The organism is Streptomyces sp. NPDC002669 (genome assembly GCF_042889165.1).
Classification (GTDB): Bacteria; Actinomycetota; Actinomycetes; order Streptomycetales; family Streptomycetaceae; genus Streptomyces.
In genome coordinates this window covers 57,426-166,404 of sequence record NZ_JBIAQQ010000011.1, presented here as the reverse complement: position 1 = coordinate 166,404, position 108,979 = coordinate 57,426, and the positions used below count along the sequence as shown (strand labels likewise).

General features: G+C 72.2%; 114 protein-coding genes, 1 tRNA gene, 1 pseudogene and 1 riboswitch (2 of these 117 only partly in view). Of the genes and pseudogenes, 52 read left to right on the top strand and 64 right to left on the bottom strand.

What is annotated here, in order from left to right:
* A protein-coding gene (locus ACFYW1_RS18895; RefSeq protein WP_388993824.1) for an adenosine deaminase crosses the window boundary here: on the top strand, positions 1-303 show its 3' end. It extends 1,299 nt beyond the left edge of the window; the window shows 303 of its 1,602 coding nt (coding positions 1,300-1,602); the start codon falls outside the window, past its left edge; the stop codon is at positions 301-303.
* 98 nt (positions 304-401) lie between these two features.
* Here ACFYW1_RS18895 and ACFYW1_RS18890 read toward each other — a convergent pair whose 3' ends face one another.
* Positions 402-1,010, bottom strand: coding sequence for a TetR/AcrR family transcriptional regulator (locus tag ACFYW1_RS18890; protein WP_388993821.1), 609 nt, complete (start codon positions 1,008-1,010; stop codon positions 402-404).
* Positions 1,011-1,123: 113 nt separating this feature from the next.
* Here ACFYW1_RS18890 and ACFYW1_RS18885 point away from each other — a divergent pair, with 113 nt between their 5' ends.
* The 6 genes and pseudogenes from ACFYW1_RS18885 to ACFYW1_RS18860 form a co-directional block, all read left to right on the top strand.
* Entirely contained in the window at positions 1,124-2,314 is a 1,191-nt protein-coding gene (locus tag ACFYW1_RS18885; RefSeq protein ID WP_388993818.1) for a cytochrome P450, read from the top strand.
* Positions 2,315-2,321: 7 nt separating this feature from the next.
* Positions 2,322-2,540, top strand: coding sequence for a ferredoxin (locus tag ACFYW1_RS18880; protein ID WP_388993815.1), 219 nt, complete (start codon positions 2,322-2,324; stop codon positions 2,538-2,540).
* Between the two features lie 222 nt (positions 2,541-2,762).
* Positions 2,763-3,095 carry a hypothetical protein gene (locus tag ACFYW1_RS18875; RefSeq protein ID WP_388993812.1) on the top strand — a complete coding sequence of 111 codons (333 nt, stop codon included), beginning with the start codon at positions 2,763-2,765 and terminating at the stop codon, positions 3,093-3,095.
* A gap of 141 nt (positions 3,096-3,236) precedes the next feature.
* On the top strand, positions 3,237-3,482 hold the full coding sequence (locus tag ACFYW1_RS18870; protein ID WP_388994021.1) for a hypothetical protein: 246 nt from the start codon (positions 3,237-3,239) through the stop codon (positions 3,480-3,482).
* Entirely contained in the window at positions 3,436-3,750 is a 315-nt protein-coding gene (locus ACFYW1_RS18865; protein ID WP_388993809.1) for a hypothetical protein, read from the top strand. The genes ACFYW1_RS18870 and ACFYW1_RS18865 overlap by 47 nt, the downstream gene beginning before the upstream one ends.
* A 108-nt stretch (positions 3,751-3,858) precedes the next feature.
* Positions 3,859-3,984, top strand: a pseudogene (locus ACFYW1_RS18860) (IS5/IS1182 family transposase); the annotation flags it as partial.
* 753 nt (positions 3,985-4,737) lie between these two features.
* Here the strand turns inward: ACFYW1_RS18860 and ACFYW1_RS18855 are convergent.
* A complete protein-coding gene (locus ACFYW1_RS18855) occupies positions 4,738-5,229 on the bottom strand; it encodes a lactococcin 972 family bacteriocin (protein ID WP_388993806.1) in 492 nt (163 codons plus the stop codon).
* A 1,255-nt stretch (positions 5,230-6,484) separates the two neighbouring features.
* Between ACFYW1_RS18855 and ACFYW1_RS18850 the strand changes: the two genes are divergently transcribed.
* Both ACFYW1_RS18850 and ACFYW1_RS18845 read left to right on the top strand, forming a co-directional pair.
* Positions 6,485-7,294: a hypothetical protein gene (locus tag ACFYW1_RS18850; protein WP_388994006.1), complete on the top strand. Its 810-nt coding sequence runs from the start codon at positions 6,485-6,487 to the stop codon at positions 7,292-7,294.
* A 139-nt stretch (positions 7,295-7,433) separates the two neighbouring features.
* Complete coding sequence (locus tag ACFYW1_RS18845) at positions 7,434-8,675, top strand: hypothetical protein (protein ID WP_388993803.1); 1,242 nt, start codon at positions 7,434-7,436, stop codon at positions 8,673-8,675.
* A 116-nt stretch (positions 8,676-8,791) separates the two neighbouring features.
* Here ACFYW1_RS18845 and groL read toward each other — a convergent pair whose 3' ends face one another.
* The 4 genes from groL to thrC form a co-directional block, all read right to left on the bottom strand.
* Complete coding sequence (gene groL / locus ACFYW1_RS18840; RefSeq protein ID WP_072487928.1) at positions 8,792-10,414, bottom strand: chaperonin GroEL; 1,623 nt, start codon at positions 10,412-10,414, stop codon at positions 8,792-8,794.
* 336 nt (positions 10,415-10,750) lie between these two features.
* Complete coding sequence (locus ACFYW1_RS18835) at positions 10,751-10,957, bottom strand: cold-shock protein (protein WP_003967346.1); 207 nt, start codon at positions 10,955-10,957, stop codon at positions 10,751-10,753.
* 445 nt (positions 10,958-11,402) lie between these two features.
* Positions 11,403-11,681 (bottom strand): ubiquitin-like small modifier protein 1, encoded by a 279-nt coding sequence (locus ACFYW1_RS18830; protein ID WP_388993797.1) that lies wholly within the window; start codon positions 11,679-11,681, stop codon positions 11,403-11,405.
* Between the two features lie 31 nt (positions 11,682-11,712).
* A complete protein-coding gene (gene thrC / locus ACFYW1_RS18825) occupies positions 11,713-13,005 on the bottom strand; it encodes a threonine synthase (RefSeq protein ID WP_388993794.1) in 1,293 nt (430 codons plus the stop codon).
* Between the two features lie 18 nt (positions 13,006-13,023).
* Positions 13,024-13,151: riboswitch (SAM riboswitch) on the bottom strand.
* 154 nt (positions 13,152-13,305) lie between these two features.
* Between thrC and ACFYW1_RS18820 the strand changes: the two genes are divergently transcribed.
* Both ACFYW1_RS18820 and ACFYW1_RS18815 read left to right on the top strand, forming a co-directional pair.
* Positions 13,306-14,268: a glucosyl-3-phosphoglycerate synthase gene (locus ACFYW1_RS18820; RefSeq protein ID WP_388993791.1), complete on the top strand. Its 963-nt coding sequence runs from the start codon at positions 13,306-13,308 to the stop codon at positions 14,266-14,268.
* 54 nt (positions 14,269-14,322) lie between these two features.
* Positions 14,323-15,726 (top strand): trehalose-6-phosphate synthase, encoded by a 1,404-nt coding sequence (locus tag ACFYW1_RS18815; protein ID WP_388993788.1) that lies wholly within the window; start codon positions 14,323-14,325, stop codon positions 15,724-15,726.
* A 43-nt stretch (positions 15,727-15,769) separates the two neighbouring features.
* Here the strand turns inward: ACFYW1_RS18815 and otsB are convergent, their stop codons facing one another.
* From otsB to ACFYW1_RS18800, 3 genes are all read right to left on the bottom strand, one after another.
* Positions 15,770-16,660 (bottom strand): trehalose-phosphatase, encoded by an 891-nt coding sequence (otsB, locus tag ACFYW1_RS18810; RefSeq protein ID WP_388993785.1) that lies wholly within the window; start codon positions 16,658-16,660, stop codon positions 15,770-15,772.
* Between the two features lie 249 nt (positions 16,661-16,909).
* Positions 16,910-17,167 carry a DUF3263 domain-containing protein gene (locus ACFYW1_RS18805; protein ID WP_356930560.1) on the bottom strand — a complete coding sequence of 86 codons (258 nt, stop codon included), beginning with the start codon at positions 17,165-17,167 and terminating at the stop codon, positions 16,910-16,912.
* Positions 17,168-17,247: 80 nt separating this feature from the next.
* The gene (locus ACFYW1_RS18800) at positions 17,248-18,537 is read right to left on the bottom strand and encodes an extracellular solute-binding protein (RefSeq protein ID WP_388993781.1); all 1,290 of its coding nucleotides are present in this window, start codon (positions 18,535-18,537) and stop codon (positions 17,248-17,250) included.
* A 278-nt stretch (positions 18,538-18,815) separates the two neighbouring features.
* On the opposite strand from ACFYW1_RS18800, the gene ACFYW1_RS18795 reads away from it, so the two are divergent.
* The 6 genes from ACFYW1_RS18795 to ACFYW1_RS18770 all read left to right on the top strand — a co-directional run bounded on the left by ACFYW1_RS18795 (position 18,816) and on the right by ACFYW1_RS18770 (position 24,705).
* Positions 18,816-19,724 (top strand): SIS domain-containing protein, encoded by a 909-nt coding sequence (locus tag ACFYW1_RS18795; protein ID WP_388993778.1) that lies wholly within the window; start codon positions 18,816-18,818, stop codon positions 19,722-19,724.
* Between the two features lie 208 nt (positions 19,725-19,932).
* The gene (locus tag ACFYW1_RS18790; protein WP_388993775.1) at positions 19,933-20,865 is read left to right on the top strand and encodes an ROK family protein; all 933 of its coding nucleotides are present in this window, start codon (positions 19,933-19,935) and stop codon (positions 20,863-20,865) included.
* Positions 20,865-22,019, top strand: a complete 1,155-nt coding sequence (gene nagA, locus ACFYW1_RS18785) for an N-acetylglucosamine-6-phosphate deacetylase (protein ID WP_388993772.1) — start codon at positions 20,865-20,867, stop codon at positions 22,017-22,019. The genes ACFYW1_RS18790 and nagA overlap by 1 nt, the downstream gene beginning before the upstream one ends.
* A 229-nt stretch (positions 22,020-22,248) precedes the next feature.
* The gene (locus tag ACFYW1_RS18780) at positions 22,249-23,220 is read left to right on the top strand and encodes a 1-phosphofructokinase family hexose kinase (RefSeq protein ID WP_388993769.1); all 972 of its coding nucleotides are present in this window, start codon (positions 22,249-22,251) and stop codon (positions 23,218-23,220) included.
* A 65-nt stretch (positions 23,221-23,285) separates the two neighbouring features.
* A complete protein-coding gene (locus ACFYW1_RS18775) occupies positions 23,286-24,137 on the top strand; it encodes a ketose-bisphosphate aldolase (protein ID WP_388993766.1) in 852 nt (283 codons plus the stop codon).
* A 202-nt stretch (positions 24,138-24,339) separates the two neighbouring features.
* On the top strand, positions 24,340-24,705 hold the full coding sequence (locus ACFYW1_RS18770) for a peptidase inhibitor family I36 protein (RefSeq protein WP_388993763.1): 366 nt from the start codon (positions 24,340-24,342) through the stop codon (positions 24,703-24,705).
* Positions 24,706-24,798: 93 nt separating this feature from the next.
* On the opposite strand, the gene ACFYW1_RS18765 is transcribed toward ACFYW1_RS18770, so the two are convergent.
* Both ACFYW1_RS18765 and cdgB read right to left on the bottom strand, forming a co-directional pair.
* Positions 24,799-25,761, bottom strand: coding sequence for a CBM35 domain-containing protein (locus ACFYW1_RS18765; protein WP_388993760.1), 963 nt, complete (start codon positions 25,759-25,761; stop codon positions 24,799-24,801).
* Between the two features lie 152 nt (positions 25,762-25,913).
* On the bottom strand, positions 25,914-27,557 hold the full coding sequence (cdgB, locus tag ACFYW1_RS18760; protein ID WP_388993757.1) for a diguanylate cyclase CdgB: 1,644 nt from the start codon (positions 27,555-27,557) through the stop codon (positions 25,914-25,916).
* Positions 27,558-27,981: 424 nt separating this feature from the next.
* On the opposite strand from cdgB, the gene ACFYW1_RS18755 reads away from it, so the two are divergent.
* Positions 27,982-28,488 carry a flavin reductase family protein gene (locus tag ACFYW1_RS18755; RefSeq protein ID WP_388993754.1) on the top strand — a complete coding sequence of 169 codons (507 nt, stop codon included), beginning with the start codon at positions 27,982-27,984 and terminating at the stop codon, positions 28,486-28,488.
* Between the two features lie 106 nt (positions 28,489-28,594).
* On the opposite strand, the gene arfB is transcribed toward ACFYW1_RS18755, so the two are convergent.
* Positions 28,595-29,029: an alternative ribosome rescue aminoacyl-tRNA hydrolase ArfB gene (arfB, locus tag ACFYW1_RS18750; protein WP_388993751.1), complete on the bottom strand. Its 435-nt coding sequence runs from the start codon at positions 29,027-29,029 to the stop codon at positions 28,595-28,597.
* Between the two features lie 255 nt (positions 29,030-29,284).
* Here arfB and ACFYW1_RS18745 point away from each other — a divergent pair, with 255 nt between their 5' ends.
* Positions 29,285-29,860 carry a TerD family protein gene (locus tag ACFYW1_RS18745; protein ID WP_388993748.1) on the top strand — a complete coding sequence of 192 codons (576 nt, stop codon included), beginning with the start codon at positions 29,285-29,287 and terminating at the stop codon, positions 29,858-29,860.
* A gap of 487 nt (positions 29,861-30,347) precedes the next feature.
* Positions 30,348-31,928: a M4 family metallopeptidase gene (locus ACFYW1_RS18740; RefSeq protein WP_388993745.1), complete on the top strand. Its 1,581-nt coding sequence runs from the start codon at positions 30,348-30,350 to the stop codon at positions 31,926-31,928.
* Positions 31,929-31,979: 51 nt separating this feature from the next.
* On the opposite strand, the gene ACFYW1_RS18735 is transcribed toward ACFYW1_RS18740, so the two are convergent.
* The 4 genes from ACFYW1_RS18735 to ACFYW1_RS18720 all read right to left on the bottom strand — a co-directional run bounded on the left by ACFYW1_RS18735 (position 31,980) and on the right by ACFYW1_RS18720 (position 35,927).
* Complete coding sequence (locus ACFYW1_RS18735; RefSeq protein WP_388993742.1) at positions 31,980-33,398, bottom strand: M1 family metallopeptidase; 1,419 nt, start codon at positions 33,396-33,398, stop codon at positions 31,980-31,982.
* A gap of 72 nt (positions 33,399-33,470) precedes the next feature.
* Positions 33,471-34,646 carry a hypothetical protein gene (locus ACFYW1_RS18730; protein WP_388993739.1) on the bottom strand — a complete coding sequence of 392 codons (1,176 nt, stop codon included), beginning with the start codon at positions 34,644-34,646 and terminating at the stop codon, positions 33,471-33,473.
* 32 nt (positions 34,647-34,678) lie between these two features.
* Entirely contained in the window at positions 34,679-35,275 is a 597-nt protein-coding gene (locus ACFYW1_RS18725) for an ankyrin repeat domain-containing protein (RefSeq protein ID WP_388993736.1), read from the bottom strand.
* A 97-nt stretch (positions 35,276-35,372) separates the two neighbouring features.
* On the bottom strand, positions 35,373-35,927 hold the full coding sequence (locus ACFYW1_RS18720) for a heme-binding protein (protein ID WP_388993733.1): 555 nt from the start codon (positions 35,925-35,927) through the stop codon (positions 35,373-35,375).
* A 382-nt stretch (positions 35,928-36,309) separates the two neighbouring features.
* Between ACFYW1_RS18720 and ACFYW1_RS18715 the strand changes: the two genes are divergently transcribed.
* The gene (locus tag ACFYW1_RS18715) at positions 36,310-37,584 is read left to right on the top strand and encodes a sensor histidine kinase (protein ID WP_388994001.1); all 1,275 of its coding nucleotides are present in this window, start codon (positions 36,310-36,312) and stop codon (positions 37,582-37,584) included.
* Positions 37,581-38,210, top strand: coding sequence for a response regulator (locus ACFYW1_RS18710; protein WP_388993730.1), 630 nt, complete (start codon positions 37,581-37,583; stop codon positions 38,208-38,210). Before ACFYW1_RS18715 ends, ACFYW1_RS18710 begins: the two co-directional genes overlap by 4 nt.
* Before the next feature lie 87 nt (positions 38,211-38,297).
* Here ACFYW1_RS18710 and ACFYW1_RS18705 read toward each other — a convergent pair whose 3' ends face one another.
* On the bottom strand, positions 38,298-38,567 hold the full coding sequence (locus ACFYW1_RS18705; RefSeq protein WP_388993727.1) for a hypothetical protein: 270 nt from the start codon (positions 38,565-38,567) through the stop codon (positions 38,298-38,300).
* Between the two features lie 168 nt (positions 38,568-38,735).
* Here ACFYW1_RS18705 and ACFYW1_RS18700 point away from each other — a divergent pair, with 168 nt between their 5' ends.
* A complete protein-coding gene (locus tag ACFYW1_RS18700) occupies positions 38,736-39,233 on the top strand; it encodes a hypothetical protein (protein ID WP_356930576.1) in 498 nt (165 codons plus the stop codon).
* Positions 39,234-39,312: 79 nt separating this feature from the next.
* Here the strand turns inward: ACFYW1_RS18700 and ACFYW1_RS18695 are convergent, their stop codons facing one another.
* Entirely contained in the window at positions 39,313-39,990 is a 678-nt protein-coding gene (locus ACFYW1_RS18695; protein ID WP_388993723.1) for a pentapeptide repeat-containing protein, read from the bottom strand.
* 116 nt (positions 39,991-40,106) lie between these two features.
* Between ACFYW1_RS18695 and ACFYW1_RS18690 the strand changes: the two genes are divergently transcribed.
* Positions 40,107-41,306, top strand: coding sequence for an NAD(P)-binding protein (locus ACFYW1_RS18690; RefSeq protein ID WP_388993720.1), 1,200 nt, complete (start codon positions 40,107-40,109; stop codon positions 41,304-41,306).
* Between the two features lie 46 nt (positions 41,307-41,352).
* Here the strand turns inward: ACFYW1_RS18690 and ACFYW1_RS18685 are convergent, their stop codons facing one another.
* Entirely contained in the window at positions 41,353-41,826 is a 474-nt protein-coding gene (locus ACFYW1_RS18685; RefSeq protein ID WP_356930579.1) for a GNAT family N-acetyltransferase, read from the bottom strand.
* 171 nt (positions 41,827-41,997) lie between these two features.
* Here ACFYW1_RS18685 and ACFYW1_RS18680 point away from each other — a divergent pair, with 171 nt between their 5' ends.
* The gene (locus ACFYW1_RS18680) at positions 41,998-42,693 is read left to right on the top strand and encodes a rhomboid-like protein (RefSeq protein WP_388993715.1); all 696 of its coding nucleotides are present in this window, start codon (positions 41,998-42,000) and stop codon (positions 42,691-42,693) included.
* A gap of 79 nt (positions 42,694-42,772) precedes the next feature.
* A complete protein-coding gene (locus ACFYW1_RS18675; RefSeq protein ID WP_388993712.1) occupies positions 42,773-44,173 on the top strand; it encodes an NAD(P)/FAD-dependent oxidoreductase in 1,401 nt (466 codons plus the stop codon).
* 79 nt (positions 44,174-44,252) lie between these two features.
* Here ACFYW1_RS18675 and ACFYW1_RS18670 read toward each other — a convergent pair whose 3' ends face one another.
* Positions 44,253-46,859 carry a hypothetical protein gene (locus ACFYW1_RS18670; protein WP_388993709.1) on the bottom strand — a complete coding sequence of 869 codons (2,607 nt, stop codon included), beginning with the start codon at positions 46,857-46,859 and terminating at the stop codon, positions 44,253-44,255.
* Between the two features lie 312 nt (positions 46,860-47,171).
* On the opposite strand from ACFYW1_RS18670, the gene ACFYW1_RS18665 reads away from it, so the two are divergent.
* Together ACFYW1_RS18665 and ACFYW1_RS18660 are read left to right on the top strand one after the other, a co-directional pair.
* On the top strand, positions 47,172-48,872 hold the full coding sequence (locus ACFYW1_RS18665) for a thiamine pyrophosphate-binding protein (RefSeq protein WP_388993706.1): 1,701 nt from the start codon (positions 47,172-47,174) through the stop codon (positions 48,870-48,872).
* Positions 48,869-50,092, top strand: a complete 1,224-nt coding sequence (locus tag ACFYW1_RS18660; protein ID WP_388993702.1) for a Glu/Leu/Phe/Val dehydrogenase dimerization domain-containing protein — start codon at positions 48,869-48,871, stop codon at positions 50,090-50,092. Before ACFYW1_RS18665 ends, ACFYW1_RS18660 begins: the two co-directional genes overlap by 4 nt.
* A gap of 330 nt (positions 50,093-50,422) precedes the next feature.
* Here the strand turns inward: ACFYW1_RS18660 and ACFYW1_RS18655 are convergent, their stop codons facing one another.
* Entirely contained in the window at positions 50,423-50,809 is a 387-nt protein-coding gene (locus ACFYW1_RS18655) for a hypothetical protein (RefSeq protein WP_388993699.1), read from the bottom strand.
* Positions 50,810-50,974: 165 nt separating this feature from the next.
* On the opposite strand from ACFYW1_RS18655, the gene ACFYW1_RS18650 reads away from it, so the two are divergent.
* The gene (locus ACFYW1_RS18650) at positions 50,975-51,976 is read left to right on the top strand and encodes a helix-turn-helix domain-containing protein (protein ID WP_388993696.1); all 1,002 of its coding nucleotides are present in this window, start codon (positions 50,975-50,977) and stop codon (positions 51,974-51,976) included.
* Between the two features lie 31 nt (positions 51,977-52,007).
* Here ACFYW1_RS18650 and ACFYW1_RS18645 read toward each other — a convergent pair whose 3' ends face one another.
* From ACFYW1_RS18645 to ACFYW1_RS18620, 6 genes are all read right to left on the bottom strand, one after another.
* Positions 52,008-52,793 carry a MerR family transcriptional regulator gene (locus ACFYW1_RS18645; RefSeq protein WP_388993693.1) on the bottom strand — a complete coding sequence of 262 codons (786 nt, stop codon included), beginning with the start codon at positions 52,791-52,793 and terminating at the stop codon, positions 52,008-52,010.
* Between the two features lie 159 nt (positions 52,794-52,952).
* Entirely contained in the window at positions 52,953-54,122 is a 1,170-nt protein-coding gene (locus ACFYW1_RS18640; protein ID WP_388993690.1) for a serine hydrolase domain-containing protein, read from the bottom strand.
* A gap of 128 nt (positions 54,123-54,250) precedes the next feature.
* Positions 54,251-54,841 carry an HAAS signaling domain-containing protein gene (locus ACFYW1_RS18635; protein ID WP_388993687.1) on the bottom strand — a complete coding sequence of 197 codons (591 nt, stop codon included), beginning with the start codon at positions 54,839-54,841 and terminating at the stop codon, positions 54,251-54,253.
* On the bottom strand, positions 54,838-55,212 hold the full coding sequence (locus tag ACFYW1_RS18630) for a PadR family transcriptional regulator (protein ID WP_388993684.1): 375 nt from the start codon (positions 55,210-55,212) through the stop codon (positions 54,838-54,840). The genes ACFYW1_RS18635 and ACFYW1_RS18630 overlap by 4 nt, the downstream gene beginning before the upstream one ends.
* Positions 55,213-55,414: 202 nt before the next feature.
* Positions 55,415-56,500, bottom strand: a complete 1,086-nt coding sequence (locus ACFYW1_RS18625; RefSeq protein WP_388993680.1) for a S1 family peptidase — start codon at positions 56,498-56,500, stop codon at positions 55,415-55,417.
* Between the two features lie 175 nt (positions 56,501-56,675).
* Positions 56,676-56,749, bottom strand: a tRNA-Thr gene (locus tag ACFYW1_RS18620).
* Between the two features lie 179 nt (positions 56,750-56,928).
* Here ACFYW1_RS18620 and ACFYW1_RS18615 point away from each other — a divergent pair.
* The 3 genes from ACFYW1_RS18615 (at position 56,929) to ACFYW1_RS18605 (ending at position 59,448) form a co-directional block, all read left to right on the top strand.
* Complete coding sequence (locus tag ACFYW1_RS18615) at positions 56,929-58,065, top strand: ABC transporter ATP-binding protein (protein WP_388993677.1); 1,137 nt, start codon at positions 56,929-56,931, stop codon at positions 58,063-58,065.
* Between the two features lie 224 nt (positions 58,066-58,289).
* Positions 58,290-58,703, top strand: coding sequence for a hypothetical protein (locus tag ACFYW1_RS18610; protein ID WP_388993674.1), 414 nt, complete (start codon positions 58,290-58,292; stop codon positions 58,701-58,703).
* 34 nt (positions 58,704-58,737) lie between these two features.
* Positions 58,738-59,448, top strand: coding sequence for an NDP-sugar synthase (locus ACFYW1_RS18605; RefSeq protein ID WP_388993671.1), 711 nt, complete (start codon positions 58,738-58,740; stop codon positions 59,446-59,448).
* Positions 59,449-59,584: 136 nt separating this feature from the next.
* On the opposite strand, the gene ACFYW1_RS18600 is transcribed toward ACFYW1_RS18605, so the two are convergent.
* The 7 genes from ACFYW1_RS18600 to ACFYW1_RS18570 form a co-directional block, all read right to left on the bottom strand.
* Positions 59,585-61,228, bottom strand: a complete 1,644-nt coding sequence (locus ACFYW1_RS18600; RefSeq protein WP_388993668.1) for a DoxX family membrane protein — start codon at positions 61,226-61,228, stop codon at positions 59,585-59,587.
* Between the two features lie 117 nt (positions 61,229-61,345).
* Positions 61,346-62,302 (bottom strand): 23S rRNA (guanosine(2251)-2'-O)-methyltransferase RlmB, encoded by a 957-nt coding sequence (rlmB, locus tag ACFYW1_RS18595; RefSeq protein ID WP_388993665.1) that lies wholly within the window; start codon positions 62,300-62,302, stop codon positions 61,346-61,348.
* Positions 62,303-62,385: 83 nt separating this feature from the next.
* Positions 62,386-63,789 (bottom strand): cysteine--tRNA ligase, encoded by a 1,404-nt coding sequence (gene cysS / locus ACFYW1_RS18590; RefSeq protein ID WP_388993662.1) that lies wholly within the window; start codon positions 63,787-63,789, stop codon positions 62,386-62,388.
* A 94-nt stretch (positions 63,790-63,883) separates the two neighbouring features.
* Positions 63,884-64,288, bottom strand: a complete 405-nt coding sequence (locus ACFYW1_RS18585) for a PPOX class F420-dependent oxidoreductase (protein WP_388993659.1) — start codon at positions 64,286-64,288, stop codon at positions 63,884-63,886.
* Between the two features lie 185 nt (positions 64,289-64,473).
* Positions 64,474-65,010, bottom strand: a complete 537-nt coding sequence (ispF, locus tag ACFYW1_RS18580; protein WP_388993998.1) for a 2-C-methyl-D-erythritol 2,4-cyclodiphosphate synthase — start codon at positions 65,008-65,010, stop codon at positions 64,474-64,476.
* 25 nt (positions 65,011-65,035) lie between these two features.
* A complete protein-coding gene (gene ispD, locus ACFYW1_RS18575; protein ID WP_388993656.1) occupies positions 65,036-65,782 on the bottom strand; it encodes a 2-C-methyl-D-erythritol 4-phosphate cytidylyltransferase in 747 nt (248 codons plus the stop codon).
* 373 nt (positions 65,783-66,155) lie between these two features.
* Complete coding sequence (locus tag ACFYW1_RS18570; protein ID WP_006380568.1) at positions 66,156-66,638, bottom strand: CarD family transcriptional regulator; 483 nt, start codon at positions 66,636-66,638, stop codon at positions 66,156-66,158.
* 765 nt (positions 66,639-67,403) lie between these two features.
* On the opposite strand from ACFYW1_RS18570, the gene ACFYW1_RS18565 reads away from it, so the two are divergent.
* On the top strand, positions 67,404-68,063 hold the full coding sequence (locus ACFYW1_RS18565) for a DUF461 domain-containing protein (RefSeq protein ID WP_388993652.1): 660 nt from the start codon (positions 67,404-67,406) through the stop codon (positions 68,061-68,063).
* A gap of 127 nt (positions 68,064-68,190) precedes the next feature.
* On the opposite strand, the gene ACFYW1_RS18560 is transcribed toward ACFYW1_RS18565, so the two are convergent.
* Positions 68,191-68,871, bottom strand: a complete 681-nt coding sequence (locus ACFYW1_RS18560; RefSeq protein ID WP_148837180.1) for a response regulator transcription factor — start codon at positions 68,869-68,871, stop codon at positions 68,191-68,193.
* Positions 68,868-70,142, bottom strand: coding sequence for a sensor histidine kinase (locus tag ACFYW1_RS18555; RefSeq protein WP_388993649.1), 1,275 nt, complete (start codon positions 70,140-70,142; stop codon positions 68,868-68,870). The genes ACFYW1_RS18560 and ACFYW1_RS18555 overlap by 4 nt, the downstream gene beginning before the upstream one ends.
* Before the next feature lie 199 nt (positions 70,143-70,341).
* Between ACFYW1_RS18555 and phoU the strand changes: the two genes are divergently transcribed.
* Positions 70,342-71,019, top strand: a complete 678-nt coding sequence (gene phoU, locus ACFYW1_RS18550; protein WP_148837178.1) for a phosphate signaling complex protein PhoU — start codon at positions 70,342-70,344, stop codon at positions 71,017-71,019.
* Positions 71,020-71,249: 230 nt separating this feature from the next.
* Positions 71,250-71,399 (top strand): hypothetical protein, encoded by a 150-nt coding sequence (locus ACFYW1_RS18545; RefSeq protein ID WP_388993646.1) that lies wholly within the window; start codon positions 71,250-71,252, stop codon positions 71,397-71,399.
* A 98-nt stretch (positions 71,400-71,497) separates the two neighbouring features.
* Here the strand turns inward: ACFYW1_RS18545 and ACFYW1_RS18540 are convergent, their stop codons facing one another.
* Positions 71,498-72,853: an MDR family MFS transporter gene (locus ACFYW1_RS18540; RefSeq protein ID WP_388993643.1), complete on the bottom strand. Its 1,356-nt coding sequence runs from the start codon at positions 72,851-72,853 to the stop codon at positions 71,498-71,500.
* A 219-nt stretch (positions 72,854-73,072) separates the two neighbouring features.
* Between ACFYW1_RS18540 and ACFYW1_RS18535 the strand changes: the two genes are divergently transcribed.
* Both ACFYW1_RS18535 and ACFYW1_RS18530 read left to right on the top strand, forming a co-directional pair.
* Positions 73,073-73,834 (top strand): phosphoglyceromutase, encoded by a 762-nt coding sequence (locus ACFYW1_RS18535; protein WP_148837177.1) that lies wholly within the window; start codon positions 73,073-73,075, stop codon positions 73,832-73,834.
* Between the two features lie 130 nt (positions 73,835-73,964).
* The gene (locus ACFYW1_RS18530) at positions 73,965-74,156 is read left to right on the top strand and encodes a hypothetical protein (RefSeq protein WP_388993640.1); all 192 of its coding nucleotides are present in this window, start codon (positions 73,965-73,967) and stop codon (positions 74,154-74,156) included.
* Positions 74,157-74,178: 22 nt separating this feature from the next.
* Here ACFYW1_RS18530 and ACFYW1_RS18525 read toward each other — a convergent pair whose 3' ends face one another.
* The gene (locus tag ACFYW1_RS18525; protein WP_388993637.1) at positions 74,179-74,574 is read right to left on the bottom strand and encodes a hypothetical protein; all 396 of its coding nucleotides are present in this window, start codon (positions 74,572-74,574) and stop codon (positions 74,179-74,181) included.
* Between the two features lie 71 nt (positions 74,575-74,645).
* Positions 74,646-75,245 (bottom strand): AAA family ATPase, encoded by a 600-nt coding sequence (locus ACFYW1_RS18520; RefSeq protein WP_388993635.1) that lies wholly within the window; start codon positions 75,243-75,245, stop codon positions 74,646-74,648.
* A gap of 162 nt (positions 75,246-75,407) precedes the next feature.
* Here ACFYW1_RS18520 and ACFYW1_RS18515 point away from each other — a divergent pair, with 162 nt between their 5' ends.
* Complete coding sequence (locus ACFYW1_RS18515) at positions 75,408-75,656, top strand: hypothetical protein (RefSeq protein WP_148837165.1); 249 nt, start codon at positions 75,408-75,410, stop codon at positions 75,654-75,656.
* On the top strand, positions 75,653-75,895 hold the full coding sequence (locus ACFYW1_RS18510) for a hypothetical protein (protein ID WP_148837164.1): 243 nt from the start codon (positions 75,653-75,655) through the stop codon (positions 75,893-75,895). Before ACFYW1_RS18515 ends, ACFYW1_RS18510 begins: the two co-directional genes overlap by 4 nt.
* A gap of 113 nt (positions 75,896-76,008) precedes the next feature.
* Here the strand turns inward: ACFYW1_RS18510 and ACFYW1_RS18505 are convergent, their stop codons facing one another.
* The 3 genes from ACFYW1_RS18505 to mshA all read right to left on the bottom strand — a co-directional run bounded on the left by ACFYW1_RS18505 (position 76,009) and on the right by mshA (position 79,037).
* Positions 76,009-76,797 (bottom strand): hypothetical protein, encoded by a 789-nt coding sequence (locus ACFYW1_RS18505; RefSeq protein ID WP_388993630.1) that lies wholly within the window; start codon positions 76,795-76,797, stop codon positions 76,009-76,011.
* A 325-nt stretch (positions 76,798-77,122) separates the two neighbouring features.
* Entirely contained in the window at positions 77,123-77,689 is a 567-nt protein-coding gene (locus tag ACFYW1_RS18500; protein WP_388993628.1) for a YbjN domain-containing protein, read from the bottom strand.
* Entirely contained in the window at positions 77,682-79,037 is a 1,356-nt protein-coding gene (gene mshA, locus ACFYW1_RS18495; RefSeq protein WP_388993625.1) for a D-inositol-3-phosphate glycosyltransferase, read from the bottom strand. The genes ACFYW1_RS18500 and mshA overlap by 8 nt, the downstream gene beginning before the upstream one ends.
* A gap of 325 nt (positions 79,038-79,362) precedes the next feature.
* Between mshA and ACFYW1_RS18490 the strand changes: the two genes are divergently transcribed.
* The 3 genes from ACFYW1_RS18490 to ACFYW1_RS18480 all read left to right on the top strand — a co-directional run bounded on the left by ACFYW1_RS18490 (position 79,363) and on the right by ACFYW1_RS18480 (position 83,253).
* A complete protein-coding gene (locus ACFYW1_RS18490; RefSeq protein ID WP_388993622.1) occupies positions 79,363-80,142 on the top strand; it encodes a class I SAM-dependent methyltransferase in 780 nt (259 codons plus the stop codon).
* Between the two features lie 352 nt (positions 80,143-80,494).
* The gene (locus ACFYW1_RS18485; protein WP_388993619.1) at positions 80,495-81,541 is read left to right on the top strand and encodes a C40 family peptidase; all 1,047 of its coding nucleotides are present in this window, start codon (positions 80,495-80,497) and stop codon (positions 81,539-81,541) included.
* Positions 81,542-81,936: 395 nt separating this feature from the next.
* Positions 81,937-83,253 carry a PP2C family protein-serine/threonine phosphatase gene (locus ACFYW1_RS18480; RefSeq protein WP_388993616.1) on the top strand — a complete coding sequence of 439 codons (1,317 nt, stop codon included), beginning with the start codon at positions 81,937-81,939 and terminating at the stop codon, positions 83,251-83,253.
* A gap of 106 nt (positions 83,254-83,359) precedes the next feature.
* Here the strand turns inward: ACFYW1_RS18480 and ACFYW1_RS18475 are convergent, their stop codons facing one another.
* From ACFYW1_RS18475 to ACFYW1_RS18455, 5 genes are all read right to left on the bottom strand, one after another.
* Positions 83,360-83,692, bottom strand: a complete 333-nt coding sequence (locus tag ACFYW1_RS18475; protein ID WP_388993613.1) for a DUF2516 family protein — start codon at positions 83,690-83,692, stop codon at positions 83,360-83,362.
* Positions 83,693-83,841: 149 nt separating this feature from the next.
* Entirely contained in the window at positions 83,842-84,552 is a 711-nt protein-coding gene (locus tag ACFYW1_RS18470; protein ID WP_388993610.1) for a hypothetical protein, read from the bottom strand.
* A gap of 42 nt (positions 84,553-84,594) precedes the next feature.
* Entirely contained in the window at positions 84,595-85,083 is a 489-nt protein-coding gene (locus tag ACFYW1_RS18465; RefSeq protein ID WP_388993607.1) for a helix-turn-helix domain-containing protein, read from the bottom strand.
* A gap of 135 nt (positions 85,084-85,218) precedes the next feature.
* Complete coding sequence (locus tag ACFYW1_RS18460) at positions 85,219-85,590, bottom strand: VOC family protein (RefSeq protein ID WP_388993604.1); 372 nt, start codon at positions 85,588-85,590, stop codon at positions 85,219-85,221.
* 261 nt (positions 85,591-85,851) lie between these two features.
* The gene (locus tag ACFYW1_RS18455) at positions 85,852-86,073 is read right to left on the bottom strand and encodes a hypothetical protein (RefSeq protein ID WP_388993601.1); all 222 of its coding nucleotides are present in this window, start codon (positions 86,071-86,073) and stop codon (positions 85,852-85,854) included.
* A gap of 161 nt (positions 86,074-86,234) precedes the next feature.
* Here ACFYW1_RS18455 and ACFYW1_RS18450 point away from each other — a divergent pair, with 161 nt between their 5' ends.
* Positions 86,235-86,852 (top strand): TetR/AcrR family transcriptional regulator, encoded by a 618-nt coding sequence (locus ACFYW1_RS18450; protein WP_388993598.1) that lies wholly within the window; start codon positions 86,235-86,237, stop codon positions 86,850-86,852.
* Between the two features lie 158 nt (positions 86,853-87,010).
* Here the strand turns inward: ACFYW1_RS18450 and ACFYW1_RS18445 are convergent, their stop codons facing one another.
* A complete protein-coding gene (locus ACFYW1_RS18445; protein ID WP_388993995.1) occupies positions 87,011-87,877 on the bottom strand; it encodes a peptidoglycan-binding protein in 867 nt (288 codons plus the stop codon).
* A 574-nt stretch (positions 87,878-88,451) separates the two neighbouring features.
* Here ACFYW1_RS18445 and ACFYW1_RS18440 point away from each other — a divergent pair.
* The 3 genes from ACFYW1_RS18440 (at position 88,452) to ACFYW1_RS18430 (ending at position 91,244) form a co-directional block, all read left to right on the top strand.
* Positions 88,452-89,579, top strand: coding sequence for a MerR family transcriptional regulator (locus tag ACFYW1_RS18440; RefSeq protein WP_388993595.1), 1,128 nt, complete (start codon positions 88,452-88,454; stop codon positions 89,577-89,579).
* 46 nt (positions 89,580-89,625) lie between these two features.
* Positions 89,626-90,648 carry a UDP-glucose 4-epimerase GalE gene (gene galE, locus ACFYW1_RS18435; protein ID WP_388993592.1) on the top strand — a complete coding sequence of 341 codons (1,023 nt, stop codon included), beginning with the start codon at positions 89,626-89,628 and terminating at the stop codon, positions 90,646-90,648.
* A 74-nt stretch (positions 90,649-90,722) separates the two neighbouring features.
* On the top strand, positions 90,723-91,244 hold the full coding sequence (locus ACFYW1_RS18430) for a DUF2199 domain-containing protein (RefSeq protein WP_388993589.1): 522 nt from the start codon (positions 90,723-90,725) through the stop codon (positions 91,242-91,244).
* Positions 91,245-91,301: 57 nt separating this feature from the next.
* On the opposite strand, the gene ACFYW1_RS18425 is transcribed toward ACFYW1_RS18430, so the two are convergent.
* From ACFYW1_RS18425 to ACFYW1_RS18405, 5 genes are all read right to left on the bottom strand, one after another.
* The gene (locus ACFYW1_RS18425) at positions 91,302-91,994 is read right to left on the bottom strand and encodes a TetR/AcrR family transcriptional regulator (protein ID WP_388993586.1); all 693 of its coding nucleotides are present in this window, start codon (positions 91,992-91,994) and stop codon (positions 91,302-91,304) included.
* 19 nt (positions 91,995-92,013) lie between these two features.
* Positions 92,014-92,784, bottom strand: coding sequence for a TetR/AcrR family transcriptional regulator (locus ACFYW1_RS18420; RefSeq protein ID WP_388993583.1), 771 nt, complete (start codon positions 92,782-92,784; stop codon positions 92,014-92,016).
* Between the two features lie 293 nt (positions 92,785-93,077).
* Positions 93,078-94,328 (bottom strand): GNAT family N-acetyltransferase, encoded by a 1,251-nt coding sequence (locus ACFYW1_RS18415; RefSeq protein ID WP_388993580.1) that lies wholly within the window; start codon positions 94,326-94,328, stop codon positions 93,078-93,080.
* 105 nt (positions 94,329-94,433) lie between these two features.
* Entirely contained in the window at positions 94,434-95,408 is a 975-nt protein-coding gene (locus ACFYW1_RS18410; protein ID WP_388993577.1) for an asparaginase, read from the bottom strand.
* 45 nt (positions 95,409-95,453) lie between these two features.
* Positions 95,454-96,047, bottom strand: coding sequence for an ABC transporter substrate-binding protein (locus ACFYW1_RS18405; RefSeq protein WP_388993992.1), 594 nt, complete (start codon positions 96,045-96,047; stop codon positions 95,454-95,456).
* Between the two features lie 167 nt (positions 96,048-96,214).
* On the opposite strand from ACFYW1_RS18405, the gene dtd reads away from it, so the two are divergent.
* A complete protein-coding gene (gene dtd / locus ACFYW1_RS18400; RefSeq protein ID WP_388993574.1) occupies positions 96,215-96,664 on the top strand; it encodes a D-aminoacyl-tRNA deacylase in 450 nt (149 codons plus the stop codon).
* A 21-nt stretch (positions 96,665-96,685) separates the two neighbouring features.
* Here the strand turns inward: dtd and ACFYW1_RS18395 are convergent, their stop codons facing one another.
* From ACFYW1_RS18395 to ACFYW1_RS18385, 3 genes are all read right to left on the bottom strand, one after another.
* The gene (locus ACFYW1_RS18395) at positions 96,686-97,651 is read right to left on the bottom strand and encodes a YgfZ/GcvT domain-containing protein (RefSeq protein ID WP_388993571.1); all 966 of its coding nucleotides are present in this window, start codon (positions 97,649-97,651) and stop codon (positions 96,686-96,688) included.
* A gap of 131 nt (positions 97,652-97,782) precedes the next feature.
* Positions 97,783-98,217 (bottom strand): Fur family transcriptional regulator, encoded by a 435-nt coding sequence (locus tag ACFYW1_RS18390; RefSeq protein WP_388993568.1) that lies wholly within the window; start codon positions 98,215-98,217, stop codon positions 97,783-97,785.
* Positions 98,218-98,287: 70 nt separating this feature from the next.
* On the bottom strand, positions 98,288-98,860 hold the full coding sequence (locus tag ACFYW1_RS18385; RefSeq protein ID WP_148837142.1) for an FABP family protein: 573 nt from the start codon (positions 98,858-98,860) through the stop codon (positions 98,288-98,290).
* A gap of 357 nt (positions 98,861-99,217) precedes the next feature.
* On the opposite strand from ACFYW1_RS18385, the gene ACFYW1_RS18380 reads away from it, so the two are divergent.
* Entirely contained in the window at positions 99,218-99,580 is a 363-nt protein-coding gene (locus ACFYW1_RS18380; RefSeq protein ID WP_388993564.1) for a DsrE family protein, read from the top strand.
* Positions 99,581-99,617: 37 nt separating this feature from the next.
* Here the strand turns inward: ACFYW1_RS18380 and ACFYW1_RS18375 are convergent, their stop codons facing one another.
* The 8 genes from ACFYW1_RS18375 to ACFYW1_RS18340 all read right to left on the bottom strand — a co-directional run bounded on the left by ACFYW1_RS18375 (position 99,618) and on the right by ACFYW1_RS18340 (position 105,176).
* Complete coding sequence (locus ACFYW1_RS18375; protein ID WP_356936695.1) at positions 99,618-99,875, bottom strand: DUF3099 domain-containing protein; 258 nt, start codon at positions 99,873-99,875, stop codon at positions 99,618-99,620.
* Between the two features lie 121 nt (positions 99,876-99,996).
* Positions 99,997-100,284: a DUF1416 domain-containing protein gene (locus ACFYW1_RS18370; protein WP_018490348.1), complete on the bottom strand. Its 288-nt coding sequence runs from the start codon at positions 100,282-100,284 to the stop codon at positions 99,997-99,999.
* 48 nt (positions 100,285-100,332) lie between these two features.
* Positions 100,333-101,178: a sulfurtransferase gene (locus ACFYW1_RS18365; RefSeq protein WP_388993559.1), complete on the bottom strand. Its 846-nt coding sequence runs from the start codon at positions 101,176-101,178 to the stop codon at positions 100,333-100,335.
* Between the two features lie 158 nt (positions 101,179-101,336).
* Complete coding sequence (locus tag ACFYW1_RS18360) at positions 101,337-101,432, bottom strand: putative leader peptide (protein WP_353785486.1); 96 nt, start codon at positions 101,430-101,432, stop codon at positions 101,337-101,339.
* Between the two features lie 307 nt (positions 101,433-101,739).
* A complete protein-coding gene (locus ACFYW1_RS18355) occupies positions 101,740-102,429 on the bottom strand; it encodes a DUF2993 domain-containing protein (RefSeq protein WP_388993556.1) in 690 nt (229 codons plus the stop codon).
* 146 nt (positions 102,430-102,575) lie between these two features.
* The gene (locus ACFYW1_RS18350; RefSeq protein WP_388993553.1) at positions 102,576-103,964 is read right to left on the bottom strand and encodes a hypothetical protein; all 1,389 of its coding nucleotides are present in this window, start codon (positions 103,962-103,964) and stop codon (positions 102,576-102,578) included.
* A gap of 10 nt (positions 103,965-103,974) precedes the next feature.
* On the bottom strand, positions 103,975-104,229 hold the full coding sequence (locus ACFYW1_RS18345) for a MoaD/ThiS family protein (RefSeq protein WP_148837135.1): 255 nt from the start codon (positions 104,227-104,229) through the stop codon (positions 103,975-103,977).
* Between the two features lie 41 nt (positions 104,230-104,270).
* Positions 104,271-105,176, bottom strand: a complete 906-nt coding sequence (locus ACFYW1_RS18340) for an alpha/beta fold hydrolase (protein ID WP_388993550.1) — start codon at positions 105,174-105,176, stop codon at positions 104,271-104,273.
* 359 nt (positions 105,177-105,535) lie between these two features.
* Here ACFYW1_RS18340 and ACFYW1_RS18335 point away from each other — a divergent pair, with 359 nt between their 5' ends.
* The 4 genes from ACFYW1_RS18335 to ACFYW1_RS18320 form a co-directional block, all read left to right on the top strand.
* Positions 105,536-106,348, top strand: coding sequence for a winged-helix domain-containing protein (locus tag ACFYW1_RS18335; RefSeq protein WP_388993547.1), 813 nt, complete (start codon positions 105,536-105,538; stop codon positions 106,346-106,348).
* 92 nt (positions 106,349-106,440) lie between these two features.
* Positions 106,441-107,484: a LacI family DNA-binding transcriptional regulator gene (locus ACFYW1_RS18330; RefSeq protein WP_388993544.1), complete on the top strand. Its 1,044-nt coding sequence runs from the start codon at positions 106,441-106,443 to the stop codon at positions 107,482-107,484.
* 182 nt (positions 107,485-107,666) lie between these two features.
* The gene (locus ACFYW1_RS18325; protein WP_388993540.1) at positions 107,667-108,809 is read left to right on the top strand and encodes a S1C family serine protease; all 1,143 of its coding nucleotides are present in this window, start codon (positions 107,667-107,669) and stop codon (positions 108,807-108,809) included.
* A gap of 106 nt (positions 108,810-108,915) precedes the next feature.
* A protein-coding gene (locus tag ACFYW1_RS18320) for a response regulator transcription factor (protein WP_388993537.1) crosses the window boundary here: on the top strand, positions 108,916-108,979 show its 5' portion. Its footprint extends 671 nt past the window's final position; only the first 64 of its 735 coding nucleotides appear in the window; the start codon lies at positions 108,916-108,918; the stop codon falls past the right edge of the window.

Here is a 108,979-nt window from a genome sequence, read left to right as displayed (position 1 = left end):
GTCTCGCGGATCGACATCAGCCACGAGTACCGGTACGCGTCCCGGACGTACAACCTGTCCTACCCCGAGCTGAAGGACCTGGCCCGCGCCTCCCTGGAGCACGCGTTCAACGACGGCCGCAGCCTGTGGACCGCCGACCGCGCCCGGTCCGACTACCGCCCGGTCCCCGTCTGCCGGGGCAGCCGTCCCGGCGACAACCGGCCGAGCCCGCGTTGCGCCCACTACCTCGCGGAGAACCCGAAGGCGGCGGCCGAATGGCGCCAGGAGGTGGCCTTCGCCGCCTTCGAGCGCGAGCACCGCTGAGCGGGACCCGCACCCACGGAGTCACGGGGCGGCACGGCGCGGAGCCGGGCCGCCCCTTCCCGTTCCTCCGACCGTTCCTCCGACCGACCGGCCGTCCGTCACGCCGTACCGTCCCCGTCCTTCTCCCCGGGCGCGGACCAGAGGTGGTCGAGCGTGCCGAGCACGAGCCGGCAGACGTCGTCCGGATCGGCACCGGCGAGCGGCTCTCGGGCGACGACCGTCCGCATCAGGCCGATGCCGAGCAGCCAGGCCATGGCGAGGTCCGCGCGCAGGGCGCCGTCCTCGGTGCCGGACAGCCCGGCCAGGGCGCTCTGGTACTCCTCGCCCAGCTCCCGCAGGGTTCCGGCCGCCTCGTCGCCCCGGCCCACGGAACGCAGATAGACCTCCAGGGAGCGGTCCTCCGCACTGCCCGCGCTGTGGCTCAGCATCGAGCGCAGGGCCGTCTCGAAGAGTTCCTCGGGCGGGGTCGCGCGCAACTGTTCGAGACCTCCCTGCGCCACGACTTCCGTGAGCAAACCCTGTTTCGAGCCGAAGTAACGGAAGAGCAGGGCCTGGTTCGCCCCGGCGCGCTCGGCGATGCTCCGCACTGTCGTCGCTTCGTAGCCCCGCTCCGCGAACAGGTCGCGGGCGGCTTCCAGCAGCCGCTGCCGGGTGGCCGCGGAGTCCCGGCGACGCTCTCCGGACGACGGTGCGGGGGCGGGCGTCATGGCGGATTTCCTCTCGAACGGCCCGTCAGGATAACGGCCGTAAAGCGTCGTTGACTGCCCGGAAGGATCGCTTCTACGTTTGTAAGCAGCTGCTTACATATGGGAGGTCCGCAGTGACCACAGCAGATGCCGCCCCCCTCGCCTACCCCTTCAACACCGCCGAGGGACTCCGGCTCGCCGAGGAGTACGAGCGCGTACGCGACCGGCCGGGACTGTTACGGGTCCAGATGCCGTACGGCGAACCGGCCTGGCTCGTCACCCGCTACGCCGATGCCCGGCTCGTCCTCGGCGACCAGCGCTTCAGCCGGGCCCTCGCCGCCTCGCACGACGAGCCCAGGCAGTCCGAGGGCCAGCGCGACGGCGGCATCCTCGGCATGGACCCGCCGGACCACACCCGGCTGCGTTCCCTGGTCGCCAAGGCGTTCACGGTCCGGCAGGTCGAGAAGCTGCGCCCCCAGGTGCGGGAGCTGACCGCGAGCCTCCTCGACGACATGGAGGCGGCCGGGCAGCCGGCGGACCTGGTGGACCTGTTCGCGCTGCCGCTGCCGGTGGCCGTGATCTGCCGGATGCTGGGGGTGCCCACCGAGGACCGGCCGCGCTTTCGGGTGTGGAGCGACGACGCGCTGTCGACGAGCTCCCTGACGGCGGAGGAGTTCGAGGCCAGCCGCGACGAACTGCGCGCCTACATGGCCGGGTTGATCGAGCAGCACCGCCGCGAGCCGCAGGACGACCTGATGACGGCCCTGATCGAGGCCCGCGACGGCGGCGACCGGCTCTCGGAGCTCGAACTCGTCGACCTGTGCGTCGGCATCCTCGTGGCGGGTCACGAGACCACTGCCTCCCAGATCCCCAACTTCGTCCTCACCCTGCTCGACCACCCGGAGCAGCTGGCCCGGCTCAGGGCCGAACCCGAGCTGGTCCCGAACGCGGTGGAGGAGCTGCTGCGCTTCGTGCCGCTGGGCAGCGGTGCCGGTCAGCCCCGTTACGCCATCGAGGACGTCGAGGTGGGCGGGACGCTCGTCCGCGCCGGAAGCCCGGTCCTGGTCGCCGTCGGCGCGGCCAACCGCGACGCGCTGCGGTTCACGGCCCCGGGCGTGCTCGACATCGCCCGCGAGGGCAACCAGCACCTCGGCTTCGGCCACGGCGTCCACCACTGCCTGGGTGCCCCGCTGGCCCGGCTGGAGCTCCAGGAGGCGCTGTCCGCGCTCATCACCCGCTTCCCCGGCCTGCACGTGGCCGCCGACGTGACGTGGAAGTCCGAGATGCTGGTGCGCGGGCCGCGCGTCATGCCGATCGGGTGGTGAGACGGCGATGAGCTGGAACGTACGCGTCGACCGGGAGCTGTGCCAGGGATCGGGCATGTGCGCGGGAACCGTCCCCGGGGTGTTCGCCCTGGACGACGAGCGCGCCCGGGCCCGGGCCGACGGGATCGAGCCGGACGAACGGGTCCTGGACGCCTCCGACATCTGCCCGGCCCTGGCGATCACCGTGCACGACGGCGCCACCGTCATCGGCCCCCGCCGAGACTGAGACCCCCCGTCGCCGCACCCCCGCCGCGACCGGGCCGCCGCCGGGTGGGCCGGGCGATGCCCGTCCTCCCCGGTCCACCCGGCACCGGCCCATGACCCCCTTCGAAAGTGGCTCGAAACGCACACCGTATGCTTCCATTGCGCCGCAAAACGATCATTTATGGCCCAACTCGCCGGGCGGCCGCGCGGCGGGCCATGAGCCACGCCCGCAGGAAGTACACGGATGATTGCCATAGCGGCGGCCCTCGCAGAGATCGCGCTGATCCTGACGCACCGCGGGCGCAGGCCGTCCCACACCTCCGGGGCGGGCGCGGCCCTGTCCTTCATGGCCGCCGGGCTGGGAGCCTGCGCGGCGGGGTGGCTCGTCATCGGGCGGCCCGCGATCGCATGGGGCGATCTGCTCCTGGCGCTCATGTGGGGAGTGGCCATCGCCTCCGAAGCCGCGCAGGCGGCCCGGAGCCTCTCCGGGCGGGCCTGGGCGGGCTGGGCGACGGCCTGCGTCGGCGGGGCGGCTTCGGCGACCTGGCTGCTGCCCGGTCCACTGCCCTTCATCTGACGCCCCGGGGCTCAAGCCCCGAAGTCCGAGCGCTCTTTCAGCGGAATGGGTGGACGGGTACATACCCGCCCACCCTCCCTGCCCGACCGGCGAGTTGACCGGAAAGCCGACCGCCGGAACGCCCGGCCGGCCGAGCACGCGTTGACCACCACGGCCGACGTCACCAAGCCGCACAAGGCGGAAGACGTCGCCGAGAAGGCCATCGACAAGACTGCGGCCGAGGTCGTCACCCCCGCCCTGCCGGCATGTTGTCGTAGCTTTCTTCTCCCTCGCCTGCAGCCTCATCTGTTTCAAAGTCTGCTTCGAGGAACGTATCGAGCGGAAGAACGGGAAATCACTGGTGGCACCATTCGGTGGAATCCCTCTCCACCGGCAGCGAGCGGCTGAACTCGCCGACCGCAAGTCGGCCCGGGTGGACTGTCCGCAAAAGGAACTCATCGCAAGTCTCCTGGCGAACACCTGCAAGATCTGCGGAAGCAAGGGCAACGGGCAAGTGCACCACGTCCGGGCTCTGGCCGACCTCACACATGCCGGACAGCAGCCTTCGGACTGGGCGCGCGTCATGCTCCAACCGCGCCGCAAAACGGTTGCGGCCTGCGACGTCTGCCACAACCGCATCCGCTCGGAACAGCCGGCCAGGACACTCACACAGTAGTCACTGGAGAACTGGATGACCGGGAAACCGTCATGTCCGGTTCGGCGGGAGGCCGCGCGGAAACAGGACCTGTCACGGCAGGCCCCTCACCGCGCGGCCGACCCAACGTCCTGGCCGACCGGCTACCGTCGGCTCAACCACCGATATGAACGCCACCCCCGCAACTACCTGGAGTTCCCCGGTCTCGCCGCCACCCTCTGCAGCTACAAACGCTTTCTCAACCTCACCATTTAGGAAACGGTCCAAGAACCTGAGGAACGAGTACGCCGGACATACCACCAACGCCACACTGTGTGTCCTACCAGAGCGAACGCAACAGCAACTGCGGCGAACCGAACCGTATTCCAGGTATTAATGACGATCAAACTCGGCCCACGTGATTCATTTGCCAAGCGCGTAGAGGTCTCGTAAAAGGCCACCAAGGGAATTAGTAGCCGAAAGAAGAGGCCACCGATACCCGGCACTCGCGCAACGTTGCCCAAGAGCCCAAGAGGCACCCCGAATATAAACGCAAACACTCCCCATGCTGCAATTTTAGAGGACGATCCGTCACCTGGGGTCTGCAATCCGTCTGGGACGGCGACAGTAAGAATCGAATCCTTGAGCAGGTAGTAAGTAACTACCCCGATAGCCAGCCCAAAAGGCGCAAGAATGACTGCTTCAACTTTTGACCGACGGGAATAGCCCACCAGGAATGCGTAACAGGCCCATGGCCACCCGCCAGAAAAAATGACATCCATGACCACCCCGACGGGATTGTCCCATTTTCCGGCAAGAGGGCCCAGCAGGCCAAGCAGCAAGCCACTCCCGAGTGGCACTGTCAGCAATACGGCGCGAGCGCCCGGAAAATTTCCGATTTCTCTTCCCTCTTCATTCTTAAACCTGAGCCGAGAGCCCTGATACCACATGGTTTCCCGTGTGACACCAGAGACTCGCACCAGCTCATCCCTCCCGTCAGGAATTCACCTGACAATTCAGGAATTGCATCTAGGCATTAGCATAGTAGGCGTAGCAAGTCCAGGCCGTGCCGGTGGTTACACTGGCGTAGGATGTAGCACCCTTCGCCGCCCAGCCACTTTTGTAGTCGACGTTTTGAACCCTCACCGTGCTCCTGTGCTGCACGTCCGCGATGTAGTTCGAATAGCAACGCTTCCTGCCCACCGGGGTCGTCGGCTCCCACCCGTAGCACCACCGACCATGAGTGACATTCTGGCAGGTATTTCCTGCCGCCGGCTGAATGTCATCTGTCGAAGCATTGATTTCGATCTTCACCACACCCCACTCGGAGGGGTCACCCAACCCCGCAGGCGGCCGCATGCCATCCTCGCGGCGATGGATGGTGACGGTGACTTCGGAGGTGCCGGTGGCACCGGAAGCGCTGACTTGAGAACCATCTGCGGCGGCTGGCGCGGCAAATCCGACAGTGGCCAGAGTTGCACCCGCGATAGCGAAAGCGACTGATCTGCTGACAATCTTCATGAAATCCCCTCCCATGGTTCCTTGCGCTGGGAACAGGGAGATCTTTTGCGGACTCACACCTTCCCGCAAGGGAAAACCGAACCCCTTGACCGAATTCACCCCTACTCGGCAAATGTGAATTTATGCGAATATCTCCACTTTCTCTTTCGTCCGTTTTGAGGTGATAATTGGGCAGAAGGTTGACTGCTCCGACACTTCCCCTGCCCATCGACCCGGTCCCTGGCCCGCGGCTGATACTCAACACCCCTCCTGGCACGTGCCGTTGACGCCCTCGGTGACACCGGCCAGGAGATCGTCACCCGACTGCCCGGCACCTGAGGCACCGAGGCGGAGATCTACCCCCGCCGGCTCCGGCAGGAGGACATCGTCGGCTCGCCGAGGAGACAGCAGAGACCTTGGAGTGCGGTATGCGGCCTTCCGTTCGGCCTGCCGTCGCTCGATGGTGTGACGTGGGGGCATCACTGCCGGTCGGACGTCCGAGGTTCGCTATCACTCACACACCGTCAATGAGCATGAACCTGAAGCGTTTTGGATCAATACGTACGCGCTGCCAAGTTCGTGATGGCACTCGCCCCGGGAACCGGGGCAAGGGGCTACGCAGCGGAAACGGATCGCCTGGCAATGGACCGGAGGCTTCCACCTCGCCCACCTGTGCTTGGTCTGGCTCAAGGTGCTGGAGCCCAACACATCCGGGGTCAGCGCGTAAGGAGAGGCGGGATTCCGTCCGGCCGGCTTCGGCAGCGGGGTGCTGACCGGGCAAGCCCGTGGACGAGCTGATCATGGATGCGTTTCCCGAGGTCCTCCCCGGAACGTCCGCTGTGCCTGCTGCGCTCGGCAGCCGACTCGCTGCCCCTCTCACCCCGGGGCTCAAGCCCCGAAGTCCGAGCGCTCTTTCAGCGGAATGGGTGGACGGGTACATACCCGCCCACCCTCCCTGCCCGACCGGCGAGTTGACCGGAAAGCCGACCGCCGGAACGCCCGGCCGGCCGAGCACGCGTTGACCACATGTGACCGGTTTGCCACGGACGGTGGTGACCCTCTAGCGTTCCGGGAACAGGGCCATCCCTGTGGACGCAGAACGACCCCTGCCGGTGCTGGAACACCAAAACAGGGGTCTGACCACTCCGATCGCAAGACCCTTGCGATCTCTGAAAGGCATCGCGATCTCATGGCTGACAGTCAGCTTAGTGCCGCCCCGGGCACACCTCACACCTCCCCTCACTCCTCCCCGCTCACCGCCTCGCACCCGCATCCGATGGCCGGTCCGGGGTACGGAAAGCGTTCGGCGCCCGCCCAACTTCCGCGTACCGAACGCGACTTCGCGCACCTCCCGGCCCGCGAGGCGTCCATCGCCGCATATCTCGACCGGCTGCCCGAGGGCGCGGACATCTCCGTGAAAACCCTGGCCAAGGTGCTCCCGTACGGCCAGTGCGCCCTGCGCACCGCGCTCAACCGGCTCCAGGACGCCGGGCACCTGCGGCGCGGCAGCGAGTGCGTGGCGCGTGACGAGTGCCTGCTGTGGGTGACCCGTACGTTCTTCTCCCGGACCGCGCGGGACGACGCGTGGTGGGCGGCGTTCACCAGGGGCGACGCACCGCCGCAGGAGCACCGGCAACGGCCCACCCGCTCCCGGGCGTTCGTCCTGCTCGCCGCGCTGGGACGCACCGCGCCCCCGCTCACCCTGTCGGCGGCGGACTGCGCGACGCTGGAACCACAGGTCACCGAGTGGTTCGAGCGGGGCGCCACCGAGACGGAACTGCTGCACGCCCTCACCGACGGCCTCCCCAGCCCCGTCCACCACGCGGCGGCCCTCGTCCGCAGGCGGCTCACCGACAAGATGCCACCCGAACGGATGGCTCCGGCGCCGCCCCGAACGCTGCTGGTCAGTCTCGAATGCGGCGACTGCCGCGCCCCGGGCAGCGAACAGGCCCTGATCGGCGGCCGGTGCGGACCCTGCCGGGGCGAACCGGCCGCCCGGCCAGCCGGCCCGGACGGCGCCGTACCGGCGGAGGGGGTGCGCGAGCGGATGGCCGAGGTCCGGGCCGCGATGTCCCACCGCCGCTGACCCCGGCCGTCACCCCCTCCCCCTGGCTCAAACCGGCTCCCACCTGGGAGTGGTTTGAACCGCTTCCCCGACCGGATCGCCACACCCCGTGCTCCGCTTTGCACGTGTTGTGACGAACCAGCCCAAAGGGGAACGACCCATGCCCGACCCGTCCCACGAGCAGATCGCCTCGGGGCTCCAGAACAGGCCCCCCATCGCCCTGGTCCCCGGCCCCCGCATCGACGCCGAACCGCACAGCTCCCTCCCCCTGCGGCCCAGTGCCGTATGGGATCTGCCGGGCGGTTCCGCCCGGGTCTACCTCGGCGAGGGGAACAAGGCACTCGTACGGCCCGTGCTCGTCGCCGACGGCTTCGGCACGGGGCCCAGCGAGCTGGTGTCCGCCTGGGAGACCATGGAGTTCGGCGACTATCCGCTCATCAGCGAGCTGCGCCGCCGCGGCCGGGACGTCGTCCTCCTCGGCTTCCGCGAACGCGGTGCGTCCATTCCGGACAACTCCACGACCGCGCAGGCCGCGATCCTGCGCACCGCCGCGGAACAGGAGGGCCGCACCCCGCTGGCCGTCGGCGGGTTCGGCACGGGCGGCCTGGTCACCCGGCACGCGCTGGCCGCGATGGAGAGCCGGGACGTCGACCACCGGACGGGGCTGTACTTCTCGTACGACAGCCCTCATCGCGGCGCCTGGATTCCGCTCGCGCTCCAGGCGTTCGCGCACTACATCAGGGACCTCGACAGCCGGTTCTCCGACCAGATCAACAGCCCGGCCGCCCGCCAGCTGCTGTGGCGGCACATCGGGGAGTGGGACGGCACACCGGAACGGAGCGCGGAACGCACCGCGTTCCTCGCCGAGATGCGGGCGGTCGGCGAATGGCCGCGCAGGCCGCGGCTGATCGGGGTCGCCAACGGGGCGGCCGACGGCATCGGCACCGACGCCCGGGCGGGCGAACTGGCCCTGGAGGGCAGGGGGGCCTCGATCGCGGGCACCAGGCTCTACACCCACTCCCCCGGCGACGGCGAACTCGCCGCGCGGCTACGGGTGGTGACGGACCGGACCCATGAGATCCGCACCACCGGACTGCCGTCCATCGACGGCGCGCCCGGCGGCACCCTGGAAGGGTTCGGCATCCTCGCCGACGGACTCAACGCGCTCGCCGCCCCGCTCGGCCTCAAGACCGACGTGCGCATCCGCTCGCACTGCTTCGTGCCGTCCGTCAGCGCGGTGGACATCGGCGACCTGGACACGGACGACGAGCTGTACATGGACATCTCCCGGCTCCCGTACGAGCCCAGCGGACTGGACGAGTTCAAGCTCGCCTCCCGCAACGAGGGCCACGCCCTGGTGACGGAGGAACTCTCCACCTGGCTGCTCGACCGGCTCCCGTAGCGGGCGGGCGCCGCGGCCGGGAGGACCGGGAAACCGGAACGGCGCAGGCCCCCCGGACCAGGTGGTCCGGGGGGCCTGCGCGGCACAGCTGTGCGGGAACTGCCGATCCGTCAGGATCAGAAGTCCATGTCACCGCCCGGCATGCCGCCCGGAGCGGCCGCGGCGGCCTTCTCCGGCTTGTCGGCGATGACGGCCTCGGTGGTGAGGAACAGCGCGGCGATGGACGCGGCGTTCTGCAGGGCGGAACGCGTGACCTTCGCCGGGTCGAGGATGCCCTCGGCGATCATGTCGACGTACTCGCCGGTCGCGGCGTTCAGACCGTGGCCGACGGCCAGGTTGCGCACCTTCTCGACGACGACGCCGCCTTCGAGACCACCATTGACGGCGATCTGCTTCAGCGGGGCCTCCAGGGCCAGCTTCACGGCGTTGGCGCCGGTCGCCTCGTCACCCGAGAGCTCCAGCTTCTCGAAGACGGCCGAGGCCTGGAGCAGAGCCACGCCACCACCGGCGACGATGCCCTCCTCGACGGCGGCCTTGGCGTTGCGCACCGCGTCCTCGATGCGGTGCTTGCGCTCCTTGAGCTCGACCTCGGTCGCGGCACCGGCCTTGATGACGGCCACGCCGCCGGCCAGCTTCGCGAGGCGCTCCTGGAGCTTCTCGCGGTCGTAGTCCGAGTCGCTGTTCTCGATCTCGGCACGGATCTGGTTGACGCGGCCCTGGACCTGGTCGCTGTCACCGGCACCGTCGACGATCGTCGTCTCGTCCTTGGTGATGACGACCTTGCGGGCGCGGCCGAGCAGGTCGAGACCGGCGTTCTCCAGCTTGAGGCCGACCTCCTCGGAGATGACGGTGCCACCGGTGAGGATGGCGATGTCGCCGAGCATGGCCTTGCGGCGGTCACCGAAGCCCGGGGCCTTGACGGCGACGGACTTGAAGGTGCCACGGATCTTGTTGACGACCAGGGTCGACAGGGCCTCGCCCTCGACGTCCTCGGCGATGATCAGCAGCGGCTTGCCGGACTGCATGACCTTCTCCAGCAGCGGAAGGAGGTCCTTCACGTTGCTGACCTTGGAGTTCACGATCAGGATGTACGGGTCGTCGAGGGACGACTCCATGCGCTCCATGTCGGTGGCGAAGTACGCCGAGATGTAGCCCTTGTCGAAGCGCATGCCCTCGGTGAGCTCGAGCTCCAGACCGAAGGTCTGGGACTCCTCGACGGTGATGACGCCTTCCTTGCCGACCTTGTCCATGGCCTCGGCGATGAGCTCGCCGATCTGGGTGTCGGCGGCGGAGATGGAGGCCGTGGAAGCGATCTGCTCCTTGGTCTCGACATCCTTCGCCTGCTCCAGGAGGGCGGCGGAGACGGCCTCGACGGCCTTCTCGATGCCCCGCTTGAGGGCCATCGGGTTGGCACCCGCGGCGACGTTGCGCAGACCCTCGCGGACGAGCGCCTGGGCCAGAACGGTGGCGGTGGTCGTACCGTCGCCGGCGACGTCGTCCGTCTTCTTGGCGACCTCCTTGACCAGCTCCGCACCGATCTTCTCGTACGGGTCCTCCAGCTCGATCTCCTTGGCGATGGAAACACCATCGTTGGTGATCGTGGGGGCGCCCCACTTCTTCTCAAGGACGACGTTGCGACCCTTGGGGCCAAGGGTGACCTTGACGGCGTCGGCGAGCTGGTTCATGCCGCGCTCGAGACCGCGCCGGGCCTCCTCGTCGAACGCGATGATCTTGGCCATGTGAAGTGGTCCTCCCGGACAGGGGTGGATTTCTCCGGACCGGGAGGCGCCCGCGACGGACGGCCTGCGTGACCGGTGGTTCCTTGCCCCGCCGGCCTGCGGGCCTCACCGGCCCGATCCAAGTTCTGTCACTCTCACCTGGAGAGTGCTAACGCCAATAATTAGCACTCGACCATGGAGAGTGCAAGCGCCTTCGAGGAAGGCCCGGCGGGGAACGACGGCCGGGCGACGGGGACGGGGAGGCGTTCCGGCGCGCCGGAACGCACCGAGGTCCGTACCCCTGGGGGGGTACGGACCTCGGTGCGTGAGTGGTGTCGGTGGCCGACCGCGTCGTACTCAGCCGACGGCGAGCTTGACCATGTCCGCCTGGGGCCCCTTCTGGCCCTGCGAGATCTCGAACTCAACTCGCTGACCCTCTTCGAGGGTGCGGTACCCGTCCATCTGGATCGCGCTGTAGTGGACGAAAACATCCGCACCACCGTCGACCGCGATGAAGCCGTACCCCTTCTCCGCGTTGAACCACTTGACGGTGCCCTGAGCCATGCCTAACTCCCCTATTACTGGCCCTTGCGCGGGGCCGCACTTCGCGGTCCCGGGTCAGAACCCACCCTCCGACAGGAGAGGGTGCGTGCGCCGGAACGCGTCGACCGCGGCTGAATGTATCTGCCCAACTGCCCTCTGCAACAGGTCAATCGGACGAGAATTCTCGACAGCGCCGAACGCCCGAATATGTGGAATTGGTGAGATTCCAGGGCAAGTCGGGCCAGACAAAAGTGACTTATGGCGCAAGGGGTTCGAGCACTTTGGCTGCTTCTTGTCGCGACGCGGCGCATTCTCATATGCAGGCGGTGCGGGCAGCTGGGGGGACTTCCCACACTCTACCGCGCTCAACCATGCAGAATTGCCCCCTCCGTTTCAAACCCGGAGAGGTTTGAAACCGGAGAGGGCAATTCCGTTCGGGTGATTCGGTCCGCGACCCGACGCGGTGTCAGCAGCCGCCCGCGACGGCCGGGATGATCGAGATGCCGGCGCCGTCCGGCGTGGCCGTCTCCAGACCGTTCTCGAAGCGCACGTCGTCGTCGTTGACGTAGACGTTCACGAAGCGGCGCAGCTTGCCCTGGTCGTCCAGGACGCGGGCGGCGATGCCCGGGTGGTCCTTCTCCAGGGACTCGATGACCTGGGAGAGGGTCGTGCCCTCCGCCGGGACCTCGGCCCGGCCGCCCGTGTAGGTGCGGAGAATGGTGGGGATGCGGACGTTCACGCTCATGATCGGGTGCCTTTCCTGGAGTCCGGGGTGGTCAGCTGGTGGCGAGGCCCGCGGCGCGGAACGCGTCCAGGCTGGGGCGGATCGTCGCGGTCGCCTGCGAGGTGGCGGCCACCGCGTCGAGGGTCTTGAGGCCGTCGCCCGTGTTGAGGACGACGGTGGTCAGCGTCGGGTCGATGACACCGGCCTCGATGAGCTTCTTCGTCACGCCGACCGTCACCCCGCCCGCCGTCTCCGCGAAGATCCCCTCGGTGCGGGCCAGCAGCTTGATGGCGTCGACCACCTGCTCGTCGTCCACGTCCTCCACCGCGCCGCCGGTGCGGCGGGCGATGTCCAGGACGTACGGGCCGTCGGCCGGGTTGCCGATGGCCAGGGACTTGGCGATGGTGTTCGGCTTCTGCGGCCGTACGACGTCGTGACCGGCCTTGAAGGCGGCGGAGACCGGGGAGCAGCCCTCGGCCTGGGCGCCGAAGATCTTGTACGGCTTGTCCTCGACCAGACCGAGCCCGATCAGCTCCTGGAGCCCCTTGTCGATCTTCGTGAGCTGCGATCCGGACGCGATCGGGATGACGATCTGGTCCGGCAGCCGCCAGCCGAGCTGCTCGCAGATCTCGTACGCCAGGGTCTTGGAGCCCTCGCCGTAGTACGGCCGGAGGTTGACGTTGACGAAGCCCCAGCCCTCGCCGAGCGGGTCGCCGATGAGCTCCGAGCAGAAGCGGTTGACGTCGTCGTAGTTGCCCTCGATGCCGACCAGCTCACCGCCGTACACCGCGGCCATGACGACCTTGCCCTGCTCCAGGTCGTGCGGGATGAACACGCAGGAGCGGAAGCCCGCGCGGGCGGCGGCGGCGCCGACCGCTCCGGCGAGGTTGCCGGTGGAGGAGCAGGACAGGGTGGTGAAGCCGAAGGCGCGGGCGGCCTCGACGGCGATCGCGACGACCCGGTCCTTGAAGGAGTGCGTCGGGTTGCCGGAGTCGTCCTTGACGTACAGGCCGCCGGTGACGCCCAGCTCGCGGGCGAGGTTGTCGGCCTTGACCAGCTTGGTGAAGCCGGGGTTGATGTTGGGCTTGTCCGCGACGTCCGCGGGGACCGGCAGCAGCGGCGCGTAGCGCCAGATGTTGTTCGGGCCGGCCTCGATGCGCTTCCTCAGCTCCTCGGGGGAACCGCTCGGCAGGTCGTACGCCACTTCGAGCGGTCCGAAACAGGACGCGCAGGCGAAGATGGGGCCGAGGTCGAAACGCTCTTTGCACTCGCGGCAGGAAAGCGCCGCGGCGGGGCCGAGGTCGACGGAGGATTCGGTGTTCGCTGCAACGGTCTGCACAGCCATGATGGCGGAGGCCCTTTCTCCTCATCTTCCTTGTGACGCACTTCGCCACAAGACGGAATTGGCACCTTCCCCACCGTGACCTCGCGGTCGGCAGGAGGGTTGCCGGGACTTCAACGGGCCGTTCCCTCAGTCCCTCTGGATGAGCTCTTTGGCACCGGATCTTCGATCCGGGCGTTTATTGGCAGATGGACCCCGACATGCGACGGTCATCCGCGTTGTTCAAGACTGTAACCGAAGCACCAGGCTGCCGAGACAGCAGTCCGAACCGCGAGATGGATCACACAACAGGGAGTACCGACCGTGCTGGAAGAGGTCGAACGCTGGCTGGCCGGGCGATCCTGGTCGGCCGCCGACCGTCCGTTGGAGCGTCTGCTGGCCGCCAAGGCCGGGGATCCGCGCCGCGGGAGCGTGAGCGTGGTGCTGCCCGCGCTCGACGAGGAGGCGACGGTCGGCGACATCGTCACGACGATCCGGCGCGAGCTGATGGAGAAGGTCCCCCTGGTCGACGAGCTCGTGGTGATCGACTCCGGTTCCACCGACGCCACCTCCCGGGTGGCCCGGGAGGCCGGCGCCCGGGTGGTGCACCGTGACGCGATACTCCCCCGGATACCGGCCGTGCCCGGCAAGGGCGAGGTGCTGTGGCGGTCCCTCCTGGTCACCGGTGGCGACATCGTCTGCTTCGTCGACGCCGACCTGAAGGACTTCTCGGCGGACTTCGTCTCCGGCATCGTCGGCCCGCTGCTGACCGACCCGGACGTGCAGTTCGTGAAGGCGATGTACGACCGCCCCTTCGGGGACGACACCGGCGGGACGGCGGCCCAGGGGGGCCGGGTGACCGAGCTGGTGGCCCGCCCGCTGCTCAATCTGCACTGGCCGCAGCTGGCCGGTTTCGTCCAGCCGCTGGGCGGCGAGTACGCCGTGCGCCGCTCCCTGCTCGAACAGCTGCCGTTCCCCGTCGGCTACGGAGTGGAACTGGGACTGCTGGTCGATGCCCTGCACACGGTGGGACTGGACGCGCTGGCCCAGGTGGACGTGGGGGTGCGCAGGCACCGGCACCAGGACGGGCAGGCGCTGGGCCGGATGGCGGCGACGATCTACCGGACCGCGCAACTGCGGCTGTCCCGCGGCCACTTGGTGCGCCCCGAGCTCACCCAGTTCGAGCGCGGCGCGGACGGCTTCGTGCCGCGCACCCACGCCGTGGACACCGAGGAGCGGCCCCCGATGCGCGAGATCGAGGAGTACGTTTCGCGCCGCGCGGCCTGAACCGGCCCGACTTCGCACGTTTGGGCGGTTCGTGATCGGGCTAGATTCCGCAACATGGCCTCCGACCACGAAGCCCAGCCCCCTGCCCGGCCCTCCGCCCAGGTCCTCGTCGCGTCCAACCGCGGCCCGGTGTCGTACGCCCTGGGCGAGGACGGGGCGCTCGACGCGAGACGGGGCGGCGGGGGCCTGGTCTCCGGGCTGAGCGCCGTCGAGGACAAGCTGTGGGTGTGCGCCGCGCTCGGCGACGGGGACCGCGAGGCGGTCCGGCGCGGGGTCGGCGAGCCGGGCGTGCGGATGCTCGACATCGACGCGGACGTCCACGCGGACGCGTACAACGGCGTCGCGAACTCGGTGCTCTGGTTCGTCCACCACATGCTGTACCAGACCCCGCTGGAGCCGGTCTTCGACGCGGAGTTCCGGCGGCAGTGGGCCTCGTTCGAGACCTACAACCGGGCCTTCGCCGAGGCGCTCGCCGAGGAGGCCGGGCGGGGCGCGGCGGTGCTGGTGCAGGACTACCACCTGGCGCTGGTGCCCGGCATGCTCCGCGCGCTCCGCCCCGACCTGCGGATCGGGCACTTCTCGCACACCCCGTGGGCGCCCGTCGACTACTTCCGGCTGCTGCCCGACGACATCGCCGAGCAGTTGCTGCGCGGCATCCTGGGCGCGGACCGGGCGGCCTTCCTGACCCGGCGCTGGGCCGACGCGTTCGCCGACTGCTGCACCCGGATCGTGGGCGGCACCGGCCGGACCGAGATCGGGGTGCACGGCCTCGGCGCGGACGCGGACTTCCTGCGCCGCCGCGCGCACGAGGCGGACGTGGACGAGCGGATGGCGGCACTGCGCGAGCAGACGGGCCCCGGCCGGAGGACGATCGTACGGGTGGACCGGACGGAGCTCTCCAAGAACATCGTGCGCGGCCTGCTCGCCTACCGGGCACTCCTCGACGACCGCCCCGAGTGGCGGGAGCGGGTGGTCCACGTGGCGTTCGCGTACCCCTCCCGGCAGGACCTCGCGGTGTACCGGGACTACACGGACGAGGTACGGCGGGTCGCCGAGGAGATCAACGCCGTGTACGGCACGGCGGGCTGGACGCCGGTGGTGCTGCACGTCAAGGACGACTTCGCCCGCTCGCTCGCCGCGTACCGGCTGGCCGACGTGGCGCTCGTCAACCCGATCCGCGACGGCATGAACCTGGTCGCCAAGGAGATCCCGGTGGTCTCCGACCACGGCTGCGCGCTGGTGCTGTCGCGGGAGGCGGGGGCGTACGAGGAGCTGGGCGGCGACGCGGTGGTGGTGAACCCGTACGACGTCTCCGCGACGGCGGCGGCGCTGCACGAGGCGCTGACGATGGCGGAGGACGAGCGGGCCGCGCGCACGGAGCGGCTGGCCGCGGCGGCGGTCGCGCTGCCGCCGCAGCAGTGGTTCCTGGAGCAGCTGGACGCGTTGCGGCAGGGCTGAGGCCCCGCCGCAACGCGGTGCCGTTCGTGGGGTCCCGGCCGGTTCAGACGTGTGCGGCCAGGGCCGCCAGGAAGCCGACGACCGCGGCCGGGCCGGCCAGGCGCAGGTCGGCCAGGGCCGCCAGTTCCGGCACCTCCGCGCCGCCGCTGCACACCAGCAGTCCCGGGACGCCGTCGGGGCCCGCGGTACGGAGCTTCTCCACCGCGGCGTACGCCGCGAGGTCGCCGAGGTCGTCGCCCGCGTACAGGACGGACCCGGCGTCCGTCTCCCGTACGTACCGGGCGAGCGCGACGCCCTTGTCCACGCCCGGCGGGCGCAGCTCCAGGACGAGCTTGCCGGGCTCCACGACGAGTCCGTGCCGGGCGGCCAGCTCGCCCAGGGGGGCGCGCAGGGCCTCGAACGCGGCCTGCGGGTCGGAGGCGCGGCGGGTGTGGACGGCGATCGCCCGCCCCTTCTCCTCGGTCCAGGTGCCGTGCCAGGAGCCGGCCCGGTCCAGCACGCCGGGGAGTTCGGCGCGGGCCGCGGCGAGGCCGGGGTGCGGGGGCGGGGCGTGGACGGTGCCGGTGACGGCGTCCCAGCGTTCGGCGCCGTAGTGGCCGAGGACGACGAGGTGGTCGAGGCCCGGGACCCCGGCGAAGCCGCCGTGCCGGACCGCGACCCCGGCCGGGCGGCCGGTGATCACGGCGACGGAGGCCACCTTCGGGGCGAGCGCGGCCAGTGCGGGGACGGCGCCGGGGTGGGCGCGGGCCTGTTCCGGGTCGGGGACGATGTCGGCGAGGGTGCCGTCGAAGTCGAGCGCGACAACGGCGCGCTCGGGGCGCGCGAGAATCGCGGCGAGAGCCTCCCGGCCCGGTGCGGTGGTGGGGGTCGGGAGCTCGGACGGGATCTCGCTCGGCGCGGACGCGGGTGCGCGTTCTTCCGGGTTGCTGCCCATGGGCCGAGCTTATAAGAGGGCCCGGTAGTAGGTGGCGCGGATGAAGGAGCGGGGCTGGGGTGCGTGCATCGCAAGGCGGAGGATTGAAGCAGATGGGGTCTCCCCTGCTCAAGCGAAGCCGAGAGCTCGGGGAAGGAGCCATGGTGATCGACGACAACGCCGCGGGACCTACTGCCGGGCCCTCCGAGCCGGGGCCCGGGGCCGAACCCGTTGCGGCGTTCCGGGGGCGCCGCCCTCCGGGGGCGTGCCTCAGCGGCGGTCCCGTCGCGCGTCGCGCACCCGGCGCAGGCGGTTGACCGTCACCGGGTCCTCCGCCAGGGCGCGGCGGTCGTCGAGGAGCGCGTTCAGCAGCTGGTAGTAGCGCGTGGGCGAGATGCCGAGCTGCTCGCGGATGGCCCGCTCCTTCGCGCCGGGGCCCGCCCACGACTGCCGTTCGACGGCGAGCACGGCGCGGTCCCTGTCGGAGAGTCCGTCCGGGTCGTCGGGGCCGTGCGTGGGGGCGGTCATATCAGCCAACATAACGCCCGTCCGGCGGACCGCCACCTGCCGAGGGCGGGGCCCCGGGGCCCCGCCCGCCGGGTGACGCCCTACTTCCCGTGCTCCGCCTCGGCCGCGTCGCGCGCGATCCGCCCCAGCGTGCTCCCGGGGCTGCCGCCCGGTTCGACCGCCCCGCCGATGTTCTCCTTGATCGACTCGCTGGTCCGGGCCCAGGAGGTCTTGCCGTACGGGTAGAACTCCGATTCCGGCAGCGCGGCCAGGAACTTCCACAGCGGCTTGTACGCGGGGTCGGACTCCATGGCCGCCGAGGCGCTGTCGGTGGTCGGGAGCAGGTCGTAGGCGTCGGCGAAGTCGATGACGTTCTTGTCGGTGAACAGGTAGTCGAAGAACTTGCCCAGTTCCGCGCGGTGGCCGTTCTGCTTGAAGCCCATGATCCAGTCGGCCACGCCCAGCGAGCCCTTGGCGGGGCCGTCGGCGCCGGGCATCGGCACCATGCCGACGGACACGCCCTTGCGCTCGGCCTCCTGCATCAGCGTCGGGTGACCGTTCAGCATGCCGACCTCGCCGTCGGTGAACGCGGCGAACGCCTTCGCCCGGTCGAGTTTCCCGGGAGCGACGGGGCCGACGAGTCCCCGGCCGACCAGATTCGTTTTCAGCCATTCGAGAGTCTCGGCGTTCTCGGCCGAGTCGATGTCGTACGAGCCGCTGTCGTCGAGGTAGCCGCCCTTCCCGCCGAGCAGCCACATCATGGTCTCGGCCTGGGCCTCCTCCTGGCCGAGCGGCAGGGCGAACGGGTAGGCCACCCCGCGCTGCCCGAGCAGCGTCGCGTCGGTGCGGATGTCGTCCCAGGTCCGCGGGGCGTCGAGGCCCGCCTGCGCGAAGAGCTTCTTGTTGTAGAAGAGCAGCCGGGTGCTGGCGACGAACGGCAGTCCGTACTGGGTGCGGTCCACGCTGCCCGCCTCGGCCAGCCGCGGCAGGAAGTTGGCCTGGGCCCGGATGGAGAGCATCTCGTCGGCCCGGTAGAGCTTGCCGGCCCTGGCGTAGTCGGCGTACGAGGCGATCTGGGCGATGTCGGGGGCCTGCCCCTTCTTCACCAGTTCGGCGACCTCGCGGTCGATGCCCTTCCAGGGGCGGACGCTGACGTCGACCCTGATGCCGGGGTGGGTCTCCTCGAAGCCCTTCACGATCCTGTTCCAGTACTTCTCGGAACTGTTGGCGGGGCCGGTGCCGTAGTCGGCCGCGACGAGCCTGAGGGTGACGTCCCCCGAGCCGCTGCCGCCGCCCCCGCCCCCGCAGCCCGCCAGTGTCGTCATGCCCAGCGCGGTCACGACCGCGGTCAGTATCCGGTAGCGCAACCGCACAGCCCAGACCGTCCTCATCCATAAGCATCGTCCGCGTCGGCCACGCCGCCGGGGGTCCCTGAATGAGCTGCGATCCTGCCCCAGGAGTTCGCCGAAGGTCTACACCAAAGTCGGTATCGCTTTCGCAACGTACGGGACAGGTGTGCCGGGCGCCCCGCCGGGGCATTGCTCTCGAACTGGGCCTACTGCTAAGTAGGTTCGGGTGCGGACCCCTTCTCCCGGTACGGGCACGGGCTCGCACCCGTACTCCCGCCCCGCCCGCACCGTCCCGCCCCCGCCGCAAGGAGCCGTTCCGCATGTCGCGTACCGCAGCAGAAATCGCCACCCAGCCCGACTGCTGGCGGCGCGCCGCGAAGGCGGGGGCGGTGTTCGACGGGCTGCCGAGGCCGGGCGAGCGCGTCGCGGTCACCGGCTGCGGCACCTCCTGGTTCATGGCCATCGCCTACGCGGCACTGCGCGAGGCGGCCGGGCAGGGCGAGACGGACGCGTACCCCTCCTCGGAGTTCCCGGTCGGGCGGCCGTACGACCGGGTGGTGGCGATCACCCGCTCCGGCACGACGACCGAGGTGCTGGAACTGCTGGGCGAACTGCGCGGCAGGGTCGCCACGGTCGCGCTGACCGCCGATCCGGGCACCCCGGTCATGGACGCCGCCGACGCGGTGGCCGTACTGGACTGGGCGGACGAGGATTCAGTGGTCCAGACCCGGTTCGCCACCACCGCGCTGGCCTTTCTGCGGGCCGGCCTGGAGGCGTCGGGTCCGCTTCCGGCCGGGGTGAAGACGGTGGCCGACGCCGCGGTGGACGCGGAACTGGCGGTGACCGAGCCGCTGGACGAGGCGGTGGTCTCGGCCGAGCAGTGGACGTTCCTGGGGCGCGGCTGGACGTACGGGCTGGCGCAGGAGGCCGGGCTGAAGATGCGCGAGGCGGCCGGCGTCTGGACGGAGTCGTACCCGGCGATGGAGTACCGCCACGGCCCGATCTCGATCACCGGGCCGCACCGGGTGGCCTGGGTGTTCGGCCGGCTGCCGGAGGGGCTCGCCGGTGACGTGGCCCGGGTGGGCGGCACGCTGGTCGCGCACCCCTCGGCCGATCCGATGGCGGACCTGATCCGGGCGCAGCGGCTGGCGGTGGAGCTGGCGGAGTCGAAGGGGTACGACCCGGACCGCCCGCGCAACCTCACGCGCAGCGTGATCCTTTCGCCCTGACCCGTCCCGGGGCGCCCGGACCGTACCGGGACGTACTCACACGTACCGACGCGTACTGGAGCGTACCGACGTGCACCGGGGCGTCCCGACACGTCCTGAAGCGGCGCCCCAAGAGGTCGCAATGGTGTGGTCGTGATTTTGTATGGACGCGCAACAAACCGGGATAGTGGACTAGACCTTTTTGATTCCTCGGGCGAGACTGTTTCCCGTGAAACACGTCATCGCCCTCGATGTGGGCGGCACCGGAATGAAGGCCGCACTGGTCGGGGCCGACGGCACCCTGCTGCACGAGGCGCGGCGGGCGACGGACCGGAAGCGCGGCGCCGAGGCCGTCGTGGAATCGATCCTCTCCTTCGCCGCGGACCTGCGGGCGTACGGCGAGGAGCACTTCGGCGAGAGCGCCGTCGCGGCCGGGGTCGCCGTGCCCGGCATCGTCGACGCCGACAACGGGATCGCGGTCTACGCCGCGAACCTGGGCTGGCGCGACGTGCCCATGCGGCAGTTGCTCGGCCGGCGGCTCGGCGGTCTGCCCGTCGCGCTCGGCCACGACGTGCGCACCGGCGGGCTCGCCGAGGGCCGGATCGGCGCGGGCAGGGACGCCGACCGCTTCCTCTTCGTACCGCTGGGCACCGGCATCGCCGGGGCCATCGGCATCGCGGGCACGATCGAGGCGGGCGCGCACGGGTACGCGGGCGAGATCGGGCACATCGTGGTCCGGCCGGACGGGCCGGACTGCGGCTGCGGACAGCGCGGTTGCCTGGAGACCCTGGCCTCCGCCGCCGCCGTCAGCCGCGCCTGGGCCGCCGCGTCCGGCGATCCGGAGGCGGACGCGGCGGACTGCGCGAAGGCCGTCGAGTCCGGCGACCCCGCGGCCGAGGAGGTCTGGCGCGACGCGGTCGACGCACTCGCCGCCGGGCTGGTCACCGCGCTGACGCTGCTCGACCCGAGCACGCTCATCATCGGTGGCGGCCTCGCCGAGGCCGGGGAAACCTTGTTCACACCACTCCGTGCGGCCGTCGAGGAACGGGTCACGTTCCAGAAGCTGCCCCACATCGTCCCGGCGGCCCTCGGGGACACCGCCGGATGCCTGGGCGCAGGGCTGCTCGCCTGGGATCTTCTCTCCACGGAGGTATCCGCCTGATGGCCGCACGCGCAGACAGCACGGTTCTCGCAGGTGCCCGGGTGGTGCTTCCCACCGGGACCGTCGAGGACGGCCGGGTGATCGTCGAAGGCACCCGGATCGCGGGCAGCGCGGCACCGGACGCCCCCACCCTCGACCTGAGCGGCCACTGGGTGGTTCCCGGCTTCGTCGACATGCACAACCACGGCGGTGGCGGCGCGTCCTTCACCTCCGGCACCGTGGACGAGGTCCTCACCGGCATCCGCACCCACCGCGAGCACGGCACCACCACCCTGGTCGCCTCCACGGTCACCGGCGAGATGGACTTCCTCGCCCACCGGGCCGGCGTCCTGTCCGAGCTGGTCGAGCAGGGCGACCTGGCCGGCATCCACTTCGAGGGGCCGTTCATCTCGCCGTGCCGCAAGGGCGCGCACAGCGAGGACCTGCTGCGCCACCCGGACCCGGCCGAGGTCCGCAAGCTGATGGACGCGGCCCGCGGCACCGCGAAGATGTTCACCCTCGCCACCGAACTCCCGGGCGGCATCGACTCGGTGCGGCTGCTCGCCGAGCACGGCGTGATCGCGGCCATCGGCCACACCGACGCCACGTACGAGCAGACCGTCGAGGCGATCGACGCGGGCGCCACCGTCGCCACGCACCTGTTCAACGCCATGCCGCCGCTCGCCCACCGCGACCCCGGCCCGATCGCCGCCCTCCTGGAGGACGAGCGGGTCACCGTCGAGCTGATCAACGACGGCACGCACCTGCACCCCGCCGCCCTGGAACTGGCCTACCACCACGCGGGCGCGCACCGCGTCGCGCTGATCACCGACGCGATGGACGCGGCCGGCTTCGGCGACGGCCGGTACCAGCTCGGCCCGCTCGCGGTCGAGGTCAAGGACGGCGTCGCACGGCTGGTCGAGGGCAACTCGATCGCGGGCTCCACGCTCACCCTGGACACCGCGTTCCACCGGGCCGTGACCATCGACCGGATCCCGGTCGGCGACGTCGTGGAGTCCATCTCCGCCAACCCGGCGCGGCTGCTCGGCGTGTACGACCGGGTCGGCTCGCTGGAGCCGGGCAAGGACGCCGACCTGGTGGTCCTGGACGCGGACTTCGCGCTCCGGGGCGTCATGCGCAAGGGCGAGTGGATCGTCGAGCCCCGGCTCGGCTGACGGATCCGGCGGGCCGCCGCCGGGACACGCGACGCACGGCCCGGGGCATGTGACGGACGGCCCCGGGGTACGTGACGCACGGCCCCGGGGGTACGTAACGAAGAGACGGCGGTTGGTCCGGGGGTCTGGGCCGACCGTCACCTCTTTGGCATGATCGCCTGGGAAACAGCCAGTAAGCGCATACCATCCACGGTTTCGCGCTCGGACAGGGATCGGGGGAGCGGCCGCGGTGATCCTGACGGTCACGCTGAATACGGCACTCGACCTGACGTACGACGTCCCCAAGCTCGTCCCGCACACCAGTCACCGCGTCGGCGACATCTCCGAGCGCCCCGGCGGCAAGGGGCTCAACGTGGCCCGGGTGCTGTCCGCCCTCGGCCACGAGACCACGGTCACCGGTTTCGCCGGGGGCTCCACCGGGGCCGTGCTGCGCGAACTGCTGGCCGGGCACTCGCCCGACGGGTCCGGCACCCCGGCCCCCGGGACCGCACCCGCGCCGATCACCGACGCCCTCGTCACCGTCGCCGGGAACACCCGTCGCACGATCGCCGTCGTCGACCGGACCACCGGCGACACCACCCAGCTCAACGAACCCGGCCCGCTCGTCACCGCCGACGAGTGGACCGCCTTCCTCGGCCGGTACGAGGAGCTCCTCGCCGGGGCCGACGCCGTCGCGCTCTGCGGCAGCCTGCCGCCCGGCATCCACGTCGGCGCCTACGCCGAACTGGTCCGCCCGGCCCGCGCCGCCGGCGTCCCCGTGCTCCTGGACACCAGCGGCGAACCGCTGCGCCGCGGCATCGCCGCCCGCCCCGACCTGATCAAGCCGAACGCCGACGAGCTGGCCCAGCTCACCGGCTCCCGCGATCCGCTGCGCGCCACCCGCGACGCCCGCCGCCGGGGCGCGCACGGGGTCATCGCCTCGCTGGGTCCGGACGGCGTGCTGGCGGTCACCCCCGACGGGACCTGGCAGGCGAAGCCGCCCGCCAAGGTCCTGGGCAATCCGACCGGCGCGGGCGACTCCGCAGTGGCCGGGCTGCTGTCCGGCCTCGTCGAGGGGCTGGGCTGGCCGGACCGGCTGCGGCGGGCGGTGGCACTGTCGACGGCGACCGTGCTCGCCCCGACAGCCGGTGACTTCGACCGCGCGGCGTACGAGGAGCTGCTGCCGCGCGTCGTCGTCGAGGAACACGCACCGGCGGCCTGACAGGGCCGCGCCCGTCCCGGACCCACCGCCCGCGCGGGGGCCCGAAGAAGCACCAAGAGGTCAGCATGCCGCTCGTCAGCACCGGTGAACTCGTCTCCGCCGCCCAGGCCGGGGGACGCGGGATCGCCGCCTTCAACGTCATCACGCTGGAGCACTCCGAGGCCATCGCGGCCGGCGCGGAACGCGCCGGGGCGCCCGCCGTCCTGCAGATCTCCGAGAACGCCGTGAAGTTCCACGGCGGCCGGCTCTCCGCCATAGCCGCCGCGGCCGCCGCCGTCGCCCGCACCTCCGACGCCCCGCTCGCGCTCCACCTCGACCACGTCGAGTCCGTGGACCTGCTGCACCGGGCGCACGACGAGGGCTTCGGCTCCGTCATGTTCGACGCGTCCAAGCTGTCGTACGAGGAGAACGTGCGCGCCACGGCCGCCGCGGTGGCCTGGGGCCACGAGCACGGCATCTGGATCGAGGCCGAACTCGGCAAGGTCGGCGGCAAGGAGGGCGAGGCCCCGCTCGACGCCCACGCCCCCGGCGTCCGGACCGACCCGGACGAGGCCGCCGCGTACGTCCGCGACACCGGCGTGGACGCGCTGGCCGTCGCGGTCGGCTCCTCCCACGCCATGACCGAACGCACCGCCGCCCTGGACCACGAACTGATCGGCCGACTCCGCGACGCGGTCCCGGTCCCCCTGGTGCTCCACGGCTCCAGCGGCGTCCCGGACGAGGAGATCCGCCGGGCCGTCGCCTCCTCCGGCATGGTCAAGATCAACGTCGGCACGGCCCTGAACACCGCCTTCACCGGCGCGGTCCGCGCCTACCTCGCCGAGGACACCACCGGCGTCGACCCGCGCAAGTACATCGCCCCGGGCCGCGAGGCAATGGCCACGACGGTGGCGAACTTCCTGGCCCTGATGGGCTGAGCGCGGCACGCGGCACGTCGCGCGCGCCGAACACGAAGGGAACCATCCACCTGACCAGGGCACTCCCGGGCCGGGAAAACCCGTGATGGATCACGCCAATGGGCCAAGAACGGTTTCAGGCCGACGCTCTTGTCGCACCTTTACTCAAAAGGCGGGATCCGCGAAAGATCTACCCGGATTCCCCCCGCGAGGAAGTCATCGGATGAGGGAACCTCACATGGGCGTGCTCGGGAAAAGCCTGACAACCGTGACTGTGGCCGGGGTGTTGCTGAGCGGCACCTTCATCACCCCGGCCACGGCGGCTGATCCCCGTACCTGCCCCAAAGGGCACTTCTGCGGGTGGTCGGGAACGAACAGGACCGGAACCAGGACCGTCTACTCCCAGGAACCCGGCTGCTACCCCCTCAAAACCGCCCGGTCCGTCTCGAACCAGACGTCCTATCGCATCGTGCTCTGGCACATCAGCACCGGCTGCGGCCAAGGCACCGAGCTGCTCACCCTGAAGCCGGGCACCTACTCGGACGACACCGGTTCCACCGCCACGGGGGTTGAGGTCTGGCGCAATTAGCCTCGCCGCCTCCGCACCTCTCAGGACACGGCCCTCCCTCGGCTTCAGGGTTCGGACCCCAGGAGGGGCCGCAGGGCGTCCGCCCTCGACGGGCTAGCCCTTCGGCCCCTTCGCGGGGGTGACTTGCAGCCAGTCCAGGATCACGTCGCACTGATTGCCGTCCTGGCACGAGATGCTGACCTCGTTCTCACCCTTGATCAGGTCGATCGGCGCCCAGGTGGTCTGCCAGTTCTTTTCCCAGTCCGAGTCGGACGAGTGGATGAAGTTCTTGAGGCCGATGGGCTGCGAATTCGGCTTCCCGTTCACCGTCAGCGTTGCGTTGGCGTCCTTGGCGGGGATCGCGTAGCGCACCGTCAAGCGGTACCGGCCTTCCTTCTCCATCGCCGCGTTCCACGTCACGGACGCCCCGACCTGGTTGAAGCCCGTGACGTACGAGCCGTTCGGGCCTTCCGCGCCCTTGATCGACTGGCTGACCACCGCCGCGCCGCCGAGCTTCAGCGTCGCCGCGTCCTGCTTCGGCAGCTCGACCGGCGCCTCGGAGCTGGCGGACTGCTTCGGCTTCGGGGACTCCTCGACCTCCGTGCCGGTGCCCGCGGAGGAGGTCGCCTCGTCCTTCTTCTTGTCCTTGTCGTCGTCGCCGCCGAGCAGCGCGGCGCCGATGCCGATGAGCACGACCAGGACCACCGCGACCGCGCCGATCAGCAGGCCCTTGGTGTTCGGACCGCCCTTGCCGGAGGGGCCGCCGGCACGACCGTGGGCGGCCTGCTGCGGGGCGGTGGCGGCTCCGGGGTAGGTCTCCGGGGCGGCGTACTGCGCGTTCGGCCGGCCGTACGCCTGCTGCTGCGGGACCTGCTGCTGGCCGTACTGGCGCTCGCCGACGGTGCGCACCTGGTTGTACGAGGTACGGGGCACGCCCGGCTGCGGGGCCGCCGGGCCCGGGTAGCCGTAGCCGCCCTGGCGTGGCGGCTGGGCACCCGCCGCCTGTCCGTCCTCGTACAGGTAGCCGAACGGATCGTCGTCCTCGGGCTTGTTTTCGCCGTTGTTCCCGGCCGTCATCCCTGGGTCACTCCTCACCATCTCGCCAGCCGTCGCCGAATGCTGCCAGCCGTGGCCGACCGGCCGAGCCTACCCCGAACGGACCACACCAAGAATTGTCGCCGCAGGTCCCTGAAGCGCTCCGGAGCCCGGGAACCACGTGGTCATGAACGTCAGCCGGCCCTGCGGTGAACCTTCGCCCGGGACCGCTTCTCGATGTACATCCGCTGGTCGGCGGAGCGCAGCACCTCTTCCGCCGTCATCCCGCAGGCGGCCCAGCCGATGCCGAAGCTGGCCCCGACGCGCACCGCCCGGCCGTCGACCCGGATGGGCGGAATGATGGCGTTGCGCAGGCGTACGGCCAGGTCTGCGGCATCCGCGGCGCCGAGGCCGTCGGCGAGGACGACGAACTCGTCGCCCCCGAGCCGGGCGACGGTGTCGCCGTCGCGGACGCAGGCGGCCAGCCGCCGGGCGACCTCGATCAGCACCGCGTCACCGGTGTGGTGGCCGAAACGGTCGTTGATCGACTTGAAGCCGTCCAGGTCGCAGAAGAGGACCGCGAGTCCCTTCGTGCCGTCGTCCTTGCCCTCCTCGGGCGCGACGGCGTGCACATGGTGGTCGTACGGGCCGCCGGGTGCCGGGTCCACCTCGTAGCCGTGCGCCCGGGACTCCGGGTCGTCGTGGTCGCCGTAGGCCGCGTCCAGCGCCCCGACCGGGGAGGTGGCGGCCTCGTGCGGGCGGTCGCAGAGCCGGGCGCCCAGCCGGGAGCGCAGTTCGGCGCTGTTGGGCAGGCCGGTGAGCGCGTCGTGCGAGGCCCGGTGCGCGAGGTGCAGCTCGTGCCGCTTGCGCTCCTCTATGTCCTCGACGTGGGTGAGCAGGAAGCGGGGGCCGTCGGCGGTGTCGGCGACGACGGAGTTGCGCAGCGAGACCCAGAGGTAGGAGCCGTCGCGCCGGCCGAGCCGCAGCTCGGTCCGGCCGCCCTCGGCGGAGGTCCGCAGCAGGGTGCCGATGTCCTCGGGGTGGACGAGGTCGGCGAAGGAGTAGCGGCGCAGGACGGAGGCGGGGCGGCCGAGCAGCCGGCACAGGGCGTCGTTGGTGCGCAGCAGCCGGCCGTGCTGGTCGCCGCCCAGCTCGGCGATGGCCATGCCGCTGGGGGCGTACTCGAACGCCTGCCGGAAGGACTCCTCGCTGGCCCGCAGCGCCTGCTGTTCCCGCTCCAGCCGGACCAGCGCCCGCTGCATGTTTGCTCTCAGCTTGGCGTTGCTGATCGCAATGGCCGCCTGCGACGCGTACATCTGGAGGGCCTCCCGGCCCCAGGCGCCGGGTCGGCGGCCGTTGCGGGGGCGGTCCACGGAGATGACGCCGAGGAGGTCGAACCTGCCGCCGGACGCGTACATCGGGGCGTAGAGGCGGTCCTGGGGGTGCCACTCGTCCTCGAAGCGGGGATCGGGCCCGTCGGTGTGCCACTGCGGCACGTCGTCGTCGAGGAGGACCCAGCCGTCGGTGTGCGGTATGAACCGCAGCTCGTCCCACGCCTGACCCATCGCCAGCCTGCGCTCCCAGGAGGCGCGGGAACCGACCCGGCCGGTGATCAGCGCTTCCGCGGCGCTGTTGCCCGCGAAGGCGGCGACCACGAGATCGCCGTCGGGGCGGACCATGTTCACGCAGGCCAGCTCGTAACCGAGGCCGCCGACGATTCCGTCGGCCACGGTCTGCAGCGTGTCGGCCAGGCTCCGCGCCGTGTTGAGATCGGCGACGGCCTGGTGCAGCTGCCGCATCGTCGCAAGACGGACATACGGCTCCGACTCGGCCTCCATTGCTCGCACTCCCCGAGACCTCGACAGCACTCCAGGTTTCATATCGACGTACTTACTGCAGTGTCACCACAACTGAATCACAGTGAGCTGTGCAGTCGGTACACAGGGTCAACTAATATTGCACTCTGTGACTCAAGTCACAACAGATCGTAAAGGGGCGCGAGGGGCCCCGGGGCCGTCCCGTCCTTTTCTTGAACGCAAATCCGGGCGTTGCAGTGCCGGGACCCAGCCCCGGATCCGGCCCCGGACCCGGGCCCGTTCCCGGGTCCGTTGCCATGCCGGCCGCCCGACGGGGCCGGGGACCTAGGACCCGGCTGGTCCCCTGGCCCGATGTGGCACGGTGCGGCGCGCGGCTAGCGTTCCGGATGTGTTGCAGACGAAGCCCCCCGCCCCGCGTACCCCGTCCGTCCCCCATGCTGAGGGGGTGAGCAACGATGAGTTCCGGGCCGCGCTCTCCCGCCTGGCGGCCGGAGTGGTGCTGGTCACCGCCCAGGAACCGCCGCTGGACGAGCACGGCCGCGGCGAGGACGTCGGCATGACGGCGACCGCCTTCATGTCGGTGTCGCTGGACCCGCCCCTGGTGATGGTCAGCCTGCGCAACGACTCCCGGATGGACGACCTGCTGGCGGAGCAGCCGCTGTGGGCGGTCTCCGTGCTCGCCGAGGACCAGCGGCAGGTGGCCGGCCGGTTCGCGATGAAGGGCCGGATCAGCGACCGGCTGCTGTTCCAGGACCTGCCCGGCACGCGGGGGGAGTTCACCGGCGCACCGCTGATCGGCGGCGCGCTGGCCACGCTGGAGTGCCGCACCGAGCAGCGGGTGCTGGCGGGCGATCACACACTGGTCATCGGCCGGGTGCTGAGCACGGGCCTGCCGCGCGAGGGCGGAGAGCCACTGATGTACTTCCGGGGGAACTACCGGCAGCTGGGCTGAGCGGGACCGCCGGGCGCCATGGGCGCGGGCGGGGCGTCACGGGGGTGGTGACCTCACCGTACGAATGAGGCGTGCGCGGTGCGTGGGGACGGGCGTGGGGGCGTCGTCACCAGTCGCGGCCGGAGCGGCCGCGCTTCGTCTCGCCGCGCTGCTTCTTCTCGCGCAGCCGCCGCTCGTTGATCCCCCGCGGGATCCTGGTCTTGCGGCGCGGCCTGGGGGGCGGCGCCGTCGCCTCGGCCAGCAGCGAGGCGAGCCGGACGAGGGCCGTCTCGCGGTTGCGCCACTGGGAGCGGTGCTCGGAGGCCCGTACGGAGATCACCCCGCCCACGAGCCGGCTCTCCAGGCGCTGGAGGGCCCGCTCCTTCCACACCTCGGGGAGCGCCTCGGTCGCCGCGAGGTCGAAGCGCAGCTCCACCTGGGAATCGCTGGTGTTGACGTGCTGCCCGCCGGGCCCGGAGGACCGCGAGAAACGCCACATGAGCTCGGCCTCCGGCAGGGAGACCGAGCCGCGGATGACATAGGGCCCGGACATGACACCCATGTTCCCCGGCCCGCGGGGTGTCCGTCACCTTCTTTACGCCGCACTTCCGTCGCACCGCACCGGACGCCGCACTTCCGTCACGCCGCGCCGGTCGCCGGACACGGGGCGCCGCCGGGTGGCCGGGGCCGACCGGAGGTACTTCGGTAAAGAAAGCAAAGGGAGCAGGAACCTCACGGTCCCCCGCTCGCGTTATGACCTGTGACGGTAGCTTCGTGATGACATGAAGCCCGCACTCGACGATGAAAGGGACTTCCCATGGCTGTAAGCCTGTCCAAGGGCGGCAACGTCTCCCTCACCAAGGAGGCCCCGGGCCTGACCGCCGTCACGGTCGGCCTCGGCTGGGACGTCCGTACCACCACCGGCACCGACTTCGACCTCGACGCCTCGGCGATCGCGGTCAACCCGGCGGGCAAGGTCGTCTCCGACGGCCACTTCGTCTTCTTCAACAACAAGTCGACGCCGGACCAGACCATCGTCCACACCGGTGACAACGTCACGGGCCAGGGCGAGGGCGACGACGAGCAGATCAACGTCAACCTGGCGGGCCTGCCGGCCGACGTCGACAAGATCGTCTTCCCTGTCTCCATCTACGACGCCGAGAACCGCAGCCAGAACTTCGGCCAGGTGCGCAACGCGTTCATCCGCATCATCAACCAGGCCGGCGGCGCGGAGATCGCCCGTTACGACCTGAGCGAGGACGCCGCCACCGAGACCGCCATGGTCTTCGGCGAGCTCTACCGCAACGGTGCGGAGTGGAAGTTCCGCGCCGTGGGCCAGGGCTACGCCTCGGGCCTGCGCGGCATCGCCCAGGACTTCGGCGTCAACATCTGAGCCGACCCCCGACACGGGGTTCCCGGCGCCCGGTGCCAGACGCGGGTGATCCGGCCCCCGGGCACGGAACGGAAAAACCCCCGGCCGTCACGGCCGGGGGTTTTTCGTGCCCGCGAACCGGACCGACCCTTTTTCCCGGACGCGCTCCCCCATTCCCCGCGCCGCTCCTCCCGCTTTCCCCGGCCTCCCCCTTTCCGCCGCTTTTCTTCGCACGGACCCCACGACCTTCGCACCGGCCCCACGACCGGAGCCCCCGTCTCCCTCGTCCCAGGTCGTCGGCCCGGCCGCCGGTTCCGGCACGCCCGTCATGCCCCGCGATGTCCGCCGTGTCCAACTCCCCTGTCGAATAACGAACAGAGGCGTATTCCATTCGGACAAGAGGTGGTCAAAAAAATGTGAGGTATTTGTCAGCACTCCGTCAATCTTGGTCTTTCGGTGGCACGCTCTCCGCTCGTAACCCCCCACGGGAACGAGCAACGGAGAACGTATGACCCCCCACATGAACACCCGTCGCGCCGCTGCCCTGGCCGCCGTGGCCGCGATGGTCGTCGTCGGCGTCCAGACCGGTTCGGCCAACGCCTCGCCGGACAACGGAACTGACGGTCCCTCCGCCACTCGCAGCGTCGTCCCCTTCGGCGCGAACAAGGCATCGCAGCGCACCGCCGCCATCAAGTCCGCCCAGTCCGAGGTCGCTTCGGCCGCCGAGTCCCTCGGGCTCGGCGGCAAGGAGAAGCTGATCGTCCGTGACGTGATCAAGGACGCCGACGGCACCGTCCACACCCGCTACGAGCGCACCTACGCCGGGCTGCCGGTCCTCGGCGGCGACCTCGTCACCCACACCGCCGCCGGCGGGAAGCTCAAGGGCGTCACCAAGGCCACCGAGGCGCGGATAGCCGTGCCGTCCACGACGGCGAAGATCAAGACCGCGGCCGCCGCGCGCAAGGTGATCTGGGCGAGCGGCGGCAAGCCCGTCCTCGCCCTCGAAACGGTGAAGAAGGGCGTGCAGAAGGACGGCACGCCGAGCAGGATGCACATCATCACCGACGCGAACACCGGCAAGGAGCTCCGGAGGTTCGAGGCGATCGAGACCGGCGTCGGCCACAGCCAGTACAGCGGCGACGTCGACCTCACGACCACCGAGAGCGGCTCCGGCTTCGAGCTGACCGACGGCGAGCGCGGCGGCCACAAGACGTACGACCTGAACCAGGGCGAGAGCGGCACCGGCGACCTCGTCACGGACGACGACGACACCTGGGGCGACGGCACCGGCGGCGACCGCCAGACCGCCGCCGTGGACGCCGCCTACGGCGCCGCGAAGACCTGGGACTTCTACAAGTCGGCGTTCGGCCGCGAGGGCATCGCCGGTGACGGCAAGGCCGCGTACTCGCGGGTCCACTACGGCGACGCGTACGTCAACGCGTTCTGGGACGACAGCTGCTTCTGCATGACGTACGGCGACGGCGCCGACAACAAGAGCGCGCTGACCGCCATCGATGTCGCGGGCCACGAGATGAGCCACGGCCTGACCGCGTCCACCGCCAACCTCGACTACTTCGGCGAGTCCGGCGGCCTGAACGAGGCGACCAGCGACATCCTCGGCACCTCGGTGGAGTTCTCCGCCGACAACAGCACGGACGTCGGCGACTACCTCATCGGCGAGAAGATCGACATCAACGGCGACGGCACCCCGCTGCGCTACATGGACAAGCCCAGCAAGGACGGCGGCTCGGCCGACTACTGGGACAGCAGCGTCGGCGACCTCGACGTGCACTACTCCTCCGGTGTCGCCAACCACTTCTTCTACCTGCTGTCCGAGGGCAGCGGCGCGAAGACCATCAACGGGGTCGACTACGACTCCCCGACCTCCGACGGCTCGACCGTCACCGGCATCGGCCGGGACAAGGCCGTCCAGATCTGGTACAAGGCCCTCGCCGAGTACATGACGTCCTCCACCGACTACGCGGGCGCCCGTGAGGCGACCGAGAAGGCGGCGACCGACCTGTACGGGGCGGACAGCGCCGAGCTCACGGCCGTCCAGGCCGCCTGGAGCGGCGTCAACGTGAAGTAGCCCGGCCGCGGGGCAGGGAAGCGGGAAAGCACCAGAACACGCGGGAGCCGGTCAGTCCTTCGGGGCGGGCCGGCTCCTGCCGTACAGCCAGGTGTCCCACAGCTCCGTCAGGTCCCGGCCCGTCGTCCGCTCCGCGTAGGCGGTGAAGTCGGCGGTCGAGGCATTGCCGTGCCGGTGGGTCCTCGTCCAGCCCCGCAGGAGCGCGAAGAAGCGTTCGTCGTCGGCCATCGTGCGCCGGAGCTCATGGACGACCATCGCCCCGCGCCCGTACACCGGGGCCTGCGAGATGTCCTTCGCGCCCGGTGGATCGGCGGGCGGGAAGGCCCAGTTGGCGTCGTCCTCGAAGGCGTCGTCGAACGAGTCCCGGATCGGGACGCCCTCCTTGTCGGCCGCCCACAGCCACTCCGCGTAGGTCGCGAAGCCCTCGTTGAGCCACATGTCCCGCCAGCTCCCGGGCGTGACGGAGTCCCCGAACCACTGGTGGGCCATCTCGTGGACCAGCAGCCCGGCGTCCGGCGGGCCGGGGAAGAACGGCCGGTCCTGGGTCTCCAGCGCGTAACCGGCGTCCCCGGGGCGGTCGACGATCGCGCCCGTGGCGGTGAAGGGGTAGGGGCCGAACCGTTCCGCCTCCCACTCCACGACCTCGGGGATCCGGGCGAGGATCCGCTCGCTCTCCTTCGCGACGGTCGTGTCGGCGGCGGTGAACACCTCGATGCCGTCCGCGGTCCTCGACGTCCGGGTGGTGTAGCGGCCGACGGCGACCGTGGCGAGGTAGCTCGCCATCGGTTCGGGGACGTGCCAGCGGTACGTGGTGGTGGTGCCCGAGGTGCGGCGGGAGACCGGTTCGCCGTTGGAGACGGCCGTCAGGCCCTCGGGGACGGTGACGGCGATGTCGTAAGCCGCCTTGTCGCTCGGGTGGTTGTTGCCGGGGAACCAGGTCATCGAGCCGGTCGGTTCGCCGAGCGCGACCGATCCGTCGGCGGTCCGCAGCCAGCCCTCCTGCGAGCCGTCGGGGTCGGTGAGGGTGCGCGGCGAACCGGAGTAGCGGACGACCGTGCGGAAGGTGCTGCCCTCGCGCAGCCGGTCCTCGACCTCGGCGGCGGGACGCAGCGTCAGCTCGTGGCCCGCCCGGCTGACGGCGGCCGGGCGGCCCTCGACGGTCGCGGAGTCCACGGTGAGCCCGGCGAGGTCGAGGTCGAAGGCGCTGAGGTCCTGGGTCGCGCGGGCGGTGATCGTGGCGGTGCCGCGCAGCCGGTGGGCGGCCGGGTCGACGTCCAGCACGAGGCCGTAGTGCGTGACGTCGTAGCCGCCGTTGCCGAGCTTCGGGAAGTACGGATCGCGCAGGCCGGCCGCGCCGGGCGTGCCCCGGACACCGCCGGTGTCGCCGGTGCAGGCGGCGGACGCCACCAGTACCAGCAGGGCGACGGCGGCGGCTCGGGCCGTACGGTGCACGGGCGTTCGCTGGTCCACACCGGCGATCCTAGGACGTTTCCGGCGAATGCCGCCCTGGGTGCGGCATTCGCCGGAGGGGTGCCGGGAAGGTCAGAGGACCGCGATTCCGAGCGGGCGGGCCGTCGCCGGCACCTCGTACGGCCGGCGTTCGCCCGTGAGGTCGACGACGGTGATGCCGTTCCCGTACCCGTCACGGGTGAAGCCCTGGGTGACGTACGCCGTGCGGCCGTCCCCGGACACCGCCACGTCCTCGTGCGGGCCGTCCAGCGGCACGACGCGCTCGGAGCCGTCGGGGGCGCGGACGGTCAGGGACGGGCCCCGGTCCTCGGAGAGGATCGGGCCGGTGCCGACGACGAGGAGGGTGCCGTCGGGGGCGAGCGTCGCCCCGTGCTGATGGGTGTCGGCCGTCATCCGCTCGACGGTGGACCTCCCGGTGCGCGGGTCGAGGACGACGAGCCGTTCCCCCTCGAAGGGCAGCAGCAGTCTGCCGTCGGCGGGGCGGACGACGGCGTAGTGCGGCTTCAGCCAGGAGCCGAGGCCGCCCTCGGTGCCGTACGGGGCGACCTCGAAGCGCCGCGCCCCGCGCGTTTCCGTGTCCACCGCCGTGACGTCGAAGGAGTCGTGGGCGGTGGCGTACACCTCGGCGCCGTCCGGCGAGACGTCCACGTCGAAGGGGCGGCGGCCCACCGGCACCGCGGCGGTGATCCTCCGGGTCGCGGTGTCGACGATCTCCAGCACGCCGTTGCGGCCGGGCACGTTGACGCCGACGTAGACGTGGCGGCCGCCGGGGGCCAGGGCGATGCCCATGCCGCCGCCCCGGTACTCGCCGGTGGTGGCGGGGCCGGTCTCCGTCCGGTACGGGATGCGGGTGAGACGGGTGCGGGTCGCGGTGTCCACGACGGCGACGCCCTCGGCGGTCGCCACCCAGGCCAGCCCGTCGTCGCCGACGACGAGGCCGTAGGGCGCGGTGCCGACTTGGACGGAGCCGAGCCGGTGCCGGTCGCGGCCCGGCCGCGGGTCGACGAACGTCACGGTGTCGCCGCCGAAGTCGGCGACCAGGAGAGTGCCGCGCGGGGTCGCCGCGGGCGTGGCCGGTGCCGGTCGCGGGGAGTCCGGCGCGCGGGACCCGGCGGCCGACGGGCCGGCCCCGGCGGACGGGCCGTCCGACGCCCCGGCCCCCGTACCGCTCGCGCAGCCCGCGAGCACCGCGGCCGCGGCGAGCGCCACCACCGCGCGACGCGTGCGCGCCCCGCGACGCGGGTTCACCGGGAGTCCCGTGCTCCTCGTACGGCGCGTGTTCACCGGGAGCCCCGCAGTCGGGCGGCGATCTCCGTGAAGCCGCGGCGTTCCGCGTGGGCCAGCGCGGTCGTCCCGTCGCCGTCCGGGAGGTCGACGTCCGCACCGGCCGCCAGCAGGAGTTCGACGATCTCCTGGTGGGCCCGGCCGCCGTCGCCGAGGATCACGGCCTCCAGCAGGGCGGTCCAGCCGAGCCGGTTCACGTGGTCGACGTCGATGTCCGTGGCCCGGAGCAGCTCCCGCACGTAGGGGGCGTGGCCGCGCTCGCTCGCCGGGATGAGCGCGATGCCGCCGAACCGGTTGCACAGCTTCAGGTCGGGGCCGGCCGGCAGGAGGGTGCGCAGCATCGGGACGCTGCCGGTGACCCCGGTCGCCAGCCAGGGGCTCTCCTCGCGCAGGTCCTGCGCGTCGGGGTCCGCGCCCGCCGTCACGAGCAGCCGGGCGGCCTCGACGTGGTCCCCGTGGACGGCGAGGAGCAGCGGGGTGCGCAGTTCCTCGTCGCGGCAGTCGACGCGGGCGCCGCCCTCGATCGCGGTCCGCACTCCGTCGGTGTCGCCGGTGCGCGCGGCGTCGAGCAGTTGTTGATCGAGGGCGTTCATGTGGTGACTCCTGTGGATCGGTCCGCCCGGCCGGCTCCGCCCCGCCGTTGCTGCGACGGGGCGGGGCGGCCGGGCGGCTCGTCTGCTGTGCCGGTCGTTACTTGGCGAGGGCGGCCACGCCGGCCCGGGCGAACTTCTCGTCCAGGTCGCCGGAGGGGGCGCCGGCGACGCCGATGCCCGCGATCGGGGCGCCGCCCGCCTGGACCGGGGCGCCGCCGCCGAGGAAGAGGGTGCCGGGGATGTCCTTCAGCGTCGGGGCGTTCTCCAGACGCTTGACCAGCTCGGAGGTGGCGGCGTTCCAGGAGACGGCGGTGTACGCCTTCTTCACGGCCGACTCGTAGGACTGCGGGCCGGCGCCGTCGCCGCGCAGGGTGACGACGGTGTTGCCGTTGCGGTCGACGACGGCGACCGAGACCCGCTGGTTCTCCTTCTCCGCGGCCTCCAGCGTCGCCCGCGCGGCCTTCGTCGCCGCCTCGATCGTCAGGTGCGTGCTCTGCATGAGGTTGCCGTCCGCGGCGTCGGCCGCGACGGCGGCGGGCGCGGCGGCCGGGGTGGCGGCACCGGCGGACACGGCACCGAACGTACCGGCACCGAGGGCGGCGACGAGGGCGGCACCGGTCAGGACACGGGTGCGGACGGACAGCTTCTTCACGGTGACTCCTACGACTACGGCTGCGACAGCGGCGGACGAGCCCGTTCGGCTCCGACATCCATGCTCCGGCCGCCCACGGCCCCGTTCCGTCGATGGACCGGCTCGATGCCGGGCGCGGGACGGCCGACGGTCCCATCAGCCGATCGGTTGATGCGAAGCCGCCCGTCCGGGGCGATCGTGGAGGTATCACGACCTGGGGAGCGAGAGGTACGAGGTGGAGCACCGACCCCGACCGGCACCCGGCGCGGACCGGCCGGACGACACCCCGGCCGGCCCGAACGCCACCCCGGCAGCCCCGGCCGACGCCCCGGCCGCACGGGACGCGGCCACGGCCCGGTCCCTGCCCACGGGCCACGAGGGCCGCTCCCCCGCGACCGACCGGCTGCTGTCCGCGGGCCGCGACCGGCGCGCCCCCGGTGGCCGGACGCCCGATCCGGACGCCCGGTGGCTCACGCTCCTGATGCACACCGCGTTCTTCCTGCTGCTCGGCGCCTCGCTCACCCGCTTCCTGCTGCGGCACCCCGGCGAGGCCCGCACGCCGTGGATCATCGCGCTCTCCGTCGCCCTGGCCGCGCTGTACGTGCTCGGGCCCGTGCTCGGCTCGCGGCCGACCCCGCGCTCCCTGGTGTGGCTGGGGGTGCTGGTCGCCGTGTGGATGGTGCTGGTGGTGCTCGCACCGAGCTTCGCGTGGTGCGCGGTGCCGCTCTTCTTCACCGGGCTGCGCATCCTCCCGCCGCGCGCCGCGCTCGCCCTGGTCTGTCTGCTCACCCTGTTCGTCGTCGCCGCGCAATTGCGGCTGGCCAAGGGCTTCGACCCGAACCTGGTGCTCGCCCCGCCCGCCGTGGCGGCCATCGCGACGGCGGTCTTCGTCCACATGCGACGGCAGGCCGCGCGCCAGCGCGAACTGTCCGAGCAGCAGCGCGAACTGATCACCGACCTGCTGCGCACCCGCCGCGAACTGGCCGCCACCGAACGCCGCGAGGGGACCCTCGCGGAACGCCAGCGGCTCTCCATGGAGATCCACGACACCCTCGCGCAGGGCCTGTCCAGCCAGCAGATGCTGCTCCAGGCCGCCGACCGCACCTGGGACACCGACCCGGCGACCGCCCGCCGCCACGTCCGCACGGCCACCACCATCGCGGAGAGCAACCTCGCCGAGGCCCGCCGCTTCGTCCACGACCTGGCCCCGGCCGACCTCGCGGAGGGCGGCGGCCTGGAGGCGGCCCTGCACGCCCTGGCCACCCGTGAGACCGCGCAGTCGCAGGGGCGGCTCACCGTCCACTGCCACGTGGAGGGGGAGGGCCACGCCGCGCTGCCCGACCGGGTGCAGTCCGCGCTCCTGCGCATCGCCCAGGGCGCGCTGGCCAACGTGAAGGAGCACGCGCACGCGACGGAGGCGGCACTGACCCTGACCCATCTCGACGACCGGGTCGTCCTGGACATCACCGACAACGGGCAGGGCTTCGTGCCCCCCGAGCACCCCGGCCCCGCCAGGGGCGTGCGCGGCCACGGACTGCCCGCGATCCGGGCCCGGCTGCACCAGCTCGGCGGCACGCTGACGATCGAATCGGCGCCGGGCGAGGGTACGGTGCTGTCCGCCGCCGTGCCGCTCACCCCGGCCACCGCACCGCCGACCGCCCCGGAGGACCTCGCATGACCGCGACGCCGCCCGTCCGCATTCTGCTCTGCGACGACCACGTCGTCGTACGCGCCGGTCTGCTCGCCCTCCTCGGCAGCGAACCGGACATCGAGGTCGTCGGCGAGGCCGGCAGCGGCGAGGAGGCCGTCGCCCTGGCCGCCAAGCTCACCCCGGACGTCGTCCTGATGGACCTTCAGCTCGGCGAGGGCATCGACGGCGTCGAGGCGACCCGCCGCATCGCCACCACCGGCGTCCACGTGCTGGTCCTCACCACGTACGACACGGACGCCGACATCACCCGCGCCATCGAGGCGGGCGCCACCGGCTACCTGCTGAAGGCCGAGCGCCCGGAGGAACTCTTCGCCGCGATCCGCTCGGCCGCCCAGGGCCGCACCACGCTCTCCCCGCCGGTGGCCAGCCGGGTCATGGCCCGGATGCGCAAGCCCCTGCCCACCCTCACCGGCCGGGAGCTCGACATCCTGGCCCAGCTCTCCCACGGCCTGGGCAACCGCGACATCGCCCGGGCCCTGTTCATCAGCGAGGCCACGGTCAAGACCCACCTGGGCCGGATCTACGACAAGCTCGGCGTCGACACCCGCGCGGGCGCCGTCGCCGTGGCGAAGGAACAGCGCCTGCTGCCGTAGCCCGGGGGCGAGGGACGGCTTCCGGGCGGGGCGGCCGGACGGCACCGGGGCAGGGGTGAAGCGCCCGTTTGCCGCGAGGGGCCGCCGTCAGCCCTCGTCGAGGAGCTCGTCGGTCGTCCTCACCGTGAACGCCCGGTCGACCCAGAGGTCGAGCGTCCGCAGGTCCCGGCACGAGCCGATCCGTTCCCGGACGGCGTCGCTCACGGCCACGCCCCGGCGGTCCAGCATCCGCAGCACGCTCAGGGAACGCTCCTTCGCGATGCCCTCTTCGCGGCCTTCCTCGCGGCCTTCTTCCCGTCCCTCGTTGCGGAAGCTCTCGGCGACGATGCCGCGGAAGTGGCTGAGGCTCGTGCTCATCAAATTCCTCTGAAAGATCCGATGCTGCGCTTCATGAGGTGAACCGACCATGCGCGAAAAGTTATGCATTCGGCATATGCCTGAGCCGGGTTTCCCCGACTGCTCACCCGATCGAGCGCACCGGTCGCCCCGGCGTTGACGGCCCGGCGGGCATGACACCATCGAGACGTGCTCGACATCGGCTACTCCCTCTCCCGGCGCTTCCCCGACCCGCCGCAGACCGACTACCGCCGCGCGGACGTCCACGCGCTGCGGCACGACCTGTTCTCCGGGGACGTCTACCTCGCGGACACCAAGGAGGACCGCGAGGTCTCCACGGCCTGGGGATGGGTGCCGGTGCTCGACTTCGCGTGGGCGCTGTGCGACATCGTCGAGCAGATCGACCGGGACCCGCGCGGCAACCGCTCGCACCGGCAGCAGTTCGCCGAGCTGGACTTCACCGAGTCGTCCGACCGGATGCTCTTCGAGCGCCGCTTCGGCTGGGTGGACATCGAGGCCGACTGGATGCCCGGCGACGAACCCCCGCTCACCTTCAGCCACTCGCTGCTGCGCCGCGAGGCCCGCGACTTCCTGCACGACCTGATCGCCGACCTCTCCGACATGCACGAGGGGCTCGCCGACAACCCCGTGATCTGGGACCTCCAGGCCCGCTTCCCCCGCGTCTGACCCCGCGGGCCCGCGCCCGTACGGATCCCGTGCCCGTACGGATGCCATGCCTGCGGCGGGCCCGCCCGGTCCGTGGTGGCTATGCCTCCACCCGCACCCCGATCTGCGCCGCGAAGGCGGGCGCCAGCTCCATCAGCTGGGCCGGGCTGATCACCGCGCCCGACAGCCGCTCCACCCCGCGCGCGATGTCCAGCTCCGCGACCGCCCGCAGGTCCACCGCCTCCATCCGCACGGAGCTGAAGTCGACCCGCTTCAGCACGCAGTCGCGGAACTCCACCCGCGTCAGCTGCGCGTCCCCGAAGTCCGGCTCGGAGAGCACACAGCCCTCGAACACCACGTCCTTGAGCCGGGCCCTCCGCAGATTCAGGTAGTCGATCTTCCCGCCGCGCACGAGCACCCGCTCCAGCACCGCGCCGTGCAGCTGCACCCCGCCCAGCCGCGCGTCCACCACCTCCACGTCGCGCAGCGACGCCCCCGCGAGGTCGGTGCCCACGCCCCGTACGCCCGTCAGCACCGAGTCGATGAACCGGGCCCTGGCCAGCTCCGTGCGGTCCAGCGCACAGCCGTCCAGCGCGCAGTCCATGAACCGGGCCCCGGGGCCCGCGCCGTCCGCGAGGTCCGTCCCGTCGAACCGCACCCCGTCGTAGTCGCCGTCCGGCTCCAGTCCCGCGCCGTCGTACGGGACGAGCGGCGGAAGCCGCACCTCCGGCCGTCGTGCCCTCGCGATGGTGTCCGTCTTCCTGCTGCTGCGTGCCATCCCCCCATCGTGACCCACGCCACTGACAGCGCCCCCTCCCCGATGTCACGAACCGCGCCCCGCGAACCGTCCAGGGATCGGCAGCACGCTCCAGCGAAGGAGAAGGAGACCGGGAGATGCAGCGCATCCACATCATCGGCGGCGGCCTCGCCGGGTTCACCGCGGCGATCACCGCGGCCGAGTCCGGCGTCCGGGTGACCCTCCACGAGGCCCACCACACCCCCGGCGGACGGGCCAGGACCGCCGAGGGCACGTACCTCACCAACGAGGGGCCGCACGCCCTCTACTGCCGCGGACCGCACTGGGCCTGGCTCGGACAGCGGGGGCTCCTCGGCGCCGTCGCCACCGTGCCGCCCCTGGAAGGCGCCAGGCTCCGGTTCCGCCTCGGGGGCGCCCTGCGCCGCGTCCCGCCGCTCGCCCTCCTCCGGCTGGCCCGCCGGGGCGCGAAGCACGCCCCCGTCGACGTCGACTTCCGCACCTGGGCGACCGGGCAGGCCGGTGCGGAGGCCGCCCGGGTGGCCTCGCACTACGCCGCCGTGGCGCTCTACCACCACGACCCCGGCGCGCTCTCCGCCGCGTTCGTCCAGGAGCGGCTGCACCGCGCCGCCGCGCTGCCGCCCGAGGCCCGCTACCCCGTGGGCGGCTGGGCCCAGGTCATCGACCGGATGGCGGCCCGCGCCTGGAACCTCGGCGTCCGGCTGGAGACGGCGTCCCGCGTCGACGCCTCCGGGCTCGCCGACCTGAGCCGGCAGGGTCCGGTGGTCGTCGCCACCTCCCTCGACTCGGCCCGCGGCCTGCTCGGTGACCCCTCGCTGGTCTGGGACAGCGGCAGGACCGCCCTGATCGACCTGGCCCTGCGCACCCGGCGCGGCGACGCGTTCGCCGTCTCCGACCTGGACGCCCCCGGCTGGATCGAGCGCTTCAGCGCCCAGGACCGCACCCTCGCGCCCGCCGGGCAGCAGCTCGTCCAGGGACAGTTCCCCCTCGCCCCGGACGAGCCCCGGTCCGTGGGCATCGCCCGGGCCGAGGAGGTCCTCGACCTCGGCTTCCCCGGCTGGCGGAAGCGCGTCGAGTGGCGGAGCGAGGCCACCTCGTCCGGCCGCACCGGCGCGGTCGACCGGCCCGGCACCACCTGGCGCGACCGGCCCGCCATCGACCGCGGCGACGGCATCTACCTCGCGGGCGACCAGGTCGCGGCGCCCGGCCTGCTCAGCGAGGTCTCGTTCAACAGCGGCATGGAGGCGGCCCTGCTCGCCATCGGGGCGACGGAGCCCCACTGCACCGGGCGCACCGGGCGTACCGCCACGGCGGGATAGCCCGGCTCCGGGGCGGCCCCTCGGAGGGGGGGCGGGCCGCCCCGGCTCACCGCCCGCCGAGTCCGGCCAGCGCCCCGTCCGTCAGCCGGTACACCGTCCACTCGTCCTGCGGCCGGGCGCCCAGCGACTCGTAGAACGCGATGGACGGGGCGTTCCAGTCCAGGACCGACCACTCCAGGCGCTGGTAGCCGCGCTCCACACAGATCCGGGCCAGCTCCGTCAGCAGCGCCTTCCCGTGCCCGCCGCCGCGCCGCTCCGGGCGTACGTACAGGTCCTCCAGGTAGATGCCGTGCACCCCGCGCCAGGTGGAGAAGTTCAGGAACCACAGCGCGAAGCCGACCGCCTCGCCGTCGTCGGCCTCGGCGATGTGCGCGTAGGCGGCGGGCCGTTCGCCGAACAGCGCCTCGTGCAGCTGCTCCTCGGTGGCCCTCGCCTCGTCCAGGGCCTTCTCGTATTCGGCCAGCTCACGGACCATGGCGTGGATGACGGGGACGTCGGCGGGGGTGGCGGTACGAATCATGGGGGCAGGGTAAACGGGAACGTCCGTTCCGGGCCGCCCCGTCCCGGGGGCCGGACCGGGTGACGGTCCCGGGGGCCGGACCGGGACGGGCCGGACCGGGGATCGGGTGGCGGTCGGACCGGCCGGGATGTCGCTCACGCGGACGGTCACGGGGCCGTGCGTCAATCGGTCATGACTCCGCGCAGCCCCGCCCCGCCCGCCCGGCGCCGCACCACCGCAGGCTCACGGCTCCGTACCGCCGGCCCGTGGCTCCGCGGTATCGGCTCGTGGATCCGCGGCGCGCCCGGCACCTACCTCTGGCTGGCCGCACTCTTCGTCACCACCGTCATCGTCCACCGGATGTCGCCGGACTTCGAGGAGGACTTCCTGCGCGAGCGCTCGACCAACCTCGACGGGCTCTCCCAGGACCCCGTGCGCGTCCTGATCGCCAGCGCCTTCTGGATCGACGGCGGGCGCTGGCTCCCCTGGGCCGCCCTGTACACCGTCTTCCACGCCCCCGCCGAACGCCGGCTCGGCACCCCGCGCTGGCTCGCCGTCGTCGTCCTGTCCCACGTCCTCGCCACCCTCGTCAGCGAGGGCGTCCTGGCCTGGGCGATCCGGCACGGGCACGTGCCGCAGTCCGCCGCCGGCACCCTCGACGTCGGGGTCAGCTACGCGCTCGCGGGCGTCGTCGGCGTCCTCACGTACCTGGTTCCGCCGCTCTGGCGCCGCGTGTACCTCTTCGCCGTCCTCGTCGTCTACGGCATCCCCCTCGCCACCACCCACGGTTTCACCGACGTCGGCCACTTCACCGCCGTGCTCGTCGGCCTCGCCTGCCGACCGCTGGTGCCGCACCGGACCGGGACGAAAACCCCCTCGGCGCAGTAACGTCCCGCCCGGAGAGCACACACCCTTCACGCCGCGGCGTCACACCGGACGGCGTCACACCGGACAAACCAGGGGCAACATGAGCACCGGCAGCACCGCCAACGGCGGCATATCGTTCTGGTACGCGGACCAGGGCACTCCCCCCGCCCGGGAGCCCCTGCCCGGCGACACCACCGCCGACGTCTGCATCGTCGGCGGCGGATACACCGGCCTGTGGACCGCCTACTACCTCAAGAAGGCCGTCCCCTTCCTCAACATCACCGTCCTGGAAGCCAAGTTCTGCGGATACGGCGCCTCCGGACGCAACGGCGGCTGGCTCTACAACGGCATCGCGGGCCGCGACCGCTATGCGAAGCTCCACGGCCACGAGGCCGCCGTCCGCCTCCAGCGGGCGATGAACGAGACCGTCGACGAGGTCGTGCGGGTGGCCGCCGAGGAGGACATCGACGCCGACATCCACCGCGGCGGAGTCCTCGAAGTCGCCTACACACCCGCCCAGTTGGCCAGGCTCAAGGACTTCCACTCCGTGGAGATCGCCTTCGGCGAGACGGACCGCGTGCTGCGCGGCGCCCGCGAGACCTGCGAACGCGTCAACGTCACCGGGGCCGTCGGCTCCACCTGGACCCCGCACGGCGCCCGGCTGCACCCGGTCAAGCTCGTCAAGGGCCTCGCCGCGACCGTCGAGGCGCTCGGCGTGACCATCCACGAGTCGACGCCCGTCACGGAGATCGCGCCCAAGCACGCGCACACCCCGTACGGCACCGTCCGCGCCCCGTACGTCCTGCGCTGCACCGAGGGCTTCACCGCGAGCCTCAAGGGCCAGCGGCGCACCTGGCTCCCCATGAACTCCTCGATGATCGTGACCGAGCCGCTGCCCCGGTCGGTCTGGGACACCATCGGCTGGGACGGCCGCGAGACCCTCGGCGACATGGCGCACGCCTACATGTACGCCCAGCGCACCGCGGACGACCGGATCGCGCTCGGCGGCCGGGGCGTCCCGTACCGCTTCGGCTCGGCCACCGACAACGACGGCCGCACCCGGCCCGCGACCGTCGAGGCCCTGCGCGAGATCCTCGTCCGGTTCTTCCCCACCACCGCGGGCGCCCGCATCGACCACGCCTGGTCGGGCGTGCTCGGCGTGCCCCGCGACTGGTGCGCCACCGTCACCCTCGACCGCTCCACCGGCCTCGGCTGGGCGGGCGGGTACGTCGGCTCCGGCGTCGCCACCACCAATCTCGCCGCCCGCACCCTGCGCGACCTGATCCAGCAGGACTCCGGCCAGAGCGGCCCCACCGAACTGACCGAACTGCCCTGGGTCGGCCACAAGGTCCGTCGCTGGGAGCCGGAACCCTTCCGCTGGATCGGCGTCCACGGCATGTACGCCGCCTACCGCGCCGCCGACCGCCGCGAACTCGCCTCGCCGCGGGCCGGCACGGACCCGGTCGCCAAGGTCGCGGACCGGCTGGCCGGGCGGCACTGACCGGAACGACGGACGGGCCCCCGCCACCGGGTGGTGGCGGGGGCCCGCGATCCGTGCGACCGGCCCGGTACGGGGCGCGTCACTTCACGTGGCAGAGGTCCTTGCCGTGGCACGGCTTCGGCTCGGGCTTGCAGTGCTCGCCGCCCTTGTCGTGCTTGCCGGGCTTGCCCGGCTTGCCCGGCTTACCGGGCTTGTCGGGGCACGGCTTCGGCTTGCAGTGCTTGCCCTCGCACGGCTTCTTCCCGACGATGATGCGGGCCCGGTCCTGGTTCGACCGGACGTTCCCGTTCTCGGCCGTGGCCACCGCGGTGTTGATCACCTCGCCGCGCTCGGCGTCGGCGGCCGTGACCGTGTAGGTGCCGGTGCAGGTGGTGGAGGCCCCCGGGGCCAGCGTCGTCGCCCGGCAGGTCACGCCCGGGACCCGGTCGTCGGTGACGGAGACCCCCGTCAGCTCCTGGGAACCGGTGTTGGTGACGGTGTACGTGTACGTCACCTCGTCGCCGGGCCGGTACACGCGCGAGTCGTCCACCGTCTTCGCCAGGCTCAGCCCCGGCTCGGTCCCGGCCCGCAGGGTGACCTCGTCGGGCTCCGACACCACCTCGGTGGAGCCGGACCGCCCGTGCGCGGCGGCCACGTTGATGACCGTTCCCCGCTCGGCGTCCGCCTCGGTGACGGTGTAGGTGCCGGTGCAGGTGGTGGAGGCCCCCGGGGCCAGCGCCATGGCCTCGCACCTCACGCCCGGCACGAGATCGTCGGTGACGCCGATGCCGGTCAGCGTCGCGTTGCCGGTGTTGGTGACGGTGTAGGTGTACGTCACCTCGTCGCCGGGACGGTACACCCGGCTGTCGTCGGCCGACTTCTCCAGCCGCAGCCCCAGTTCGGAGGCGACCAGCACGGTCACCTCGTCGGGCTCCGACTTCACGTTCTCGCCCCCGGACCGCCCGTGCGCGGTGGCGACGTTGGTGACCGATCCGCGCTCGGCGTCGGCGTCGGTGACCGTGTAGGTGCCGGTGCAGGTGGTGCTGTCACCGGGCTGCCCGGCCGGGGCGAGCGTGTACTCCTCGCAGGTCACGTCCGTCGTCACCCGGTCGTCGACGATCGAGAGGTCCGTCAGCTGCTCGGGACCGGTGTTGGTGACGGTGTAGGTGTACTTCACCTCGTCGCCGGCCTCGTACACGCGGCTGTCGTCGGCCGACTTCTCCAGCCGGACGCCGGGCCCGGCCCGGGTCTCCAGGGTGACGTCGTCCGGCGGCGATTCGATCGGATCGCCCCCGGACAGCCCGTGCGCGACGGCGGTGTTGGTGAGCGAACCGGCCTCGCCGTCCGTCCGGGTGACGGTGTAATCGCCGGTGCAGGTCATCGTCTCGCCCACGGCGAGCGTGCTCTTCGGGCAGACGACGGGGGTGACCCGGTCGTCGGTCACGTGCACGTTCGTCAGCGGGACGTTGCCGCTGTTGGTCACCACGTACTCGTAGGGCACCACGGTGCCCGGCGTCACCGGGGTCGGCAGCGGCGGTTCCTGGGAGACCTGCTTGACCAGGTTCAACCGGGGCAGCTCGGCGGCCGGGTGGACGCTGAGGTTGCGGATGAGGTGGACGTCGGTGAACAGCCCGGTCGACGCGGCGAAGCCGAACTTGTAGGTCGAGGGCACCGGTTGGGGCGCCGGGGTGGACAGCACCTGCTGCGTCCCGTTGCCGTCGTGGAAGTCGATCGAGACCGTGATCACCGGGTTCGGTGCCGGGGAGATCTCGACGGTCACCGTACGGCGCGAGGGCTCCAGCAGCGCCTCGGCCTCCTCCGGCGTGGCGTCCGCCGGGATCGAGGTGGTCGGTCCCTGCAACTGCCCCGGCAGCGTGGAGGGCCAGGGCCCGGTCGTCGAGAAGTTGCTGGTCGTCGCATCGAGGAAGCAGTAGCCCTCGGTGCCGTCGCCCGGGCCGCGCAGCGTCACCATGTTCGCGCCGGGCGCCGGGATCCGGAAGGACGTACCGGCCGGGGAGCGGGTGGCGCAGCCGTTGCCGCGATGCTCCCAGTCGCCGAAGTAGTTGCCGAGGACGTCCAGGCCGACGCCCACGTAGCCGCGGTTGACGCCGGGCAGGAAGGTCTCGCCCGGGTCGTCGTTCGGAAGCTTCTGGGCGTAGCCGAGGCTGCCGCCGAAGGCCCCGGGCGAGGTCAGCGACGCGGCGCCGTCGATGAGGAAGAACGAGATGCCGTCGGCCGGAGGGTTGGTCGTCCCCCCGTACTGCCACTGGTCGAAGGTCGTGACCAGGCCCTGGTTCGCCGGGAGCGCGTGGTTGTAGAGCACCGCGGCGGACTGGTCGTTGGACGCGTCGGTCAGCCGGAGGTAGCCGTGCGGCGCGGCGTCGTTCGGCGGGACGGGACCGGTCGCACCGGCCGGACAGCCGGTGAGCGGGTGGGTGCCGGGGCCGGGTGCCGGGGCCTCGGGCGCACCGGTCAGACAGGCGGGCCCGAACGCCTCGAACCCCGCGTTCGCGTCGGCCCCGGTGAACGTCTCGTCCACCAGCGGTACGCCCGCGGGCTGTGCGGCGGCCGTCTGGGCCGGCAGCCCCAGCCCGGTGGCCAGCAGTGCCAGCACTCCCAGCCCGCCCGCGGCCAACCGCCCCAGCCGGCCCTGTCCACGCCCTCGCACCCGACTCCTGGTCGGCGCACCGAAATGTCTCAGCCTCATGCCGGGCAAGGTAGGGATCCGGCCCGGCCGCCGGGCCCGACACACACCGTAATCGCCGCCCGCCCACCGTCCGGCGTACGCATCCGGATGACGGCCGATACGAGGGATGGGCCGAACGGCCCGACCGCCCCCGCACCGTGCCGTCCGCCCTCTCCTCACCGCTGCCCCGGCGCCCCTCCGGGCGGCCCTTCCCGCCGGGCCGGTGGCGCGACCCCGCCCCGGCAACTGAACAAATGTTCAGTACTCGCGCACATTGACAGGGGCCTCCCGCACTCCAAATACTGACTGCTCATTCAGTAAGGAGTCCGTGCAGTGCCTGGAGAAAACCCGTCCGAACCGCCCGCGGCGACCCGCGCCCGGCCCCCGCGGAACGACCTCACCGGCGGGGAGGCCCTGGTGCGGGCGCTCGCCGCGCACGACGTGAGCCTGGCGTTCGGCATCCCCGGCACCCACAACCTGGAGATCTACCGGCACCTGGCCGCCCACGGCATCGACCACGTCAACCCCCGCCACGAACAGGGCGCGGGCTACGCCGCCGACGCCTGGGCCCGGGTCACCGGCCGGCCCGGCGTGGCGATCACCACCACCGGCCCGGCCCTGCTGAACATCGCGGCCGCCGTCGGCCAGGCGTACTCCGACAGCGTCCCGCTGCTCGTCGTCTCGCCCGGCATGCCGCTGCGCCACCCCCGCCGGTCGACCGGGCTGCTGCACGAGACGCACGGCCGGGCCGAAGTGCTGCGGGACGTCGCGGCCGTCAGCCACCGGGTGTCCTCGGTCGAGGAGATCGGGGCGGCGGTCGCCCACGCCTTCACCCTCTTCCGCACCCGGCGCCCCCGGCCCGTGCACATCGAGATCCCACTGGACCTGCTCACCGCCGTGGAACCGGCCGGACCGGTGCGGACCGCTCCGCCCCTCTCCCCCGCGACGGCGGACCCGCAGGCACTCGCGGCGGCGGCCGGAGCGCTGCGCGCGGCCGTCCGGCCCGGGATCGTGCTCGGCGGCGGGGCGCGCGGGGCCGCCGCCGAGTGCCTGCGGCTGGCCGAGGAACTGGGCGCGCCCGTGGTGACCTCGGCCAACGGCAAGGGGATCGTCGCGGAGACCCATCCGCTGTCGCTCGGCGTCTCCCTGCACAGCCCGGCCGTGCGCCGTTGGCTCGCGGAGTGCGACGCGGTGCTCGCCGTCGGCACCGAACTCGCCGAGTCCGACCTGTGGGAGCCGCTGCCCGCACTCGGCGGCACCCTCGTCCGGGCCGACATCGACCCGGCGCAGATGTACGCGGAACCGCCCGCCGGCATCCCCCTGGTCGGCGACGCCCGCCCCACCCTGCGCGCACTCCTCGCCGCCCTGCCCGAAACCGGCCCCGCACGCCCGGGGACCGACGGCGCACGCCCGGGGGCCGTTGCCGCTTCCCCGGCCACCGCAGCGCACCGGGCCGTCGCCGCGCTGCGGGACGAGCGGAACGCCGAGTCCCGCGGCCGGGACGCGCACCTGCTGCCGTACCTGGCGGCGATCGGATCGGTGCTCCCCGCGCGCACGGTGCTCACCTCCGACAGCGCCCAGTGCTGCTACTACGGCGCGCTCCCGCACCTGCCGATCGCCCCCGAGGGCCGCTATCTGCACCCGACGGGCTTCGGCACGCTCGGCTACGCGCTGCCCGCCGCCCTCGGCGCCAAGGCCGCCGACCCCACCCGCCCGGTCGTCGCGCTGAGCGGCGACGGGGGCCTCCAGTTCTCCGTGCAGGAACTGGCCACCGCCGTGCAGTTGGGATTCCCGCTGCCCGTCGTGGTCTTCGACAACGGCGGCTACGGCGAGATCCGCGACGAGATGGTGTCCCGCGGCGACCGCCCCGTCGCGGTGGACCTGCCGCGGGTCGACCTGCCCGCCCTGGCCCGCGCCTACGGCGGCCACGGCACCCGCGCCGACTCGCCCGAGGCGCTCGCCGAGGCCCTGCGCCGGGCCCTGGCCACCCCGGGCCCCACCCTCATCACCGTCCCCCAGGAGCTCCCGCGATGACCACCTCCCCGACCGCCGTGCCGTCCTCCCCGGCCACCCCGCTGATCTCCCTCACCTGGACCGACGAGGAGACCGGCCACCAGGGGCACCTGGTCATCGACCGGCTGGTGCGCGGCGTCTCCAGCGGTGGCCTGCGGATGCGCGCCGGCTGCACGCTGGAGGAGGTCACCGGCCTGGCCCGGGGCATGACGATGAAGGAGGTGCTGCACTACGACCCGCGAAACCGCTACATACCGCTGGGCGGCGCCAAGGGCGGCATCGACTGCGACCCGCGCGACCCCGCCGCCTACGGCGTCCTCGTCCGCTACCTGCGCGCCGTGCGCCCCTACGTCGAGCAGTTCTGGACCACCGGCGAGGACCTCGGGCTCACCCAGGACCTGGTGGACCGGGCCGCCGCCGAGGCCGGACTGAACTCCTCCATCCAGGCCGTGTACCCGCTGCTCGACGACGAGGAGGCCGCCCGGCGGCGCCTCGCCGACGCCTTCGCCATCGACGTGGACGGCATCGGCCTGGACGAACTGGTGGGCGGCTGCGGCGTCGCCGAGTCGGTGCTCACCGCGCTGGACCGGGCCGGCGTCGCCCACCGGGGCACCCGCGTCGCGGTGCAGGGCTTCGGCACGATGGGCGGCGCCACCGCCCGCTTCCTGCACCGGGCCGGGCTGCGCGTCGTCGCCGTCGCCGACATCAAGGGCACCGTCGCCAACCCCGCGGGGCTGGACGTCGAGGCGCTGCTCGCCGCCCGCGACGGCCACGGCTCGGTGGACCGTACGGCGCTCCGCCCCGAGGACCGCGAACTGCCGGCCGACGCCTGGCTGACGACCGGGGCCGAGGTGCTGGTACCGGCCGCCGTCTCGTACGCCATCGACACCACCAACCAGGCCCGGATCACCGCCCGTTGGATCGTCGAGGCCGCCAACATGCCGGTGCTCCCGGAGGCGGAGGCGCTGCTCGCCGCCCGCGGCATCACCGTCCTGCCGGACGTCGTCGTCAACTCCGGCACCAACGCCTGGTGGTGGTGGACGCTCTTCGGGGACATCGGCGCCGACGCCGACGAGGCGTTCGACCGCACCCGCCGGTCGATGCGCACCCTGGTCGATCTGGTGCTGACCCGTGCCGAGGCCGAGCACCGCACCCCCCGGGCCGCCGCGCACGCCCTGGCCGCCGACCGGCTCCCGGTCGTCGCGGAACGCTTCGGATCGTTCCGCCGACCGGCCCTCTGACCATCCGGCCCACCGTCCCGCCGCATTCTCGAATTGTTTCCGTCGACTTCCCGCCGGTTTACCACTGGCTTTCCGTCGACTTCCCGCCGGTTTCCCGCCCCGGCGCACGCCCGGGCGCACAGCCGAATAAAAACCCCGCGCGCCCGCCGGATTCCCCCGCCCCGGAACAGAGAACCCGAAAAGGCTTGCGGGGAATCGGCTTTCGATTCCCCGCAAGCCCCGGCCGGGATTCGGCGAGCACCCTCACCAGGAATCCCCCGGATCTCCGGGAACACCGGATACCTCGACCCGTCCGAACGGTTCACACGGCCCGGACGGCCCGCACGGTTCTCACTTGACGAGCCGGATGGAGTTGTACGGGGTGTAGTCGTAGTCGGCGTACGTGTCGGCCTTCTGGTACCCGCCGCAGTTGTTGCCCGCCGCGTCGTAGCAGTTGCGGGCGGTGGCGCCGCCGGTCTGGTGGTTGTAGATCCGCTTGATGCCGTACTGGTTGTAGATCTTGTGGGCGCCGTAGGAGTAGAAGATGTAGGTGGGCTTGTCGTTGGCCCAGCTGCCGTTCGGGTAGAGGCAGACGGCCCCGGACGGGCAGCCGTGGATCGTGGCCGCCGCCCCCGCCTCCGCCGCCGCGGCGCTCCCGCCGAGCGTCAGCACCGAGCCGGCGGCGAGCACGGCGGCGGCCGCGACGGCCCTGGTGATCGCGTTCCGGACCTTGCGCATATGCGATTCCCCCTTTTCCCCGATGCCGCGGCCCGTTCGAGAACCGCGGATCGCCTGTTTCCGACGCTCATTCCCGAGCTCCCCACATAATGGAAGCGACGGTCGCCGGGGGGCGAACGATTTGCACCACGGGGAAAACAGTTCGGAGCACCGATCGGGGGGCCGATGGAACTGCGCATCCACTTCACGGCGGACGACCTGGCACGGACCACGGTGGCCACCCGGCCGGACGACATGTGGGAATTGGTCAACAGCCTCCACATTCTCCAGTCCCCGCGACCGCCGTCGGAGTACGGACCGTGGCTGCGCCACGTCCGGGCCCGGTTCGCCGAACGGGACCTGCGGTCCCTCGTCCGTTACGTGACCGCTCTCGTCCCGTACCGAGGGTCCTTCCCCGACTTCCTCACCCCGCCGGGCGCGGACGGTTTCGACGCCTCGCTCGACCTCATCCGCGCCACCCCGGCCGCCCGGCTCCGCGACGAACTCGCCGTCCACTTCGGCCACCGCACCCCGCCCCCGTGGGCCCGCCCGCTCGCCGACGGCGACCGCCGTGCCCGGCAGGAACTCCAGGACGCCCTCACCACGTACCACCGCGAGCTGCTCGCGCCCCAACTCCCCCTGATCGGCGAGGCATTCCACCTCGAACGCGCACAGCACAGCCGGGACATCCTGGCGGGCGGTGTCGAACGCCTCCTGCACACCCTGCCGCCGTCGGTCCGCTGGCGCTCCCCGACCCTGGTCGCCGACTACCCGCGCGACCGCGACCTGTACCTGCGCGGCCGGGGCATCACGCTGATCCCCTCGTTCTTCTGCACCAAGTGCCCGGTGACGCTCATCGATCCGGACCTTCCCCCCGTGCTGGTCTACCCCGTCACCGGCCGCCCCCTGCCGGGCACGGGGCCCGACGGCCTGACCGACCTGCTGGGACGGACCCGCGCCCTGATCCTCCAGGCGCTGACCCCGCCCTGCTCGACCGGCGAACTGGCCGCCCGCACCGGTGTGTCCATCGGCACCGCGAGCAAACACGCCTCGGTGCTGCGCCGGGCGGGCCTCGTCACCAGCACCCGGAGGGGCTGCATGGTGCTGCACGCCCTGACCCCTCTCGGCCGCGCCCTGGCCCGCCCCCACCGCACGCGCCTCGCCCCCGACGGGGACCGTCCCCGCTGACCGCCGGCCGCGGCGCCGGAACCCGGTGCGGTCAGCGGGAGTTCGCCCCCGGTACGCGGACCCCGGCGGCCCGGAGCCCGGCCTCGACGAGCGCGGCCAGCCGGGCCGTGGCCGGTGCCTCGTCCTCGCCGTGGCGGGCGACCATCTCGTACCGGGTCGCGGCCTCGGTACGGGCCTGGAGCCCGGTCACGATCTTGAGCCGCTCGTGGTCGGCCAGGTAGTACTCGGTCAGGTCGGTGGCGAGTTCGGCGATGCGGGGGTCGTCGGGCTCCCAGTTCACGGATTCGGCGGCGCGTCTGCTCAGGGCGACGAACCGGGCGTCCCGCAGGGCGTGTTCGACATGGCCGAGGTGTTCGTCGAAGCCCTCGGGGACCAGGGCCCTGGCGAGCACCAGCCCCTCCCGGGCGGCCGCCACCTCGTCCTCGGTGAAGCCGAGGCCGGGCATCCGCTCCAGCAGCGCCACGGCACGGTCGGGCAGCAGCGCCCGGTTGCCGTCGGCGAGCCGGTGCAGCGTGTCGCGCCGGGCGGTCAACTCCTCGATGCGTTCGGTTAGTTGCCGCTCCACGTCGACGAGTGCGGCGGCGAGGTCCGCGGCGTCGGCGTCGACCAGGGGCCCGGTCTCGGCCAGCGGAACCCCGGCGGCGGCCAGTGTGCGGACCTGCACCAGCCGCAGCAGGTCGGCCGACCCGTACCGCCGGTAGCCGGAGCCGTCGCGTTCGGGCTCCTCCACCAGACCGAGCTTGTGGTAGTGCCGCACCGTCTTCACCGTGACACCGACGAACGCCGCCGCCTGCCCGATCGTGACACCGTTGTTCATCCGCCGAAGCCTGCCTCGCGCTCGGGCCCGGCCACCGGTGCGCGCACCGGGTCCGGGCAGGGGGACGGGCCACGCCGGGCCCGGCGCGACTCCGGACCGCTTACTACCCGATGCCGGGCCGGAAGGGAACGCCCCTTCGGACGTACGGGGCACCGGAGTTCAGCCCGCCGACCCGGCCGGACCGGCCTCCCCGCCGCGGAACACCTCGTCGACGAGGCGCTGCGTCGCCTGCTGGAACGGCACGGCCAGGGACAGCGCGGCGTCGTCCACGTAGTTCAGCGTGCCGGTCATGATCCTGCTGCCGTCGGGCGTGGCGTACATCAGCGCCGCGTGACCGGCGGCGCCGCCGTTGTGGTTGATGACGATGCCGCCGTCGCCCGTGTCCTGCACGAACACCCCCAGGCCGTAGCCCGTGCCGGGGATGGGCGTGGGGCGCGGCGCGCACATCTCGGCCAGCAGCCCGGCCGGCAGGAGCCTGCCGCCCACCAGCGCGGAGACGAACGTGCCCAGGTCCCGGGAGGTCGAGATCATGTCACCGCCACTGGAGATCCAGGAGGGGTTCAGCTCGGTCACGTCGACCGTCCTCTCCTCGCCCCCGTCCTCGTACCGGTAGTAGGCGTGGGCGTGCGGCTCGGCGATCTCCGTCTGCGTGGTGGGCACCACGGTGCCCGACAGGCCGAGCGGCTCCAGGATCAGCCGCCGCGCCTCCTCGGTGATCGAGCGGCCGGTGACCTGCTCGATCAGCAGCCTGGCCAGCACGTAGTTGGTGTTGGAGTAGCTCCAGTCCGTACCCGGTTCGAACCGTGCCGGCCTGGACAGTGCGAGGCGCACCAGCTCCTCCGGCGCGTAGGTCCTGAAGCGGTTGTCCACCCACTCCTTGCCCGCGGTGGTGGCCGGGATGCCCGGCACCATCGTCCCGTCCTCGTAGTACTCCCCGGTGAAGTTGAAGATCCCGCTGGTGTGCTGCAACAGCATCCGCACCGTGATCCGCCGGTCCGGCCCGAACCCGGGCAGGTGGTCGGCCACCGGGTCGTCCAGCCCGATCCTGCCCTCGGCCACCAGTTGCAGCACCAGGGTCGCGACGAAGGTCTTGGTGCTGCTGCCGATCCGGACGTGCCCGCCCAACGGCGGCTTCGCGGCCTCTCCCAGCCGGCTCGCTCCGGCGCTGCCGGCCCACTCGCCGCGCTCGTCGCGCACCCGCAGCGTGACCCCGGTGATGCCGGAGCCGACGATCTCCTCCAGGGCCTTCCGGAGTTCCGGACGCTCGTGGTCGGCGGCGGCAGCGGCGTCGGACGCGTTCTCGTCCCGGTCAAAAAGGCTGATGGACATGGTGTGTGCTCCCTCGGGTCCGTCGTGCTCGGGATCGGCGCCCGTCGGGGCCCGCCGATGCGACGAGCCTCCACCCTGACCCGAGGTCAACCTCAAGTGTGATCCGGCCCACACCCGCCCACGGCGCCTCAGGCGCGGCGGACCTTCCAGAGCCACGCCGCCGCGGCGCTCATCAGGGCGAGCATCACCAGGTTGGGCAGCAGGACCGGGCCGCCGCTCGCGTCACTGGACAGGTTCCAGGTCGCGATGACGACGCTCGGCAGGACGGCGGTGAGCAGTACACCGGTGGTCTTCTGGACGGCGGTCCAGTGCACCGAGGTGCACAGGAGCACCGCGCCGACGATCCGGAACAGTCCGCCGAACAGCGGGCCGGGCTGCTCGGAGAGGACCATCACGAAGGGCAGCGAGAGGACGATCATCAGGAGCGGGACCAGCGGGTGCACCTTGCCGCGCCGGGGAGCGGGTGCGGCACCGCCCGCGGCCGGCGCCCCGGCCGCACCGGTCCCCGCCTCGGCCAGCGCCGTCGCCGCGATCGCGCGGGGGTCCCCCAGCTCCGCCAGGATCTCGCCGAGCGCGGCCTCGGGCCGCTCGGCGCGCGTCACCTCGATGTGCTCGGCGAGGTCGGCGAGGAGCTCCTGACGGCGGTCGGCGGGAAGCGCGGACGCCTCGCGCTCGACGGCGGAGAGGTAGTCGCGTACGGGGTCGGCAGAAGTCTTCATGCGAGGTCTCCGGTGAGGGGTTTCGAGGTGGTCAGGAAGGCGTCGACGGCGTTGCGGAAATCGGGCCAGACGCGGGTGAACTCGTCGAGCGCGGCCCGGCCGCTGTCGGTGAGCGCGTAGTAGCGACGGGGCGGCCCGGAGGCGGACTCCTGCCAGCTGGTGGTGACCAGGTCGTCGCGGCGGAGCCGGGAGAGCAGCGGGTAGACCGTGCCCTGACTGGTGGCCAGGGCCCCGGACTCCTCCAGCGACTGGAGGAGCTCCACGCCGTAGCGGGGACGGTCCCGCATCAGGGCGAGTACGCAGTACTCCAGGACCCCCTTGCGCAGCTGGGCGGCTGCGCGGGCCTGCTTGGTCGAATCACCTGGTTCCATGCGATGCAAGATACCTGGTCGAGCAAGTGGTTGGAAAGGGGGGTCCGCTCACCTGTTCGCCCGACGAGCCGGATGCCGTTCACCCGACGGCCCGGACGGCGTTCGTCCAGCGGCCCGGACGACCTTCGCCCGGCGGCCCGGGACGGCGAAGGGCGGCACCCCCTCGACAGGGGTGCCGCCCTCGGAACGCGCCGGTTTCCGCTCAGCCGGCTCGGCGGACCTTGCCACGCCGCACCGCTGCGGCGATGCCACCACCCGCGACGACCAGCCCGGCGGCCACCCCGGCGAACGCCGCGGCGGTGCCGTTCGCCCCGGTCGCGGCGAGACCGCCCGTACCGGCCCCGGCGGCATCGTCCGCACCGGCCCCGGCGGCACCGCCCGTCCCTGCCTCGTCCGCGCCGGCCTGGACGAGGCCGCCCGTACCGGTTCCGACGGCTCCGTTCGTACCGGCCCCGGAGGAACCGGGCGCCTCGACCGCGTTGGCCTTCATGGTCCGGCCGATCCAGCCCGCGTAGGCGGGCGCGCTGCTGTAGAGACCGGGGCCCTGCGAGCACGGCACGCCCGGGACGCCGGGCCCCGAGGTGACACCGATCAGCTCCCAGCGGCCGTTCCGGCCCTTCTGGATCTGCGGCCCGCCGGAGTCCCCGAAGCAGGCCATGGCTTTGGGCACGGTGGTGACGGTGCACAGCCGGGTCCGGTCCGCGTAACCGGGCGCGCACTCGGACTCGGCGCCCCTGCGGGTGTTCAGCTCCTGCAACCGGTCCGGGAACCGGAACTCGGTGTCGACGGTGGTGCCGAACCCCAGGAGCCGGGTCGGCGTGCCGGGCTTCCCGGGCCGCCCGGCGATCCGGATGGGCCGCTCGGCCACCGGGCGGTCCAGGCGTATCAGCGCGACGTCGTCCTTGTTGGCGGCCTTGTCGTCGCCGTTCACATAGCCGGGGTGGGCGAAGATCCGGTCGATCTTCCGGACCGTGCCGCCGGACTTCCGGTGGTCGCTGCCGACGCGCACGATGCCCTCCAGTTCGAGGCCCTCGCCCTTCACGCAGTGGGCCGCCGTCAGCACCCACTGCCGGTCGATCAGCGACGCCCCGCAGTTCCCCTCGTCCAGCCCCTGCGCCGGGGCCGACTCCGGAATGCTCACCATGAACGGGTAACTCTCGCTGGATTCCGACCCGTTGACGATGGCTCCGGCGCTGCCGGCCATGACAGTGGCGCAGGCGGTGGCAGCGAGGACACCGACGGCGGCGGTGCGGACGGTACGGCGGCGAAACGGCTCGAAGCTGAACACGGGGGGGGTCCTTCTTGCTCGGTGGATCCTTGCCCGATCAGCCTCGCCACCCGGGCCCCGCCGGACCATCCGGCCAGCAGGCCGGTCGGCACTGCGGCTACCCCCCGCCCCCGCCGCCGCGCCCCCGAACGGAAGAAGCCCGGGTCGGAAGAGATCCGACCCGGGCTTCACGCCGAGCCCCCTGTCGGATTCGAACCGACGACCTACGCATTACAAGTGCGTTGCTCTGGCCAGCTGAGCTAAGGAGGCGTGCCGGAGCAGTGTAACCAACACCTCGCCCCGGGAGGTCCCGAAATTTCGCGGCCTTCGAACTGCTGACAGATTCGAAATGGCCAGGTAGCGTCGCGGAAGGCTCACTCAAGTGGACCAGACCACTCCCTTACTCGGATCGTCCGGCACGTTCCTGCCGGTGAAGGAGAAGATTCCGCATGGCCAGTGTCACGTTCGACAAGGCGTCCCGCGTCTACCCCGGCTCCACGAAGCCGGCCGTGGACCAGCTGGAGATCGACATCGCGGACGGCGAGTTCCTCGTCCTCGTCGGCCCCTCCGGTTGTGGCAAGTCGACCTCCCTGCGCATGCTCGCGGGTCTTGAGGACGTCAACGGCGGCGCGATCCGCATCGGCGACCGCGACGTCACTCACCTGCCGCCGAAGGACCGGGACATCGCCATGGTGTTCCAGAACTACGCGCTCTACCCGCACATGACCGTCGCGGACAACATGGGCTTCGCGCTCAAGATCGCCGGGGTCAACAAGACCGAGATCCGGGCGAAGGTCGAAGAGGCCGCCAAGATGCTGGACCTCACCGACTACCTGGACCGCAAGCCGAAGGCGCTCTCCGGTGGTCAGCGCCAGCGTGTGGCGATGGGCCGCGCCATCGTGCGTGAGCCGCAGGTCTTCCTCATGGACGAGCCGCTGTCGAACCTCGACGCCAAGCTCCGCGTCTCCACCCGTACGCAGATCGCCTCGCTCCAGCGCCGTCTGGGCATCACGACCGTGTACGTCACCCACGACCAGGTCGAGGCCCTCACCATGGGCGACCGGGTCGCGGTCCTCAAGGACGGCCTGCTCCAGCAGGTCGACTCGCCGCGCAACATGTACGACAGGCCGGCGAACCTCTTCGTGGCCGGCTTCATCGGCTCCCCGGCCATGAACCTGGTCGAGGTCCCGATCACCGACGGCGGCGTGAAGTTCGGCAACAGCGTCGTCCCGGTCTCCCGCGAGGCGCTCTCCGCCGCCGCGGACAAGGGCGACACGACCGTCACGGTCGGCATCCGCCCCGAGCACTTCGACATCGTCGAGCACGGCGGCGCCGCCGCGAAGTCCATGTCCAAGGACAGCTCGGACGCCCCGGCCGGCCTGGCCGTCTCGGTCAACGTGGTCGAGGAGCTGGGCGCCGACGGCTTCGTCTACGGCTCCGCGCGGGTCGGCGGCGAGGACAAGGACCTGGTCGTCCGCGTCGGCGGCCGCGCCGTCCCGGAGAAGGGCACCAAGCTCCACGTCGTGCCGCGCCCGGACGAGCTGCACGTCTTCTCCACCTCGACGGGTGCCCGCCTCACCGACTGACGCCCCGCAGCAACGCGCGAACGGCCCCGCACTCCCGGTGGAGTGCGGGGCCGTTCGCACGCCACGGGGCGGTTTCGGGTTTGGGAGGCGCGGCCCCGGATTCCCCGGCACACCGGGCATTTCGACGCCCGGCGTCAACACGGGATTCGAAAAGCACTCTCGAACCTTCCCCCTCAAGGGTGACGAAATGTCGCCATATCATTACTGCCCGCTACGCTCGCTGCGTGACCCAGACTGCACGCCGCATCGGCCGATCCCTCGCCTTCGTCCTGCCCGTCGTGATGGTCCTCTCCGGGACCCTCGCCGTCACCAGCGTGCCGTGGGCGGCGAACAACTCCGAGCCGCAGGTCCTGACCGCGTCGGCGCACGACATCTCGAAGCGCGCCGAGGCGCGCACCCCGCAGGACGCCCTGCGCGACCGGCTGCTCGTGGAGCTCCGGGAGAAGGACCCGGGCGTCGCGCTGACGGACCTCCAGCGCTCCGTCGAGGGCCGTCCCTCGCTCGCCCGGCACTGCATGTCGATCGCGAAGGCCCTGGGCCGCGCCGCGGTCGACAAGTACGGCCCCACGCAGGCCCACCGGTTCTCCCGCCCCGTCTGCGACACCTCGTTCGCCTCGGGGGTCGCGCAGTTCAGCTGACCGGACGTTCCGGGCACCGCCTATCGTGCCTGGCATGCATACGTATCCGACGCAGGCCGTGGTCCTGGCAGGCGGCCAGGGGTCGCGGCTGCGCCCGTACACCGACGACCGCCCCAAGCCGATGGTCGAGATCCCGGGCACCGGGACTCCGATCATCGGCCATCAGCTTTCCTGGCTGGCCGCCGAGGGCGTGACCGACGCCGTGGTGTCGTGCGGTCACCTGGCCGAGGTGCTGCAGGAATGGCTGGCCTCCGCGGTGCTGCCGCTGCGCGTGACGACCGTCGTGGAGTCCGAGCCGCTGGGCCGCGGCGGCGGCCTGAAGTACGCGGCCGCCCGGCTGCCCGAGCCCGAGCAGCCCTGGTACGCCACCAACGGCGACATCTGGACACGCTTCTCCCTGCGCGAGATGGCCGCGTTCCACGCCGAACGCGACGCGACCGCCACCCTGGCCCTGGCCCGTCCCCGCATCCCCTGGGGTGCCGTGGAGACGGACGCCTTCGGGCACATCACCGACTTCATCGAGTCGCCGCCCTCGCCGTACCTGATCAACGCCGGTGTGTACGTCTTCTCCCCGGCGTTCACGAAGCTGCTGCCGGACCGGGGCGACCACGAGCGGACGACGTTCCCCGGGCTGGCCCGTGAGCGCAGGCTCGCCGGGTACCCGCTGCCGCACGGGGCGTACTGGCGGGCCATCGACACGGCGAAGGACCTGACCGAGGCGGCCAAGGAACTCGGCGCGCGGTAACGCGCGGCGGACCGCGGGAAGCCGCGCGAAGGGGCGGTCACCGGAACGAACCGGTGACCGCCCCTTCGTGCTGGGCCGGCGTGCGGGCCGTGGGCCGGGCCTCCCCGCCCGGTGCCCGCGGCCCGCCATCGGTGGCTCAGCCGAGCAGGCCGCCGATGGGGTTCTGGCCGCCGGAGGAGGAGCCCCCGGTGGAATCGCCGTCGTCCGAACCGCCGGAGGAGCCGCCGCCCGTGCCCGTGGAACCGGAGGACGTCGGGCCCGAGCTGCTGGCGGCCGGGGGCTGCTGCGGTGCCGTCTGCGGCGGCACCTGCTGGCTCGTGCCCTGGGTCTGGCTGGGCTGCCCCGCGCCGGCCGTCTGGCCGGACGACTCACGGACGGTGTCCGCGGCGGGCGTGGACGCCCCCGCCGTCGGGGTGGTGGGGGCGACGCTGCGGGACGGGGCGGGCCGCTCGCCGGCGGGCGATTGCGTGGCCCGGCCGCTGCGGGACTCCTCGGGCAGCGGGGAGCCGGGCAGCCGGTTGGTCGGCTCGCCGTTCGGACCGGGCACGGTGACGACCACGGAGGACCGCACCGCGCCACCGAGCAGGGAACCCACCAGCAGGGTGAGGCCGACGACGACGGAGGCGACGACGGCGCCCCGGCGCAGCACCCGGCGGCGCAGCTCCCAGATCGCCGAGCGCGGACCGAGCCTGCGCCACGCCTCGCCCGCGAGCCGCCCGTCGAGCGAGTAGACCGGCGCACCCGCGATGATCAGCGGGCTCCAGGCGGCGAGGTAGATGATGTCCGGCGCGTCGTAGGCGGCCACGTTCCGCCAGCTGACGGTGACCAGCAGGGCGGCGGACAGCAGCGCGCCGACCATGGCGGAGACCCGCTGCCAGAGGCCGAGGACGGTGAGCACGCCGACGACGACCTGGAGGAAGGCGACGGTCAGCCCGGCCCCGACCGGGTGGGAGAGCGCGAAGTCGCGCAGCGGCTCGGCCAGCGCCCAGGGGTGCAGCGAGTTCAGCCACTTGACCATGGAGCCGCGCTCGCCGCCGTCGAAGAAGACGGGGTCGCACAGCTTGCCCATGCCGGCGTAGATGGAGATGAAGCCCAGGAAGACCCGCAGCGGCAGCAGCACGACGCCGAGGTTCATCCGGCGGCCCGGGTAGTAGGCGTGCCGGACGGAGTCGCCGGGGCGCCTGTCCCGGTCCTCCGCCTCCTCGTAGTCCTCCCCGTCGTAGCCGTCCGCGGCGAAACCGTCCGCGGCGTACGCCGGCGTTCCGTACGGTGGGCTGTCCACGGGGTCGTAGGCGCCGACCGCCCGGCGCATGGGCGGCAGCAGGGGGCCGCCGTCGTAGGGGCCCGGCTGCTGGGGTGCGGTGATGACGGGGTTGGGCTGGGTCTCCTCCAGGCAGTCGATGCCGCCGGGGACCTGCCCGCCGTCGAACTCCGGGGCCGCGTAGGGGTCGTAGGAGTCGTACCCGGCTCCCGGACGGCCCGCGGTGGAGTTGCGCACGGCCTGGAGGAGTCCGGTGGCGCCGGGGTCGCCGGGGGCGGACCTGCCGCTCCACACGACGGGCGCGCGCCGTCCGCGCGCCGTCCCCGCGCCCCCGCTCATGGCGGGGATCCTGGGCCCGCCGACGGGCGCCAGACCGCGCAGCCGGGCGCGCTGGCCGGGGGCGAGCTGCACCCGGAAGCTGGCGTGGTTGACGATGACCTGCGCAGGATCGCAGTCCACCTTGGTCATGCTCAGGGCCGGTAGTTCGTCGAACCGAGGCGTTCTGGTGTCCACACTCATCTAACCGAGTGATGTGTGGTTAGGACACTGCTTTGACGGGCCCGATGTGTCCGAGGCCCGTCAACGGGCCGGGCGGGGGGCCGCTCCGGTCGGCCGCCCCCCGTACGGGTGGGCCGCTCAGGCCCGGCGGCGGGCGACCTCGTACAGGACGATCCCGGCCGCCACACCGGCGTTCAGCGACTCCGCGCCGCCCGGCATCGAGATGCGGACCCGGTAGTCGCAGGTCTCGCCGACCAGGCGGCCCAGGCCCTTGCCCTCGCTGCCGATGACGATGACGACGGGGCCGGCGAGCTCCTCCAGGTCCTCGACGGTGTGCTCGCCGTCGGCGGCGAGGCCGACGACCGTGAGACCGGCCTTCTGGTAGCCCTCCAGGGCCCGGGTCAGGTTCGTCACCCGGGAGACCGGCGTGCGCGCCGCCGTGCCCGCCGAGGACTTCCAGGCGCCCGCCGTCATCCCGGCCGCGCGCCGCTCGGGCACGACCACGCCGTGACCGCCGAAGGCGGAGACGGAACGGACGATCGCGCCCAGGTTGCGCGGGTCGGTGACCCCGTCGAGGGCGACGATGAGGGGGTCCTCGCCGTTGTCGTACGCGGCGGCGGTGAGGTCCTCCGGGTGCGCGTACTCGTACGGCGGGACCTGGAGGACGAGGCCCTGGTGGTTCAGGCCGTTCGTCATCCGGTCCAGCTCGGGGCGCGGGGCCTCCATCAGGTTGATGTTGCCGCGCGCGCCGGCGAGCTGGAGCGCCTCGCGGACCCGCTCGTCGTTGTCGATGTACTGCTGGACGTACAGCGTCGTCGCCGGGACGCCGTCGCGCAGGGCCTCGTAGACCGGGTTGCGGCCGACGACCATCTCGGAGGTGCCCTTGGCGCCGCCGCGCCGGGGGGCGGGGCGGCGGGCCGCGGCCTGCTTGGCCTGGGCGTTGGCGATGCGGTTCTTCTTGTGTCCCTTGCGGGCGGAGGCGGGCGGCGTCGGGCCCTTGCCCTCCAGGCCACGGCGTCGCTGCCCACCGCTGCCGACCTGCGCGCCCTTCTTGTTGGACGTGCGGCGGTTCCTGCGCTGGCTGTTCCCGGCCATGACCTACCTGTTTCGTTGCTTCTCAGACATGCGTACGTAAGTGAAGTGTGCCGCCCGGAACGCCGGGCGGCACACGGGGGCGGCTACTGGCGCGGGCCGAGTGTCCACCGCGGCCCGGTCGGGCCGTCCTCGATGACGAGTCCGGACTGGCCCAGCTGGTCGCGGATCGCGTCGGCGGCGGGCCAGTCCTTGCGGGTGCGGGCGGCCTCGCGCTGGTCCAGGACGAGCCGTACGAGCGTGTCGACCACCCCGTGCAGGTCGTCGCCGCGGTCGTTCTCGCCCGCCCAGTGCTCGTCGAGCGGGTCGAGGCCGAGGACGCCGAGCATCGCGCGGACCTCGGCGAGCCGGGCGACGGCCGCCTCCTTGTCGTCGGCGGCCAGCGCGGAGTTGCCCTGTCGGACCGTGGTGTGGACGATCGCGAGCGCCTGCGGGACGCCCAGGTCGTCGTCCATCGCCTCGGCGAAGGCCGGCGGCACCTCGGCGGCGGGCTCGACCGTCTCGCCCGCCTTCTCGGTGACGCGCTGCACGAAGCCCTCGATCCGCGCGAACGCGGACTCGGCCTCGCGCAGGGCCTCCTCGCTGTACTCGATCATCGACCGGTAGTGCGGGGTGCCGAGGTAGTAGCGCAGCACGATCGGGCGCCATGCCTTGACCATCTCGCTGACCAGCACGGAGTTGCCCAGCGACTTCGACATCTTCTCGCCGGACATGGTGACCCAGGCGTTGTGCACCCAGTACTTCGCGAACTCGTCGCCGTACGCCTTGGCCTGGGCGATCTCGTTCTCGTGGTGCGGGAAGATCAGGTCGAGGCCGCCGCCGTGGATGTCGAAGGCGGTCCCGAGGTACTTGTGCGCCATGGCGGAGCACTCCAGGTGCCAGCCGGGGCGGCCGCGGCCCCACGGGGTCTCCCAGCTGGGCTCGCCCGGCTTGGCCGCCTTCCACATGGCGAAGTCGCGCTGGTCGCGCTTGCCGGTCTCGCCCTCGCCGGACGGCTGGCGCAGGTCGTCGAGGTCCTGGTTGGACAGCTCCAGGTAGCCGGGGAAGGAGCGTACGTCGAAGTAGACGTTGCCGTCGGCCTCGTAGGCGTGACCGCGCTCGATCAGGCCCCGCATCATCTCGATCATCTCGGGGACGTGGCCGGTCGCCCGCGGTTCGTAGGTGGGCGGGAGGCAACCGAGCGCGTCGTAGCCCGCGTTGAACGCCCGCTCGTTCTCGTACCCGATCGACCACCACGGGCGGCCCTGTTCGGCGGACTTCGTGATGATCTTGTCGTCGATGTCGGTGACGTTCCGGATGAACGTGACGTCGTAGCCGCGGTACTCGAACCAGCGGCGCATGATGTCGAAGTTCAGTCCGGACCGGATGTGCCCGATGTGCGGGGCGGCCTGGACGGTCGCGCCACAGAGGTAGATCGAGACACAGCCCGCTGTGAGCGGGACGAAATCACGGGTCTGCCGGGCGCTGGTGTCGTACAGGCGAATAGTCACGCCTCAAGGGTAGTGGGCGCGCACCAGTGCCCCGCGACCCCTTGGGGATCGCGGGGAAAAAGTTTCTCGCGGCGGTGTTCCCGGCCGGGTGCGCTCAGAGGTGTCCGACGACCTTCCGCGGGGTGATCCGGACGACCACCCGCTGGGCGTCGTCGACGGACGAGGGGTTGAAGTCCGCGTACTTCTTGCCGGTGTACTTCACCGACAGCTCCTCGATGAGCTCCGGTCCGCCCTCGGTGGTCAGCTCGGCGGTGCCGCGGATCTCGGCGTACGTGTACGGGGCGTCGAAGGGCTGCACGACGACGGTGACCCGCGGGTCGCGGCGCAGGTTCTTCTCCTTGCGGCGGCCGACCGTCGTCGAGATGAGCACGTCGTCGCCGTCGCGCTTGACCCAGACCGGGGAGACCTGGGGGCTGCCGTCGGGCTGGATGGTGGCGACGGTGACGAAGACCGGGGTGTCGAGAAGCGCCTTGAGCTTGTCGGAGAGTGCGGCGGTCATGGCGTACGTCCTCCAGGGGATCGATGGTGCTCCTACTCGTACCCCAACCCCGGCCCGCTCCCTCCGCTTCCCGGTCCTGCCCACCGGAAGGGTCAACGCCGGTGCGGCACCCGCGAGCGGAACGGCGGCCGGCACCGGCCGCCGCACCGGCCCCGGAGCCCCGGCGGACCGGGACCGTACGGACGTCAGCCCGTGCGGTACACCAGCGCGGTCGCGATCCCGGCGAGGCCCTCGCCCCGCCCGGTGAAGCCGAGCCCGTCGGACGTGGCGGCGGAGAGCGAGACGGGCGCCCCCACGGCGGCCGACAGCACCCGCTGCGCCTCCTCGCGCCGCTTGCCGATCTTCGGCCGTACGCCGACGACCTGGACGGCGACGTTTCCGATCCCGAAGCCCTCGGCCCGCACGATCCGCGCCGCCTCGGCCAGCAGGGTCACCCCGGCGGCGCCGGACCACTCGGGCCGACCGGTGCCGAAGTGCTGCCCGAGGTCACCGAGCCCGGCGGCCGAGAAGAGCGCGTTGCACGCGGCGTGGGCGACGACGTCGGCGTCGGAGTGCCCGGCGAGCCCCGGCCCCTCGCCCTCCCAGAGCAGCCCCGCGCACCACAGCTCGCGGCCCTCCTCGAAGGCGTGGATGTCGGTGCCGATCCCGACCTGCGGGATCACCGGGACGGCCCGTTCCGCGGAAGTGGCCCCTCCGGAAGCCGCCGCTGCCGCGGGAACCATCGTTTCTTCGCGGGCCGCCGTTTCCTCAGAAGCCATCGTTCGCCCTCCTGCGTGCGAGTACCGCCTCGGCCAGCACCAGGTCCAGCGGCCGGGTCACCTTGAACGCCTCCTCGTGCCCGGGGACCACCACGACGGGCGCCCCGAGCCGTTCCACCATGCCCGCGTCGTCCGTGGCGCCCTCGCCGTCCACGGCGACGGCGGCGTGCGCGCGCACCAGCGTCTCCCGGTCGAAGCCCTGCGGGGTCTGCACGGCGCGCAGCCTGGCCCGCACGGGCGTGCCGAGCACCGGCTCCGCCTCACCCGGCGCACCGGGCTCGACCTCCTTGACGGTGTCGGCGAGCGGCAGCGCGGGAACGACGGCGGGCGCCCCCTCGCGCACCGCCTCGATCACCGCGTCCACCGTGTCGACGGGCACCAGCGGGCGCGCCGCGTCGTGGACGAGGACGGCGGAGACGTCCTCGGGCAGCGCCTCGATGCCGAGGCGCACGGACTCCTGCCGGGTGTTGCCGCCGGGCACCACGAGGTAGTCGGTGCGCTCGGGCAGGGCGTGCTCGTCGAGCAGGTTCTTGACCTCGCCGGCGCCGTCCGGCGGGGCCACCACGACGACCAGGGAGACGGAACGGGAGGCCGCCATGGCCCGTACCGCGTGGATGAGCATGGGCGTCCCGCCCAGCGCGCGGAGCGCCTTGGGGGCGCCGGGGCCGAGCCGCACGCCGCGACCGGCCGCGGGAATCACCGCTGCGGTGCGGTACGGACGCGATTGATCAGACATCGGTTGCACTCCGGAGCTTCGGCATGTTTGTTTCCACGGTCGACGTGGGTATGGCCACAAGCGAGCCGGGCGCCACGCCCCGATTCGACCGGGCCCTTTCCGTGACACCCGATCGAAATCGGACGAACCGCACCGGTCGCTCGGGATCGGTCGTGTCGGCCGTATCGGCTGTACAAGATCACGAGCAACGTATCGGGGGCATCACCGATGAAGCCAACGCATCGGTGAATCGAAACGCAATCCGGACGGGCGGCGTTCCGAATCCGGACATGCCGCACCGGGTCCGGACATGCCGCAATGCCCGGCGACGTACCGTGAATTCGGTCGTCAGCGGGCACTGCGGCACATTTATTGCAACCGGTGCGAAACCGGGTCAGGACGCGAGGACCTCGTCGAGCAGAGCCTCGGCCTTGTCCTCGTTGGTGTTCTCCGCGAGGGCGAGTTCGCTCACCAGGATCTGGCGAGCCTTGGCGAGCATGCGCTTCTCGCCCGCGGACAGTCCGCGCTCGCGCTCACGGCGCCACAGGTCGCGCACCACCTCGGCGACCTTGATGACATCGCCGGAGGCGAGCTTCTCGAGATTTGCCTTGTAGCGCCGGGACCAGTTCGTCGGCTCCTCGGCATACGGTGCGCGAAGCACCTCGAAGACCCGGTCCAGCCCTTCCTGCCCGACCACGTCGCGCACGCCCACGAACTCCGCATTGTCCGCCGGCACACGAACCGTCAAGTCGCCCTGGGCGACCTTGAGCACCAAGTAGGTCTTGTCCACGCCTTTGATCTGGCGAGTTTCGATAGCCTCGATCAGCGCGGCCCCGTGATGGGGATAGACCACGGTGTCGCCAACCTTGAACGTCATGTGACAGGTACCCCTTCCGTGGCTATCAAGAGTAACACGAGAACTGCTTCTCCTGAATGGCGTTTTCGCAGGTCAGGGCATATCTCGGGGCTTGACAACAGCGACGCGCACGTGCTGCGGAAGGTTCCCGGAAGGCGGTATTCGCAGGTCGGAGCGGTTGTGCGGGCGAGGTGAAACACGCGCGTCGCACGCATCGGAACCGGCTCCCGGAGGGGTCTAACATCCCGTTTTGTCGGATTCCTGACACCGGAGTTTCCTCACTCCGTTCGGAGATCGATCATCCGTACGGATGTAACTGGCGCCGATCAATGGAATTGATCAACAACCCGATGCGAGCGCTTATGCGCACGGAATGCGCCATGCTCCATGAATTGATCACCGGCAATATGTGAACGGCGTGTGTCGACCCGTTTCGGACCGCGCGGACCTGCAAACCTTTGCCGGGCGCGGGCCCGGGAGAGGTGGGGATCGCGGAAGTTACCGGCAAGTCGGGAAGTCCGCGCACCGCCGTTCCGGATCTTGCCCGGACCCTGCCCGCATCCCGTCGGCATTTCCCCGGCATTCCACCGGGATCCCGTCCGGCCCGGCCGTGCCGGGGCCCTGCCGCCCGCCCCGGCACGGCCCGAAACGCGCTACAGGGGCGGGTCGGGTGCGGGGCGGCGGGGGCGGCTCGGTAGCCTAAGGCCGCTGACACACCCTTAGGGCGGCTTTACGTCGCCCGCCCCACCGTCCGCAGTCCGAACCGTTCAAGGAGTTGCCGCCGCCGTGAGCCGCAGCCTTCGACACGGCGCCCTCGCCGCCACAGCCATCGCGTTCTCGATCGCCTCGCTCGCCGCGTGCGGTGCGGGCAACGACGCAGCGACGCTGCAGATCAAGCCGGACAATGCCGCCACCACCATCGGCGACATCAGCGTCCAGAACGCGAGCGTCGTCACCCAGCCCGAGCTCACCGCCAAGGGTCCGGCCGTCGTCACCGCGACGGTGTTCAACAACGGCACGAAGCCGCAGACCCTGGAGGCCGTCACGCTGCCGGGTTCGAGCACCCCGGTGAAGCTGACCCCCGCCAAGGGCTCCGGGCCGATCGTGGTCCAGGCCGGCGACAAGGTGGTCCTGGGCGGTGCCGGCAACGCCTCCGCCGTGATCGAGAACGGCCTGGAGGCCGCCAAGGCCGGCGACGTGCAGCGCGTCGTCTTCAAGTTCAGCTCGACCGGCGAGGTCCCGCTCGGCGCGTTCGTGGTCCCGGCGAAGAGCTTCTTCGAGGGCTACGGCCCGAGCGCGCTGCCGACGCCGCCGGCGCAGCCGACCGGCACGGCCGGCCCGTCCGGGAAGCCCACCGGCACCCCCGCCGGTTCGGAGGCGGAGAACGGCGAGGGCGGCGAGACCACCCCGACCGACGCCTCGTCCGCCTCGGCCGAGGGCCACTGACCCGACGGGCCACCGCCGCCGCCCCGCACACCGCGCGGGCGGCCGCGGGACGGCCCGGGCGTGCGAACGGCGGAGGGCGCCCCCCGGATGAATGGGGGCGCCCTCCGCCGTTCGCGTACCGGCCGGCCTACGGCTCGAACTTGTACCCCAGGCCCCGCACCGTCACCAGGAAGCGCGGCGCTCCCGGGTCGGGCTCGATCTTGGCGCGCAGCCGCTTGACGTGGACGTCGAGGGTCTTGGTGTCGCCCACGTAGTCCGCGCCCCAGACCCGGTCGATGAGCTGCATGCGGGTCAGGACCCGGCCCGCGTTGCGCAGCAGCATCTCCAGCAGGTCGAACTCCTTGAGCGGCAGGTCGACCTTGCCGCCGGCGACGGTGACGACGTGGCGGTCCACGTCCATCCGCACCGGGCCCGCCTCCAGGGCGGCCGGGGCGACCTCCTCCGGCTCCCCGCGGCGACGCAGCACCGCGCGGATGCGGGCGACCAGCTCCCGCGAGGAGAACGGCTTGGTGACGTAGTCGTCGGCTCCTATTTCCAGGCCGACGACCTTGTCGATCTCGCTGTCCTTCGCCGTGACCATGATCACGGGGACGTTGGACCTGCTGCGCAGCTGACGGCAGACCTCCGTGCCGGGCAGGCCCGGCAGCATCAGGTCGAGCAGCACGAGGTCGGCGCCGTTGCGCTCGAACTCGTCAAGCCCGTCCGGGCCCGTGGCCGCGATCGCGACCTCGAAACCCTCCTTGCGGAGCATGTAGGACAGGGCGTCGCTGAAGGATTCCTCATCCTCGACGACGAGCACTCGGGTCACGGAAGGACCTCCGGGGCAGGGAACGGTTCAAGGGTGTCGGGGTGGGCGGGTCCGTAGGGGCCCTCGTCGTCGTTGACGATGAGCGGTCCGCCCGAGCTGCGGTCCCGCTCCCGCACGGAGCCCGCTTCGGGCAGCCGCAGGGTGAAGGTGGAGCCCTGGCCCTCCGAGCTCCAGACCGTGACCTCCCCGCCGTGCGAGGCGGCCACGTGCTTCACGATGGCGAGGCCGAGGCCGGTGCCACCGGTGGCCCGTGAGCGGGCCGGGTCGACGCGGTAGAAGCGTTCGAAGACCCGCTCGCGGTCCTTCTCCGAGATGCCGATCCCCTGGTCGGTCACGGCTATCTCGATCTGGTCCCCGCCGGGTACGGACAGTCGCCTGGCGGCGATGCCCACTCGGGTACGGGCGGGGCTGTAGTTGACGGCGTTCTCGACGAGGTTGCCGAGTGCCGCGGCGAGCTGGCCGCGGTTGCCCCAGATGCGGAGCTCCGCGGTGCCGCCGGCCGCCATGGTGATCTGCTTCGAGCCGGCCTGCTGGCGGCAGCGGTCGATGGCCTCGGCCACCAGCTCGTCCACCCGGACCGGTTCGGCGTCCTCCAGCGGGTCGTCGTTCTGCACCCGCGAGAGGTCGATGATCTCCTGCACGAGGTTGGTCAGCCGGGTCGCCTCGATCTGCATCCGGCCCGCGAACCGCTCCACGGCCTCCGGGTCGTCGGAGGCGTCCAGCACGGCCTCGGAGAGCAGCGAGAGCGCACCGACCGGGGTCTTGAGCTCATGGCTGACATTGGCGACGAAGTCCCGCCGCACCGCTTCTATCCGGCGGGCCTCGGTGAGGTCCTCGACCAGCAGGAGCACCAGCCGGGAGCCGAGCGGGGCGACCCGGGCGGAGACCGCGAGGGCCTCGCCGCGGCCCGTGCCGCGCCGGGGGAGGTCCAGTTCGACCTGCCGTATCTCACCGTCACGGCGGGTGTCCCTGGCCATGTTGAGCATCGCGTCGACGGCCAGCCGGCCGCCCCGGACCAGACCCAGCGCGTACGCGGCCGAGCTGGCCTTGACGACGCTGTCGCTCTCGTCGAGCACGACCGCCGAGGAGCTGAGCACGGAGAGGACCGTGTCCACCCCGGGCGGCAGGGGTGCGTTGCTGTCCGGCCGCAGGGAGGTGCGCGTGGGCTTCTTCTGGTCGCGCTCGCTCCAGCGGAACGCCAGCATGGCGACCACGCCGGTACACGCACCGCCGATCGCCGCAGCTGCGGCGACTGCCGCGTTCACGTCCATACGTCAAGGTTATGCAGGTCCGGGAGGACTATCCCAGCCATCCGGGTGTCTGTCCGAACACTCGTCTCCCAGAGTTCACCGAGGAGAAAGGGTTGATTCACTTGGGCGGCCGGAAGCCGACGCGTACGCCGATCAGGGTGGCAGCGTGGGGTTCACACCTGGCCCCGGCCTTACGAATGAGGACTGGAGAGGGACTTCCATGCGTGACGCGTACCACGAGGAACTCGACTCGATCGGCGAGGGGCTGGTCGAGATGGCCCGGCTCGTCGGGTCGGCGATCGGCCGGGCGACGACGTCCATGCTCGATGCCGATCTGAAGCTCGCGGAGAGCGTGATCGCCGCGGACCAGAAGGTCGACGACCTCCAGCACGACCTGGAGGCGCGGGCCATCGCCCTGCTCGCCCGCCAGCAGCCCGTGGCGACGGACCTGCGGATCGTGGTCACCTCGCTGCGGATGAGCGCCGACCTGGAACGCTCGGGCGACCTCGCCCAGCACGTCGCCAAGCTGGCCCGGCTGCGCTTCCCGGAGTCGGCGGTGCCCAACGACCTGCACGCCACCATCCTGGAGATGGGACAGCTGGCCCAGCGCCTGATGGCCAAGGCCGCCGAGGTGATCATCACCAAGGACGTCGACCTGGCGCTCCAGCTGGAACAGGACGACGACGAGATGGACCTGCTGCACCGCACGCTGTTCCAGCACCTGATGGACGACCGCTGGAAGCACGGCATCGAGACGGCCGTGGACGTGACGCTGCTCGGCCGGTACTACGAGCGCTTCGCCGACCACGCGGTGTCGGTCGCCAAGCGCGTCGTCTACCTGGTGACGGGCGAGCACGCCGACGAGATCCAGCAGCCGACCCCGGTGGAGGGCGCCTGACCCCGGCTCCTCGGCGGCCGTGGGGGCACGGCCCCGGCCCGCCCCCGGGAGGCGCGCGGGGGTGCGCGAAGGCGCATCCGGTCGCACATGTGTCTCTGCGCACGTGCGCCGTTGATGCGCCCGCCCGGGTGGGCATCCAATGGGGTGGGGCGGCACGTCTTGTCCGTACGCCCCGGTCGTACGCGCTCGATCGAGGCGTACGGCCCTGTCGTACGTCCTGAGGAGGAACCATGGCCGATTCCCCCACGACCGACCCCCGGCGGGAGGCCCCCGCCGACGCGCTCCGCCTGCCCCTGCTCAGCTCCTGCAGCTGCGGCCCCGGCTGCAGTTGCGGCTGCCAGTCCGGGGGCTCGTGCCAGTGCGGTGGCGGCTGCGGCTGACCCGCTGCCGCGGAGCGACGGGGGCGCCCCGCGCGGGAACGATCCGTTCCGCGCGGGGCGCCGCCGTGTGTACGGGGGAACCGTGGGCGGACGGGCGCTCAGGCCGTCCGCTCGACGGCCGGTTCGGCGGCGGGGACCGTCCTGGCATCGGCTCCGGAGGCGTTCCCCGTACCGGCCTCCGCACCGGTCCCGGCATCGGTTCCGGAGGCGTTCCCACCACCGGTGGACACCGCCCCCTCCTCCCCCGGCAGGCCCCGGACCAGCAGCCAGTACCCGAGCGCGGCCCCGGTCCCCAGGACGGCGCAGGCCCCCCACAGCCACTGCGCCCCGAAGCGGTCGATCACCAGGCCCGACATCAGCGGTGCGATCAGCGCGGCCGCCGACCACGACATGGTGTACATGCCCTGGTAGCGGCCCCGGCCCCCGACGGGCGAGAGCCGGACCACCAGGCTGCTCTGGATCGGCGCGTTGACGATCTCGGCGACCGTCCAGACGCAGATGGTCAGCGCGTAGCCGACGACCGACCCGGCGAACGCGGTCAGCCCGAATCCGTACCCCGCCAGCAGCGACGACACGATGAGCAGTTGTCGTGGGTCGCGGTGCTGGATGAAGCGGGTGACGGGGATCTGGAGCACCACGATCAGCACGCCGTTGACGGCGACGGCCGTACCGAAGTCGGAGCTGGAGAACCCGTCGGCCCCCATGGCCACCGGCAGCCCCACGTACCCCTGCTGGAAGATCAGGGCGATGACGAAGGACAGCCCGACGACGCTCATGAACCGGCCGTCGCGCAGCACGGTGGAGAGCCGGACCCCCTCACCGGAGTCCGCGCCCGCGGCCCCGGCCGCCGCGGACTTCCCGGGCCGTGACTCGGGCACCTTCATGAAGACCACGACGGCACAGGCCAGCGTCATCGCGGCCTCGCCGAGGAACCCGGCCAGATAGCTGTACTCGGCGACGAACCCGGCCCCGGCGGACGAGACGGCGAAGCCGAGGTTGATGGCCCAGTAGTTGAGCGAGAAGGCCCGCACCCGGTCCTCGGGCCGCACGATGTCGGCCATCATGGCCTGCACGGCGGGCCGAGAGGCGTTGCTCGCCATGCCGACGCAGAAGGCGACCGCCGCGATCGCCACCGGGTGGACCATGAACCCGAGCACGGCCACGGACACCGCGGTCGAGGTCTGCGCGACGAGCATCGTGGGCCGGCGGCCGAGCCGGTCGGTCATCACCCCGGCCCCGAGCGAGGAGACCACTCCGCCGAGCCCGTGCAGCGCGACGACCAGACCCGCGTACGAGGCCGAGTAGCCCCGGTCCAGGGTCAGATAGAGCGCCATGAACGTGGCGACGAACCCGCCGAGCCGGTTGACCAGCGTGCTGGTCCACAACCACCAGAACTCCCTGGGGAGCCCGGACACGGATTCGCGCACGGACCGTCCGAGACCGGCGACAGACATGAGGAGATCCCCCCGGGGAAGTGCGGAACGAACACCGCCGGTAAGAGGCCCGGCGACAGTCCGAACATTACGAATCCCGGTTTCCGGCACGCCAGCGAATTGACGCCGCCCGTCAATCGTCCCGGCCGCCACCAGCGACGATCGCCCTTCCTCCGCCCGCCGCGTCCGCCCTGTGGCCGGTCGCGCGGAGTTCGTACGGGTTCGATTACGCTCGGACCCATGGCCGACGCACCGTACAAGCTGATCCTCCTCCGCCACGGCGAGAGCGAATGGAACGCGAAGAACCTGTTCACCGGTTGGGTGGACGTCAACCTCACCGAGAAGGGCGAGAAGGAGGCGGTCCGCGGCGGTGAGCTGCTGAAGGACGCCGGTCTGCTCCCCGACGTCCTGCACACCTCCCTCCAGAAGCGCGCCATCCGCACCGCCCAGCTCGCGCTGGAGGCCGCCGACCGCCACTGGATCCCGGTCCACCGTTCCTGGCGGCTGAACGAGCGCCACTACGGCGCCCTCCAGGGCAAGGACAAGGCGCAGACGCTGGCCGAGTTCGGCGAGGAGCAGTTCATGCTCTGGCGCCGTTCCTACGACACCCCGCCGCCCGCGCTGGAGGACGGCACCGAGTTCTCGCAGAGCGGCGACCCTCGCTACGCGACGATCCCGCCGGAGCTGCGCCCGCGCACCGAGTGCCTCAAGGACGTCGTCGTCCGCATGCTGCCGTACTGGTACGACGGCATCGTCCCGGACCTGCTCGCCGGCCGCACGGTCCTGGTCGCCGCCCACGGCAACAGCCTCCGAGCCCTGGTCAAGCACCTCGACGGCATTTCCGACGCCGACATCGCGGGCCTGAACATCCCGACCGGCATCCCGCTCGCCTACGAACTGGACGCCGACTTCCGCCCCGTGAAGCCGGGCGGCACGTACCTCGACCCGGACGCGGCGAAGGCCGCCATCGAGGCCGTGAAGAACCAGGGCAAGAAGAAGTAGGCCGTATTGGCCGTATTGATCGAGCCCTCTGCCTGCGGGTTGTCCGCGGGCGGGGGGCTCGTTCGTGTTCCGGGCCGCCCCCGGGTGTCTCCCGGGCCGCCTTCTAGAGTCCGGTGCCGGAGGAGGTGTCATGAGCGACCGGGACTGGGACGACGACGGCGACTACGAGAGGGCGGTCGAGCGGGCCGGGCGGGCGACGCGGGTCGGCTGGGCCGCGATCGCGGGTGTGACGGGGCTGTTGGGCGTGGTCGTGGTGGCCGGCGTCGTCGTCTTCCTGGCCGTCGTGGTCGCCATGGCGTATGTCGTGGTCGTCATGGGCTAGACGGACGGAACACCCCCTGCGGTCACTCCGGGTCGCAGAGGCCGCCGAGTTCGGCGGCGAGGTCCGCGTCCCGCATGCCCGGCAGGTCGTAGCCCACTTCCTCGTCCCAGGGGATGTCGGTGTCGTCCAGGTGGACGTGCCACTCCGCGCCCTCGACGGCGCGGCGCAACTCGGTGACGGCGTCGAGGACATGGGCCGTCACCGGCAGCCACCGGTCGGGGTCGGTCGGCAGCTTCGTGGACCCGGTGAGGAGTTCGTCGCCCCGGCCATTGTCGCCCAGGTCGTACAGGTACAGGCTCTCCTCGTCGTCGTACGGGAACGTCTTCGCGCGCGTGGTGACGACGCGTTCGACGGCGGCCGACTCGGCCTCGGTCAGCGGGGCCGCGCGGCGGGCGCTGTAGTAGATGGAGACGCTCATGGGCCGAGCGTACGGCGGGGGTGTGACAGAGGCCGGTCGGGCGACGGGGCGGCGGACTCGGGCCGGTTCGGTTACCGGTCCAACGCCCGGGCCACGCGCTCCGGGAGGTCGGCCCAGGGGCGGCAGTCGACCACCGGCAGTCCGTGCCGGGCCGCCTGGTCGGCGAGCCAGTGCGAGTACGCGGCGCTGACCCGCGCCCGGCTGCGCTGTTCGCCGCTGCCGGGCTCCCGGGCGGCGTAGTTGGCGGTGATCCGGTCCGGGTCGGCCTCGTGCAGGAACACCGCCCGCACCCGGCGGCCGGCGCCCGCGCCCTCGTGGACGGCCGCCGCGGCGGCGGCCGGGGTGAGGTAGTCGCCCTCGACGACGGCGGGCACCTCGACGGTCAGGCGGTTGCGGACCACGCCCAGCACGGCGGGCTCCAGGGCGCGGGCCGTGGCGATCTGGAGGTCCAGCACCCGGCCGGTGGGGAGCCGGTCGATGTCCGGGATGTCGTCGAAGTGGTGGAGTGCGGGGTGGTGCTCGGCCGTCGTCATCGCCTCGACCGCGCCGACCACGTCGTCGAACTCGACCACGAACGCACGGTGTTCATCGGCCAGTCGCGCGGCGAGCCGACTCTTGCCGATACCTGACGCCCCGCCGATCAGCACTATGTCCCATGATGTTCCTGCCATGCGGCGAACGTATCGTGCGCGTTCCGCGTCCGTCGGGCCGCCTGGCGCTACCGTGAGTCGGACACCGGCCCACGCACCGGTTCGCTCACACCGGCCCGCGCACGGGCGGGGGCCGACCGGGCGGGCCGTGCGGCGAGAGCAAGGAGAACGGGGAGAGCAATCATGGGCGAAACCCTGAAGACCTTCGTCGGCGGTGCCGAAGTCGACGTGCCCAACAGCATCCCGGCCATCCGCGCCGCGCTGCCGGAGGAGAGACGCGAGGAGTTCGACCGCGCCATCAACGACGCCGGCGTGGGCGAGATCCAGGCGGTCATGCGGCACTGGATGCTGGAGGCCGTGCCCGACCCGGAGGCCGAGAAGATCCTGGACCGGCTGGCTCAGGACGAGGCCGAGAGGCGGAGCGTCGCTTGAGCTTCCGCATCTCCTACGCCCCGCCCGCCGACGACACCCTGGCCAAGATGCGCGACGGCGAGACCTTCCGCACCGAGATGGCGCGCACCCTTGGTCTCGATCCGTACGGGAACGGCTCGACCGCCGTCAAGAGCGAGCGCGATCGCCGCGAGGCGACGGTCGCCGGCGCGATCGTGCTCTATTACGTCTCCCGGTCCGTCCTGATCGTCACCGTGGTGAGACTCGTTCCGCTGCCCTGACCCGGCGCGAACCGTTCGACCCGGCGCGAACCGTTCGGCCCGGGGCCGTTCGGCACGGACCGTTGGGCGCGGGACCGCCGCTGCGAGGGGGTGCGGCGGTCCCGGCCGTCCCCTCAGGCCAGCTTCGCGGCCTGGGCCTCGATCACCGCGGTCGGCAGCTCGAAGCTCCCGCCCCCGCCCATCGCGGCCAGGTTCATCGAGGAGAACGAGGCGAACGAGGAGCCCTGGCGCAGTGCCGCCAGCTTCATCTCGCCCTTCTCGCCGTCCTGTTCCAGCACCACCGTCCAGGCGACCGACTCCTCGCCGGCCTCGACCTGGGCCTCGGTGATCTTGCTGAGCTTCTGCTTCTCACCGGCCGCCGTGAACTCGAACCCGCCGGCACACTCGGTGGCCGCGGTGCGCAGCGCGGCGATCGAGTCCTGCGCGCCCTTGCCCTCGTACGAACCGAGGGCCAGCTGCGTCGTCGTGATGTCGAAGGCCGACTTGAAGGCGTCCTCGGGGTTCTCGGTGGCCTTGTCCATGGAGCCCTTCTTGGGCTCGCTGACGACGGTGCGCTTCGTGAACGCGCCGGGCTCGCCGACCTGTGCGCCCATCAGCGCGTTCGCGAGGGGGGCGCACACCTCCTTCTCGACCTTGATGTCGTCGACCGCCACCACGTCCTTGGCCGCGGCCTCGGAGATCTTGTGCCCCTTGACGTCGCCCTGGGCCAGCGCGGCCTTCTCCAGCTCGGCGGCGGTCAGCGCCTTGGCGGCCGGCTCCGCCGCGGCGGATTCCTTGCCCTTGGTGTCCTTGCCCTTGCCGTCGGAACCGGAATCCGAGCCGCCGCCACAACCGGCGGCGAGCAGGGCCAGGGACACCGCGGCGGCGGCAACAGCGGTACGGCGTATGGCGGAGGAGCGCATGGATCCGGTCCGTCTCTCTGAGCGGGGCTTTCGGGTGCGCTCACCCTATGAGCGGAAGTTGGTTTGACGATCAATCAATTTGGGCACGGGATGCGATCGTGACGACGTCGTGATCATTCTGTGAAAGCGCCATTCGTCGTCGCAAGACGCGTCGAGTGCCGACACCGACGGGCGAACCACTCTTTTCCACTGGATACCGCGTGATGGCAGCACATGCCGCACTTTCCGCCCCGTGGCGGGGCACGCCTCACCCGGGGCGACGGCATGTCGGATCAGGGCTCGCCGCAGCGCGCCGGGGCGATGCGGACGCCCGAGGGCCCGGCCGTCAGTCGGCCGGACGGCGGGTCAGATGGGCGAACGCGTCCAGGTTCCGCGTGGACTCGCCGCGCGACACCCGCCACTCGTACTCCTTGCGGATGGAACTCGCGAAACCCAGCTCCAGCAGGGTGTTGAACGAACCGTCGGCCGCTTCGAGCACCGTGCCGAGCAGCCGGTCCAGTTCCTCCGGGGTGACCACGGACAGCGGCAGCCTGCCGACCAGGTAGATGTCGCCGAGCCGGTCGATGGCGTAACTCACGCCGAAGAGGCGGAGGTTGCGCTCCAGCAGCCAGCGGTGGACCGCCGCGTCGTTCTCATCGGGGTGGCGCACGACGAAGGCGTTGAGGGAGAGCGAGTGCTTGCCGACGCGCAGGGAGCAGGTGGTGGACAGCTTGCGCGTGCCGGGCAGCGTGACCACGTAACCGCCCGGTTCGGGGCTCTCCCAGGCGAGTCCGGCGTCCTCCAGGGTCGCCTCGATGACCCGCGCGGCCCGTGTCGCCGCCTCGTCGGACGGAGCCGTCACCGCCTCGGTCGGCGCGGCGCCGTGGGGTACGTCGTCGGGTGCGTCAGCCATGGTGCGAGCGTACGCGGCGACGGCGGTGTTCGTGCATCGCGGCCGTGTACACCTCGGCGGTCGCGGACGCCGCGGTGTCCCAGCCGAAGCCCTGGGCGTGCGCGGCGGCGGCGGCGCCCATTCGGGTGACCAGTTCCGGCGCCTCGGCGAACCGGGCCAGGGCCCGCGCGTACGCGGCGGGGTCGTGGCCGGGTATCAGGAAGCCGCTGACCCCGTCCCGCACCGCCACCGGCAGACCGCCCACGGCCGCCGCGACGACCGGGGTGCCCGCCGCCTGGGCCTCTATGGCGACCAGCCCGAAGGACTCGCTGTACGAGGGCATGACCAGCACGGACGCGGCCCGGAACCAGTCCGCGAGCTGTTCCTGCCCGACCGGCGGCTGGAACCGTACGACATCGGCGATGCCGAGCCGGGCCGCCAGCTTCTGGAGCCCCTCCGGCTTGGCGAGCCCGCTGCCGCTCGGACCGCCGACGACCGGTACGACCACCCGGGAGCGCAGCGCGGGATCGCGGTCCAGCAGGACGGCGACCGCCCGCAGCAGCACGTCGGGGGCCTTCAGCGGCTGGATGCGGCCCGCGAAGAGCGGGATCAGCGCGTCCTGCGGCAGCCCGAGGCGGGCCCGCGCCGCGGCGCGCCCGTCGGCGGGGCTGAAACGGTCCAGGTTTACCCCGGGGTGGACGACGGCGACGGATTCCGGGGCGGCCTCGTAGAAACGGACGAGCTCGCCCGCCTCCTCGGCGGTGTTCGCGATCAGCCGGTCGGCCGCGTCGACGATCTGGGTCTCGCCGATGACCCGGGCGGCCGGCTCGGGGGTGTCGCCCTCCGCGAGTGCCGCGTTCTTCACCTTCGCCATGGTGTGCATGGCGTGGACGAGCGGGACGCCCCAGCGCTGGGCGGCGAGCCAGCCGACGTGGCCGGAGAGCCAGTAGTGGGAGTGGACCAGGTCGTAGTAGCCGGGGCGCTGGCCGGCCCACGCCTGCATCACGCCGTGCGTGAAGGCGCAGAGCTGGGCGGGCAGCTCCTCCTTGGCCAGGCCCTCGTACGGGCCCGCGTCGACGTGCCGGACCAGGACGCCGGGCGCCAGGTCGACCGCCGGGGGCAGCCCGCCGGTGGTGGACCGGGTGAAGATCTCGACCTCGATGTTGATCGCGGCGAGGCGCCTGGCCAGCTCCACGATGTAGACGTTCATGCCGCCCGCGTCGCCCGTGCCCGGCTGGTGCAGCGGCGAGGTGTGCACGGAGAGCATCGCGATCCGGCGGGGCCTTCGGTGACCGCCGGGGAAGGCCGTGGGAAACCTGAGGCGCGGCGCGACCCGGCTGCTGCCGAGCCGGGAGACGTACTGGGTCACGTCGTCCGGTCCTCCTCATTCAGGATTCTGGCTCGTTCGGGGCACGACACCGGAGGGACCTGAGCCCCTTCGGGGGCGCTAACAGCGGAATCCTTCCTTTCATTTCCGCTTTACCAAATCATTACGACGGGCCGGCGTGACGGGCGACTCGCACGCCGTCACGGCGGGTGACCGCCCGCGGCCGTCCGCCGGGCCGCTCGGCCGTCCGCCATGCCCGGTCGCACCCGGCCCTAGGCCGCCCGCCGGGCCCGGTCCTCGGCCGCCCGCCGGGCCCGTCCGTCCGCCCGGTCCGGGCCGGGTCCGCAAAATCGTTACGCTCGCTCTCATGCGCCCCATCGGCACCGCGACCCGCGGGACCACCAATCCGAACCGGCTCCGCCGCATGGACCGCTGGATCGCCGCCGCCCACGGCCCGGCCCTGCGCCGCGCCGACCGCCCGGTCGCCGTGGACCTCGGGTACGGGGCCGCCCCCTGGACCGCCGTCGAGCTGCTGCACCGGCTGCGCACCGCCGAGCCGCGCACCTCCGTGGTCGGCATCGAGATCGATCCGGAACGGGTCGCGGCGGCGAAGCCGTACGAGCGCGAGGGCCTGACCTTCCTGCACGGCGGGTTCGAGATCCCGCTCCCCGAGCGCCCCGACCTCGTCCGGGCGGCGAACGTGCTGCGCCAGTACGACGAGGACGAGGTCGCCGGGGTCTGGGAGCGGCTGTGCGCGCGCCTCGCGCCGGGCGGGCTCCTGGTGGAGGGGACCTGCGACGAGATCGGGCGTCGGCACGTCTGGGTGGCGCTCGGCCCGGAGGGCCCGCGCACGGTCACGTTCGCGACCCGGCTCGGCTCCCTGGACCGCCCCTCCGACCTGGCGGAACGTCTGCCGAAGGCGCTGATCCACCGCAACGTGCCGGGCGAACCGGTGCACGCCTTCCTGCGGGACTTCGACCGGGCGTGGGCGGCGGCGGCCCCGTACGCGTCACTGGGCGCCCGGCAGCGCTGGATCACTGCGGTGCGGGCGCTGTCGGGCGACTGGCCGCTGACCGACGGGGTACGGCGGTGGCGCCAGGGCGAGGTCACGGTGCGGTGGGACGCCCTCCGGCCCGGCGCGCGCTGAACGGACCGGACGCGAACGCCCGGGACGCGCCGGTGCGGTAGAACCTGTCGGCGGGCTGACGGAGCGGCGGGTCGGCGGACCGGCGGGCGGCGGCCCGTCCCCGGCCGGCGCGGAGGGAACGGGAACGGGCCGCCGTTCGTCCAGAAGAGGGGACGGGGGGCAGCGGGGGCGCGGGGGAGATTCGCGGGGGCGGCCAGGAGTTCGGGGAGCGTTGCCGGGGGCAGCGGCCGATGCGGGTGACCGTCAGGACAGCAGGTGTGCGCCTCTGTTGCTTTTCGGTACGGCATGGCACGATCTCGTCACCGGCGAAAAGTTACTGACGGGAAATCAGATTTACTCGGAGGGGAATCCCGTGAACCGACGTCACTGTGCCTCGGCCGCGATCACTCTGGTCTGCGCGCTGTCCGTGCTCATCACGCCGGTACCGGCCTTCGCCACACCCGTTCCCCCCTCCGAGGGGCCGAAGAAGACCCTCGAAGAGGTCCGCGAGGAGATCGACGACCTCTACCGCAAGGCGGGGGCGGCCACCGACGCGTACAACCTCGCCGAGGAGCGGGCCGAGAAGCAGTCCGGCGAGATCGTGAAGCTGGCCCGCGCCATCGTCGTGGGCCAGGCGAAGATCGCCGACCTGAAGAACCGGGCCGGCGCCCAGGCCCGCGAGCAGTACCGCACGGGCGGGCTGCCGCCCGGCGCCCAGTTCATGCTCAGCGACGACCCGCAACTGTTCCTGGACGGGGTGAGCCGGGTCCGGGAGGGCCAGCAGGCCGCAAAGGGCGTTCTGGGGGAACTGACCAGGACCCAGCAGGACTTGGAGACGTACACCAAGGACGCGAACACCAACTGGAAGAAGCTCGAAGCCGGCCGGATCAAGCAGGCCAAGGCCAAGAAGAAGATCAACGCGCAGATAGCGGCGGCGAAGAAGCTGGAGTCCCGGCTCAAGAAGGAGGAGCGGGCCCGCCTGCTCAAGCTGGAGCAGGAAGCCGCGTACAAGCAGCAGACGGCCTGGCTCAGCTCCGGCGCGCTGAAGGACATCAACCGCAGCGCGAGCAAGCGCGGCAGGGCGGCGGTGGCCTTCGCGACGGCCCAGATCGGCAAGCCGTACGTCTGGGGGGCCGAGGGCCCCGACTCGTACGACTGCTCCGGGCTCACGTCCCAGGCGTGGGCCGCGGCGGGCCGCCCGATCCCGCGCACCTCGCAGGAGCAGTGGCGGCTGCTGCCGCGCATCGCCATCAAGGACATGCGCCCCGGCGACCTGATCATCTACCACGACGACGCCAGCCACGTGGGCATGTACGTCGGCGACGGCGCGATCGTCCACTCCCCCCGCCCGGGCCGCAACGTCACGCTGGCGGGCGCGGGCTCGATGCGGATACTCGGCGTGGTGCGCCCGGACAAGTGACGGCCGGGGCGGGGGACGGCCGGGAAGCACGGACCGGAGGGCCCGGCGAGAGGGCCGGACGGCGGGCCCGGTGACAGGTCCGGTGGCGGGCCCGGCGGGGGTCAGGCCGGCAGGCTCGGCGGCGGGTCCGACAGGGGTGCCCCGCTCGCCGGAGTGACCCGCGCCACCCGCTCCGCCGCCGCCACGTGACCTTTGTCATGCCCCACCACCCGCGCGCTCCCCGGCACTTCTCGCCGGATCCGTGACGTGACGCGGCTTATGGCTGCGGGTGTGACGGCAACCGCACCCGGAACGCCATTCCTTTCCCGTGCCGTGGACCGCTATCGTCCCCGTCTGGCGGGTCGTCGATCGGCGCTCCGCCGCGCCCTCGGGGGGAGGGAAGGAAAACCGAACCCATGCCCGTATCCATACCGCAGCAATGCGAGGCCACCGCTGCGGACGCCTCCTTCGGCTCCGACCTCGTCCTCCTGGTCATCGGGGACGACCCGGCGGGCACCTTCACCGTCCCCGAGCTCCCGGCCGCGGCCGGCACGCGGATCCGCATCCGCACCGCCCGCAACCTGACCGAGGCGGGCCGGCTGCTCACGGACGACGTCGACTGCGTCCTGCTGGACCTGGCCCTGCCCATCGGCAGCGAGACCCGGGCCGCCGCCGGGGCGGGGGACGCCGCGGGCCCCGACGAGCTCGCCGCGCTCCGGCACGTACTGCGGATCGCGCCGCGCCACGCCGTGCTCGCCCTCACGGCGGAGGACGACGCCGAGCTGGCCGCCGAGGCGGTACGGGTCGGCGCCCAGGACTACCTCTGCCGCGACGACCTGGACGGGCGGCTGCTCAGCCGCGCCATCCGGTACGCCGTCGCCCGCAAGCGCGCCGACGTCGCCCAGCGCCGGCTCACCGAGTCCACGCTGCGCGCCCAGGAGAACGCCCGGCTCGAACGCGGCCTGCTCCCAACTCCCCTGCTCGAAGGCTCCGACCTGCGCTTCGCGGCCCGCTACCGGCCCGGCCGCAGCCGCGCGCTGCTCGGCGGGGACTTCTACGACACGGTCCGCACGCCCGACGGCACCGTCCACGCGATGATCGGCGACGTCTGCGGGCACGGCCCCGACGAGGCGGCACTCGGCGTCGAACTCCGCATCGCCTGGCGGGCACTGACCCTGGCCGGGCTGTGCGGCGACGACCTGCTCTGCACCCTCCAGCAGGTCCTGGAGCACGAGCGGGAGAGCGAGGAGATCTTCGCGACGCTCTGCACCGTCGACATAGCCCCCGACGGCCGCCGCGCCGGTCTCTGCCTGGCGGGCCACCCGGCCCCGCTCATCGCCCGGCAGGGACGGGCCGCGCACCTCCTCCCGTACGAGGACGGCGGCCCGGCGCTGGGGCTGCTGCCGCACGCCCGCTGGCCGCGCCGGCAGGTGGACCTCGGCGGCACCTGGAGCCTGATGATGTACACGGACGGGCTGATCGAGGGGCGGGTCGGACCGACCGGCACCCAGCGGCTCGGCCAGGACGGCATGGTCTCGATGATCAACCGGCAGCTGGCGGAGGGACTCACCGGCGAGGAGCTGCTGGACGCCGCGGTCACGCAGGTACGGGAGCTGAACGGCGGCGAGCTGACCGACGACGTCGCGGTCCTGCTGCTCGACCGCGACCAGGACCACCTCCGCCGGGTCCCCGAGGGCGACCGGGGCCGGAGCATCGCGCACGCCCGCCCCTGATCGCCGCGGTCCCCGACCGCCGTCGTCCCCGGTCGGCAGCGTCCTCGATCGGTTCCGTCCCCGGCGCCGGCGGGGCGCGGTGATGCTCGATGCCCGCCGCGGACGCTCAGCGTCCGCCGTTGTAGGGCCCGTACGGGCCGTCGCTGCTGGAGCCGCCCCGTCGGCCGCCGCCCGAGACCGCCTGCAGCGCGGGCCGTACGTCCACCAGGAAGACGATGGACGCGACCGCGCCCGCCAGCTGGAGGAACAGCATCGGCACGAAGAGGTTCACGGCGACGGTGATGCCGAGGATGATCAGCCAGAAGGACTTCTTCTGCTTGTCCGCGGCCCGGTAGGCGTCCTCACGGGCCATCGCCGCCATGACCAGCGCGACCACGGCCAGGACGAGCATGACCATGTAGAGCAGCCAGACGAGTGTGCTGAATCCTGTGAGCAACATGGTGTGTGCACCGCCTAATCAAATGGATGAGCGCCTCGCGGCCAAGGTACCGGGGCGAAGGGCCGGGCACCCCTGAAGGTGCCCGGCCCACGCTCCGCCACACCCCTCGGCGCCCGGCGACCGTCACGGGGCCGGGACGCCGCGGGTGGTCACTTCGCGCTCGGCGGGGTGGTCTTCTTCGCGGCAGGCTTGCGCGCGGGCGCCTTCTTCGCGGGCGCGGCGGCGCCCTTGCCCTCCGCACCGGCGGTCTTCGGGGCGGCCTTCGCCGCCGGCCTCGGGGCGGGCTTCGAAGCGGGCTTCGTCGCGGGCCGCGAGGAGGACGACGCCTTCGCCGTCCCACCGGCCTTCGGCGTCCCGTTGGCCTTCGCCGTCCCGTCGGCCGGCTTCGCCTTCGTGGTGTCCGCCGGGCGGGACTCCCTGCGGGGCTCGACGACGACGGCGATCTCGACGATCTCGTCGGCCGTCTCGCCGCGCCAGTTCTTCACGGTCTGCTCGCCGCGCTCGGCGACCTTCTCGTACGCCTCGCGGGCCCGCACCGCGTACTCCGCGGCCACGCCCAGGCTGCGCAGCGCCAGGTCCTGGGCGTTCTCGCCCAGCTTCCGCAGATCGCTGTCGAACGACCCGATCACCTCGGTGACCTTGGCCTGCGCCTCCTTGGCCTGCGAGGTCACCTTCTCCTGCACGGCCTTGGGGTCGGCGTTGCGCACGGCCTCGATGCGCTCCGGCGCCTCGGCGCGCAGCTGCTCGATCAGCGCCGGGACCTTGCGCGCCTGCTCGACGGCGAGATCGGCCGTACCGGCGGCGAAGTAGAGGGGGGTCGGGTCGGTGAGGGTCTTGCGCAGGTCATCGGTGATGGCCATGACTGTGGTCCTCCCGGATCATCAGGCTCGGTGTGAGGGTTCTCAGGGCTTGGAGGCCGGATCGGCGCCGTCGCCGTCGGCCGCGCGGGAGCCGTCGGCGTCCGGTGCGGGCCGGTCGTCGGCCTCCGCCCCGGCTGCGCCGCCGGTCCCCGGTCCGGCTTCGGCGCCGGCTTCCGGTCCGGGCTCGTACCCGTTCTCCTTGCGGAAGGAGTCGTAGATCTGCAGCAGAACACTCTTCTGCCGCTCGTTCATGGAGGGGTCGGCCAGAATCACCGCCCGTGTCTCCAGCTCCTCCCGCTCCCGCTCGTCCAGGATCCCGGCCCGTACGTAAAGGGTCTCGGCCGAGATCCGCAGCGCCTTGGCGACCTGCTGCAGCACCTCGGCACTCGGCTTGCGCAGTCCGCGCTCGATCTGGCTGAGGTAGGGATTGGACACTCCGGCGGCGTCGGCGAGCTGCCGCAACGACAGCTGCGCCGTACGCCGCTGCTCGCGCAGGTACTCACCGAGATTGCCGACGTTGAGTGATGCCATGCCCCGATGGTGCGCCACCCTTGCTAACTTTTGCAAGCAGGCGCTTGCAAAAGTGCGCCACACCACTCGTTCGGCCCCGGCCGGAGACCACGGGCGGACAGGGCCGACAGGGCGAAGCCCGCGTGAACCCGGCCGTCAGCGCTCGATGATGCAGAAGGGATGCCCTGCGGGATCGGTGAGGACCCGCGCCCGGTCCCCGTGCGGCTGGTGGTCCGGCTTGCCCGCACCCAGTTCCAGCAACCGGGCCTCGGCCTCCTCCAGGCCCTCCGCGACCTTGAAGCAGATGTGGAGCTGCTGGGGAACGGCCCGGTCGGGCCAGGTCGGGGCCCGGTAGCCCTCGACCCGCTGGAAGCCGATGAAGAGTCCGTCCTCACGGTTGAGACCGGCGAACTCGGCGTCCGACCTCGGGTGCGGCTCAAAGCCGGTGACCTGTTGATAGAACGCCGCCAGAGCCGGCGGATCGGGGCAATCGAGCGTTATCGCGACCAGTTCCATCCGCAGGGGCATGGGACCTCCGAGCCGATCAGTGGACTTCCGCGCACGCCGTGGCGGCGACGGCCTGCCGTCGAGCGGGACGGGGGCGGCACGTCCGCTCCGCTCGGCCGCAAGCACAGCAGGCGGGGGCCGCGCCGGGCCAACGGTTATCCGGGACGCCCCCGGGCGGGGCGGAAGGCCGGAACGGGCGGGGGCATCGGCATCTCGGAGAACTCCGGACAGGGCACGGGAAAACCAGTCGCGCCGACCCACCGCCCCCCTCCGGCCGCCCCGTCAGCCGCGAGGGCCGGACGCCCGCGCGGCGCCGCGGGCCCGGCTCGCGACGATCGCACCCGCCACGACGGCGAGCGCGTGGACGGTGACACCGGCCGCGAACCCGCCCGGCAACCAGCCGAGCAGGCCGGCGTCGTCGTGATCGACGAGTTGACGGATCGCCCCCTGCGCCCCGAGCACGAAAAGGGCCACACCGAGGCCCTGAAGGATGTCGTACTTCATGTGTTGCCCTCCCGAATCCTCGGATCTCCGGAACGCCGCGGCACACAATGCCGCCGCACGGAAACGCCACGCCAGAGGCGGTTACAATGCACTTGCACTGTAATGCGTCGGGCGATCTGTTGCAATGCAATCGCATGGCAACGAGTGGGGAAGGAGGCGCCGTGCCGAAGGTCGTGGATCATGAGCAGCGCAGGAAGCGCCTGGTCGAGGCGGTCTGGGCGCTGGCGGTCCGGGGTGGCATCGAGCAGGTGACCCTGCGCAGGGTGGCCGACGAAGCTGGCGTCTCCATGGGGCAGGTGCAGCACTACTACTCGTCGATGCAGGCACTGATCCGCGACGCACTCGACCGGGCCACCCGGGCCGTGAACGCGAGCATCGAGGAAGCGGTCCACGCGGCCGGGGCGACGGACCCGGAGACCGTCCTCCGCGCCTGCCTCCACGCCCTGGTCGGTCCGGACGAGGCCGGCACGCGGCTCATGCGGTTCTCCCTGGCGGCGGCCGGGCGGGCCGTCTCCGACCCGACGACGGCCAGTGTCCTCGCCCCGGGCGACGACGAGCTGATCTCCTTCACCGCCGGGCTCATCACCGCGGCCCGGCAGGAGCGGGGCGGCGGGCCCGGCGGATCGGAGCGCGTCGACGCCGACATCTGCTGGTCGCTCGCCACGAGCCTCGGAGTGGACGTCGCCCTCGGGTACCGCACACCGGACGCCGCCGCGCGGGTGCTCGACCACCACATCGACCAGGTCCTCGGACCGGACCGGCGCGGGGCGACGGCCTGAGGCGTCCCCGGCCCGTCTCCCCCGGTCCGCCCCCCCGCGCCCCGGTGGCGCGCTCGCCGCAAAGCGGTGGGGGCGGAGCCGTCGATCCGGCTCCGCCCCCACGCGTTCATGCCGTCAGCGGGCACCGGGGCCGGTGCCGCCGCAGGCCCGACGGGCCGTCACCCGACGAGGGCCTCCCAGGTCTTCGGGCCCGCCTCGCCGTCGACGACCAGGCGGTTGACGCTCTGGTAGGAGCGGACGGCGGAGCTGGTCACCGAGCCGAAGCCGCCGTCGAGGGCGAGGCCCGCACTGTGCTTGTTCAACGCCGTCTGGAGGGCGCGCACATGCGATCCGGAGCTGCCCTTCTTGAGCGTGTAGACCAGCTTCGCCCAGGTCTTCGGGCCGACCTGGCCGTCCGCCACCAGGCCCTTGGAGGACTGGAACTTCTTGACCGCGGCGACCGACACCGATCCGTAGTTGCCGTCGGCGGTCAGCGCCCTGCCGCGCTGGGTCATCAGGTACTGGATGACCTTCACGGTCGCACCCGCGGCGCCGGGGTTGATGGACGGCCAGCCGCCGCCCAGGTCCACGCCGCGGGCGGCGAGGTAGGAGACCGGGTTGACGGTGGAGCCCAGCCCTCCGCTGTGGGTCTCGAAGTGGAGGTGGGGCCCGGTCACGTTGCCCGTGGCGCCCATGTCGGCGATGCGCTGTCCCGCGGAGACCTTGGCGTTGAGGCCGATCCGGAACACGCTGAGGTGCCCGTAGTAGGTGTACCGGCCGCCGCCGTGCGAGATGACCAGGCCGTTCCCGGAGCGCCCGGACAGGACGCCGCGGCCGCGGCGGATCACGGTGCCGGCGGCCGCGGCGTAGACGGCCGTGCCCACCGAGTTGGTGACGTCCTGGCCCGCGTGCGGCAGGCCGCCGCGCGAGGCTCCGTAGTGGCCGCCCGCGGGGAAGTAACCCCGGGCGGGGTTGCACCAGCGGCCGTCCTTGAGCGTCGCCGCCGAGGCCGACGAGGTCAGGGCCGGCACGCCCGTGAGTGCCACGCCGAGCCCGGCGCCGACGCCGAGCAGCAGCTTTCTGCGCGACGGGCCCACCGGCCGGAGGTCCCGCAGTTCTTCGACCGCGCCGTCGGCCGGACCGCACTGCTCACACATGTCCCGTCCTCCTTCATTTCCCGCTCGTCCCGCACCCGCGATCCGGCGGACCACGCATGCGATTTGGCGAGAGCATGGCAGAGGGCGAAAGGGCTCTCCAGAGTCCTGGGGTCCACCTCCGTGGCAGGTACCTGCCGGATGCAACCTCTGTGACCGGGCCGCCGTTTCACGGGTGAAACGGCCATCCACCCCATCCGTCGGGCGGGGGGACGCATCGGCGCTTTTCCCCGGTCCCGCAAGACGGGAGCGCGGGTGCCGGGGCGTACGGTTCCGGTTTCGGCGCCGACGCGTGGGCCCGCGGGATGGTCCGGACCTGGGCCCGGGGGCCCACCGAGGGCTCCCCCGCCTGGGCCCGGCACGGGCGGGCCGGCGGCGCCGGTGTCCCCGGTTGACCTTCACCCTGGGGGAAGCCACAGCATCGGTGGGGCCGGGCGACGCGTCCGGCACGAGGAGGAACCGGACCATGGGACTGCTGACCATCGGGGCGTTCGCGAAGGCGTCCCGGCTGTCGCCGAAGGCACTGCGCCACTACGACGAACTCGGCCTGCTGACCCCCGCCCGCGTCGACCCGCTGACCGGCTACCGCTTCTACGCGCCGGAGCAACTGGACCGGGCCCGGCTGGTCGCCTGGCTGCGCCGTCTCGGCATGCCGCTGGCCCTCGTCCGGCACATCGGCACGCTGGAGGCGGCCGAGGCGGCCCGGGAGGTCCGCGCGTTCTGGGCCCGGGTCGAGGCCGACACCGCCGCACGGCGGGACCTGGCCGGTTTCCTCGTCGACCACCTGTCACGGAAGGACCCCGCCATGTCCCCCACGTCCCCGGCCGACCGGCCCCTGGAACTCCGCTACGCCGCGCTCTCCGACACCGGCCTTGTCCGGGAGAGCAACCAGGACACCGTCCACGCCGGGTCCCGGCTGCTCGCCGTCGCCGACGGCTTCGGCGGCGCGGGGGCACCCGCGGGCGCCGCGGCCGTCGACGCGCTCAAGCACCTGGAGACCGACGGCATCCCGGCGGGCGACCTCCTCAACGTCCTGGAGACCGCCGTCGAACGGGCCGGACGGGCCGTGCACGACGTCGTCGGCGCGGACGCCGCGGCGACGGGGACCGGTACGACGCTCACCGCGATGCTGTGGACCGGATCGCAGCTGGCCCTCGTCCACATCGGTGACTGCCGCGCCTACCTCCTGCGCGACGGGGAGCTGTTCCAGATCACCCACGACCACACCGTGGTCCGGGCGATGGTCGACGAGGGCCGGATCACCGAGGAGGAGGCCACCGTCCACCCCCAGCGGTCCCTGCTGATCCGGGCCCTGGGCGGGGCGGACGGCGCCGTGCCCGACCTGCGCCTGCACGACGCCCGGGCCGGGGACCGCTACCTCCTCTGCTCCGACGGCCTGTCCGGCGTCGTCCCCGCCGAGGAGGTGCGCCGGGTCGTCACGACGACCGGTGACCCGGAGCGGGCCGTACGCGAACTCGTCTCCCTGGCCAACCGTTCCGGCGGCCCCGACAACGTCAGCTGCGTGGTCGCCGACGTACGGGAGTCCCGGCCGCAACCCCGTTCGGAGTCCCGGACCGGGCCCCGGCAGCCGTAGCGGCCGGTCTACGATCGGCCGACGGCTCCAGAGAGGCAGGCACCGCATGAAGATCCTGATCGCCGGGGGCGCCGGCTACATCGGCAGCACGGTCGCGTCCGCCTGCGAGGACGCGGGCATCACCCCCGTCGTCCTCGACAACCTGGTGACGGGCAGACGGGAGTTCACCGCGGGGCGGGCCTTCCACGAGGGCGACATCGCCGACGGCCCCCTGATCGACCGGATCTTCGCCGAGCACCCCGACATCGGGGCCGTCGTCCACTGCGCGGCCCTGATCGTGGTCCCGGACTCGGTCGCCGACCCGGTCGGCTACTACCGGGCGAACGTGACCAAGAGCCTGGAGTTCGTCGACCACCTCCTGCGCAACGGCTGCACCCGCCTGGTCTTCAGCTCGTCCGCATCCATCTACGCCGCCGCCGAGGACCTGACGGTCGACGAGGACTCCCCCCTCGCCCCGCAGAGCCCGTACGCGCGGACCAAGGCGCTGTGCGAGGAGATGTTCGCCGACATCGCCGCGTCCCTGCCGCTGCGGGTGCTGTCCCTGCGCTACTTCAACCCGATCGGCGCGGACCCGAGGATGCGGACGGGGCTGCAACTGCGGCGCCCGAGCCACGCCCTGGGCAAGATGATGCAGGCGCGGGAGGAAGGGGTCCCGTTCCGGATCACCGGGACCGACTACCCGACGCGCGACGGCTCCGGCCTGCGGGACTACGTCCACGTCTGGGACCTGGCCGCCGCGCACGTGGCCGCGCTCCGCGCCTTCGACACCCTCCTGCCGCCCCCCGGCACCGGGACCGCGACCGCCCCCGCCTCCACCGTCATCAACCTGGGCACCGGGACCGGCACCACCGTGCGCGAACTCCTGGACGCCTTCAACAGCGTGGTCGACACCCCCGTACCGGCACTCGACGCCCCGGCCCGGCCCGGCGACGTCGCGGGGGCCCGCACCCGCGTCGAGCGGGCCGGACAGCTGCTGGGATGGCGGCCCCGGTACTCGCTGACCGAGGGCATCCGCCACTCCCTGGAGTGGGCCGCCCTGCGCGAGAAGGTGCTCGGCGACCCCTCGTAGGCCGGGCCGGGCCCGCCCCGCGCCCCTCCGCGATCACGGCACGGCCCCGACGGCGGGTCGTTAGTATCCGGGCCATGGCTATCGACCCCGGATACACCTGCTCCCGCTGCGGCGAACACCACGCGGAACTCCCGATGGGGTACTCGACCATGGCCCCCGACGTCTGGGACGCGCGCCTGGAGAGCGACCCCGACAGCATGCTCTCCTCCGACCAGTGCATCGTCAGGCACGAGCACTACTTCATCAAGGGCCTGATCGAGATACCCGTGTTCGGCAGTGCGGAGCCCTTCTCCTGGGGTGTCTGGGTCTCGCTCAGCCGGGAGAACTTCGCCCGCGCCCTGGACGTGTGGGAGACTCCGGGCCGCGAGTCCGAGCAGCCCTACTTCGGCTGGCTGAGCACCGAGTTGGGGCTGTACTCGCCCCGCACCACCAACCTCAAGACGAACGCGCACACCCGCCCGATCGGCCTGCGCCCCCGGATCGAGCTGGAGCCCACCGACCATCCGCTCGCCGTCGAACAGCGCACCGGCATCACGCGCGACCGGGTCCGGGAGATCGCCGAGGCGGTGCTGCACGCCGCCGACCCCGACGCCTGACCGCACCGCCCGAGCCCGACCGCACCGCCCGGCCCCGAGCAGTGCCACGACGAACCGCTACCGCCGCGTCTCCAGCCCCGACCGCAGCTGCGCGAAGGCGAGTTCGGCCGCCTCGACCGCGGGACCGTACGCCTGCTCCGCGCTCTGCCCGCCGTCGATCCGCCGCCAGTTCTCCAGCCCCAGGACGCGCAGCACGGCGACGATCTGGCCCGCGGCCAGCCTGTCCCCCATACCGTCGCCCAGCGCGCGGGCGAGTGCCTCCTCCGAGCGGTTCTGGTAGGCGTACAGGCGCGCCACCAGGGACGGCGTCCCGTACAGCAGCCGCGTGAACGCCACCACCGCGGGCACGTCGCAGAGCCCGGTCACCGGGTCCCGCCGCTCCAGTCCGGCCAGGAAGTGGCGGTGCAGGGCGTCCAGCGGCGACTCGGTGTCCGCGCGGGCGGCGACCACCCGGGCCGCCTCGTCCTCGTGGTCGGCGAACCGGTGGAGGGCCAGGTCCTCCTTGGTCGGGAAGTACCGGAACAGGGTCGGCTTGGAGATGTCGGCTGCCGCGGCCACCTCCGCCACCGAGACCTTGTCGAAGCCCCGCTCCAGGAACATCGCGATCGCCGCCTCGGAGACCGCCTCGTACGTCAGCCGCTTCTTGCGCTCCCGCAGACTCATCGGCGCCCCGCCCGTACCGCTCGCGCCACTCGTGCCCGCCGCGCGTTCCGCCCGTTCCGGACCGGGCCTCTCTCCGCTCATGACCATGAAGCGTACGCCCCCGACCTCAACCGGACTTGACGTCCACCAGTGCCGCGATTCCGTCCAGCACCCGTTCCAGTCCGAAGCCGAACTCGCGGTCGGACCCGCCCCGCACCCCCGGTGTCCCGGACTCCAGCAGCCGGGAGAGGGACGGATGGTGCACGGGGTCCACGAGCCGGTTCAGGGTGCGGTTGTACCCGGCCCGCACCTCCTGCGCCGGAATGCCCCGTACCGCCCCGGCCTCGGCGAAATCGCCCGTCATCAGCGCCTCGTTCCGCACGAACCCGCTGACCAGGAGGACGACGGAGTTCCTCTCGTCCGTGTCCAGGCCGGTGCCCTCCAGGCACTGGAGCCCCTGCTCCCACCAGGCGACGGAGTTCGGGGTGACGGGCGCCCCCGGGACCGGGATGCGGAGCATCCACAGATTGCGGTGGAAGACCCGGCGCTGCGCCCGGGCCCACTCCGCGAGCGCCGCCCGCCAGCCGGCGCCGCCCTCCAGGGCGGGCAGCAGGGGCGGCGGGCCCATCGCCGCCTCCTGCATCAGGACGTACAGCTCGTCCTTGGCGGACACGTACCGGTAGAGCGACATCGTCGAGGCGCCCAGCTCCTTGGCGATCCGCCCCATCGAGACCCCGCCGAGCCCCTCGGACGCCGCCACCGCCACCGCCGCGTCCACGATGCGGTCCAGGGTCATCCCGGGTTTCGGCCCCTTGACCGGGCGCTCCCGCAGTCCCCAGGCGACCTCGATGCTGGCCGGCAGGTCCGCACCGCCCGCCGGAGCCTTCGTCTGAGTCACCGGAAACCACCTTCCCTCGAACCTCTCCTGGGTACGCGCGATGAGTACGCAGTGCTGGTCGGGGCGAGGACGGCAGGGCACGAACCGGCCCGGCCGTCTCGTCACGACACCGGGAGGAAGGTGCAACTCGACGCAAGGTCAACGTACTTGCACCGTCGGCGATCGGCCACCCCCACATTGCGCCACACGGGGACGACGGACGGCACGGCACGCGGGCACGCGGGCGATCACACGGACGGGCACGCGGGGGAGATCCCCGCGCGCCCGTCCGCCCGTCGCCCCCGCGGCGGTCCTCAGAACACGTCCGGGCACCAGGCGCGCCGTGCCGCCCGGAACATCCCCTCGGCCAGCGCCACCGCGCCCGGCGCGCGTTCCTCGACGCGTCCCAGCGCCGCCAGCCTGAGCGGCGACTCGTCACCCAGGTAGAGGGTGCCCAACTCCCTTACGTCCAGGGCGAGGTCGGGCTCGGCGGTGGTCGGGGTGCAGCTCGCCCCGGTCGGGGAGCCCTCCAGCCGGTAGCGGCCGGCCGACAGGCCCGAGGCGTCGTGGACGTCCAGCACGAGCGTGCCGGGCACGGCGTAGGTACGGGCCTCCAGAGCGCGCACGACGTCCAGGACCCGCACCCACAGCCAGTCCGCCTGGGTCACGACGCGGGCCGCGCGCGGGTCCGGGAGGAGGAGGGGCAGCAGGTCGTCGGGGGCGCGGTAGCCGGTGCGGACCGTGGTGATCCAGTCGATCGAGCAGACGAAGTGCCAGAGCGTGCGCTCCGCGGCCGGGGTCACGGCGATCATCCCCCGCACCGTGGCCCGGTTCAGCGGCTGCTTGGCGTCGCCCCACCGGTCGTCGGCACGGTAGGTGATCAGGCCCTCGGGCACGCCGTCCGCGTTGCTGTAGACCGCGTAGAAGGGCTCCGTCCAGGGCTCGGGGCCGGCCAGGTTCTCACCGGTGTTCACCTCCCACCAGCGCGCGTCGCGGTTGATCACGCCGTGCTGCCGGGCGCGCAGCCGCTCGTGGAGGGCCGGGCCCAGCTTGCGCACGTCCTGGCCGCTCACCAGGTCGACCCGGCCGCCGTCCCGCTCGGCGGGGCCCGACCAGCGCGGGTCGAGGCCCGCCCTCGGCACGTCGATCTCCCACTCGGTGGTCCACGTCGCCGGGCCGAAGCCGTACCTCCCGTAGATCGGGTACTCGGCGGCGATCAGCGTGGCGACCACCTCGCCGCGCTCCTTCGCCGCCGCCAGGTCCGCGGCCATCATTCGGCCGAGCAGCCCGCGCCTGCGGTGGGTCGGCGCCACCGTGACGTTGGAGATCGCGTCGGCCGGCACCGCGGCGCCGCCGACGGCCGTGATCTCCTGCGCGAACGAGCGGAACGTGGCCACGCACCGCCCGTTGTCGAACACGCCCTGCGTACGGGCCAGGTCGGTGTACGGGAGACGCCCGGAGATCTCCCGCTCCGTGGCCACCGGCGCCCGCAGGAAACCGGTGTGCTTGGCGACCAGCCAGTCGGGGAAGTCGGATTCGGTGATCGTGCGGAGCTCAGGGCGCATGGGCCCCACGCTAAACACTCCGCGCGCGTGGTGTCGCCCGGTTTTCCGCGGCCCCGGGCCGGGGCGACCGGCCCCCGAACCGGAGCGGACGCCCCCGGGCCCGGCTCAGAAGGCCGCCCTGATCTCGCCGACCTCGCCGCCGCCGCCGAACAGCGGCGCGTACGCGATCCGGGAGACCACCGGGGCGTCGATGCCGAGCAGGTTCAGCGACCGGGCCAGCACCGGGCCGAGCGCCCGCGTCGCACCGTCGTCGACCTTGAAGGCCAGCGCCCGGCCGTCCGGCAGCGCCAGCGCCTGCACCGCTTCCGCCCCCATCTTGGAGAGCACGCCCGGCACCTCCCGCATCAGCCAGGTGTCGGGGCGGCGCGTGCCCGCCACGTACTCGGGGTGGGCCCGCATCGCGTCCGCGACCCGGCGCTCCGCCGTCCCCGGCTCCGCCAGCACGAACGAGCGGAAGGCCCGCGCCAGGCCCACCAGGCTGATCGCCATCAGCGGCGCCCCGCACCCGTCCGTCCCGACCGCCGTGACGGGCTCGCCCGCCGCCTCCTCCACCACCTGGTGCGCCAGCCGCTGGAGCGGGTGCGCGGGATCGAGGTAGGAGGCCCGGTCCCAGCCGTTCGGCCCGCACGCCGCGAGCATCGCCGCGTGCTTGCCGGAGCAGTTCATGGTGATCCGCTCCCGGACCCGGCCGGCGGCCAGGTACGTCTCCGCCTCGGCCGGGTCCAGCGGCAGGTCGGGCGGGGTCTGCAGGTCGTCCGGGGCCAGGCCGTGCTCGGCGAGCATCGTGCGGACCAGGTCGATGTGGAAGTCCTCGCCGGAGTGGCTGGCGGCGGCCAGGGCCAGCCGCTCCCCCGACAGGTCCAGCCCGGCCCGCAGCACGGCCGCTGCCTGCATCGGCTTGTTCGAGGAGCGCGGGAAGACCGGGGCCGCCGGGTCGCCCAGGGCCCGTTCCACGCTGCCGTCGGCGGCCAGGAGGACCAGCGAACCCCGGTGGTGGCCCTCCACGAACCCGGACCGTACGACCTCGGCCAGGACGGGAAGAGCGGGAGATATGACGGACGGGGCGGCGCTGGAGGTCATGGTGGCCTTCCGGGGACGGGCGGAACCCGCCCCCGAAGGATCGCTTCAGGCGAGCAGGTCGTCTACTTGTGCTTCACCGTCACGGTACCTGCGGGCGATCTCCGCGCCGCAATCGTCGGCGGTGCGTTGCAGCTGGTGACGATGGCGGGAGACCTGCTGTTCGTAGCGGACCAGGCGGCCCATCGCGGTGTGCAGCTCCTCGTCCGTACGGGCGTCGAGGTCGGAGAGCTCGACCTCGGCGAGCGTCTCGGCCGCCAGCCGGCGGTACTCGTCGCTGCGGGGCGTGGTGAGCGTGACGTGCCGGGCGGAGGAGCGGTGCCGGGACGGGGCGTCGGCGAGGATCTCCGAGAGGCGGTCCACCACCGGGGTCTCCGGATCCAGCCGCCGGGCCAGCTCGGCCCGCAGGATGTCGATCCGCCCCTGGACCAGTCGGCGCACATAGCTGAGGTCGGCCTCGTCGCGCTGCGACTCGCGGCGCAGCGTGCGCAGCTCCGGCAGCCGCAGGGCGCCCAGCTCGGGCTGCCCGCCCTCCGGGCCGTGGCCGGTTCTCTGCACGGGCGGGCGCATGGTGCTGGTACTGGTGCCGGGGCCGGCAGCGGTACTGGTGCTGGTGCTCGCGCCGCTCCGCGCGACCGGCACGGCGCCGGGGGACTGCCCGGTTCCATAGGTGCTCATGCTTGTGTCCATCCCCTCGACCGGTGCGTCGGCACACCGCCTCCCGAGCATGGTGCCACTCCGGTGGGGCGCTTGTGGATGCTCTGTACCCGTTCAGCCCAAGCTGGGTTGGCCGAGATAGGTTGGTCCATATGCGTGCAGTGATTCAGCGGGTGGACGGCGCGAGCGTCACGGTGGCCGACGGGACGGACGGCTCGGACGGGCCCCGGGTGGTCGGCGAAATCGTCGGCGAGGGGCTGTGTGTGCTGGTGGGAATCACGCACGGGGACACCGCGGAAAAAGCGGCGCAGCTCGCCCGCAAGCTCTGGTCGCTGCGCGTCCTGGAGGGCGAGAAGTCCTGCTCGGATGTGAATGCACCACTTCTGGTGATTTCGCAGTTCACTCTCTACGGGGACGCCCGGAAGGGCCGCAGGCCCACCTGGAACGCCGCGGCGCCCGGCGAGGTCGCCGAGCCGCTGGTCGACGAGGTGGTGGCGCAGCTGCGGGCACTGGGGGCGCGGGTGGAGACGGGCCGGTTCGGGGCGAGCATGCGGGTCTCGCTCACCAACCAGGGCCCGTTCACCGTCCTCGTCGAGGTCTGACCACCCGGCCCCTGCGGCGTCCTACGGCTCGACGACCGTCTCCTGGGCGGCGGCGGTGTCCCCGGCGAGCAGTTCCGCGTCCACCGCGACGTTCCGCTTGACCAGGGCCAGCGCGATCGGCCCCAGCTCGTGGTGGCGGGCGGACGTGGTGATGAAGCCCAGCTGGCGCCCCTCGGCGCCGTCCGCGGCGAGCCGCACCGGGGTGCCGTGGCCGGGCAGCACGACCTCGCTGCCGTCGAGGTGCAGGAAGACCAGCCGGCGCGGCGGCTTGCCCAGGTTCTGCACCCGGGCCACGGTCTCCTGGCCCCGGTAGCAGCCCTTCTGGAGGTGGACGGCGGTGCCGATCCAGCCCAGCTCGTGCGGGATGGTGCGGTGGTCGGTCTCGAAGCCGAGGCGCGGCCGGTGCGCCTCGACCCGCAGCGCCTCGTACGCCAGGATGCCCGCCACCGGGCCGTGCGCCGCCGCGTACTCCTCCAGGTCGGCGCGGGGCAGGAACAGGTCCCGGCCGTACGCCGTCTCCCGTACCGTCACCCCGTCCGGGGCCTCGGCGATGGAACCGGCCGGCAGGTACACCACGGCGAAGTCCTCGGTGCGGTCGGCGACTTCGACCCGGTAGAAGAACTTCATGGACTCCAGGTAGGCGACGAGGTCGCCCTGGGTCCCCGGCTCGGCGTGCATCCACACGGTCTCGCCGTCGTCGACCAGGTAGAGGGCGTGCTCGATGTGCCCGTTGGCGGTGAGGATCAGGGCCTCGGTGGCCTGCCCCGGGGCGAGTTCGCTGACGTGCTGGGTGAGCAGCAGGTGCAGCCAGGCCAGCCGGTCGCCGCCGGTGACGGTGACGACGGCGCGGTGCGAGAGGTCGACGAGACCGGAGCCGTCGGCGAGGGTGCGCTGCTCGCGGAACAGGTCGCCGTAGTGCGCGGCGACGCCTTCGTCGCGGCCTTCGGCGGGGACGGCGCCGGGCAGGGACAGCAGGGGGCTCTTCATGCGACCAGCGTACGACGCGGTCCGCGGCCGGCCGGGGGCCGGAGGGCCGGTCGGAGGGAGGAGGCCGGAAGTCGGAGCCGACCGGCCCGAGGCCGTAGGTCCGGCGTGGGCCGCGGGTCCGACCGGGAACCTCACTCCTTGAGGGCCGCCCCCGCCGCGCAGTCGGCGCAGCGGCCGAAGATCGCGAAGTGCTTCATGTCCGTCTCGAACCCGAAGTCGGCCCGGAGCTTGGCGGTGAAGTCGGAGGCGACGGAGACATCGGCCTCGATGACGCCCTCGCAGTCGCGGCAGACCAGGTGGATGTGGTGGTGGCGGTCGGCCAGGTGGTACGTGGGCGCCCCGTGCCCCAGGTGGGCGTGGCTGACCAGCCCCAGCTCCTCCAGGAGTTCGAGCGTGCGGTAGACCGTGGAGATGTTCACCCCGGACGCGGTTCTGCGCACCTGGGAGAGGATGGCGTCGGGCGTCGCGTGTTCCAGCGTGTCGACGGCTTCCAGGACAAGCTGCCGCTGCGGCGTCAGCCGATAGCCGCGCTGCCGGAGATCGGTCTTCCAGTCGGTGCTCACCACACGCCCAGTGTAGGACCGGGCGCCGCCCTGCCCGCAGTGCTGCGCGGGCAGGATCTTGCACCTGTGGCTGCTACTTGAAGAAGGCGATGCCGTCGTCCGGCAGGTCGCCGAGCTTCTTCGCCATCTCCTCGACCTCTTCGGGGGTGACGACCTTCTTCAGGTGCGCCGACATGTACGGGCGCAGCTCCACCTCGGGGGTGGCCTTCTCGCCGACCCACATCAGGTCGCTGTTCACGTAGCCGTAGAGCCGCTTGCCACCGCTGTACGGGCCGGAGGCCGCGGTCCGGGCCACCGCGTCGGTGACCAGGTCGATCTGCGGCTTCTGGTCGGCCAGCTCGCCGTACCAGATCTCGATGACGCCCTGGTCGCGGGACATGACGACCTCGACCTTGCGGTCCTTGTCGATGCGCCAGTAGCCGGACTCGGACTCCAGCGGCCTGACCTTCTTGCCCTCGGAGTCGAGCACCCAGGTGTGCGACACGTACTCCAGGAAGTCGCGGCCGTCGTGGCCGAAGGAGACCTCCTGGCCGAAGTTGCACTGCTCGGCACCGGGGAAGTCGGAAACACCCGCGCCCGCCCAGTTGCCGAGGAGGAAGGCCAGCGGGACGAGGTCCGGGTGGAGGTCGGACGGAATCTCGATCATGAGCGGCTCAGACGATCTGTGAGGTGGGGGTACGTGCGAACGTGACACATCGGGTACCGGGCGTCACGCCGCCGCGACGAGGGGCACCCGCGCGGCCGGGACGGCGGACGGGGTCAGCGCTGGCCCTGGTACAGCTTCTTCACGCTCAGGCCGACGAAGGCGAGCACGCCGACGCAGACCAGGACCAGCAGGGCGGAGAAGAATGCCTCAAGCACGGGAGCTCCTTGCAACGAGCGGTATGGCAGCAGTACGGGCCGGGCCCCAGCCTAATGGGTTGGGGCCCGGCCCGCCGGGCCGGGGCTTGCCGCGCTCCCGGGCGGACGCCTCGCGACGGGCCCGGCGATTACAGTTCGACGCATGCCGAAGAAGCTCGTGATCAAGGTGACCGCAGGTGCCGACTCCGCCGAGCGTTGCTCGCAGGCGTTCACGGTGGCGGCGGTCGCCGTCGCCAGCGGGGTGGAGGTCTCGCTCTGGCTGACCGGGGAATCCGCGTGGTTCGCGCTGCCGGGGCGCGCCGCCGAGTTCGAACTGCCGCACGCCGCGCCGCTGCCGGATCTGATCGAGTCCGTCCAGGCGGGCGGCCGGATCACCCTGTGCACCCAGTGCGCGGCCCGTCGCGACATCACCGAGCAGGACGTCCTGGAGGGCGTGCGGATCGCCGGTGCCCAGGTCTTCGTCAGCGAGATCATGGCCGAGGACGTCCAGGCCCTCGTCTACTGACGGCCCGCGCCGCCACGGGCGGTCCGCGCCGCGCCCGCTACCGCCGTTTCTTGCCGTCGAGTTCGTCCCACCACTCGTCGGACTGGGGGTCGCCGGAGGGGTCGTCCCACCAACGGTCCTCCGGCCCCCGCCGGTTGGCGATCATGGCCGCGACCGGTGGGATGACCATCGCGACGAGGCACATCACCACCGCGGCGGGCATCGACCACAGCCGGACGAAGGACCAGGCCGACACGAAGAGGACGATGCACACACCCATCATCAGGAAGTAGCCGCGCCGGCGTCGGGCGTACATACCTCCAGCGTAGGTCCGCGTCCCCACTCGTGCGGGGCACGACAGCACGAGGGGCCGTACCCCGTCCAGGAAGGCGTCCAACCCCCTGGGGTACGGCCCCTCGGCCGGTCCGTGGCACGGCCTAGACCGCGATCGCCACCTCGGAGAGGCCGCCGGTCTGCGCGACGACCGTGCGGTCGGCGCTGCCGCCGGGGACGAGGGCGCGCAGCGTCCAGGTGCCCTCGGCCGCGTAGAAGCGGAACTGTCCGGTCGCCGAGGTCGGGACCTCCGCGGTGAACTCGCCGGTCGAGTCCAGCAGGCGCACGTAACCGGTGACGGGCTCGCCGTCGCGGGTCACGCTGCCCTGGATGGTGGTCTCACCGGGCTTGATGGTCGAGGCGTCGGGGCCGCCGGCCTTTGCTCCACACATGTGTTTCGTCCTTCGGGTCGGGGTCGTACGGGTCCGGGTCGCGCGGAGTTACTTGTTGGCGCCGAGCTCGATCGGCACGCCCACGAGGGAGCCGTACTCGGTCCACGAACCGTCGTAGTTCTTGACGTTCTCCTGGCCGAGCAGCTGGTGCAGCACGAACCAGGTGAGCGCGGAGCGCTCGCCGATGCGGCAGTACGCGATGGTGTCCTTCGACAGGTCGACCTGCTCGGCCTCGTAGAGGGCCTTGAGCTCCTCGTCCGACTTGAAGGTGCCGTCGTCGTTGGCGTTCTTCGACCACGGGATGTTGCGGGCGGTCGGCACGTGGCCGGGGCGCTGGGACTGCTCCTGCGGGAGGTGCGCCGGGGCGAGCAGCTTGCCGCTGAACTCGTCGGGCGAACGCACGTCGACCAGGTTCTGGTTGCCGATCGCCTTCACGACGTCGTCGCGGTAGGCGCGGATCGACTCGTCCTGCGGCTGGGCCTTGTACTCGGTGGCCGGGCGGGACGGGATCTGGTCGCCGTCGACCAGGTCGCGGGAGTCGAGCTCCCACTTCTTGCGGCCGCCGTCGAGCAGCCGGACGTCCTGGTGGCCGTAGAGCTTGAAGTACCAGAACGCGTAGGACGCGAACCAGTTGTTGTTGCCGCCGTACAGGACGACGGTGGTGTCGTTGCCGATGCCCTTCTCGGACAGCAGCTTCTCGAAGCCGGCCTGGTCGATGAAGTCACGGCGGACCGGGTCCTGGAGGTCCTTGGTCCAGTCGATCCGGATCGCGTTCCTGATGTGGTTCTTCTCGTACGCCGAGGTGTCCTCGTCGACCTCGACGAGAGCGACCTGCGGGTCGTCGAGGTGGGCCTCGACCCAGTCGGCGTCTACCAGGACGTCACTGCGGCTCATTCTGTTCTCCTCCGGGGCAGTCTGCGGCGAGATGATGCGAGACGGTGCGTGATGCGGACGTACGGGGCACGGCGTGCGGCACACGTACGAAGGCGATCGGAAAAGGCCCTGACCGTCGTCGAAGGGCCGGGAAGGAGCGGGGTGCCGGGGGCTTCCGCTCAGACAGTGCGACAGAGCATGGCGGCGACGCGGCACAGGTCCACTGCCCGCCGCTTCGTGAGATCCGCCCGTCCCCGCTGCGGGAGACCGCCCATAGAGCACTGCATGGGACCGATCGTAGGGAGGCACGGGCGGCCATGTCACCGTTGTGTCGAATGATGAGATGCGATCATCCGTAATACGAGACTTGCACAGGGTCACGACGGTCCCCGCGTCGTGCCCCGGCCGCCGTGCGGCACCGACCACCCGAGGGCCGGACTCGCCCGTCTCACTATGTGGCGCACGGAGGGCGCGGTGGGCCACGAAGCCCTTTTCGTACCGTGGGCCGAAGGCCCTGGGCCCCCTGCCCGCCCCCGTGCGCCCCGGAAAGACCGGTGGCCCCGGCCGACGCCCCGTCGGCGCTCAGCCGGCGAGCCGGACGTCCGTGCCCGTCACCGAGATCTCCAGGCCGTCCGGGGTCGGCTGGATCCGCTGCAGCTTCAGACCGCTCGGCAGACCGCCGATCTCCCGGTCGAAGTCGGTCTTCTTGCGCACCAGGTCCTCCAGCCCGGGGATGCCCTCGCCGGGGACCTTGTCGGCGCGCACCCGCAGGACGCGGCCGTCGATCAGGGTGACGCTGGAGAGCACGCTGCGCGAGATCGGGCGGCCGAGGACGTCGACCGTGCCGGTCACCTTCACCTTGCCCTCGCCGCCGTACTCGACGGCCACGCCGTCGCTGGCGGCCTTGGTGAGGTCCTCGTACGAGATGACGGCGGTGCCCGTGGCGCGGGCGGCGGTGGCGGCGGAGTAGTTGTCGGACAGCCGCACGTCGTGCAGCGCGGCGTTCATCCGGTCGATCCGGAGCCGGCGGCCGTTGGCGTCGGTCTCGATGCCGATGATCTCCACGTCGACCTCGTCGAGGTTCTTCCCGACGATCTGGGTCAGGAACGGGAATCCCCCGATGGAGACGTCCGTCGAGCCGATCGTGGCGCCGGGGACCTCGATCCGTCCCTCGACCTCCGACTCGGCGAAGTACACCGCCGCCCGGTCCACGGCGGCGAGAATCCCGCCCAGGACCAACACGATGACCAGCAGTATTCGCAGTGCACGCATGCCCGCTCTTCCCCCACCCTGCAATTCGGCCGAACCCCTCATGCCCCGCGCGTCACCGATGATGTGCGCGGCGCCCCGGGTGATCGACGAGCGGGAACCCCTCTTCGGTTCCCGCGCGTCGATCACCTGGACGGTACCCGCGGGTGCTACGGGAGCACACGGCCCAGCAGGTAGACCGCGGGGGCCGCGGCGGTGAGCGGCAGTGCCACACCGGCGGTCATGTGGACGAAGCGCGACGGGTAGTCGTAGCTCGCCACCCGCAGCCCGATCAGCGCGCAGCCGCCCGCCGCGAGGCCGAGCAGCGCGCCCTTCGCGCCGAGGTCGGTGAAGGTGCCCGCCGCGGCACCGGCGCCCCCGGCGGCGAGCAGCGCCACCACGACCGAGGCCGGTCCGGGCAGCGGCAGCGCGCGGACGACCACGGCGGCCGCGACGGCGAGCGCCCCCGCCGTCACCGCGTCCGGGACCGCCGCGAGGTGCCCGGCGGCCAGCACCGACAGGGCGGCCGAGGCGACGGTGGCCATCAGCCCGTGCATCCGGTCGTCGGCGCCCGCCCGGCTGCGCAGCTGGATGACCACGGTGAGCAGCACCCAGATGCCGAGGGTGCCGAGGATGGCGGCCGGGCTGTTCTCCCGGCCCGCGGCGAGCAGCGCGACGTCGGCGACCAGACCGCCCGCGAACGCGAGCATGATGCCCTGCCGGGCCGGCCACATGCCGTTGAGCCGGAACCAGCCGGCCGCGGTCACGGCCTGGAGCAGCACCAGCGGCACGACCAGGGCGTACTGGCCGATCGCGGCGCCCAGGGCGAGCAGCAGCCCGAGCCCCGCGGTGATCGCGGCGGGCTGCATGCCCGGCGCGATGATCGGCGAGCGGCCCTCGGCGCGGGCCCGCTGGGCGTCGGTGAGACGGCTGTTGCCCAGGGTGGTGGGGGCGCCGTAGCCCTCGGCGTCGAGCAGCGCCGCGGAGGGCGCGACGGCGGACGCGCCCGCCTCGCCCGCGGGGGAGGCGGGCGGCGCGACCGGTACCTCGGGAGGCAGCGGGTACGAGCCCGAGGCGCCCTGTGGCGGCAGGTGGGCGGCGGGCGGTGCGGGCTGCGCGGTCGGTGCGGACCCCACCGGGTGGCCGGGCTGGGCCGACTGCGCGCGGCGGACGGTGGGCTGGTACTGGGTGTCCCAGGTCTGACCCTCCCAGGTCTGCGCGACACCGGGGTCCTGCGGCCCCGGGGCCCCGGCCGGCTCCTGCCCGTACCCGGCCGGCCACGCGGAACCGTGCTCCCCCCGGGGCGCCTGGCCGGGGTCGTACGGGGCCCGGGCCCCGTACGGGTCCTGGCCGCCGTGGGACGGGGCGCCGTACTGCCCGTCGCCGTACGACTGCTGCCCCCCGTACGGCTGCCCGCCGTACGACTGGTGCGCGCCGTACGAGCGGTCGTCGTGCCCGGGGGCGCCCTGTCCGGGGGTGTCGTACGGCTGCCCGGCGTGGGGCCCGTACCCGTGGCCCGGGTCCTGTCCGTACGGATACTGCTGATCGTTGCTGCTCATGTGCTGCGGTTCACCCTCCTGCGAACGGCGGGAGCACCTCGACCGTGCCGCCCTCGGCAAGGCGTACGGTCTCATGGCTTCGGGTCCCGACGGGGTCACCGTCGACCAGGAACGAGCACCTCTGCAGCACTCGGGTGAGCTCTCCGGGGTGCCGTTCGCGCACCGCGTCGAGCGCCTCGGCGAGGGTCGCGGCTGTGTACGGCTCCTCCGCGGCCCCGGCGGCGGCCTTGGCGGCGGCCCAGTAGCGGATCGTTCCCGCAGGCATGGCGGCGTTCCTCTCGTCTCGCGTCGGCTGTCCATCATCGGTCACGGCGCCACCGCCCAGTCGGCGATGCGGGTGAGCAGGTCCTCGTCCGCGGCGTTCTCCGCGTGCCCCATGCCGCGCTCCAGCCACAGCTCCGCGCCGTCGCCCGCCGCGTCGGCCAGCGACAGGGGGTGGTCCAGCGGGAAGTACGGGTCCCGGTCGCCGTGCACGACCAGCAGCGGCCTCGGGGCGATCAGCCCGGCCGCCCCGACCGGCGGGAGCGGGACCGGGTCCCACTCGTCGCGGTCGATCCTGGTGCGCAGCCCGTAGCGGCCGACCAGCCGCCCCACGGGCCGGGTCACCACCCAGTGCACCCGGCGCATCGGGGCCGTGCCCCGGTAGTACCAGCGGGCGGGTGCGCTCACCGCCACCACCGCATCCGCGTGCGCCTCCGGACGCGCCGCGGTGCGCCCCTCGCGCTTCCCGGCGCCACCGCTGCCCGCGGCTCCCCCGCCGGCCCCCGTCCGCTCCCGGTACAGCGCCCCGTGCCGCACCACCACGGAACCGCCCATCGAGAACCCGACGGTCACCACCCGCCGGTGCCCGAGCGACCGCGCCCACTCCACCGCGGCCGCCAGGTCCAGCACCTCGCGGTCGCCCACCGTGGACCGGCCGCCGGACCCGCCGTGCCCCCGGAACGAGAAGGTGACCACGGCCGCGCGCCGGGCGAACACCCCGGCCGCACGCCGCACCGCGGGCCGGTCCACCGACCCGGTGAAACCGTGCGCGACCACGATCGCAGTACCGTCGAAGGATGTTTCCGCGGCGCCCCGGCCATTTCCCGCGCACGGCTCGTACACGGCCTCGATACGCACTCCGTCGTCGGTCCGCAATACCGTCCGCGCCGGAGTTCGCGTGATCAAGGGAACAGCGGAACCCGGAAATCGTCCCTCGGACACAGAACTCATGTGGGCTATTCTGCTGGGAAGAGGATCCGGGCAGAGCAGCCCCCGGGTCCTTTTGTGCTTTCCGGGCGTTGTTACGGCGACGTTTCCACAAGCTCAGCGGTCCCGGAACGCGGAACCGCACCGGCCGAAACCGTATGACGGACGTCGTACGGCGGGCAGGACCAGAAGCAGAACGAGCGGTAGAACGAGAAGCAGGACGAGAAGCCAGCACCGAACGTACGAAGAAGTGCCGCATACTCCCCCGGGCCCCGCCCGGGAGTGCCCCTCTCGCAGGGAACGAGGAGGACCGACGTAATGGGCGAGCAAGGCGAGCGAAACGTGCACGATCATCGACCGACGACCCGGGCAGGTGGGCGGCGATGAGTTCACTGCTGCTCCTGACGAATGCGCTCCAGCCGTCGACGGAGGTGCTTCCGGCGCTCGGTCTCCTGCTGCACAGCGTGCGGGTGGCCCCGGCCGAGGGCCCCGCGCTGGTGGACACCCCGGGGGCCGACGTCATCCTGATCGACGGCCGCCGCGACCTGCCGCAGGTGCGGTCGCTGTGCCAGCTGCTGCGGTCCACCGGGCCGGGCTGTCCGCTGCTCCTCGTCGTGACGGAGGGCGGTCTCGCGGCCGTCACCGCCGACTGGGGCATCGACGACGTGCTGCTGGACACCGCGGGACCGGCCGAGGTCGAGGCCCGGCTGCGGCTGGCCACCGGCCGGCAGCAGATCGGCGTCGACGACTCCCCGATGGAGATCCGCAACGGCGACCTGTCGGTCGACGAGGCGACGTACAGCGCGAAGCTGAAGGGCCGGGTCCTGGACCTGACCTTCAAGGAGTTCGAACTGCTCAAATACCTGGCGCAGCACCCCGGCCGGGTCTTCACCCGCGCCCAGCTGCTCCAGGAGGTCTGGGGCTACGACTACTTCGGCGGCACCCGTACGGTCGACGTGCACGTGCGGCGGCTGCGCGCCAAGCTCGGCCCCGAGCACGAATCGCTGATCGGCACGGTCCGCAACGTCGGCTACCGGTTCGTCGCGCCGGAGAAGGTGGAGCGCGCCGCCGAGGAGGCCCGCGCGGCCGAGGAGACCGGGGCGGTCAACGGGGCCCGGACCGGGACGGGGACCGGGGTTCGGACCGGAACGGGGACCGGGGCCCGGGCCGCGGCGGGGCCGCCACCTGCCCCGTAACCCGTTCGGAGCAGTCCCGGGCGTCCGGGGCCGCGGAGAAAGCCCCGGTCCGGCCTGCCGCCTGACGGGTCCATCCGCGTAGACTGCCGCGCGTGGCCAAGGTGACGCGGGACGATGTGGCGAGACTGGCGGGTACGTCGACAGCGGTCGTCAGCTACGTCATCAACAACGGACCCAGGCCGGTCGCCCCGGCCACGCGCGAGCGGGTGCTCGCCGCGATCAAGGAGCTGGGCTACCGGCCCGACCGGGTCGCCCAGGCGATGGCGTCGCGGCGGACCGACCTCATAGGAATGATCGTGCCGGACGCCCGGCAGCCGTTCTTCGCGGAAATGGCGCACGCGGTCGAACAGGCCGCCGCCGAGCGCGGAAAAATGGTGCTGGTCGGCAATTCCGACTACCGCGACGAGCGCGAGGTCCACTATCTGCGGGCCTTCCTCGGCATGCGGGTCTCCGGCCTGATCCTGGTCAGCCAGGGCCCCAGCGAGCGGGCGGCGGCCGAGATAGAGGCGTGGGACGCGCGGGTCGTGCTGCTGCACGAACGGCCGGAGGCGATCGAGGACGTCGCGGTCGTCACGGACGACGTCGGCGGCGCCCAGCTCGCCACCCGGCACCTGCTGGAGCACGGCAACGAGTACGTGGCGTGCTTCGGCGGCGTGGAGTCCACCCCGGCGGTCGGCGACCCGGTCGCCGACCACGTCGAGGGCTGGCGCCGGGCGATGCACGAGTCGGGGCGCTCGACGGAGGGCCGGCTCTTCCAGGCTCCGTACAACCGCTACGACGCCTACCAGGTGGCGCTGAAGCTGCTGGCCGGCCCGGACCGGCCGCCGGCCATCTTCTGCTCGACGGACGACCAGGCCATCGGGGTGCTGCGGGCCGCGCGCGAACTGCGGATCGACGTGCCGGGCGAACTCGCGGTGGCGGGCTTCGACGACGTGAAGGAAGCCGGGCTGACCGATCCGCCGCTGACGACGGTCTCCTCGGACCGGCCCGCGATGGCGCGGGCGGCGGTGGACCTGGTGCTCGACGACTCGCTGCGGGTGTCGGGCTCGCGCCGCGAACGGCTGAAGCAGTTCCCGTCCGCGCTGGTGGTGCGGCGCTCGTGCGGCTGCGGGGAACCGACGCCCCCGCCGAACTGACCCACGCACCGGACCGGGCCGGGCCGCAGGCAGCTCGACTGCGTGGCGGCCCGGCTGCTCGACTGCGTGGCGGCGTCACGGCCCGGCGGCTCGTGAGCCTTTACATCGGACATACGAGCTTCTGCCGGGCTTCTCAGGGCGTGCTCAGGCTTCTCTCATCTTCGCCGGACACGCTCGTACGCATGACAGAGAGCCAGCGCCCGAGCGGCGAGCACCCGACGTACCCCTCGTACGGCAACCCGTACGGCACCGGCGACGCGGCCTACCCGCCGCCGCCGTCCCACCGGCCCGCGGAGCCGATCGCGGCGGGCCCCGGCACCACCGTGTGGCCCGGCCCGGGCAGCTCCGGAGGACACGGCGGAGACGGCGGACACGGTGGTGAGGGTCCGGGACCGATGCCGTCCGCGGCCGCTCCGGCACCAACTCGGCACCGGGCCCGGCGGCCGGTCGCCCTGCTGACGGCCGTGGCCGTCGCGGCGGCGATCGTCGGCGGCGGCACCGCCGCCGTCGTCACGCAGCTCACCGGCACCGGCACGACCACCACGAGCAGCAGCGGCGTCGTCCCCGGCACCACCGTCGCGCAGAGCAGCAAGGGCAGCGTCGCCGGGGTCGCCGAGGCCGTGTCGCCGATGATCGTGGAGATCAACGCGACCTCGACGGCGGGCGAGTCCACCGGTTCCGGCGTCGTCATCACGTCCGACGGCGAGGTCGTCACCAACAACCACGTCATCTCCGGCGCCTCCTCGATCGAGGTGCGGCTCAGCACCGGCCGGACGTACCCCGCGAAGGTCGTCGGCACCGACCCCGACAAGGACCTCGCGCTGATCAGGCTCCAGGGCGCGAGCGGGCTGAAGACGGCGACGCTGGGCGACTCCTCGAAGGTGGCGGTCGGTGACCAGGTCGTCGCGATCGGCTCGCCCGAGGGCCTCACCGGCACCGTCACCAGCGGCATCGTCTCCGCCCTCGACCGCGACGTCACGGTCGCCAAGGACGACGGCAGCGGCCAGGGGCAGGGGCAGGGGCAGGGCGGCCAGGAACAGTGGCCGTTCGAGTTCGGCGGCCGCCAGTTCAACGGCGACACCGGCGAGTCCACCACCACGTACAAGGCCATCCAGACCGACGCCTCGCTCAACCCCGGCAACTCCGGCGGCGCGCTGATCAACATGAACGGCGAGATCATCGGCATCAACTCCGCGATGTACTCGGCGGGTTCGTCCGGCGGGTCGAGCAGTTCGAGCGCGGGCAGCGTGGGCCTCGGCTTCGCCATCCCCGTGAACACGCTCAAGGCCGACCTCGACACCCTGCGGTCCGGCGACGGCTCCTGAGCTCCTGAACGCCTGAGGCGACGCTCGTGCGAGGCCGACGGGGGCCGTGCGAGGCTGAGAGCCGAGAGGAACAGCGGCCGTACCGACGAGAAGAGGACAACGAGCGATGAGCCCCGCCGAAGACGATCCGCAGCGCATCCTGATCGTCGACGACGAGCCCGCCGTGCGCG

What these genes read in the sequence shown, in the direction of transcription:
- ACFYW1_RS18890 (WP_388993821.1), bottom strand. Translation starts at nt 1,010, where the DNA reads ATGACGCCCGCCCCCGCACCGTCGTCCGGAGAGCGTCGCCGGGACTCC.
- ACFYW1_RS18880 (WP_388993815.1), top strand. Translation starts at nt 2,322, where the DNA reads ATGAGCTGGAACGTACGCGTCGACCGGGAGCTGTGCCAGGGATCGGGC.
- ACFYW1_RS18875 (WP_388993812.1), top strand. Translation starts at nt 2,763, where the DNA reads ATGATTGCCATAGCGGCGGCCCTCGCAGAGATCGCGCTGATCCTGACG.
- ACFYW1_RS18855 (WP_388993806.1), bottom strand. Translation starts at nt 5,229, where the DNA reads ATGAAGATTGTCAGCAGATCAGTCGCTTTCGCTATCGCGGGTGCAACT.
- ACFYW1_RS18850 (WP_388994006.1), top strand. Translation starts at nt 6,485, where the DNA reads ATGGCCGGTCCGGGGTACGGAAAGCGTTCGGCGCCCGCCCAACTTCCG.
- ACFYW1_RS18845 (WP_388993803.1), top strand. Translation starts at nt 7,434, where the DNA reads ATGCCCGACCCGTCCCACGAGCAGATCGCCTCGGGGCTCCAGAACAGG.
- groL (WP_072487928.1), bottom strand. Translation starts at nt 10,414, where the DNA reads ATGGCCAAGATCATCGCGTTCGACGAGGAGGCCCGGCGCGGTCTCGAG.
- ACFYW1_RS18835 (WP_003967346.1), bottom strand. Translation starts at nt 10,957, where the DNA reads ATGGCTCAGGGCACCGTCAAGTGGTTCAACGCGGAGAAGGGGTACGGC.
- ACFYW1_RS18830 (WP_388993797.1), bottom strand. Translation starts at nt 11,681, where the DNA reads ATGAGCGTGAACGTCCGCATCCCCACCATTCTCCGCACCTACACGGGC.
- thrC (WP_388993794.1), bottom strand. Translation starts at nt 13,005, where the DNA reads ATGGCTGTGCAGACCGTTGCAGCGAACACCGAATCCTCCGTCGACCTC.
- ACFYW1_RS18815 (WP_388993788.1), top strand. Translation starts at nt 14,323, where the DNA reads ATGGCCTCCGACCACGAAGCCCAGCCCCCTGCCCGGCCCTCCGCCCAG.
- otsB (WP_388993785.1), bottom strand. Translation starts at nt 16,660, where the DNA reads ATGGGCAGCAACCCGGAAGAACGCGCACCCGCGTCCGCGCCGAGCGAG.
- ACFYW1_RS18805 (WP_356930560.1), bottom strand. Translation starts at nt 17,167, where the DNA reads ATGACCGCCCCCACGCACGGCCCCGACGACCCGGACGGACTCTCCGAC.
- ACFYW1_RS18800 (WP_388993781.1), bottom strand. Translation starts at nt 18,537, where the DNA reads ATGAGGACGGTCTGGGCTGTGCGGTTGCGCTACCGGATACTGACCGCG.
- ACFYW1_RS18795 (WP_388993778.1), top strand. Translation starts at nt 18,816, where the DNA reads ATGTCGCGTACCGCAGCAGAAATCGCCACCCAGCCCGACTGCTGGCGG.
- nagA (WP_388993772.1), top strand. Translation starts at nt 20,865, where the DNA reads ATGGCCGCACGCGCAGACAGCACGGTTCTCGCAGGTGCCCGGGTGGTG.
- ACFYW1_RS18775 (WP_388993766.1), top strand. Translation starts at nt 23,286, where the DNA reads ATGCCGCTCGTCAGCACCGGTGAACTCGTCTCCGCCGCCCAGGCCGGG.
- ACFYW1_RS18770 (WP_388993763.1), top strand. Translation starts at nt 24,340, where the DNA reads ATGAGGGAACCTCACATGGGCGTGCTCGGGAAAAGCCTGACAACCGTG.
- ACFYW1_RS18765 (WP_388993760.1), bottom strand. Translation starts at nt 25,761, where the DNA reads ATGACGGCCGGGAACAACGGCGAAAACAAGCCCGAGGACGACGATCCG.
- cdgB (WP_388993757.1), bottom strand. Translation starts at nt 27,557, where the DNA reads ATGGAGGCCGAGTCGGAGCCGTATGTCCGTCTTGCGACGATGCGGCAG.
- arfB (WP_388993751.1), bottom strand. Translation starts at nt 29,029, where the DNA reads ATGGGTGTCATGTCCGGGCCCTATGTCATCCGCGGCTCGGTCTCCCTG.
- ACFYW1_RS18745 (WP_388993748.1), top strand. Translation starts at nt 29,285, where the DNA reads ATGGCTGTAAGCCTGTCCAAGGGCGGCAACGTCTCCCTCACCAAGGAG.
- ACFYW1_RS18740 (WP_388993745.1), top strand. Translation starts at nt 30,348, where the DNA reads ATGACCCCCCACATGAACACCCGTCGCGCCGCTGCCCTGGCCGCCGTG.
- ACFYW1_RS18725 (WP_388993736.1), bottom strand. Translation starts at nt 35,275, where the DNA reads ATGAACGCCCTCGATCAACAACTGCTCGACGCCGCGCGCACCGGCGAC.
- ACFYW1_RS18710 (WP_388993730.1), top strand. Translation starts at nt 37,581, where the DNA reads ATGACCGCGACGCCGCCCGTCCGCATTCTGCTCTGCGACGACCACGTC.
- ACFYW1_RS18705 (WP_388993727.1), bottom strand. Translation starts at nt 38,567, where the DNA reads ATGAGCACGAGCCTCAGCCACTTCCGCGGCATCGTCGCCGAGAGCTTC.
- ACFYW1_RS18695 (WP_388993723.1), bottom strand. Translation starts at nt 39,990, where the DNA reads ATGGCACGCAGCAGCAGGAAGACGGACACCATCGCGAGGGCACGACGG.
- ACFYW1_RS18690 (WP_388993720.1), top strand. Translation starts at nt 40,107, where the DNA reads ATGCAGCGCATCCACATCATCGGCGGCGGCCTCGCCGGGTTCACCGCG.
- ACFYW1_RS18685 (WP_356930579.1), bottom strand. Translation starts at nt 41,826, where the DNA reads ATGATTCGTACCGCCACCCCCGCCGACGTCCCCGTCATCCACGCCATG.
- ACFYW1_RS18680 (WP_388993715.1), top strand. Translation starts at nt 41,998, where the DNA reads ATGACTCCGCGCAGCCCCGCCCCGCCCGCCCGGCGCCGCACCACCGCA.
- ACFYW1_RS18675 (WP_388993712.1), top strand. Translation starts at nt 42,773, where the DNA reads ATGAGCACCGGCAGCACCGCCAACGGCGGCATATCGTTCTGGTACGCG.
- ACFYW1_RS18670 (WP_388993709.1), bottom strand. Translation starts at nt 46,859, where the DNA reads ATGAGGCTGAGACATTTCGGTGCGCCGACCAGGAGTCGGGTGCGAGGG.
- ACFYW1_RS18660 (WP_388993702.1), top strand. Translation starts at nt 48,869, where the DNA reads ATGACCACCTCCCCGACCGCCGTGCCGTCCTCCCCGGCCACCCCGCTG.
- ACFYW1_RS18655 (WP_388993699.1), bottom strand. Translation starts at nt 50,809, where the DNA reads ATGCGCAAGGTCCGGAACGCGATCACCAGGGCCGTCGCGGCCGCCGCC.
- ACFYW1_RS18650 (WP_388993696.1), top strand. Translation starts at nt 50,975, where the DNA reads ATGGAACTGCGCATCCACTTCACGGCGGACGACCTGGCACGGACCACG.
- ACFYW1_RS18645 (WP_388993693.1), bottom strand. Translation starts at nt 52,793, where the DNA reads ATGAACAACGGTGTCACGATCGGGCAGGCGGCGGCGTTCGTCGGTGTC.
- ACFYW1_RS18640 (WP_388993690.1), bottom strand. Translation starts at nt 54,122, where the DNA reads ATGTCCATCAGCCTTTTTGACCGGGACGAGAACGCGTCCGACGCCGCT.
- ACFYW1_RS18635 (WP_388993687.1), bottom strand. Translation starts at nt 54,841, where the DNA reads ATGAAGACTTCTGCCGACCCCGTACGCGACTACCTCTCCGCCGTCGAG.
- ACFYW1_RS18630 (WP_388993684.1), bottom strand. Translation starts at nt 55,212, where the DNA reads ATGGAACCAGGTGATTCGACCAAGCAGGCCCGCGCAGCCGCCCAGCTG.
- ACFYW1_RS18615 (WP_388993677.1), top strand. Translation starts at nt 56,929, where the DNA reads ATGGCCAGTGTCACGTTCGACAAGGCGTCCCGCGTCTACCCCGGCTCC.
- ACFYW1_RS18605 (WP_388993671.1), top strand. Translation starts at nt 58,738, where the DNA reads ATGCATACGTATCCGACGCAGGCCGTGGTCCTGGCAGGCGGCCAGGGG.
- ACFYW1_RS18600 (WP_388993668.1), bottom strand. Translation starts at nt 61,228, where the DNA reads ATGAGTGTGGACACCAGAACGCCTCGGTTCGACGAACTACCGGCCCTG.
- rlmB (WP_388993665.1), bottom strand. Translation starts at nt 62,302, where the DNA reads ATGGCCGGGAACAGCCAGCGCAGGAACCGCCGCACGTCCAACAAGAAG.
- ACFYW1_RS18585 (WP_388993659.1), bottom strand. Translation starts at nt 64,288, where the DNA reads ATGACCGCCGCACTCTCCGACAAGCTCAAGGCGCTTCTCGACACCCCG.
- ispF (WP_388993998.1), bottom strand. Translation starts at nt 65,010, where the DNA reads ATGGTTCCCGCGGCAGCGGCGGCTTCCGGAGGGGCCACTTCCGCGGAA.
- ispD (WP_388993656.1), bottom strand. Translation starts at nt 65,782, where the DNA reads ATGTCTGATCAATCGCGTCCGTACCGCACCGCAGCGGTGATTCCCGCG.
- ACFYW1_RS18570 (WP_006380568.1), bottom strand. Translation starts at nt 66,638, where the DNA reads ATGACGTTCAAGGTTGGCGACACCGTGGTCTATCCCCATCACGGGGCC.
- ACFYW1_RS18555 (WP_388993649.1), bottom strand. Translation starts at nt 70,142, where the DNA reads ATGGACGTGAACGCGGCAGTCGCCGCAGCTGCGGCGATCGGCGGTGCG.
- phoU (WP_148837178.1), top strand. Translation starts at nt 70,342, where the DNA reads ATGCGTGACGCGTACCACGAGGAACTCGACTCGATCGGCGAGGGGCTG.
- ACFYW1_RS18545 (WP_388993646.1), top strand. Translation starts at nt 71,250, where the DNA reads ATGGCCGATTCCCCCACGACCGACCCCCGGCGGGAGGCCCCCGCCGAC.
- ACFYW1_RS18540 (WP_388993643.1), bottom strand. Translation starts at nt 72,853, where the DNA reads ATGTCTGTCGCCGGTCTCGGACGGTCCGTGCGCGAATCCGTGTCCGGG.
- ACFYW1_RS18535 (WP_148837177.1), top strand. Translation starts at nt 73,073, where the DNA reads ATGGCCGACGCACCGTACAAGCTGATCCTCCTCCGCCACGGCGAGAGC.
- ACFYW1_RS18530 (WP_388993640.1), top strand. Translation starts at nt 73,965, where the DNA reads ATGAGCGACCGGGACTGGGACGACGACGGCGACTACGAGAGGGCGGTC.
- ACFYW1_RS18525 (WP_388993637.1), bottom strand. Translation starts at nt 74,574, where the DNA reads ATGAGCGTCTCCATCTACTACAGCGCCCGCCGCGCGGCCCCGCTGACC.
- ACFYW1_RS18520 (WP_388993635.1), bottom strand. Translation starts at nt 75,245, where the DNA reads ATGGCAGGAACATCATGGGACATAGTGCTGATCGGCGGGGCGTCAGGT.
- ACFYW1_RS18515 (WP_148837165.1), top strand. Translation starts at nt 75,408, where the DNA reads ATGGGCGAAACCCTGAAGACCTTCGTCGGCGGTGCCGAAGTCGACGTG.
- ACFYW1_RS18505 (WP_388993630.1), bottom strand. Translation starts at nt 76,797, where the DNA reads ATGCGCTCCTCCGCCATACGCCGTACCGCTGTTGCCGCCGCCGCGGTG.
- ACFYW1_RS18500 (WP_388993628.1), bottom strand. Translation starts at nt 77,689, where the DNA reads ATGGCTGACGCACCCGACGACGTACCCCACGGCGCCGCGCCGACCGAG.
- ACFYW1_RS18490 (WP_388993622.1), top strand. Translation starts at nt 79,363, where the DNA reads ATGCGCCCCATCGGCACCGCGACCCGCGGGACCACCAATCCGAACCGG.
- ACFYW1_RS18480 (WP_388993616.1), top strand. Translation starts at nt 81,937, where the DNA reads ATGCCCGTATCCATACCGCAGCAATGCGAGGCCACCGCTGCGGACGCC.
- ACFYW1_RS18475 (WP_388993613.1), bottom strand. Translation starts at nt 83,692, where the DNA reads ATGTTGCTCACAGGATTCAGCACACTCGTCTGGCTGCTCTACATGGTC.
- ACFYW1_RS18470 (WP_388993610.1), bottom strand. Translation starts at nt 84,552, where the DNA reads ATGGCCATCACCGATGACCTGCGCAAGACCCTCACCGACCCGACCCCC.
- ACFYW1_RS18465 (WP_388993607.1), bottom strand. Translation starts at nt 85,083, where the DNA reads ATGGCATCACTCAACGTCGGCAATCTCGGTGAGTACCTGCGCGAGCAG.
- ACFYW1_RS18460 (WP_388993604.1), bottom strand. Translation starts at nt 85,590, where the DNA reads ATGCCCCTGCGGATGGAACTGGTCGCGATAACGCTCGATTGCCCCGAT.
- ACFYW1_RS18455 (WP_388993601.1), bottom strand. Translation starts at nt 86,073, where the DNA reads ATGAAGTACGACATCCTTCAGGGCCTCGGTGTGGCCCTTTTCGTGCTC.
- ACFYW1_RS18440 (WP_388993595.1), top strand. Translation starts at nt 88,452, where the DNA reads ATGGGACTGCTGACCATCGGGGCGTTCGCGAAGGCGTCCCGGCTGTCG.
- galE (WP_388993592.1), top strand. Translation starts at nt 89,626, where the DNA reads ATGAAGATCCTGATCGCCGGGGGCGCCGGCTACATCGGCAGCACGGTC.
- ACFYW1_RS18430 (WP_388993589.1), top strand. Translation starts at nt 90,723, where the DNA reads ATGGCTATCGACCCCGGATACACCTGCTCCCGCTGCGGCGAACACCAC.
- ACFYW1_RS18425 (WP_388993586.1), bottom strand. Translation starts at nt 91,994, where the DNA reads ATGGTCATGAGCGGAGAGAGGCCCGGTCCGGAACGGGCGGAACGCGCG.
- ACFYW1_RS18415 (WP_388993580.1), bottom strand. Translation starts at nt 94,328, where the DNA reads ATGCGCCCTGAGCTCCGCACGATCACCGAATCCGACTTCCCCGACTGG.
- ACFYW1_RS18410 (WP_388993577.1), bottom strand. Translation starts at nt 95,408, where the DNA reads ATGACCTCCAGCGCCGCCCCGTCCGTCATATCTCCCGCTCTTCCCGTC.
- dtd (WP_388993574.1), top strand. Translation starts at nt 96,215, where the DNA reads ATGCGTGCAGTGATTCAGCGGGTGGACGGCGCGAGCGTCACGGTGGCC.
- ACFYW1_RS18395 (WP_388993571.1), bottom strand. Translation starts at nt 97,651, where the DNA reads ATGAAGAGCCCCCTGCTGTCCCTGCCCGGCGCCGTCCCCGCCGAAGGC.
- ACFYW1_RS18385 (WP_148837142.1), bottom strand. Translation starts at nt 98,860, where the DNA reads ATGATCGAGATTCCGTCCGACCTCCACCCGGACCTCGTCCCGCTGGCC.
- ACFYW1_RS18380 (WP_388993564.1), top strand. Translation starts at nt 99,218, where the DNA reads ATGCCGAAGAAGCTCGTGATCAAGGTGACCGCAGGTGCCGACTCCGCC.
- ACFYW1_RS18375 (WP_356936695.1), bottom strand. Translation starts at nt 99,875, where the DNA reads ATGTACGCCCGACGCCGGCGCGGCTACTTCCTGATGATGGGTGTGTGC.
- ACFYW1_RS18370 (WP_018490348.1), bottom strand. Translation starts at nt 100,284, where the DNA reads ATGTGTGGAGCAAAGGCCGGCGGCCCCGACGCCTCGACCATCAAGCCC.
- ACFYW1_RS18365 (WP_388993559.1), bottom strand. Translation starts at nt 101,178, where the DNA reads ATGAGCCGCAGTGACGTCCTGGTAGACGCCGACTGGGTCGAGGCCCAC.
- ACFYW1_RS18360 (WP_353785486.1), bottom strand. Translation starts at nt 101,432, where the DNA reads ATGGGCGGTCTCCCGCAGCGGGGACGGGCGGATCTCACGAAGCGGCGG.
- ACFYW1_RS18355 (WP_388993556.1), bottom strand. Translation starts at nt 102,429, where the DNA reads ATGCGTGCACTGCGAATACTGCTGGTCATCGTGTTGGTCCTGGGCGGG.
- ACFYW1_RS18350 (WP_388993553.1), bottom strand. Translation starts at nt 103,964, where the DNA reads ATGAGCAGCAACGATCAGCAGTATCCGTACGGACAGGACCCGGGCCAC.
- ACFYW1_RS18345 (WP_148837135.1), bottom strand. Translation starts at nt 104,229, where the DNA reads ATGCCTGCGGGAACGATCCGCTACTGGGCCGCCGCCAAGGCCGCCGCC.
- ACFYW1_RS18340 (WP_388993550.1), bottom strand. Translation starts at nt 105,176, where the DNA reads ATGAGTTCTGTGTCCGAGGGACGATTTCCGGGTTCCGCTGTTCCCTTG.
- ACFYW1_RS18335 (WP_388993547.1), top strand. Translation starts at nt 105,536, where the DNA reads ATGAGTTCACTGCTGCTCCTGACGAATGCGCTCCAGCCGTCGACGGAG.
- ACFYW1_RS18325 (WP_388993540.1), top strand. Translation starts at nt 107,667, where the DNA reads ATGACAGAGAGCCAGCGCCCGAGCGGCGAGCACCCGACGTACCCCTCG.